We start from the raw sequence: 87,445 nt of genomic DNA on the forward strand, positions 1-87,445 counted from the left end.
TGACAAATTCCGAACCCCGCCCGGGTCCGCATGCGAATCGGCGGCAAGCCGTAGACGGCGGTGATGCTCAAGTTGCCAACGGCAATCCGACCGTCACTATCCGCCGGGAACCGTCGTCGAAACCGTCGAAGTGGGTCGTCGAGATTCGTTAACACGGCGGTCGCCAAACACCCGGATCGACGCAGCAACCCGGAAAGCAATTTCGGGTGAGCGGTCAGGAACGTCATGTCGTTCAGGAAGATCCGCCCGGCTTGCGTGTCTTTGATGAACTCCGTCTCCGCCCGCACACCGTCTACGAGCGTGTTCCAATCGCCGCACTGAGAATTGGTCCGTGTGAGAAAAGCGAACCCCATACGATTCGCAGCCGGCAAACGACCATCGACCCGGCTTCGCAAATCCGTGGGAATCAAAATTCGCAGGCGATGTTTCGGTCGGCTTCCGGCATGAATGCGGTTCCAATCTGCCAACGTGCGAAACAGCAACGCGGTGGCAATGTCGTTCAACGTGACACCCATGTCCCGCGCACAGGTCCGAAAGTGTTCAGTTTGGGCGGCGGTGAAATCACAGAGTTCCCACTGTAGTGGTTCACGATCGCCCGCGGAAATCGGTGTTCGATGAGGCGAGGCCAACGGCTTCGGCTTCCGCATGTGGAAGTCCCATCCGCCTTTGATCGCCTGCCAACGCGAAACCGTCCGCGTGGATTTTACCGGGGGGAACACACCTCGATCCGGCAGACCTTCGGGGCGTAGTTTTCGCCATTCAACTTGGCCATCTTCCGACGCCATCAGTTGCGAGTACCCTGTCATCAGGTCGATGAAAACTTGGGCGGCTCCTTTGCCATCACAGGCGGCATGGTGAAATTGCATTCGCAACGTCGAATGACCGTTCACGCGAGAAAACCAAATCCGCCAGCCGATCTCCTGAGTCAGATCGATATTCACGCCCCGCGGCGGTGTGTCGATCGCTTCCGGAGAAACTTCATCGACGCAGACATGGAATTCATCCCAGTTCACCCATTGCGGTACGCCATCGATTTCTTCGATCCGCGAACTTAACAGGGGCGAACGACGAGCGGTGGCAACAGCGGCCGTTTGCAACGCTTCAGGATCGATGTCACCCACGAAACGAGTTTCGGTGTAGAACGTCATCGGGTGTTCGGGTTGATCGTCGATCACCATGAATCGCTCGAACGGAACCAATGGCAATGTCATCGGTTCCTTCGGCAAAGATTCATCGATCGGCCAACATTCACGCTGTGACATCAAACCCCTCCGTGGGTCGTGGGAGTATTCGACTTAGCTGCGAATGCTAATTCCACCATCAATCACGAGAGTGTGTCCTTGAACCAAGTCGCTCAGCGGACTCGCCAGATACAACACTGCGTTTGCAACGTCTTCGGTTTGCAATTCCCGATTCGGCACAAGTAGCGTTTCTCGCAAGGCGGCGAACATGTCTTTCGCACCTGGCAGAAGTTGAATCGCATCCGTCGGTAACAGCCCGGCAAGCACCACATTGAAGTTAATGCCCTCGCGTCCCAACTCTAACGCCAGATGTCGGGTCAAACTTTCGAGTGCCGCCTTCGAAGCCCCGATCAAACCGTAATCGTTGAGTGCTCGCTGGGACCCATGACTCGACAATGCAATGACTTTGGACTGTGATCCCGTTTTCGCGGTCAGCAACGGATGAGCCGCCTGGACGAGTGTCATCAAGGCCCGTGCGTTGGTGTGCATTGCCGCATCGAAATGTCGGGGGCTGGCTTGCATCAACGGACGAAACCCACCACCTGCCGCATTGCTGACGAGAATGTCCAATTGCTCGAATCGTTCGCCGACGAATTCCATCATCGCCTGGGCGTCTTCAGCCTCACTGACATCGGCTTTCACCGTGAGTGCTTGCCGACCGAGTGCCTGCACCTCTTCGGCAACTGCTTTCGCCCGCGATTGCGAAGTGAGGTAATTGATGACGACATCCGCACCCGCTTCCGCCAACCGCAATGCCACCGCCCGTCCCACTCCCCGAGAACCCCCGGTCACGAGTGCCGTCTTGCCTGTGAGATCAATCATGGAAGCTGTCTTTCGAAAGTGCGTTCAAAGAATTCGCCACTATCAAAGTCGGTTCAAAATCAAAGTTTTCCATTGGGACTAGGACTAAGATCGAGCAACCACCACTATCTCAGTCGTCCCCCTAAACCCTAACCCCTATCAAGCTGCGTTCGTTTGATTGCGACTTTGTTGTGACTTCAACGCTTGTTGAAACGCATAAATGCGTTCTTCACATCGCCCGAGAATGCCGTTCTGTTCGCTGTAGGTCAGTCCGGTTTGGATGCGGTCAAAAAGTGATGCATCTTCGAGCAGCACCCGTTTCGTCAACCAAGCCGCGACGCCATCCCACCGCTTTACACACCACTTCTTGATGCCCGTTGTTTCACCGCGAATGCCGTATTGGCGAACGATGCTTCGACAGGACGTCGGTCCGGTCGGAATGACCGCATGACACAGACTCAGCGTATCCGTGAAGGAAAACAGTAAGTTCGGGAACAGGTGGTGTTGTTCGTAACCGCCGGTCACATCGCGACCGAGCCAGCCGAGAAACCGCCCTTCTTGTCGTTGAAACCAAGCATCCAATTTCGAATGCGGACTGAATGGCAATTGCGTGCGAAGTGCCGTTCGGTTCGACAGCAGAATGTGTTCGCTGCGGTCTTCGCCGGGGTCTTCGCGAAATGTTTCAGGGTGCACGAACGGCACGTGATAGGCTTCCAAAGTGTTCTCGACGACAACCTTCCAATTCACCGGAAAGTCGATATTCCAGATCATCGCCGGAGATTGCATCGCAGGAAAACAAGTTTCGAGTTGTGCTTGGAAATCGCCAAGGAAGTCTGTCAGCGTCATGGCTTGGGTATTGTCCACGGAGACGAACACCAACCCACCGCATGTGTCCACGCGATACATCGGCAAGCACGCCGAACCCTTCTGCGACGGACGAAAATTCTGAGCGGCGGGAATCTTTCGCGTGAGACCGTCCGCCCCGTATTCCCATCCGTGATATGGGCACCGCATGGTTTCGCTGTGACCGTGAGCTTCGTCGCTGATAAGACAATGTCGATGGGCACACACATTCGACAACGCTCGCAACTCGCCATCGAAGTTCCGGACCTGCACCGCGCGTCCGAACAGTTCGCAGGTCAGAAAATCACCCGGTTGACTCAACTCCGCTACTGTTCCGACGACATGCCACGCCGGTCGCAACACACTCGCGCATTCCGCCTCGTACGCCGATGCTGATGTGTAATCCGCAGGCGTCAAACAAGGATCGAGTCGTGATGGTGTGACATACATGGTTAATGGTGGAGAGCGAAGGGCCGAGAGTAGAGAGCCGAACAAGCGATCTCTCGGACTTCCAAATTGTTACGTGTAAATCTCGAATGTTGTCTGTGGTGTCGTGGGATGTGGTGATTAAGGATGAGTGTCTGGCTCTCTGCGCTTCGCACTCGACCCTCCGTTAATTCAGGAATGCGATTTCGTACCCTTTGGCTCGTAGAATGAGATCCTCGTTTTGACCGAAGAGTGCAAACTCGAACCAGGCACGCTTGCCATCCCGTCTGAGGAATTTCGTTTCGACGATGCATGCTTCACCCGGTCGGGTGAGTCGGCCAATTTCCAATTCACCCATGTTCGCGGGCAACGACGGAGAGGCTTCGACCTGCTTCCACGCCAGCAATGCGGTTGCATACAAGCAGGCGTCGAGAGCGGCACTGGGCACCGTCCAACCGGCAACATTTCGACGGGCACTGGCGAGTTCAGTCAGCGCCGGTGCCGAGATCTTGCCCCACCCCCGATCGCCTTGGTAACAGAACTTCGTGAGGTTCTGGAACACCGGACCGTGATAAACCATGCCGTCCCGATCGACGTATTGAATCGCTTCCCATCCATGACTCGGTGGCGGGCTGGGTTGTGCGTGCGTGGTGTTCGCCCCGCCGATTTCAATGGTTGCTTCCAAGTAGGTCCGGTCGGCTTCGACCAGTCGGCCATCGCGTGTGGTTTGGTCGGCGACAAGTTCGCACGTCCAATGATTGCCATTGCAATTGACGACCCGAGCACCGATTTCCTTCGGCGACTCTTCAAAGAACTTGAGAGCCCGTGTTGCTTGGATGTTCCGTAGACGGATGCGGCCCCGTCGACCGGCAGCACACATCGCAGTTTCACAAAGAATTTGCACACCCACTGCCAATGGCATGACCGGGGTGTCTTTCACACGATGTTCCACCAGGAACGGGTCGCGGGCTGGGTTCACCGTGAGTCGCACTGAACCGCTGTCGGTGCCATCGGCAAACGTGCGACCCAACATCGGACACCAGTCCGTCGGCAATTGCGGAGGTTGAAGATCCGGGTACCATTCCAACGCTCGCGTCTCCGCTGGGTTGAACACCCGATAGTACCGGCTGTCGGTGATCAAGACTTCCGGTTCCGGCGTCCCCGCGAGTAATTCACCGATCAGGTGGTCCACGCCTTCGCGAGCCGGCATGAACTGCATATCGATCATCTCGAGAGCCAACCGTGTCTCCGGTTTGACCGCCATGCCGCAGTCGTCCCATGCATGCCAATGGAAGGCCACTGCAGCCACTTCCGGCCGTTGCGAACGATACCAACCGACCAACTTGGCGAGCATGTCGTTCGAGAGCGAATAATCCGTATGCCCGTTTGCACCAAAGCGACCGCTGATCGAACCAAACCCGACGAACTGTTCGATCGGATCGGACTGTGTCAGTTCCATGAGTGCCAGGGCTCCGTCGACTTTGGCACGGATGCACTGTTGCACTTTCCGCATGTCTTTCCGATCGAATCGGGCGTCGCGTCCGATGCCGGCACCGTGGAGAATCCCATGAATCGGGCCGGATTGCTTACGGACTTCCGCCAGCGTTTCGGCAAGTTCCGCACGATCGGCCACGTCACAGGAGTGGTAAACGGCAGTCACGCCGAGGTCCGCAAGTTCTTGGAGCGTCTTGTCGATCTCGAGTGCTTTCTCGGTGTCTTGCCAAGCCCGCACGGAGTTTTCGCCGCTTTCTCGGGCGATCCGCATGACTTCGGCTTTGATCTGCTGACGGTTGTTCTCCCGCCATTCCCGCCAATGTGGTGGAAACTCGGGAGCCGGTGCAGTGCCGATGAGGTGCAACTTCAGGTCGTATCGGGGAGCAAGTTCCTTGAGCACAAAAGCCGTCACACCACGGGCTCCGCCTGTGCAAACCCACGTACCACCCTGACGAATCGGTCGTTGCGTTCGCGAAGGCACACGTTGCGGCACCGCCCGCACGACTTGTCGTCGTCCGGTATGCCAAGAGACTTCAAGATCGTGACTCGGCGAAGCCAACTCCCGCCAGATTCCGTTGACCACATCATTCGGGTTGTCGGTGTTCGCAGTGTCGACAATTTTTACCGGCGTGGAGCGATAACCATTCACCCAGTTTTCGATGCACATGGCTTTCATCAGACCCGCCAGCCCGCCGCTCTCGGCACTTCGCGGTTGATCGGCCGATTTGAGCGAGAACCCGAAGTCGCCGCCGAGTGAACCAACGCCGATTACCGAACCGTCTGCGAGTAACTCGTCCTGCATGGCCAGTTGAACCCAGCGTTGGCACAGTCCGAAACAACTCATCAGGCTGGTTTGGCGACGGTGTTTCCAGGCGGCTTCGTTTGTGGTGGTGATTGCGTCGTCATCGCAGGGTGTAACGAGGAACAAGTGCGGAACCGGACCGGTCGCCCAAATCTCCTCCAAACGTTTCACATTCGCGGCGGGGTCGGCGACCGGAGCCAACACCGTCGCGGTGACACCGACCGCTTCCAAACGCGTTTTCAGTGCATCCGCGATCCGATTCTGCCCGACGATCAACGCGGCTCCGCAGAAAGTGGGTTCTGCAGTGTCCGGTCCCGTGTTGGGAAGATCCACCATCCGCAACACAAACCGTTGCGAAATCGTTTGAGGATCGTCTTCGATGGTTTCCGTCACTGACTCGTCAACGAAGGGCGACTCGTCAGACCAACCGTTCTCACCCAGCAGGTGTTCGTGGTGAGCCAAGACGTTGTCGAAGTCCACACCGGTTCCCTCCGCCAATCCACGAAGTTCTTCGTGTTGATCGGAAGTCAGGGAGCGAGTCGATGTCACGGAAGTCGATCGCGTTTCTGCGAACGGATGTCGATCGGCCTCGGTCTTCAAGAAGGAAATGATTTCTGCTCGTTCGCGTTCGGCTCGTTGATATCCTTTGAGATACTTCGGGCCATGCAACGGCACGGATGACGGAACGGTTTCCATCACCGGTTCCGCGATCGTTGCAGTGACGGCGATTTCGTTCGACGAGGATGACGCACCGGCAACCATCTCGAGCACCTGCCCAAGCGTGCGGAGTTGCTGCATGTTCGAGTTGCCGGAGACTTCGGCATCAAGCTGAGTCATCTCGCGTAGTTCGCCGAACAACTGCGCTTTCTTGATGCTGTCGATTCCGAGATCGGCTTCCAAGTCGGCGTCGAGACTGACAACATCACGCGGATAACCCGTATGTTCAATGACGAAATCGACCAAGAACTGCTGTAAGTTGTTGACATCGAATTCCGTAGACGCTTTTGCGGTGTCGACAACGACTGCCGGTTCCATGTGCGTTTCAGTCGGCTGAGGAACACGCTCGGAAGTTGGGGCAGCACCGGCTAGTTCGAGCACTTGTCGAAGTGTGCGGAACGCGTTGATTGAACCGCTGCCACCGTCTCCGGTCAGTCCGGTCATCTCGCGAAACTCACCGAACAGCTGCGCTTTTTTGATGCTGTCGATTCCGAGGTCGGCTTCCAAGTCGGCATCGAGACTGACGACATCTCGCGGGTAGCCCGTGTGTTCGATGACGAAATCGACCAGGAATTGCTCGAGTGCATCCACATCGACGGCACTCTCAACGGAACTTGCAGTCGATGAACTTGGAACCGGCTGAGAGTTCGTTTTTGCCGGTTGATCGACACGTAGTTGTAAATGTGGATCGGGGTGTCTGACCGGTGTTGGCTCCGGTTGTGGATTGACTTCGGCCACCGCACTGCGGACCTCACCGGCTAACTCCAAGACTTCGCGGAGTGTGCGGAAGGCGTTGATCGAGCCGCTGCCACCTTCGGCAGCGAGTTGCGTCATCTCACGGAATTCGCCGAACAGCTGAGCTTTCTTGATGCTGTCGATTCCGAGGTCGGCTTCTAAGTCGGCGTCGAGACTGACAACATCACGCGGATACCCCGTATGTTCAATAACGAAGTCGACAAGGAACTGCTGTAGCACATCCAAGTCGATCGCAGGCATTGACTCCGCGACGTCCGGTGTCGTTTCTACTGGAGCAACAGTCGGTTGCTGTGGCGGTTCGTGCTTGGTCTCGGCGGCTGCACGACGTCGTTGTCGACGCGCAGCGGTGGCATCAAAATCTTCGAGCGGTGTCGAAGTTTTCGTCGTCTTCGCCGGGGAAACTGGGACTGCGGTCGTGACAGTCGAAACGCGTTCGGTTGGCCCATCCGTCAACCCGTAGGTTTCGAGCAACGCACGTCGATGCACATTCTGTTCCGCATCGGATCGGTTGGGGTGATCGAACGCAATGCACGTGACAGCTCGATCACTCAGAATCCGACGCGTGAGCTTGGTCAGGACTTGCGACGGACCGATTTCGAGGAACGTGTTCACTCCATCAGCCGCCAAACGTTCGACCAGCGAGACGAACTGGACAGGTTCGACCAATTGGTTCGCCAAGTTCGCACGGATGTCTTGGGCGTCGGCCACATAACGGGCTGTTACGCTGCTGATGATCGGAGTTTTCGGTGGGAGCAGATGTTCGGATTCCAACGCGGCTGTCAAACGACTTTGTGCCGGTGCCAAGTGTGGCGTATGGAATGCACACGGGACCGTGAGTTCAAACGTGGGAATACGCTTTGAATTCAGTTCCGCCATCACCGTTTGAATGGCAGCGGTCGAACCGCCAATGACGATTTCTTCGGGAGCATTGAAATGTGAAATGAAGACGCCGGCGTGACGGTCTACACATGACTGCACCGCGTCTTGCGCGGCTCGAACCGCAATCATCTGTGTGCTGCCAGGCGAAAGATACGACAACGCCGCTGCCCGACCTTGGGTGGCTCGCAATGCCTGCGAGAAGGACCACACGCCCGCCGCCACCAAAGCGGCATACTCGCCATAACTATGACCGGCAAACGCGAACGGTTTTACGCCGGCTGTGCTCATTGCTTCCCACGCCAACACATCCGCCACGAGAACGGCCGTCTGTGTGATGACGACATCTCGACCAAGTTGCTCGGGGCGGTCCCAAGCCATTTCGCGAAACGAAGGCAAACCGGCTTGTCGAAGACTGCTCTCGATTTCGTCGAGTCGACCACTTACCGAGGGCGAAGCCGTCGTCAATTCGCGGAACATCCCCGCATACTGCGAACCTTGACCGGCAAACAGACAAGCCAACCGAGTTGGTTGGGACCGCAAGTTGGCCTCGAACACGCCTTCCGTATGCAATGTGCTTCGACGGCTGACGTCTTGACCGATCGATTGCCATAAGCCGAGTTTGCGTTGCAAATCATTGGCATTTGTCGCGACGATCGCCAGTCGCACGCCATCGCCAGGTGTGAACCGTGTGGTCACCGCCGTTTGAAATGCATCTTCGCTGCGTGTGATCGCAGTTGTGATCTGCTGTTCGAGATGACGCCGATCAGGAGCAATCCAACGCAGAATCCGGGATGTTTGTCCCGGCGAAACGGAAGGCGAATTCGTCACGAACACTTGCTCCGTTGAGACGTCGGGTCGCGTCGTCGGGACACGTCCGGATGTCGGATCGAGAATCACATGGTAAGCCAATCCGCTGAGCGTATGGCTGGTCAAAGCGGTCAATTGTTCATTTTGCGAGTCGACAAGACTGCTCCGGACGAGCATCGCCAGTCCATGAGTTGCTTGCGTGTGGCCGATCTGCGGAAGAAGTGCGTCGCGTTGCTGGGGAGTCGAGGCATACACTTCGCGAATGCCGGCAGATTCCTGTTGGTCCCATGCAGCGATACCACTTCCACCGACAACTTGCCCGATCGCGTGTGTATCGATCTTCCCCAAGCGAATGGCTTGACGACCGGCACGGATGGCGGCGTCATGGATGTTGCGATCCGCTCCCGAACCGATGCCACGAATAACGGTGTGCACGGTGTCCCCGTCACGCTCGGCATCGGCCAAGTTCTTCAGCAAGAGCATCACGACGCCCTCGCCCGGTCGATGTCCGTTGCCTGGAGCTTCGGAAAGTCGTCCGTGTTTTTCGAAGGATTCGAATGCCGACAGGTCCATCGCTCGCTGTGCGCCACCGCACATCACGACCGAAACGGTTTTGCTGTCGAGAAGTTGACATGCCGTCGACAACGCCGCGAACGAGGAGCAATCGCCGGCATCGAGTGCCATCGCCCCGCCCATCATGTCGAGCGTTTTACTGATTCGCGATGCCAGCGTGCTACTCGTGAAACTTCCGGTTTCATCGAGCAACGCCGGGCGTTGTTTCAGGAAATGGGACTCGTAGTCCTTGCATAATTGTTCGCACGTCTGGCGGTCGATTCCGCGTCGTTCGAGAGAGGCATACAGCTCCCGTGTCAATTCGGGCAACCGCATACCGGCGTGCAAGTCGTTCGAGAACTCGCCACCGAAAATCGTACCGATGACGACGGCGGCGCGGTGTCGATCGAAATCTTTTTGGTCGTAGCCCGATTCAGCGAGTGCCTGAGCAGCGGCATCGAGCAGCATGAACTGCATTGGATTCGCACGTTGAATTTGCAACGGCGGAATCTTGTGCGTCTTCCAGTCGTATTCATAACCGTGGATGAACCCACCCCGACGCGGTTCCCCCATTCGCCACCGCGACGACGCGGCAGTCGAAATGGCCGACCGTTCGCTCTGCACGAGATTCGAGAATTCATCGACGTTCAACGAACTTGGCAAAACGACACCGCGGCCAATCACTGCGATCGCTGCCGGTTCGAGGGAATTCACACGAACGGAATCCGCCGATGCCGCCCGCGATTGATGTCGCGTGTGGAATTCCTCGACGACCAAGTGGACATTCAATCCACCGATCCCAAACGCATTCACCGCCCCCGCACGAGGACGATTGGCGTGCGTCGGCCAAGCTCGTCGTTCGGTCGCCACTTCAAACGGCAGCGTGTTCCAATCGACGTTCGGATTCGGTGTGCGGAAGTTGATGCTTGGGGGAATCGTGCTGTGCTGGATGCCGAGGATGACTTTCAACATCCCCGCCAACCCAGCCGTTTCCAAGGTATGGCCGATGTTCGACTTCACACTGCCAATGGGCAATCGCGCCCCGCCCAACTCTTGCGAGAAGAACTCGCCAAGTGCGGATAGCTCGGTCGCATCGCCAATCTTTGTGCTCGTCGCGTGGGCCTCGACGTAGTCGATTTCGGTCGGTTCGACGGGTCCGGTATAGGCGCGACGAATCGCTTCGACTTGACCTTCCTTTCGCGGTGCCCACAAGCTGCGACCACGTCCATCGCTAGAAAGCCCCAAGCCCTGGACCACGGCGTGAATCTGGTCGCCGTCCTTGAGAGCACGATCAAGCGTTTTGATCAGAAATGCGACGTGACCTTCCGAATTGACCAAACCATCGGCGTCGGCATCGAACGGTCGGGACCCCGTCGCGCTGCACGAACGAGCCTGCGAGAACAGGATCAGACTGTCTTGCTTACTGAACGACGAACCGCCGACGACCGACATCTCCGTTTCGCCGGATTGCACCGCCAGGGCACCGAGCGCAAACGCGACGAGTCCCGACGCACAGGCGGCATCGATGGCCATTTGCGGGCCATCCAACCCCAACACCCGTGAAACCCAACCAGCGACCATGTTGGCTTCCACGTCGGGATGGCCTTGCGAATCGCGACGGGGACGTTCGGAACGCAACTGCGTCGCGACTTCGCCGAGAATTGCATCTTGCACGTCTTTCGGGAAGCTGGCAAACCCGGGAAGATCGCGGAGATAGTCGAGGTATTGTTCGCTCAGGACGGCGTAATTCAGTTCGCCACCGATCGGACTTCCGCCAGAGTGCCCCACGTACACGCCTGCACGTCGCGTCGGCAAGTTCGCTGGGTCGTAACCAGCATGCCGACAGGCATCCGCGACAACTTCACAGAAAATCCGATGACACGGATCGCTGTCCTTGAGTTGCCGGAACGAGTCGGGATAGGTCGTCGTCGGAGGCGTGTCCTTCAACAGCCCGCCGATCGACGCATACGTGCGTCCGCGTTGACCTTTTCGCTCGTCGAGATACAGATCTCGATCGAGCCGATCAGCGGGCATCTCCCGGATCGTATCCCGACCGCTACTCAGGAGTTCCCAGTATTCGTTCAGATTGTTCGCGTCCGGCAGACGACACGCCATGCCGACAACCGCGATCGGAGTTTTCAATAGCTGCCCAGACACAGTGGCCTCTCTGTCATCCATGATCAGAGTCAGTCATCCGTTGCAACGTCGTTTCGTCGCAGGCGTTCTGTCACGCGGTTTCCATCCGAGAAAACCACGCTGTCTCCGCTTACGACGCTCGACGGACGCTCGCCGACGCCGTCCGCAAATGGTCGATCAAGGCAGTGAACTGTGTTCGCGATTGCGAATCACCGGTCAGTACCAAGGAACCATCCGTCAACACTCGTTCACAAGAACCCCGTCCGGAGACGAGTGTCCACAAGACAGACGCTGGGCCGTAGATTAGGGATTTTGTGAAATCATGGAAACCCGAATTTACAGTGACCGGCCGACCGCCTTCGAATGCGACGGTCCATTGTCCCCCACCGGGGCCAGTCAGTTCGAGTTGCAGGGTCGCGCGACCTGAGAAATTACGGTCCGAGCGTGAAAATGTCGATTGCAAAATCGCAGCAATCGGCGGAGCATCGGAAGTCGTGCGTGGGGGAAGCGTCGAAAATTTCGCATTCATTGCCCATCGACATAAGCGGACCAACATCGCCCGATCCACAACCGGACACGTGCGGTTAGGCAAGGCCAATCGCGTGTTTCGACAGTCGAATAATGGATCGGTTCGAAAGTAACTGCGGTAGACATCCATCCCGTTACGCAATTCGTCTTCACGAAAGGTGGACGGTTTTGCCTTGCGTCTTGCAGATGGGTTCGTCGACTCGGTTTGCTCGATCGCCGTGTTGATCGCCTCTTCGATGACCGATGTCGGTGTCAACACGGGATTCGTGATATGAAACACGCGGCCGAACTGAGTCGAGTCCTGCATGATCGTGGCAATGGCTTCGGAGACCCATTCCACCGGGACCAGGTTCTTTCGGTCGTCGGCTCCGAACCCCAAATTACGAATGAACTCTCGACCTGCCGAAGCGCCATTGGTTTTGGCGAGTAACCATGTCAATTGGACCGCGGTGTAGAAGCCACGATATGTCGAGGTGAACCCGGTCTTTGAATCGCCGATGATGACGGACGGACGATAAATGGTCGCTCGCTGACCGAAAGCGTTTCTCACAATCGATTCGGCTTCGGACTTGCTGCGTTCGTAGTCGTTTCCGAAGTCGGCAAGTGGGTTGGCGTCGGCTTCGCGAACTTCGCCGTGGAGTCGTCCGCATACATAAGCCGTCGAAACGTGATGAAAATCGCGAATACCGACTTTCTGAGCCGTTTCCACCAGATTCCGCGTGCCGACGACATTCGTGCGATAGGGCTCGTCATCGCGTGCTTCGCCATGAAACACCAGGCTGGCGGCGTTGTGTAATACGGAATCACAATGTTGCTGTAAGAAATGCGTATCCGCCTGACTGAGCCCGAGCCCGTCTGCTGTCAGGTCGCCATCAAGAACTCGCGGGCGGGGCAAACACCGACCGAGTCGTTTCTCCCAAGCCGTGAGAATTCCCTCAACGCGAGCCTGGGCATTGGCCAGTGGAGTCGATCGAACGAGAACGGCCACCTGGCGACCGCTCTGTAAGAGATCTCGCAACAGATACTGCCCTAGCAGTCCGGTAACGCCGGTAATCAAAGTGTAGGGCATCGTCATTCCATTCCATAGACGAATCGATCTCTGCGAGCGGCGAGATCTGGAGATGTCGAATTGAGCGAATTAGGCCCCAGCTTGAGATTGCGGATACGATTCCGGAGCTGTGACTTTCCCCAGGAAATTCGCTTGCCAAATCTGACCGCTATAAACTTCGAGTGCGGTCAAGCAACCACCGCCGTAGCAACCTGTGTCAATGCACGTTAGTTTTGGCTGTCGTAGAATCTTGCCCTTTTTGTTCGCTGTATGCCCAACGACGGCCGCCTTACCAGATTGATGTGGCATCGGCAGATGATCGACGAGCGATGTCCAACGCAACATTCGTCGTGACTGTTCAGCCAGCGGAACAAGTGGATCGTAATTGCCGTGAACGAAGAAGTGATCTTCCAACTCGACAATATCAGAAAAGGATCGGAGGAACTCGACGTGCTCGCTGGGAACAACATCTAAGCTTCCGCAAAAACCATAGGAATCAAGCGTGGCTGTTCCTCCATACTTGAGCCACCGTTTGGGCGGGGCTCCATCAAGCACATCTAGCATCATTTCATCGTGGTTACCAAGAACCGGTCTAAGATCACACCGCGATTGTAGAGACATTAGAATCTCGATCACTTCTCGCGAGTTCGGACCCCGATCCACGACATCCCCGAGGGGAACCACAATGTCGAGAGGACCAATGGGCAATGCAGACACGAGCGCATCTAACGCTCTCGCACAGCCATGAATATCACCGATAGCAAAAACACGCGACGCCCGGTGCGACGCCGCGTGAACTCGATTGAATCGCTTCGTCATTGCTGACAGGCTCACCTTCTCGATTTGTAGACCTGCATCTTGTTTGATGCATCAAATACTGGCAACAAACGCGCCAATAGTTGTTACAGACACGGGCAGAGAACCCACCAACGGCGAGTGGTGAGACCACTAAGCTGCCGACGCTTTCGATTTTTTGGCTTTATACTCAGCTTCGATCCAGCGGTAGGTCAGTTCCAGACCGTCACGCAGGCGAATACTAGGAGACCAGCCCAAGTATTTCTCGATCAAGGTGTTGTCGCTGTTACGACCGTTCACACCTTTCGGAGCATCGAGTTTGTAGTTTCGTTTCAGCTTCGTGCCGCTGATTTCTTCAGCGATATCGACGAGTTGGTTGATGGTCACCAACTCATTCGACCCGAGGTTGATCGGCTCGGGCACACCTTGTTCGGTGATCTGACGAATGCCTTTGATACAGTCGTCGATATACATGAAGCTACGGGTTTGATTACCGTCGCCCCAAATTTCGATCTCACCGCTACCGGTGTAGACGGCATCGATCACTTTTCGACAGACAGCCGCCGGTGCTTTTTCACGACCACCATCCCATGTGCCGTGCGGACCATAAACGTTATGGAACCGTGCCACACGGGTTTTCAAACCGTAGTCTTCGGAGAAGTGACGACACATCCGCTCGGAGAACAACTTCTCCCAACCATAGCCATCTTCTGGCATGGCTGGATAAGCGTCTTCTTCCTTCAGCGGAGTCACGTTGGCATTGCGTTGCTTGTCAGCGTTGTAGACACAAGCCGACGAGGAATAGAAGAAACGATCCGCTTTGCACTCTTTGGAAGCCATCAGCATATGAGTGTTAATCAAAACGCTCAACATGCAAAGAGCTTTGTTGTTTTCGATGAACCCCATGCCGCCCATGTCGCAAGCGAGGTTGTACACGTCGCTTGCGCCTTCGCACACTTCGGTGCAGGCATCACGAAGTTCCAGGTTGCGGACGAGGTTTTCCGCACCTTCGTGGACTTGGTACCACTCTTCAAAAGGTTTGACGTCGACACTGCGAACTTCAAAACCTTCTTCAAGCAAGTGGGCAACCAAATGACCGCCAATGAAACCGCCGGCTCCGCCGACAACAGCTAATCGACTCATAACTAAGCTCCAATCCTTTCAATACGGTCGATCGACTGACGAACAAGACGCTCAGCCGAATGAGTTTCCGTTGCTCCTCCGAGCAACTGTTCGAAGCGGTCACAAATCCGTTCGATATCAAAATGCGTTTCCGCATAGTTCCGAGCCGCTAGCCCCATCTTCAATCGGAGTGATGAAGACGAAGCGAGTTCTTCTGCCGCTCGGACAAATGCTTCCGGATCTCGTGGATCGACAACGAGACCAGCCGAATTGCCGTCGATAATCCGAACGGACAAGTTCTCCTGAGGAATCGCCGCAAGCATCGCACGTTGAGCGCACATATAACTGAGCATCTTCGACGGAACGCAGAACACGCCTGCTTCCGGTTCCAAGATGCCAATTAGGACATCAGCACTCGCAAAAACATTCGGCATTTCCTCGAAAGGCTGAAACGGCAAGACACGGATTGATTGAACATTATGTTCCTCGATCCGAGCTTTTAGCCATTCCGCGCCTTCACCTTGTGAAACGACCGTCAATTCGCCTTGGCCCGTCCGGTCAAGTTGCAGACCTAGCTGCAACAATAGATCAGGGTTGTGTCGAATCGACAATGTGCCGGAATATAGAAACCTGACGTCCTCGGTCAACCCGAGTTTTTGCGACCACTCATTGTCACGCGGCCGCAACGGCAACTCTTCCAGAGGAGCCCAGTTGTGAATGACATGGACTTTGTCATCAGGCACTCCCCATTTTCCGAGGATCTCTTTGAAGTCCTCGCTAATGACAACCACTTCATCACTAGCTAAGCAAGCCTTGCGGTCAAGGTGCATAAAGTAGCGACCGACAGCGTGTCCAATGCCTGGCAGTTTCCGCTTCAAAATACGGTAGGCAGCCAAGCCATAGAGATCCTGAATCCAGGAGAGAAAGCGAATATCATGTCTTTGGCATGCCTTAAGCATCCGGTCGGCAACTAGTGTCGGAGTATTGGCGACGATCACCGAGTCGGGTTTCCACTCTCTCACTCGTTGTTCCGCGAGTTTCGCATACCGAGCTTCCAACCGAAAACGGTCGAAAAACGAGTACTTGCGAATCTCACGACCGAGAGAGATTGAATCAATCTCGATACTAGACGCATCACCAGCTTGCTTTTGCAGCGAGCCGTGAGGAGTGTTCACAGAGGCGGAATAGAGATGCAGCACGTCGTGCCCGCGATGAGCGAGCTGGCGACTCAACTGAACTTGGAACGGATGGCCTGAGTAATCGTGGATCAGGATTCTCAACTGATAGCCCTTTCATGTCCAAACTGGATTGCCCAAGCGCTGCGGACGCCTCGAAGGTGGTGACCACGACGACACGCCTGAACGGAAACACTGAAGTTCCAGTACTAGGTGCAAACAATGAATAATTAACGAAATCGCTTCAGAGTACCCGGTAGCTCTCGACAGTAACGCTGAATGCTAGCCAGAATGCCCTGCTCGCCAAGCAAGACGCCAAGGCTACTATGAGTCCAGATTCCACAAAGCCGATGCGCTCCATACCAATACAAAAAGTATGAGAGGCTTCGAGCCGCTACGACCGCCAACGCAAATCCAAAGGCACCCCAGGCCGGTGCCGCGAATACAGCGACAGCTAGCATCACGATCAAGGAAACGAGGTTGGACCAAACGACCCAACGTTGATTGCCAGTAAAAATTAGAACGGAAGCCGAAGTTGCCGCGAACAAGTTTCCAAGTCGGCCGACGATAAGTAACCGAAGAACCGCCGCCGCTGATCGATAATCAGAACCATACACGAGTTCCAGGATTGGTTCGGCGAAGAGGAGATATGCAAGACATGGGCCAAGCGAAATGAGGCAAATGTAGGTCGAACAGACCTGCATTGTTTTCTGTAATTGTTCCCGTTTTCCTTCGGCGTACAGTGAAGGGATCGACGAGCGAACCACCTGCAAACCCAGCAGGCACGGCATTACGATTAATACGACTAACTGGTTGGCGGCACCAAACATCGCGAGTTCATCAGTGGAAATCAAAAAACCCGCCACGAATGGCTGGCCTTGTTCCCAAAAACAGTTCAGTGCGTCCATGAATAGCAGTACGAAGGAAACACCGACGAGTTCTGAGACCCGCGGTATCGGTTTGAACTGCGTAGATCCTAATTCAGGATAGCTGCGAACTGTATGTTGAAATGCGAGTTCAGAGACGACCCATGTCAGAATAATTGACCCGACGAACAACCCCAGTGTGATCTCAGCGGTGAGATTCTCTAGCATCACGCTTGCGATAGAAACGGATATCGCAAATGACAATGCGACAACAGGGCCGGTCCTTTGCGCACCAACCATCGAGCAGAACTTGAGGTCCTGAAGACCGCGAAGTCCTTCCCCGTTCAATATCAAGATCGTCAGAAAAACGGTTCCAACCGCTGCGAGAACTGTACAGACTTCAAAGTTGACAGTCTCCATGCCGTCAAGTTTGTGTCTCGCAACAAACATGACACAACTGCCAATTGTGACTGCTACGGTTGCACTACAGATGCCGAGTCCAATACACCGCCGACGAATTAACTTCAACGCCTGACGTGAAGATCGGCCAGCATGTTCCGCCAGATGTTGCATCACCAAGCGATCGAGACCAAACTTCGCGACTTCGAGAATTGCGAAGATGACTCCCACAAAGAAGATGACAACGCCGTATTCCGCCTTCGAGAGTTCCCGAGCGAGGATCATGTTTGCAAAGAGTGCAGCTACACCACCAACAACTCGGCCACCGACCACCCACGGAAGTCCGCGGGCTAGTCGTGAGCTTTTCACTTCGTCTTCGTTCGTTGAGTTCGTTAGAACCATTTTCATGAAAGCCTATATAGGCGAAATCTTGTTTGTCGCAGAGTCACACTCGAGTGGTTGCTATTGCAACACGACACCTGCCGCAACTTCAGCAACTGTTTGCTGAAGTTCCGATGGCTTGATATATCGGACGTCGAGCCCTTCTGTATCAAATTCTATTCGTTCACCATAGTCGACAAAGATAGCCGCACCCCCGACAAGACTGAACTCCATCCCGAGAGTCGAGTATCGAGTCACAAAGCAAGCTGAGTCGGAGTATCTATTGCTGCGTTCGACGATTGCGAGAGACTCAATATTCTCGATGAACTTCGAGTCTTGTTTCGGGTGAGGATAAACAACGAGGTCCCACCCTTGTGATTGACAATGTTGATGGCACGTCTTCACAATATCAAAGTCTGCTTGGTCGTTATCGTATTGAAGTCCGACAGCAATATGAGGTTCTTCACGTGTGCGCCAGTTTATAGAACCTTTAGGTTCTTGGACGCTGACTATAACTTGGTGTGTGCGATCAAAGTGGTTGCGAAACACACCCTCAAACCGCTCGTGCAGGAGACGGTACTCATCAAGTGGGAGATCACGTGTTGCGTTTTCTAAACTTCTTTTTTCCCATGCACCGTGTTGAATGCCAGTCAACTTAACGATGACGCCTTGCGATCGCAATTCACAGAGTATGAACACATAAGGTTGGAAAGAGGCCGAGTAATAGAATTCCTTGATGTCGTGCCGACGAACCAACGTCCAAATGGTCGCCAAGTCAAGCATCGCCAGCCGTAGCAATCCGTTTCTCGGTTGAATCGCCTTCAGACCTAGATACGAGCCAATCTGAATGAAGCGAACGATTAGAACAATAGCAAACAACGGGCGAAACGACTCCAGACGTAGTTTCGAGCGGGGGTGCGTTTGAAATGCAAAAGCATCGGATGGGTTGAATCTTTGAAATCGTGGATCATGAAAGTAGTGACACGGATGATTCGTCGGAATCTTGTCTTGGAAGACGCAAGCAACATAACGGCCCAGCAGCTCGACTAGACCGTGCAGAATCCCATTCTTCTTGCCGAAAGAGGGATCTTGCAACCGAGCGTACTCGACTTCTTCAGGAAGCTTCTTTGCGAAATGTGATAAGTTGGAGTTCATTGGTCAGCAGCCTCTTGTACTGCACGTAATTTTCGTCGTGAAGCTCGTCGCGTACTGTAGACATGGGAATGTCGTTGAACTGCAGGCTGACTGAAAAAGACCCAAGCGTTCATTCCGAAAGCGAATAGCAGAGTCGCCCACATATAGTACATTCCATAGAACATGTACAAGAAGCAAATCATGGGTGACCAAAGCACAACGAGGTATAGATAACAGTAGAGTGGAACGAAAAAGATATCACCCCGTGCTCTTTCGTAGCACAGCACTAACAGTAATCCAATCAGTAGTGAGGCCAGAACACTTGCGTAGCCGAAGTCTAAGAACAATGCACCAAACAGTGTGGTATAAACGTACTCTCGGGGGAACAGCCCTTCGAGTTCCGCTGCGTCGTAATGACCGAGGCCAATGTAGGAGAATAGCTTGAAGACAATGCCAAAAGTCGTGGCACCATGGGAGCAGTGACGTAGGTCGTGTTGGTCAACCAGGTATAAATACTCTGGAAAACTATGAGTGATGTACCCGGAAAACACGGTGTAATCAGAGAACAGGTCGTCTAAGGAGTCCGGCAACACTCTAGGTATCGAGTGCATCGCGGAACTTGGCGACATTAGATGCGTGTACCTGGCAGTCAAGGCAACGTCGAGCATCGACGCTCCTTTTTCCTCCAGCCGATGCGCTAGGACTTTGGCTAGCACAATGAAGATCAACGTTCCGCCGATTCCGGCGATCATGACCTCTCGAAGATTAAAACGACGACCGATGAGGTACTGAGCAAAGAACATCCCGAATGCGGCTACAGCGACGATAGCCCCTCGTTTTCCAATCAACAATGAGTTGAGGATCGGGATCGACGCCATCGCGATGAGTATCGCCATTGTGAGCCGGTATCGACGGACTGGAAGTCCAATCCGTTTTCTGGCGGCTACTAGCAATATACAGGGCAGAGAGATCGGGTAGAGCAGCGATCCGAGAACACCCTGGATTGATGTCGCCGTCTCAGCGTTGGCATTGTATTTTTCGTTGACATCAAGGTCGGAGAGAAACACGTCGGAACGGGCGACGAAAAGGTCGTAGCACTTCAGGATGCCGCCGATCAAACTCAGCAATACACAGATTCGGAATGCGAATTGGGTCGCCGGACTGTTGAGTACGCGAATGAACTGCCGAGTATCGACAAGACTACTTCGCGTCGGTCCTTTCTGAAAGCGGTGACAGATAGGTACCGTCGCGATGAGAATCAAGTTCGTTGCGAGCAGAAAAAAACTCTTCGTCGAATAACCCAGTTCGTAGTGGTGGTATGGCGATAGAAGATGCGCCACACCAAAGATCGCTGCACTGAGTAAAACGGCGGACGCTGGGCTCGGCAGCAAGAATGCTCGTTGCATTAGTGATTCTCTTTTGTCGATACTATCCCGCGAGGCGATTTGCTAGACCAGTGTTACGCCGCTGGATGTCATGACCGACAACACTATGACGATGTGCGAGAATCCAGTCACAGATTTCACGAACCGCTCCGTGACCACCGGATGCTTTGGCTGCGTATTGGGCAACACGTCGAATTTCGGGGCGAGCGTCAGTTGGGCAAGCAGCGAAACCCACTTGCTGCATGACACCTAAGTCGTTCAAGTCGTCGCCAATAAATGCTGTCTTGCAGAGGGGGACCCCATAGGTGCGCGACAGCTGTGCTGCTTCAACGACTTTATCTTGCACACCAATTTGACATGGTATGCCGAGTTTCTGAGCCCGAGCCAATGCAATTTGCGACGGCTCGCTAGTCACGAAGACAACTTGGATGCCCGCTTCCATGAGGCGATGCAAACCTCGGGCATCACGCGTGTCAAATCGCTTGAGTTCTTCGCCGTCAGCAGAGTAGTACATTCCGCCGTCGGTCATCGTTCCATCGATATCGACGAGAACCAGTGAGATCTGGTCGATCCGATCGTTTCGACGTTCGCGGGTCGAAAGCAGCGATTCGACGATTTCCCAGTCTTCGGGTTCGTCGAGTTCCGTGGCTGTTTCCGGCGACATTTCGTAGATGCCGATTTTACCGCCCAACCGACATTCTGCTGTTTCCAGCAACTCTCGACGGCTGATGTAGAACGCGCCGTTTTCAACGATGCTGCCATCAAATTGCTGACGCAACGGACGGTTTGACGGGTCGTAGTTCAAGGGCGTGCCATCGGGCTTCCAGTAGAACCGTTTGGAACGGACCCCGGTGAGCAGACTGTCTAGCGAATCGGCCTGGAACTGCGATAACGCGGATTCGAGGTCCGCGGCAGTTGTAAACGGCGACGTGGCCTGCATGGTAATCAAAATGTCAAAATCCGTCACGCTCGCAAAGTGCTTCATGACTGATTCTGTCGTTGCCGAGTCGGATGCCAACTCGGGCGGTCTCTCAATCACTTTGACGCCGAGTTCAAGGGACTCGACAACAGCTGCAATTGTCGGACATTCCGTCGAGACATAGACCTCGTCGATCAGTCGGCATGCTTTCGCAGCTTTGAGGACCCAGCCACACAGCGGAATGCCACCGAGCATTCGTGTGTTCTTGTTCGTAATTGTCTTCGAGCCACCTCGAAGTGGCACGAGCGTCACGATTCGATCGGACATGCTAGGCCACCTTTCGCTTAAGTTTCGCACGTTGCTCAACTTCGATGGGCAGAATGTCCTCGTTTTTATAGGTCAACGCAAGCGCGACGTTTTCCACATCGCGTTTGAGGCGTCGGAGACCATCTGGTTCGAGACTCGCAGCGTGGTCAGTCCCTTTCCAGGTGCGGTCAAGCGTGAAGTGACGTTCGATGACCGTCGCGCCAAGAGCCAAAGCCCCAACGTCGGCGGCGATTCCCAGGTGATGCCCGGAGAACCCAATTGCTTTCACTTGCGACTCGTATGACTCGCGAAGCCGAATGATTTCTTTGAGACAAATGTCTTCGAACGGCACAGGGTAGCCGGACGTGCAGGCATACAAGACGGTGTCTTTCGCGCGACCTTTGTTGGTCATGAAGTCGACGATTCGCTGTTGCTCCTCGGTGTCGGTCATGCCGAGTGAAATGTGAATTTCACCGGAATAGTTCTCGCAAAGCCATCCGAGCAAATCAAAGTCCAGATTGCAGGCCGATGGAATTTTGAGCAAGGTCGGCTCGAGCGGAGTCATCTCTTTGGCTGCGGTGAGGTCCCACACGCTCGTCGAATACTCGACGTTGAATTCGTCACACCAGGCTTTGAGTTGTCGATGCTGATCGACATCGAACTCCAAGACCTCGCGATGCTCACCGTAGGTCTTGCCGTAGCTGTTTCTCGGGTTCGGATGCGGCGCTTCGTACTCTTCAGGTGTCAATAACTCGCGAACTGTCCGCTTTTGAAACTTGATTACGTCGGCTTTGCAGAAGACTGCACAGACCGCAATCATTTCTTTAGCGATATCCATATCGCCTTTGTGGTTACAGCCAATCTCAGCAATCACGATGGGCATGGTCTTGTGGATCCTTCCAACAGACGCTAGTGGTAAAGTGTGATTCGGAATGCCATTGCCAGCATATGGAATCAATAAGCTCCTTCTCGGAGCACGGCCGTTTTCACAGTTCGAGCAAGAATGTAGATGTCTAGCCAAGGCGACCAATTGCGAATGTAGTACTGATCGAATTCCGCACGAGTCGCGAACGATGTCTTGTTGCGGCCACAGATTTGCCAGAGTCCTGTGATGCCAGGACGCATTCGGCAATACTGATCGAATCCCACGCCGTACATCTCAATTTGATCTGACGTCATTGGCCTAGGGCCAACCAGGCTCATTTCGCCGCGGAGTATATTCCAAATTTGCGGAATCTCGTCAAGACTGAAGCTGCGTAGGAAGTGGCCGACTCCTGGGATAATCCGCGGATCGGTTTTTAACTTTTGATATTTGTCCCATTCCGTCCGCATTTCGGGGTTTTTGTCGAGGTATTCCTGTAAAACCTCGTTGGCGCCCACGACCATGGTGCGGAATTTCCAGGTTTTGAAACGGCGGCCTCCGCGTCCGATTCGTTCGTGGCCGAAGAACACTGGGCCGGGTGATCGGAGTTTGATGGCCAGGATAATCCCGATAAGGAATGGCGACGCGAGGAGCAAACCAGAGCCGGACAGCAAGATGTCGGCGGCGCGTTTGCCCCAACGGTAACGACGTCGCGTCAAGGCGTGTTGCGTGTAGAGGGCTGCGGTCCCGTGTAATTCTCGGGCTTCGGCCCACAACGTTGGTTGCCCCGTCGCTTCGGAGAGCACGCTCAATTTTGGAAAGTGATTGCTACATAGTTCGACGGCATGTTGAAGTTTCGCAGGTTCGGCATCGGTCATCGCGATGACGGCCCATGGGGTTTGCAGTTCGGCGGCCAATTTGGCAGCTGATGACAGCGAACCAAACGACCATTCCTCGTTGTTGGCCGGGCGGTACTGACTTTCGACATCACCACGAAGCAACGCCACAGGACGTAAACCCAGGGCAGGCTTCGCTGCGAGTTGGTTAAACGCCTGACGCCCGTCGTGCTGTCCACCGATGATGAGTGCTCGTTGACCCCACCATGTTTGTCGTCCGAGTATCTCTCGGGCGATCAATCGCAGGGGAGGGCCGGCAAGGGTTGCGAGTGCCCAGGCGACCGCGAGCGTGCTGAGTGCGGCATCGAAGCTCAATGTCCATGCGATCCGGGCAGTGAGCAACGATACGAATGCGAGTGCCGTTGCGAGTGTTAATTGCCGGGTTTCCCGGATCGGGTGCATGCCGACCGCGGGATACAGACCGAAACACAAATAACACAACGCCGCGACCGGAACGACTCCCCACACGGCGGCCAACGTGCTCACGCCGGAGAACGCGGCCAGGGCAACGCTGGCAATCACAACCGATGTGCCCACATTGCAAACGTCCACGAGAGCCAACGGAAGTGCCGTCACAATCCCTTGCCAGGAACGCGGTACGACGCGTGAGCTCTTGGCAGAGTTCTCGGTCGATGGGGTCGCAACTTCACGGTTGATATTGGCCGAGTCTTGCGTGGAAACCGCAGAATCGATCGCATTCTGATCCAGAGGTCTCGTGACGACCGAGCTTTGATCAGCTTTGTCAAAGTCTATCGTGTCCGAGTTGAAGGTCATTCTGATCATCCTTGGGGGTGCGAACCGGCCCGGACTCTTTCGCCGTGGGCGTTGCAACGAACTGTTGCTGACCGATGTTGGGAACACAGATCGGCAACCAATGGCCTTGGCATATAAATCCATTTGTTCTCGTCGGAAGTTGACGATGGTTCGGATGAGCCTGTTTTGGGAATTTGGAATAAATAATCGGATTTTTCCGGCTGTAATCTCGGTGAAGTCGAAATCAAGCGGCGCGATGTCCAAGCCAGGCATGAGCAAATTTCCAGAAATCTCGCCAATTCTTGATCATCGTGTTCAAGTTGCCCGTACGACCGGACGATACGGTAGAAACCGGAGAACCCTTGCGGTTTCTATGGCGCTTGGTGGCGTCTTATCGATCTCAAGGTCTCCTCAAACTGTTGCCAGCAGCCAAAATCCGATTTTGGAAGACAAGAGAAGCACATGATTTCTTGCCATCGGCGTCTAACGGCCATCTGGGGATTGTTCCTAACCTGTGTTTGCCTCACGCAAGCCGGTTGCGTCCTTGTGAAGGCTCAAAACGCGATTCCTGTGGAACGGTTGCCGAAGACACTTCTTCACGGCACCAAAGACGGGGCGGTCGCGTTGGATCTCACGCTGCTTGAACAAGCTCAGCCACCAGTCCACATTGTGGGCCCGGGGGATGTGATTAGCGTGTTCATTCACGGGATTTTGCCCGCCGGATTAGACGAAGGCGCAATGCTTGGCAGCAACGGTTTCGTCGATCGCTCGTACTATCCGCCTCGGGGGAACGTCGATCCTTCGCGGTTCGGAGTTCCGATCGAAGTCGATTCGCACGGACTCCTGGCGTTGCCACTCATCGGAAAAATGCCGGTCGCCGGTTTGACTTTCGAACAATTAGAAGACCGCATCCGCAAATCGTATGTTTCCGACGACATCATCCGAGCCGATCACGATCGGATCATCGTGGGACTAACGCGTGCTCGCACCGAACGAGTGTTGGTCATTCGTGAAGATTCTACCGGGACCATGCCCACCACCCTGCACAAGGCGGAAGTTCCGTTCTCGAAGAAGGGCAATGCTCAAGTCGTCGATCTGCCAATTTACGAGAACGACGTCTTACATGCTCTGACCGCAACCGGTGGTCTGCCGGGAATCGATGCCGAGAACGAAGTCTGGGTGTTGCGTGGACGGACCGCCAATGTCTCTGCGATTCAAGCCCATTTGCAATCGGGCAACATCCCTCAGGAATTAGTTTGTCAGTGGGAAGAAGACGGTTCCGTGCTGCGGATTCCACTGCGGGTTTACCCGGGTGAACCGCTTCCGTTCGGCCCGAAAGACGTTGTGCTACACGATGGCGATATCGTCTACGTGCCGCCACGCAACGAGTTCTTCTACACCGCCGGTTTGTTGCCCGGGGGACGGATTCCGCTCCCGCGTGACGAAGACATCGATATCGTCGAAGCAATTGCCTTGGCGGGTGGTTCGCTCGGTGGTTTCAGCGGCTCCGGCGGGGCGGCTGGCTTGCGGGGCGGCGGTGTCGGCAGCATTATTCCACCGTCGCTGGCTGTCATCATGCGAAAACTGCCCGATGGTCGGCAAATTTCCATGCGAGTCGACTTGGCGGAAGCCATGGAAGACTCCCGACAACGCATCGTGATTCAGCCGGATGACGTGGTGTTCCTCCACTACACGCATCACGAATTGGTCGGAAACATCGTGCTGAACTTCTTCAACTTCAACTTCCTGATCGACCCCAGCAAATAGTTTGTTTGCTGTCTGAATAGAACTTCAAAATCGAAACCCGATGCCGTCTGACGGCGTCGGGTTCTTTTTTTGCGAACCTGCCCCGTTTTGCGGGTGTCCCGTGCGATGTGAAATTGCGATGAGTGTGCAGCCGGACCGTTCTTGAGGCTATCTCTGGGGGTCATGGGTCCGCTACACTTCGTTGCGTAACCGCCTTCTGCTTCGGCATTTCTTGGGACGACTTTCATGGATTCGCCGCTACGGACCGAACCCCAAGCCGGCAGTCTCCGAGAGCTTTTGCGGGTGGCTTGGCCACTGGTCCTCAGTTCCGGCTCGCTCTCGTTTCTGCACGTGAGTGACCGCATTTTCCTGACGTGGTACTCTTTAGACGCTGTCGCGGCATCGCTCCCGGCGGGGTTACTTGTCTGGACGTTGATGAGCGTCGCGATGGGCACCGTCACCTACGTGAATACCTTCGTAGCTCAGTATGACGGAAGCGGGCAGAAAGATCGCGTATCGGCCGCAGTTTGGCAGGGTGTGTACTTAGCGATCGGATTCGGTTTGCTATTGGTCGCTCTCGGTCCGTTTTCGGGATTGATGTGCAGTTGGATCGGGCATGCCGAACCCATTCAAAGTCTCGAAGCGACGTATCTGGAAATCGGTCTGTATGGTTCGATCCCGATGATGCTTGTCGCCGCGTTGTCCTGCTTCTTCAGCGGACGTGGCGAGAACGTTGTTCCTTTGCTGATCAATCTGGGGATGGTCGCGTTAAATCTCGGGTTGGACTACCTGATGATTTTCGGTCGTGGTCCATTTCCCGAGATGGGAATCGCCGGAGCGGCTTGGGCAACTCAGATTGCGAAACTTGCCGCCGCAATCGCCTATGTGGTTCTGCTGATTCGTCTTAAATCCGTTCGACCCTATCACTTCTGGCGGAATTTCCGTTTCGACTTCCCCTTGTTCGGGCGTTTGTTGCGGTATGGTTCGCCGATGGGAATCCAATTCTTTCTCGACATCGCCGGGTTTTCTCTGTTCATTTTCATTGTCGGTTCAACGGGGGAAAACGAACTCACAGCCACGAACTTGGCGTTGAACTTGAACTCGTTGGCCTTCGTTCCGCTGATGGGCTTTGGAACCGCAGTTTCGACGATTGTCGGGCGACGAATCGGTGAAAAACGCCCCGATTTGGCGGTCCGAACAACTTGGCTGGGAATCGGGCTGGCATGTTCCTACACCGGGTTATTTGTGCTGTTGATTTTGTTCGCACCCGATTTGTTACTGTCAATTTACGAGATGAATACCAGTGATCCCAACTTTGCCGCCGTTTCGGAGATCGTGGTCGAACTGTTGCGGTTTGTGGCGTTGTATTCGTTCTTCGATGCGGTCGCGATCATCTTCGGGTCGGCATTACGCGGTGCGGGAGACACGCGTTTCTGCACGATGGTCACGTTTGTCTGCTGTTGGTGTCTGATGGTGCTTCCTACTTGGATTTCCCATCGGTACTACTCCGGCAGTTTGACCGTCAGTTGGCTGTCGTGCACCACTTATTTAATGGCGTTGTCGGTGATTTTCGTATTGCGATTCCAAGGCGGACGCTGGAAAACCATGCGAGTCATCGAAGATGCCTCAACCGATCATCCCGAGGCAGATTCATCGCTGAAAACGTCAATCGGTGTCTCCGAACCGCTGGTGGCAACAGTCGAGTAGCGTGTGTTTGTTCCTGTGTCGATTGGGTGCTCTTGCGGGTGACGAATTACTCGTGGTAGAATTCGTGATAGTTCAAGGACCGAACTTTCAAGCGACAGGGACGTCGTTATGCTTTTTGCTCGCACCATTCGCCGGAAAATGGTCTGTTTGTTGGCTTTAGTGCTCGTGATGCTGGTCGTCATGTCACTGAGCGGCATCTCCGGTTTGATGTCTTACCGACGAGCGGTTCACGATCTCGACTTCAGCATCAACCATGCGCCGCGGCGGGCGGACCTTTCCGATGCGATCGGCGGATTGTTTGAACCGTTGTTGCTTGCGCCGCCACGAACCGATCAAGCAGCGAAGTTTCAAGCCGATCGGCTGAACGAACGCTTGGAAGCCGCGAAGGAACGTGTGGCCGACTACCGAGCGAAATTGAACGAGCTTCCACCCACCGAGGCCAATCGACAGCAACATCCCGTGCGGATGGCGAACTTGGAAACGGTCGACCAGTACCTTGCCGATCTCAATGCCTCGAAACATCAGTTAGAGCGAGTCGACACACCTAATCGACATGCGGTGATTGCGTCGATGATGCAAAAGATCGGAGCGCTCGCGACAATCGTGCAACGCATGCCCGACTATAACCAGGGCTTGAACGAGACGCTGGTGCATGCACGTGGGGTGTATCAATCACGATTTGTGATGGTTTGCTTTGCGAGCGGTGTGGTGATGTTGCTGTTTCCTCTGCTCGTCTATTACGGGTACAAAAACATCTTTTCGCCGCTACGGAAACTCCATAAAGGAGCCCAACGCGTTGCCTATGGTGATTTCGACTACCGGTTGAAACTCAACTCCGAAGACGAAATGGCGGAACTCGCTGCGGCCTTCAACAAGATGACGGAACGATTTCAGGAAATCACCCGTGATCTCGATCGGCAAGTCCGTGAACGTTGCAAACAACTGGTGCGGAACGAGCGGTTGGCGGGCATTGGGTTTCTGGCAGCGGGCGTGGCACACGAGATCAACAATCCGTTGCAAGCCATTGGGATTGCCAGTGAATCGTTGTTGGGGCGGATGGATGAAATTCTTTACGAGGCACCTGATGCCGATCGGGAAATTGTCGATCAGTACCTATCGATGATTCAACGCGAGTCGGACCGTTGCCAACAGATCACACGAAAGTTGCTCGACTTCTCACGCGGACAAGACACGCCACGCAGTCGCAACGATTTGACCACGATCATCTCCGAAGTGCTCACGATGGTCGGCCACATGAGCCGGTTCCAAGATCGGGAAATCATCTTTGAACGTGCCGAACCGTGTTATGTAATCGCCAACGGACCAGAGCTCAAACAGGTTGTCCTCAATATCGTGGCGAATTCGCTCGAAGCCATGGACCCCGGCGGCACACTCTCGATTGAGATCGCCGAGGAGACCGACGACGTGAAAATCCACTTCCAAGACAACGGTTGTGGAATGTCGCCGGACACGCTCGATAACTTGTTCGAGCCGTTCTATACCCGCCGTAAGGATGGTAAGGGAACGGGTTTAGGTATGTCGATCAGCCAGCGGATCATCGGCGACCATGGTGGAACCATCGAAGCGAGCAGTCCCGGAGTCGGTCAAGGCAGCCGATTCCAAATTCAACTCCCCAAACGCCCTCAACAAGCCATCGCTGCTTAAATTTGAGCGTGCGTCTTAGTTTCGGACCGTGTCTTCGGTTTGCCGGTTCGCGTCGGTTCGTCGAACTTCATTTCTCGTAAGTCTCGACAAGGCTCGGACACGCGCTGCCGCTTCAGCAACCGTTCCATCTTCAAAATTTTTTGGGTCCGCGTGTTGACAACTGGAAATCGCTCGGTATGTTGTTGAGACTGAATCTCAGTTTCATGGGGTTCCCGAGCCAGCCAGCTTTCCGCCAGCTAGCCAAGACGGTTGTGTGTCGCTTCGTGCGGCGAATCTCTCTCTTGTCTGGTCTCGAAAGGACTGCTGGAATGAACTGCTCTTCCCGCCCGTCCATGGTTTCTCGCCGTGGATTTACGTTGATCGAATTGCTCGTCGTCATTGCGATTATCGCAATTTTGATCGCCCTTTTGCTCCCCGCCGTTCAACAGGCTCGTGAGGCGGCACGTCGCACGCAGTGCAAAAACAACATCAAGCAAGTGGTCCTTGCGACCCACAACTTCCACGACACCCATGGAAAACTGCCCTACGCCACGCAGGACCGCGAGCCTGGCGACGATGGCAGCACCTGGGCAACGGGATTCATTCAGATCCTGCCGTTCTTGGAAAGTGACGCGATCGCACAGCGATGGGACCCGGAAGAACCACGAAACAGCACCGTCGATTCCGATGGCGACGGCTACACGAATCTCACGCTGCAAAGCCTCAATATTCCCACCCTGCTCTGCCCCACCATGACCGAGCCAACCGGACCATTAGGGTCAGCCGGTGAAGATCGGGCTCCGTGTAGTTACCTGTTTAGTGCCGGAACCCAAGATACTTCGTTGCTCCATTATGCCGCCTACTACGGCCAAGCGGTTCCTGCATACAACGGGGCAATCGTGCCTTACATCACCAATAGTTCCAGTGACCCGAACCGCATCCGCACCAAGTTCCGTGACATCACCGATGGGCTGTCGAACACGTTTATTCTTGGAGAGACCGACTTCGCTCCCCAAGGTGTTCCGTCGACAAGTTACGGTGGCGTGTGGTCTTACGGATACATCGGCTATTCCTGGGGTACGACGTACAATCAGTTCAACAACCACAACAACACCTCGACTGTGTACGGGGCTTTCCGCAGCCAACATCCAGGCGGTGCTCACTTTGCATTGGCCGACGGAAGCGTGCGGTTCTTCGCCGAAACGACTCCGCAGGAAGTCCTCGATGCCCACGCAACCCGCAGTGGTGGCGAGGTGATTCCTCAATGATTCGATTTGCCCCCGTTATCTTGAGTGGTGTGCTTTTCGTCTTGGGGTGTGGTGGTGGAGACGTTGCGGAAAACGACGGACCACCACCTCAATTGACGGTGGAAGCGTGGCGAGAGTTGCCCATCGAAGAAAAATACGACGAGGCGACTTTCGATCGTCTGAAAGACGCCGATCCACAATTGAAATCTCCAAGAGCCTGGGACAAGTTCATGCGAGAAGTCGTTGTCCCGGAACGCAAGATTGATATCCCGCAAACGCCGGGCTCCTAGTTGAGCTTGGAAATGGTTTGCGAAGTAGACGCCGTCATCGATTGCGGGACGAACTGTTCCTCCCCGCGCTCCCGCAATCGGTGGCGACTTTTGATAGCCTGGATAGACACGCCGTGCGGTTGATCTCCGATAATGACGGCGGAAGTCGTCGGAGTTCGATCGTCCCCTAATCCACTGCTTCGTCGAGGGTTTTGAATGATGCTCATCGCAACTCATGTGGTGTCAATCGTGGTGGGTCTGCTCACAGCAACCGGGATCGTCGCTGTGCACGCGGTCTTTTCGTCACGCGGACAGGCGGTTCTCTTGGCGGCGTTGGTTTTGCCGACTTCGTTCGGGATGGCGGCCGACAATTGGACGTCCTTCCAAAACGGCGGAGCGATCAGCGTCGCTCACGATGGTGACACGCTCCAATGGGATCGACAGTGGTCCCAGAAGATTGCAGGCTATGGGCAATCATCACCCGTTGTCTGGGGCGATTCGGTGTATGTCACATCCGTCAGCGGTCCGCAAAAGGAGACGTACCACGTCACCGCTTTGACATTGCGTGAAGGCAAGACGCGTTGGCAACACGATCTCAAAAATCGTTCGCCACGCGAAAACACGAATTACGTCAGCCGGGCGGCTCCCACACCGGCGGTGGATGAAAACGGCTTGGTGTGTTTCTTCGAAGGCGGCAATTTGGTCGCGCTCTCGCACGACGGCAAAGTGCGTTGGGAACGCGATCTTGTCCAAGAGTACGGCCCACTCGACGCGCGACATGGGTTATCCGCCTCGGTCGAGCAAACCGATGCCCACGCTTTCATCTGGGTGGAACGTGCCGAAGACCCGTATGTGTTAGCGGTCAACAAGACCGACGGAAAGACGGTTTGGAAAGTTGCCGGAATCGGTGCCACGAGTTGGGCGACGCCCCGATTGGTTCCGGTTGGCGATGGTCAACATCTCGTGTTGAGTGGTGTCGGTCATCTCGTTGGACTTGATCCGCAAACTGGCGAACGGTTGTGGGAGTTCGAAGGCATTTCCGGCAACTCGTCCCCCACACCGATTCCACTTGGCGACGGGCGATTTCTCCAAGGGGCAACTGTCGGACGTGGTGAAAGCAGCTCCGGGGCGGCGGCCAAATCGAACGGTGTTATCGAAATCTCTCGAACAGACGAAGGGACATGGCAAGCCGATTACGTCTGGCAAGCCAAGCGAGCGACGTCTTCGTTCGGTTCTCCCATTGCCCATGCCGATCGCTGTTACTACGTGAATTCGGCCGGCGTTGTGTACTGTCTCGATCTCAAAACCGGCGACGAAGTTTTTGCGAAGCGACTTGAAGAAAGCATCTGGGCCACTCCGGTGGCGGTGGGCAATGAGATTCTGTTCTTCGGCAAAGGTGGCAGTATTCGAGGAATTTCCGGTGGTGCGGAATTTCAAGCTCTGAGTTCGGAAACCGCATGGGATGCCCCAACGACGGACGGTTCCGAGTCCGAATCTGGTCGTGCCCAATTCGCCGGACCGGTTCTGTACGGTGTTGCCGTGGTTGGCGATCAAGTTGTGATCCGCCGTGGCGACCAGCTCACAATGTGGAAAATTCACTGACGCAGCGAACTCAGCAAACAAGACTCATCATTTCAAGGCGATAGAACATGAAGACCCTGTCCCTCCGTGGTTGGTTGATTGGCGTGGGTGCATTGCTCATGCTTGTGAGTATGACACACTCCGCGAATGCTCATTTTATCTTTCTTGTGCCGCAAGCAAGCACGGGCGACACCACGCGTGTTGAAATCTATTTCGGTGAAGACGCTTCACCGGAAGACCCTGCGTTTCTGCGTTATACCGAAGGCATGCAGACTTGGTTCGTTGGTCCGCAAGGGAAAACGAGCGAACTCAAAATTTCCCGCACCGATGATTCCGCTTCGGTCGAACTCACGAAGAAACAAGCGAAAAACGGACTCGTCATCGCTACCCATGACCTCGGCGTGATGGATCGCGGCGACGCGAAGTTCCGTCTCAAGTACTACGCGAAATCCGGCCCCGCGTTGAATGCAAAGGCTTGGACGCAAGTCGATAGTTCAAAGCAACTCAAATTGGACGTGGTTCCTGAAGCAACTCAAGACGGTGTCGTTCTCCATGTCAAATTCAACGGCAAACCTGTTGCCGGCAGCGAAGTTGTTGCGAGTGGTCCTGAGTTGTTCGATTTCAAGGGAACCACAAACGAGTCCGGCCAAGTTACTTTGGGTTTGAAGGAACCGGGCTTGTACTCGATTCGTGCGAAACATGTTGAAGAGGAAGCCGGTGAACTCGATGGCAAACCCTATCCTGAAACCCGACATTACACCACGTTGGCACTTCGCGTGAAATCTGAACTGAGCGGTCTCGCCGATTTGAAACTCGATCCGATCAAGCAACCCGTCACAAGTTTCGGCAGCGCGATTCTCGATGGCAACCTGTATGTCTACGGTGGTCACACGGGATCGGCTCACTCGTACTCGAACGAAGAACAAGGCCGCACATTACTGCGTTTGAATCTGAAAACTGGGAAGTGGAAAGAACTCGCCGAAGGGCCCGCTCTGCAGGGGTTGGCGATGGTGGCTCATGGCGACAAGTTGTACCGCATTGGCGGATTTACCGCGAAGAACGAAGAAGGCGAAGAACACGACCTATGGTCGCAAGACTCGGTCGCAGCCTTCGATCTTGATTCCAATTCCTGGTCTGAACTGCCTGCACTTCCCGAGCCGCGGTCGTCATTCGATGCATGTGTACTGGACGACACAATCTATGTGATTGGGGGTTGGAAACTCGCTGGCGAAGAAGAAAGCACGTGGCATAAAACCGCATGGTCAATGGATCTGAGTGCCGAGAAGCCAGAGTGGAAACAACTGCCGACTCCACCATTTCAACGCCGTGCACTGGCCGTGGCTGCGTTTGACGGCAAAGTTTATGTGATTGGCGGCATGCAAGAAACGGGTGGGCCGACCACACGGGTGGATATCTTCGATCCCAAGTCCGGCGAATGGACACAAGGCGCTAGTCTTGCCACAGAAGAAGAACCGGCCGAGAAAGATGACGGCGACAATCACGGTGGTCGTTTCTCCGGCGGAATGACCGGCTTCGGTGCCTCAGCCTTCGCCACCGGCGGACGACTCTATACCAGCACCATCAATGGCGAATTGCAACGACTCTCTAAAGATGGTTCGAAATGGGAAGTCATCGCCCAAACTCCCACCGCCCGCTTCTTCCATCGCATGTTGCCGCTTGACGATCACCGCTTGATCGTTGTGGGTGGCGCGAGCATGGCAGTGGGCAAATTCGACGAAGTCGAAGTCCTCAACGTCGACGGCAAATAACGCGACTCGTTGCTTATTGAGTTATGTCCGCGTGGAAGATCCGTCTCGCGCTTCGTATCCCCGTATTCTGTGAAAGTCCAATGAACAGTTTTTCCCGTACTGGCATTCGACGACTCGTCACGCGAACCTGGCTCGCGCTTCTGGTTCTCACGATTGCCTCTCCGTTTGGCTGGAGTGCGAAGCCGCAAGCGGATCGATCGGCGTTTGACTTCATGCTCGAAGCCCACAACGCCCGCACGGTTTGGCACGATTTCCCGGGCTTCACCGCCGATATCGTTGTGAAAACCGATAGCGGTTCGCACGCCGGCACAATCGTCGTCAAACCGGATTTTGAGTACACCCTCACGATTGACGACGCTGCCCGCGAGTCCTGGGTAAAATCGAAACTGCGATCGGTCATTACCCACCGTCGCCCCAGTGAAATGTCGGACAAGGGCTATGAATTCGCCGACGACACCGACAACGGACCGGGAGTGCTCATTGCACAGAAAGACGGTTCCGGTGTGTTTCGCGTTGACGATGGCATGATTCGTGACGTGCTCAGAAAGTCGGACACACATTGGTTCGAAATCACCAATCTGGATCAGTTCAAAACGCCCCTGGGAACGGTTTTGCCTCAAGTGAGTGCCGTTGTCTACCGCAACACAGTAACCGGCGATATTGAATCACAACGCTCAAACGTCTTCACTTGGACTGAGGTAGGTGACTACTTTTTACCGTTGCGAACGCTCACAGTGGATGTGCGGCAAGGCGGTAAGCGATCGGTCCGCGAGTTAGTCTTCTCGAAGCATCAACTCAGCAAGCCGACAGGGATTTCCACCGCCGGGTCGAAACTTCACAAGCCGCTCCGTGAATCACTCACGAGCTTCGGGGCAGCCGTCTTGGGTGACTATCTCTACGTTTTCAGCGGCCACAATGGTGACGCGCACGGCTTCGGTCGCGATAACCTGTCCGACCATTTTCGCCGAATCAAATACGATGACCCGTCCGCGGAATGGGAAGAACTCGCCCGACATGAACCGGCTCAGAGCACCGCATTGGTGACCGATGGCAAATTCCTTTATCGCATCGGTGGTTTGTCGTTTTTGAACTCGGGGAACGAGGAAACGAACTTCAACTCCACGACTCACTTCGCTCGCTACGATCCTGCGACTGACGAATGGACGGAGTTGACTCCGTTGCCCGAACCGCGTTCGTCTTTGGATGCCGCCGTTTTGGGACGTTCGATCTATGTGGCAGCCGGCTGGAACCTGCAAGGCGAGTCGTCAAGAACAGCCCCTTGGCACGACGACATGCTCCGGTTCGACCTAGACGACCCGGCAGCCGGTTGGCAGTCGATCGCTGGTCCGGGATACAAAACGCGAGCTGCATCGCTCGCCGCTCATAACGGGAAACTCTATCTCCTCGGCGGAATTCAAGAACGCGGTATTACTCGCAAAGTTTCGGTTTACGATCCGCAATCAAACGAATGGACCCTAGGACCCGAATTGAAAGCAGACAGTTCGACCGCTGGATTCGCGACCAGTTCGTTTGCCACCGGCGGAAACTTGTACTACACGGGGGCATCGGGTGTTGTGTACCGGCTTGCCAAGGACGGCAACGATTGGGAACTCGTCGATCGCTTGCTCTTCCCCCGCATGTTTCTGCGGTTGTTACCGCTCTCAGACGATCGGCTGATCGCACTGGGTGGTGTTTCCGGCGGTGGTCGCACGCCGAGTGTCGAGTCATTAACGCTCAGTCAATCCGAGAAACCCACGCCGAAACTTGCCCGCTGGTCGGTTCCCTTCAGCGGACGTGCTAAACACAGTCAAACATTGATTCTCGACGGTATGAAACTTTATGCCATCGGCGGGAACGCCAGCCCTAACCCGCACGAATTTTCTCAGGAGGCGTTCGTCAAGGAAGCGTTCGTGTTTGATATCAGTCGTCAGAGCGTCGAGCAACTTCCCGATTTACCACAGGCGATGCAAAGTGGTGCGGGAGTCGTCCACTCACAAACAAGTGAGCATCACGCGATAGTCGTTTTCGGAGGACTCGGTTTTCGCGATGACAAATTCTGTGCACTCAATGAAGTGCTCGAGTTCGATCCCGACGCAAAGACTTGGACCTATTCTGTAAAGTCTCTGCCGGAAGCTCGGTCTATGTTTTCCGCGACCACCCACGATGATGCAATTTGGCTGTTTGGCGGTCAGAGCGTGGGGGAAGACCGAGAGTATCAAACTTCCATCCTGCATTGGTGGGGTGATAGTTCGGAAATTACTCCACTTCCGAATATCTCTGTCCCCACACCGCGACGTTCCTTCGGTAGCGCTGTCCTACAAGACAAATACTATATGGTCGGCGGGCTTGCGGAATCGGGCGGAATTGCCGAACGAGTCGATGTCTTCAACTTCAAAACTCGCGAATGGAGTGAGGCACCGTCGCCGAACGTGCCCCGGGTATTTCCAAGTTTAGTCGCCACCAAAAACAAACTTTACCTGTTCGGAGGCTTCACACGAGCAGACGGCCACTTTACACCGGCAACCTCCTTGGAAGTTTTCGATCGTGAGACGGCAACGTGGTCAACGGTCGCCGGCAAAATTCCGGGCGTAGAACCCGGGCAAACAATGCTCGCGTTGAATGAACGACTACTATTCTACGGCATCAACACTGAGAAGCAGCAAGTCGACTTTGTTCTATTCGACCCCAACCCGAAACAGGAACCAGAGACGATTGTTAGCAATGGGTTTGGTGGTCAACGTCGTTCCCCAGATGTCGTTGCTAGTCAGAATGCAAAACTGATCCTTCGTAAAGACACCAATAAAGATGGCAAGCTCAGCCGTGATGAACTCGGTCAACGTATGTCTCAGTTCTTTGATCGGGCGGACACCGACTCTGACGATACTCTCACCTATCAGGAAACCGTGGCAGCCTTGAAGGCGGACGACACGGACAGCGATTCCGACGAGTAACTCTGTTTTTCATCCCTCTTTGATTATCACGCTATTCCAGCTTCTCGAACTGGCGGAACACACAACCGATGTGTCGCCAGTTCGCCGGAATCGCGTTGCGCTTTTGGTTCAGTCCCGTGACAGGATATCTCATGACAGTTGCTGTGTTGTTTCAAAGGTTATGCTTATTGACTGTGGCTAGTCTCACCACTGTTTCAAGTTCTGCTTCGGAATATGTCTTCCATCATGAATATGTACTCGGGACGTCTCTCGAACTTCGCGTGGGAGCGGATTCGTTACAAGCAGCTCATACAGTGGAAGCACTCGTACTTGCTGAGGTCGATCGGCTAAACAACATCCTGAGCCGTTATGATTCCTCAAGCGAGCTCATGCGTTGGCAAAACGGCCAATTGCAAAATTCGGTTTCAAAGGACCTCGCAAATGTACTTGAGCGGTCAGCATACTGGCATCAAAAAACGAACGGGGTCTTTGATGTTCGGGTGGGGGCATTGATTGAACTCTGGCAACAGGCCGAGCAGGACCAACACGTTCCAACGTCTCAAGAACTAAAGTCGATCACACGACAACTTCAGGTCCCAGCTTGGAAGCAAGTCGACAACTATAGTTTTGAGCAAACAGGCGACTTGCCAATTACGCTTGATGGACTCGCAAAGGGCTATATTCTCGACTCTGTTTGCGACCTAGTGACGCAGAAGTTTCCGGGACTGACTCAGTTGACGATCAACATTGGTGGCGACTTGCGAACGATTGGTGGCGGGCCATTAACAATCGGTATCACCGACCCCGTCAACTCTTTCGAGAATTCCGAGCCAATTCATGTGGTGACATCGAACGACGCCATGGGATTGGCGACAAGTGGTGGCTATCGGCGGTTCTTTGAAATTAACGGGAGACGCTATCCGCAGTTGCTCGATCCACGGACCGGGCAACCTGTGCAGCATCTTCTGAGTGCCACTGTTATTGCCAAAACAGCGATCGATGCCGATGCGATCGCAACAATACTTTGTGTACTAGGGCGAAGCGCTGGCTTGAAATTCGTCGAGTCTTTGGATTCTGTAGAATGTCTTATGATTGAAGATGGCCGTGTCGTGACGTCATCTGGCTGGCCGAGACCTAAGACTCAATTCATCAACTTCGCGGACAAGACAACAACTGAGAAAACAAAGCCCGGATTAGTTGTCGAGTTTACGCTCAATCGGCCTAAAGGCGGACGATATCGGAGACCGTATGTTGCAGTTTGGCTCGAAGACGCCGACGGTTTCCCCGTCAAAACTGCATTGCTGTGGATGCAAACGGAACAGCCTGGTCCACGTTGGCATCGGGATTTAACCCGTTGGTATCGTTACGACCGACTTCGGAAGGTCGTTGAAGAGAAAGACTTGATTGATACCATTGCCGGTGCGACTCGCGGACCTGGCGAGTACCAGGCTCGTTTCGATGGCACGGATAACCTAGGCAAGTCGTTGCCTCATGGCCAGTACACTTTATATATCGAAGTGGCCCGCGAGCATGGCACCTATCAACTCATTCGGCAGCCGGTTGAACTCACAGCCAAACCGATCGACGAACAGAAGTTAAAGGACAATGTCGAAGTGAGTCAAGCTGCGTTCTACTACATTCCGTGGAACCAGAAGTAACCCTAATACACCAAGTCGAGTCCTTGACAAATCGAGTATCGCTAACATGCCTAGTGTCGATCATGAATGCGATCTGATCGCTCCCGCTGTAGCGGAAGCAGATCAATCTAAGAATATGACCTCTCGGCGAAAACGCAGTTGGTATGCCAAAAGCGCTGCTGCTTTTCGTTGGGTTCATATCTATGTCTCGATGCTAGGTTTCGCCACACTGATGTTTTTTGCTCTAACTGGGCTGACGCTCAATCACCCCACATGGTTTGGGGCAAGTGAACAGACTGTTCGCGATGTTCAAGGAACCATTCCGAATGATGTTGTCAAAGTTCAGGTGATCGAAACGCAAACTAATCGGTCGAGCATGACGGAACAATCAAGTGTCTCCGTCGATCAACTTGCCATCGCCGAATGGTTTCGAGCGGAACATCAACTGCGAGGCCGCGTTACCGAATTCACTGTAGACGAGTTCGAGTGCATGCTAGTCTTCAAAAGCCCCGGCTATGCGGCCGATATTTTTCTTGACCACACGAACGGACAATACATGCTGACGGAGACATCATCGGGACTAATGGCAGTACTCAATGATCTTCATAAGGGACGGGATAGTGGCGGTGAATGGAGCTTAGTGATCGACATCTCAGCGATTGTCACCATGCTATTGTCGCTCTCTGGGTTCGGCCTGCTGCTGTATCTTCGTCGCCGCCGGCTTTCCGGGATTCTGACAGCTGTCGTCGGGACAGTTGTTCTCGTTGCGGCTTGGGCGATTTGGGTGCCATAGTCGCTCGAGTCGTCATAGTTCGGCTTTGATTAGCTGCGCTTGCTCAGCGGTGGTGACACAGCATTCCTAGGAAGTCGCGTATCATGCCCGCTCGAGGACGGCTGCAAATACCGCTGAGAATTGGTCCGCATTCCGATGTCGTGCCCCGTTCGTTTGTCGAATCCCTCGCGATCTGCGATGCTCATTGGTCACGATCATGCAACGAGTCAACAATTGGAGGGGTCATGAAGGGATCGTTTGTTCTGCTGCTGTTCAGCAGTTTTCTGTCGCAGCCTGGGTTGGGTGCGGATTCCTCAACGGAGTTACTCACGCTCGATCGTTTGTTCACTTCGGAAGAATTCGAAGCCGATCCGATTCCCAAGATGCATTGGAGTCGGCTTTCACAGACTTACTTTCTGCTGGAAGAATCAGACGATTCGGATGGCTCTGACCTAGTGCGGAAGACTCCCGAGGGTGTGAAAGAAGTCGTCATTCCGTCTTCGGCATTGGTGCCAGAGGGGGATGATCAACCGTTGTCAATCGAGGACTTCACGTTTTCGGCGGATGAGTCACGTGTGTTGATTTCCACGAATGGCCGAAAAGTCTGGCGGAGCAAAACCCGCGGTGACTATTGGGTCTGCGATTTGGCGTCGCAGTCGTTGACGAAACTCGGTGGCGATGTGCCGTCTTCGACACTCATGTTCGCCAAGTTTTCCCCGGATGCGTCTCAGGTCGCGTATGTGCGTGAGGACAATCTCTATCTGCAGAATCTCGATGATCACTCGATTCAAGCTTTGACGACGGATGGTGATGGGATTGTCATCAACGGGCATGGAGACTGGGTCAACGAAGAAGAGTTTCGGCTCCGGGACGGCTTCCGGTGGGGTCCGGACGGGAAACAAATCCTCTTTTGGCAGTTCGACACGAGTGGCGTCTCGCAGTTTCATCTCATCAACAATACCAAGGCCAAAACGCCGCAGATTCAATCGTTCGCCTATCCGAAAGTTGGTAGTCAGAACTCTGTAACTCGGTTGGGGGTGGTCTCGGTCGATAGTCGCGAAGTCAATTGGATTCGACTTCCCGGTGATCCTCGTGAACACTATCTACCGCGTGCAGAGTGGACACCCGATGGATCTACAATTCTTGTTCAGCAGTTCAATCGATTGCAGAAGGTGCTTAAAGTTTGGTTGGTCGATCCGGCAACGGGGCTTGGAGAACTTGTTTTAACAGAAACCGATTCGGCTTGGATCGAAAACGATAACCCCGTGCGGTGGTTGAAAGACGGCGAACAGTTTCTTTGGATCAGTGAACGCACTGGTTGGCGACACGCCTATATTGCCAACCGAGAATCCGGGCATCTGGAATCGGTCACTCAAGGCTCGTTTGATGTTATAGATGTCGTTGCTGTCGATGAAGAGGAAAACTGCTTGTACTATACGGCATCTCCTGACAATGCGACTCAGCAATATTTGTATCGTGTCTCCCTAGATGGCACGGAAGCTACGCGGCTGTCACCAATGACTGAGAGTGGTTGGCATTCCTATCAATGCTCGCCAGATGCTAAGTATGCCGTTCATGCTTTCTCGACATTCTCAACCCCACCAGTTGTCAGTCTAGTTCGTTTGAACGATCACACAGTTGTCCAAACTTTGACGGATAACCAGGAACTCCGGGAACGTGTGAACGCGCTTCAGCGACCTGAGATTGAGTTTCTCAGTATCGACATCGGTGACGGTGTTCTATTAGATGGTTGGAGTCTTCGACCGAAGAGTTTGCCAAAGGGAGAACGATTCCCTTTAGTTATGTATGTCTATGGTGAGCCGCACGGGCAAACGGTACGCGATCGCTGGGGAGGGCCTCGGGGACTTTGGCATTGGATGCTCGCGCAACAAGGGTTTGTCGTTGCTAGTTTCGATAACCGTGGCACGAATGTGCCCAAGGGGCGTGCTTGGCGGAAGTGCGTGTATCGACAGATTGGTACACTCGCGTCTGCAGAACAGGCACGCGTCGTCGAGGAACTATTGAATCGTTGGACGTTTATCGATCCAAAACGTGTTGGCAGTTGGGGGTGGAGTGGTGGTGGCAGTATGAGTCTCAACGCGATCTTTCGCTACCCGGAGTTGTATCGAACTGCAATCGCGATTGCACCAGTCGCTGATCAAACTCTCTATGACACCATTTACCAAGAACGCTACATGGGTCTGCCGACCGACAATGCAAAGGGCTATCAAGATGGTTCTCCTTTGTCTCATGCGTACAAACTACGTGGCAACCTGCTAGTCATTCATGGCACTGGAGATGACAACTGTCACTATCAAGGAACTGAGAAACTCATCAACAAACTTGTCGCTGAGGGGAAGCGGTTTACAGTTCTTCCGTATCCCAATCGATCGCATAGTGTCAACGAGGGAGACAACACAACCCGACATTTGTGGGGCACGATGACTCGGTTTCTGCAAGACAATTTGCAATCGGCTCATGCTCCCGAGATCGATCCGGCTCCGAAAACCGAAACCACGCGAGCGAAGCTACAGATCTTCAATGGTAGCGGCGACGTCATTGATGTCTTTTGGCTTAAATCGGATCAGGAGCGTGTACCAAACGGGACGATTCAACCAAATCAGAATTCGATCATTCAGACAACAGTCGGCCATCAATTTGTTCTTGTCAGTCGTCGAGATCAAACGGAAACGATTGTGACTAGCAAAGTCCCGGTGCAAGCGTTCCGATTCGGTGGTATTCCCGAGTTTTATACCCAAAGAGTGGATGCCGGTGGGTTCCCGATTGTCGCTTCGGAGCGTGTCAATCCGTATGCACTTAAGGAAGCTGTGTATATCGTGGATAAGATGCTCGCGCAGCGACCTGATGTTCGTGACGCGATGACTCAGAGTGGCGCTAGGCTTTGTATCCTCGCTCATGACGAATTCACAACTGACCAACCGGAATGGAAATGGCTAGCGGAGAAACCGGTGCGGAACTTCCCTGACATTCCTGCGAAAGACTATCGCGATGCCCGAGCCCGTGGGATGGGAGGAAGTCTGACAGATCCCTACTGCTCTTGTGCTGAAGAAAATCTCTTAGCGTACCCTGGCGACCCTTACCAAGCCGAGAACATTTTGATTCACGAGTTGGCTCACAATATCCACTTGCGTGGCATGAGCAACGTCGACCCGACGTTCGATACACGAGTGCGAGCTGCATACGATGCCGCAATGGCGGAGGGGTTGTGGAAAGGCAAGTATGCCTCCGTCAATCATTACGAATACTTCGCCGAAGGTGTGCAGTCATGGTTTGATGACAATCGTGAAAACGACCACGATCATAACCACGTCAACACACGTGCTGAGTTACTCGAATATGATCCGAGGTTGGCTGCTGTGTGTCGGGAAGTGTTCGGGGATACCCAGTTTCGCTACACCAAACCCACCACTCGATTGACGGGGCATCTCGCAGGATATGATCCTCAGAAGGCCCCGCGTTTTCAGTGGCCTGCTCGACTAAGCGAGGCCCGCAAGGCGATTCGGGCTCATGCCGTCAAGCGGTCCACCAAAGACAGCGATTGACCGCGAAACTGCACGCAGCGGTTGTGACCCCGATATTGGTTGTCCCAGACGTCTTTGGATCAGCGGTGGTTGATGGGTGGGTGGCTCAGCTGTTATCATGCGACATACTGAACCAGGACGGTCTGACCGAACAGCGTTCGTGGAGTCTGGGTTCGAAAGTCCGTTTCGCGTTCTCTAGGTGCACGAGGAACGGCTGGTACGATCGAGACGAAACGCGGGCGAACGCTTGGAAAGCGGGTGCTACTATGTCTCCACTTCGGTTCCAAGAACATCTCCTCCCTCGACGTGAGTTTCTGCGAATCGGCAGTCTCGCAATCGGCGGGTTCGCGTTGCCGACAATGCTCGGAAGTTCTGCGAAGGCCGAATCGCTTTCTGATGTTGCAACCGGCAAGTCTGTGATTTTCCTGTTTCAACAGGGAGGACCGAGCCAGTTCGAAACCTTCGATCCCAAACCAAATGCCCCTTCGGAGATTCGGACGCTAACCGAAGTTGTGCAAACTTCGCTATCGGGCGTTGCGTTCGGAGAGGCAATGTCGCGGCTGTCTCGGTTGGCTCATAAACTGACCGTTGTTCGCTCGTTTCAGACCAATAACGCCGGACACAACTTGCAGCCGATTGTCGGGCCGGATTCGTTGGATGCAAACCTTGGTTCTCATTATTCGCGGATCGTCGGTTCGACAAATCCGCAAACGGGCATGCCGACGAACATCGTCGTCTATCCCAGTGCCGTCGATTCAGACGTTCCTGGTCCGCAAGCGAGAGGGGATCTGAAGTCGACAGGACCTTATGGACAAGCTTACGCACCGTTTGTGCCGGGCGGAGGTGGCGACTTACAGCAAGACATGCGACTCAATCTTCCTCACGACCGAATCTTTGAAGATCGTCGTGGATTGTTGAATCAACTCGACCGGTTTCGAAAGGACCTCGATACATCCGGGCGAATCGAACAGATGGATCAATTGCAGCGACAAGCGTATGAACTCTTGCTGAGTGGGAAAGTCGCAGCGGCACTCGATTTGGCCAACGAAGACCCAAGTGTCGTCCGCAGATACGACACCCAACATTTCGCACGCGAGGGGCAATGGGACAAGGCAGCACGTGGGCGGCGGGGTTATTACACGGCTCAGGCCAAGTCGATTGGGAAACTATTGTTGCTTGCTCGTCGACTTTGTGAGGCCGGATGTGGCTTTGTCACGGTTCACGCAGGGTATGCAGGTGTCTGGGACATGCATGCCGATGGCAATAACTTAAACATGGTGGACGGAATGAACGCAGTCGGACGCGCGTTTGATTATGCGGTCGCTGCGTTTGTCGAAGACATTGAGTTACTTGGGCTGCAAGAAAAGATCATGCTGGTTTGCGTCGGTGAGATGGGACGCACGCCACGCGTCAATGGACGCGGAGGTCGCGACCATTGGAGTCGTCTTGCTCCTCTTTTGTTATATGGAGGTGGTCAACCGAGTGGTAAGGTCATCGGGCGTTCAACCCGAGACGGCGGCGAACCCGACAGCGAAGCTCTCAAGCCGTCTCATCTGGTTTCGACGATCTTGAACACGATGCTAGATCTCGGCCGACTTCGTCTTATCAGCGGTGTACCTCAGCAAGTGGTTGAACTGGCTAGTAACCCCATGATCTCACTTGCGTAGTCGATGTTTCGCTAAGGTTTCGGGGTCAGCGTAACGGTGACTCCCTGATATTCGAATGCGACGCCAAGCGGTTCGAACAGCTCCTTTAAGAATGCGTTCGCATTTTCGTTGGTGACATTGATCGCGATACGTTGGTTGAAATCGATCCCGGCGTTCGTCATGTCGGTGGCGTCGTATTCGAACACGACACCGCTTTCTTCGAGCTTCTTCATGATGGCGATGGCGGGCACGTTCTCCACATTGAGCAGAAAGCGACGGCGTTTGAGTGGTATCGCTGGCCCGATGTTTGGGTTGGGTTCTGGATCGTCAACTTCCGGTTTCAGTAGAGCCGTAAGTCGGGCATGCACTGCCGCCGTTCCGGTCACTAGCACGCGACCCGTTTGGCCATCCGCTTCGGCTTGCAACCCGGGGATCTGCTGTTGCCAATCTGTCGCGGCGGTCTCCGCACGTTTTCGGCGGTCGCGGATGGCCAGATATTTTGGGTCACGCGGAAGATAAAGTTTTTCTGTTGTCACCACCTGCGGCGCGTCGACTAACCGCACGGTTCGTCCGTTTTGACTCCACTCAAAAGTAAGATCGAACGGCATCAACAATAGCGACAACGCTTCAGCGGCCGATGCTTCAGGAATCGTATTTCCGGGCCATAAGTCGTGTGGGATTTGCTCGGGGTTTTCGATCTCCAAGCCGAACCGTTCCGCAGCGGCCACAACGATTTGTCGTGGTTCGTCCAAGTCGTTCCAATGCAGCGTCAATCGGCGATTGGTCAACGCCGACCGTTGTAGTCGAGAGATACCGACTTCGTTTGAAGTAATCTCACGGGTGCGTTGCTCCACCAGACCCGGTAAATTGCCAACCGCATTCAACGGGCCGATCACGATGGAATTCCCGATGACGACGGCATCGGCTCCGATCGTGGTCGCAATGGATTTCAAGGCGGATTGGAAGGGCTGATTCTGCAAATTGATGGCCGGCGTTGCAGTCGGATCGATTCGCCGGTCCAGCAAGATGGCCACATTGTACGCCGTCGACAAACTCGTCAGCACGCTCCGCAGCGAATCGAACTTGTTCGCCACGCTGATCGGTTGTTGCAGGGCCCTTTCGAAATCCGCACCGGTCCGGCGACGTGGCATGGGGCGATCGAGCACCACTTCCGCCGGTTCCACCCAGAGAAAACTCGCTGTCACGATCAGATATGGAAGAAGCATCGCCATCACCACTTTCGAATTTCCTAGACTCTCTCGATTGTAACGGGTTTCGGTGTTCGACTCCCATCACTCGCAAGAATCCCAAGAAGTCTGCATTCGAATCTTGCGATGGGCGGGCGTTTCCATCAGAATTTGTTGATGGAATATGGCAGCCCTGTAACACGAACTGACTGTGCGAGACGTTTCTCGATGACCCACCAATTTTGGATTGCGTTGATCAGCTGTGGTTTGCTGATCCCGATGACCGGTGCGCACGCGGACCAACCGGATGCGGGGACCGCGTCGGCGGAAGATATCGAGTTTTTCGAAAAGACGATTCGACCGTTGTTGGTCGAGCATTGTTATGAATGTCACTCGAAAGACGCCGATCCGGTGTTCGCCGGGTTGAAATTGGACACCGCGCACGATGTGTTCAAAGGCGGTGACGGTGGCCAAGTCGTCACGCCGGGAAAACCGGAGGAAAGTTCGCTGATCGAGGTGCTACAGTACGCTCCCGATTCGGACATTCAGATGCCGCCAGAGGGAAAACTTCCCGAGCCAGCAATCGCTGCCTTCACGGAATGGGTGCGTCGCGGCGTACCGTTCCCGAAGGATACAACCGCCGCTCGCCCGGCTAACGAGGAAATCGATTTCGCCGCCGCCATGCAGTTCTGGTCTTTTCAACCAGTGAAGACACACACGTTGCCAACAGTCGGGCAAACCGATTGGCCGAAACAACGCATCGATCATTTCATCCTCGCGGCTATGGAACGGGAAGGGTTGGAACCATCTCCCATGACGGATCGTGCGACACTGCTGCGGCGGTTGAGTTTCGATCTCGTCGGTCTTCCGCCCACCCCAGCGGAAGTGGAAGACTTCGTGAACGACCCCGACCCTGCCGCTTATGAGAAACAGGTTAATCGGTTGCTCGATAGTCCGCATTTTGGCGAGCGTTGGGGCCGGATGTGGTTAGACATGGCTCGCTACACCGACCGCACGGCGAGTTGGCTGGATTCGACCGGCGATGCGTATCGGTATCGCGATTGGGTCGTGCAGGCGATGAACGACGACCTGCCGTACGATGAGTTCGTCCATCGGCAACTCGCGACCGATCTCATGCCGACGACCGGGCCGGAAGATATGCCCGCACTCGGCTTTCTGGGTTTGAGTCCGAATTATTGGAAGGAACTCCAACTTCCGGCGGAGATCATTAAGGTCATTGTGGCGGACGAGTGGGAAGAACGCGTAGACGCCGTCTCTCGGACGTTCCTCGGTCTCACGGTGGCGTGTGCCCGGTGTCATGATCACAAATTCGATCCGATCACCACCAAAGATTATTACGCGCTGGCGGGAGTGTTCGCGAGTTGTCGATTCGGCGAACGACCGCTCATTCCCGAGGAACTTTTCGCTCCCGTACGCGATGCACGCAAGCAAGTCAAAACGCTGGAAACCGAATTGGCAAAGCTCAAGAAACAGAAGCCAGAGCCAACGGAAAAAATCGCGGAGCTGACTCAGAAGATTGCCGACCTCAAGGCCACGCCGCACTTCGACACACCAACCACTCCCGGCGTGGTCGAGGAATCATTGTATGTCGAACGGAAGGGCGAGCGGGCCGACAGTGGTTCGAAACTCACCTACCAACCGCAACCACGCGACTTGCACGTTTTCATCCGAGGCAATCCGAATCGGCTTGGTGAACTGGTGCCACGACGGTTTCTAACGGTGTTATCTTCGGAAACCTCGCAGCCGTTCCAGACAGGCAGCGGACGATTAGATTTGGCAAAGGCCATCACGACTGATGCTGAGTCACTGGCGGCTCGAGTGATCGTCAATCGCATTTGGCATCAGCACTTTGGCAACGGACTTGTCGCCACGCCGAGCAACTTCGGGCAGTCCGGCGAACGTCCGTCGCACCCGGAATTGTTGGACGATCTCACGTCTCGGTTCATTGAGAACGGTTGGTCCTTGAAATGGTTGCACCGCGAGATTGTGTTGTCGGCGACCTATCGACAATCCAGCCGAGCGGACCGTCCGCAAGATGAACTCGACCCGGGCAACCGTTGGCTGTCTCGTATGAATCGGCGACGACTCGAAGTGGAAGCCTGGCGGGATGCGATGTTCGCGGTCGGTGGGGATTTGAATTTGACGATCGGCGGTCCCTCCCTCGACTTGACCGATGCGAACAACAATCGCCGGACAATTTACACCACGATTCACCGTCGGGATATGTCGACGACGTTGCTCATGCACGACTTCCCCGACCCGACCGCACACAGTCCGCGTCGGCAAACCACCACCACACCGCTGCAAGGACTCTACACGTTGAACGGTCCGTTGCTGATCGGACGAGCCAAAACGCTCGCGACCCGCTTGGCCACCGAACAGCCCGATGATTTCAGCGACCGCATCCGTCTGGCTTACCGTTTGTTGTTCGCCCGAGAGCCCTCGGCTCGCGAACTCGAAATCGGTTTGGCGTTCGTGGCCGACACTCCCGACGAAACCGCCTGGACGCAGTATGCTCACGTGCTGCTGGCGTCGAATGAATTTTTGTTCGTGAACTGATCGCTCGTTTGAAGTCACTCAGCGAAAATCGAAAGTTGACCGATGAATCCGTTTTCCACGCAGCCTTTGACCCGTCGTGGTATGCTCGCCCGATCGAGCAGCATTCCTGGCATGATCGGGGCGACCGCGTTTTTGTCGCAACAGAGTTTGGCGGAGGCCGCTACATCGAACGCGATCGGCTGCCACTTTCCGCCGCGTGCGAAACGAGTGATCCACTTGTTCATGAACGGTGGACCGTTTGGTGGGGACTTGTTCGATCCAAAACCGGACCTCAAGAAGTACGCGGGTGAACGTCCTCCGGGTGCGGACCTTGCGACCGAACGCCCAACGGGTGGGTTGCTGCCGTCGCCGTTCAAGTTCCGCAACTGCGGAGAGAGCGGCGTGCCGGTCAGCGAGTTGTTGCCGAAGCTGAGCGAACACATCGACGACATCTGCGTACTGCGATCGATGCACGCCGACAATCCCAATCACGGCCCGGCTCTTCTGCAAATGAACAACGGCACCATTCTGCCGACACGCCCGAGCATGGGGGCATGGTTTCTCTATGGACTGGGTACCGAAAACCAAAACCTGCCCGGTTATGTGGTGCTGTGTCCCGGTCGGCCGGTGCGGTTTTCGATTTTGTGGAACAGTGCGTTTCTGCCGTCGGCTCATCAAGGGACGTACATCAATCATTCGAAAATCAACCCGACCGCAATGATTCCTAACCTCGCGAACCCACAATGGAATCACGGAACGCAACGACGCCAACTCGATTTGCTGAAACAGCTCGATCAGGAAGTCCAACGACAACAAGGAGAGGATTCCGCATTCGATGCCCGCGTGCAATCCATGGAAACTGCGTTCCGGATGCAAACTCAGGCGACAGATGCATTCGATATCAACCGCGAAACTAAGTCGACTCGTGACCAGTACGGCGAAGGTCATTTCGCGAACGGTTGTTTGTTGGCTCGGCGGCTGGTTGAACGCGGCGTGCGGTTCGTGCAGGTGTACTACGGCAACGGTCAGCCGTGGGACACGCATTCCGGTCACGACGACAAAGTGCCGAATTTGTGCAAATCGATTGACCAACCCATTGCCGCCCTGCTCGGCGATCTGAAACAACGCGGGTTGCTTGACGATACACTCGTGATTTGGGGCGGCGAATTTGGTCGCACGCCGACTTCGGAAAATGGAAACGGTCGCGATCATAATCATCATGGCTTCGCCATGTGGCTGGCCGGCGGTGGTGTGCGTGGCGGAATGACATACGGCGAGACGGACGAATTCGGCTTCAAAGCCGTCGAAAACAAAATGCATGTCCACGATCTCCACGCGACCGTTTTGCACCTGCTTGGTTTGGACCATGAGAAACTGACGTATCGACACGCCGGTCGTGATTTCCGTTTGACTGATGTTCACGGCCGCGTCGTGCGAGAGATTTTTGCCTAAGGGGCGTCCTTCCGACAAGCTGATTCCCTGGCGACCAAGTTGGCTCTTGCTGGACCATCAGGCTTTCGTAATTCGGCCTGTACTGGATACGCGAAACCTCTATTTTACCTAGTCGTCAAATCACGACTTGGGTTCCAGTTGCTACTGGCACTACGTTTGCTTTGCCCCAGTGACACCAAAATGTGACTTCAGATCACACCGGGCAACCTCTGGCCTGATCGAGCCAGATTTCAACACTGGGACTAGGGCAACTTCTATGTGGAAACAACGACTTCAACGCAAGAATCATCGCCGCGTTAAACAAGCCAGCTATACAGGTTTCGCCGACGTGGCAGAGTTTCTGGAAGATCGCACACTACTTTCGGCTTCGCCGGTTGCAATCCAGGACGAAGCAAGTGTTGCTAATACCGTTGTTGCTGATACGGCAAGTGCTGGAACCCTGACTGCCGATACTGCTGCGACGGCCGTTGCCGACACGACAGCGAATGAACTGTTGACGCTCAACTTGGAGCCACTCGATTTGGATTTGCTCGGTTTGCGAGTCCAGTCGAGTGCCATCACTGTGACCGTTTCGGCGGAATCGGGTGATGGGCGACTAGTTGGGAACTTACTCAATCAGGTCTCGTCGATCGTCAATTTGCAGGAAGTCAACGATGCTTTGAACAACGTGCTTGGCACCGTCGTCGAACTTGTGAACAGTGTCGACTTGGAAGTCGAAGGCGTTGGTGTTGGTGTGTTCACGACCGGAGAAACTGGGACCACGCCGGTTCTGGAATTGATGGTTGCTCCAGTGCAACTCGACGTTCTCGGAGCGATCGTTCACACCAGCCCGATCAGTCTGACGATTACCGCGAATGCAGGGGAAGGACTGGTGCTGGGGAATGCGGTTACGGCTTTGTCGGACTTGTTCAATCCTCCGATTCCCGATGAACTCGATTTGGCTTTCATCAATGAGCGACTCACGGAACTGCTTGACGATCTGAATGCTCAGATTCCCGACATCGGTTCAGCCGACACACCCGATCCGGTTCTTGAAGACGGCGAAATTCTCAGCCTGACCGTTCCCGCCATCGATCTCAATTTGCTGGGTTTGAATCTTGAAACAGAGTCGATCACCGTTAATGCAACAGCCGCGACCGGGGATGGTTTGCTACTGGGCAACATCTTGACGAGCGTCTTGAATACGCTCGATGCCACGCCGGACGAACTGAGTGAACTCAGCGGGAACTTGAACGACGTTCTGGCAAAAGTGGTGGGCGTGCTCAATGCGTCGACATTGACCTTACCATCCAATGCCCTGGATTCCCTCACGGAACCGTTGCAAACGTTGGCCCTGCCAGAGTTGATCACTCCTCAAGCCGGCAGCTCCACGACGATCCTCGATCTCGTGATTGCCTCGCAGGATTCGACACCTCCGGTCATGGTGGATATTCTTGGATTGGAAATCACCACCACAGATATTGATGCCCGGCTGACCGCCGAAACCGGAGATGGGCAGGTTCTGGGGAACTTGCTCTACAACGTCGCGAATTTGCTCAATCCAAGTGGTCCGGCCAGTCTGATTTTCCTCGTGACCGATCTGGCATCGGGAAGCGAAACGATTACCGAGCCGCTTGATGGGACGACATCCTCATCGACGAACACCGCAACAACGCCGCTGTTGAATCTGCAACTTCCGCCGCTAGACGTCAATTTGCTTGGTGTTACTGTTGCGACCAGTCCGATTACGGTCACAGCGTCGGCCCAACAGGGTGATGGCAATCTGCTCGGAAATGCTTTGACGGGACTTTCCACGCTCATCAATACGGAGAACGTCAACAACGCAGTTAACAACATTCTGCGGACGGTCGTCACGATTGTGAACTCGACGAACCTCAATGTGGATGGCATCACCGACGGAGCGTTCGACACCGCCAACACTGAAACGACCCCTGTGCTGGAAGTGATGGTCGCACCGATCCAACTCGACTTGCTCGGGGTGCTCGTCGAAACCAGCCCGATTACTTTGACGGTCTCGGCCCAAGCCGGGCAAGGCTTGATATTAGGGAACGTGTTGACGGCTGTGTCCGATGTGTTCAACCCACCGCTGCCCGATGAACTCGATTTAGATTTCATCAATATGCGACTTGATGAACTCCTGACCGACCTGACGGCTCAACTTCCCGGCATTGATCCGGCGACTGTGCCACCGACGATGTTCAACGAAGACCGGGTTGTCAGTTTGACCGTACCGGCGATCGATCTCGACTTGTTAGGTTTGATCCTGCAAACGTCGCCGATTACGGTCAACGCCGATGCTGTGAGTGGCGACGGGGCTTTGCTCGGCAATGTTTTGACGGGCGTGTTGAACACCCTGGATGCAACACCAGAACAACTCAGCGAACTCAGTGGCAACCTCAACGGGGTTCTGGCACAAGTAGTCGGCGTGTTGAATGCGTCGAGTATCACCTTGCCAACCGGAGCGATCGATTCGATCTTGTCCGGAGTTTTTGAAACGCTCTCGTTGCCGAACTTGATCGCCGCAGAACCGGGGGCCACCGTTTCGGTCTTGGATCTCTTGATCATGACTGAAGACGACACGCCGCCTGTGTTCGTCGATCTGTTGGGACTAGAAATCACCACGAGTGATATTGACGCTGAACTCCTGGCGGAGACCGGCGAAGGACAGATTCTGGGGAACCTCGTCTACAATGTTTCTAACTTGTTAAATGGAAACAGCCCGGCTGGGTTGTTGTTCCTGGTCAGTCAACTTTCGAGTTTGACGAGCAACGCAACAAGTTTGCCACTGTCTGGCTTAGTTGAATCGCTGATTGAACCGAACGCCATCAACGGAAGTTTCACGGAAGTCATCAGTGGTAACTTTGATGGGAACGGACGCGGAGCAGATGACTTGTTGTTCTGGAATCCCGAGACAGGGGCAAACCGGATTTTGTTCGGCGACGGTCGTGTTGTGACGGATCTGATCGACCCGACCGCGGTTAACGGTAACGATTTCTCCAGCGTCACGCTGGGCAATTTCGACGGAACCGCCGGAGACGATTTGTTCTTCTGGTCGTCAACGACCGGACGCAACCGGATTGTTCGTTTCACGGTCGATGCAGAGACCAATCTGTCTTCAAGTTTTGAAACCAATGTTGTTGCTCCGGCCGCGATTAACGGCGATGATTTCGTGGAAGTGGTCTCTGGGAACCTGAATGGTTTGGGGACCGACGATCTCTTCTTCTGGAATCCGGAAACCGGACGGAATCGCTTGGCGAATCTGAGCTTCTCGACGGCCAACGCGGTCACGAGTGTGGCTTCACTGCAAACCGATTTTATTCCGACTGCTGCCATCAATGGCAATGATTTCACCGACGTCCTCGTTGGGCAATTTGAAGGTCGCGGGTTGGATCAACTGCTCTTTGTGAATTCCGAGAGTGGTCAGAATCGGTTGATCAATTTGCAGAGCGTGACTGAAACTGGTCTCGCTGCGGTGGGCGATGTGCTCACCGGGTTTGTCGCCTCCACGGCTATCAATGGTGGACTTGCAGCCAATCTGACGGTAAGTGATTTCAATGCCGATGGCATCGACGATTTGTTTGCCTGGGACGCAGCCAGTGGGGCGAATCGACTGCTCCGAGGCGACGCGACCGATGGATTCTCGGTTCTAGATTCCATCATCGATCCGACCCAGATCAATGGGTCCGGTTTTGGAGCCGTCACGCCGCTGTTCCGCAGCCCCGACTTGGCGTTTGCCGATTCGTTGTTCTTCTGGGACCCGCAAACCGGTAGCAACCGGCTCGCATTCACGAACGATATCGCTGGCATTTTCCGCTAAACCGCAGATAGTCCGTCCGCTCACCCTCGGCTCGCTTGGAGTCGAGGGTGTTTTCGTTGACCGTAACCCAGTAACACCAGCCTCAAGGTGTCATCGCACGGCCAGCTGGATCAAACCATATCACATGGTCGGGCGAAAACTCGAATTTCGAGGGGGCATCAATCGCGATTTTCGTCGAAGAAGTCTTGGCGATCAGAGGTTGGTTCTCGATAAGCAAATGAACCAAACTTTCGCTGCCAAGCGGTTGAACTTCTTCGATCACACCAGCCAGCGGAATGGAATCGGCCGCGGGTTTGGAGTTGACGGCATGGAGATGTTCTGGACGAATGCCGAGCGTCAACGGGGTTTCCCGAGATCCTACTTGGTTCACGATTGACTCAGGAACAGGAACTGTGTGCGAACCGAAGCGGAAGACGGCTGCCTCGTGTGCGGTTGTTAATTTTCCCTCGACGAGATTCATCGGCGGGGAACCGAGGAAACTCGCCACGAAACGGTTGACCGGATGGTTGTAGAGTTCCAACGGCGGCCCGACTTGTTGCACGACACCGTCTTTCATCACTACGATCCGATCGCCCAGCGTCATCGCTTCGACTTGGTCATGCGTGACGTAGATCATGGTCGTTTGCAACCGGCGATGAAGAGCCGCCAATTCCCGTCGCATTTCACCACGGAGACTCGCATCGAGATTCGATAGCGGTTCGTCGAACAGAAATACCGCCGGCTGTCGCATGATTGCCCTGCCCACGGCTACCCGTTGTCGTTGCCCGCCAGAAATCTGCCCCGGCTTGCGATCGAGCAGATTTTCGATTTGCAGCAGCCCTGCGACGTGTTCGGTCCGCGAATGTATCTCGGCTTTCGGCACTTTCTGAAGTTTCAAACCGAAAGCCAAGTTCTGACGGACGCTCATATGGGGATAGAGCGCGTAGTTCTGAAAGACCATCGCGATGTTGCGGTCTTTGGGAGCGACGTCATTCACCACGCGATCGCCGATGTGAATCTTCCCGGCGGAGGGTGATTCCAGTCCGGCGATCATTCGCAAAAGCGTCGATTTCCCACAACCGCTGGGTCCGACAAGCACTAAAAACTCGCCGTCAGCAATTTCCAGCGAAACATCGTTGACGGCAGGCCTCTGGCCCGTAAAAGTTTTGGAGAGATTTTGGAGTGTGACCGAAGCCATGATTCTTGAAATCTTGATCTAAGCCGAGAGCCCAGGGCAGAGAGCGGAGAGCTGAACAAATTGTGTGGCCGGTTTTGAATCATCCGGCTCTCGGCTCTTCACTCTTGGCCCTCTGCGAAAAAGCAATTCCATGCCGTTGAAAGTGACGAATTTGCGGTTGCCTGTCGAGGCGACTGAATCCACGTTGACCGATCATATCGCCGACCGGCTCGGAATGCCGGTGTCGGACTTGGGACGCTGGACGATTCTGCGGAAAAGTCTCGATGCCCGATCGCGGCACGATTTGGAGTTTGTGTACTCGACCGTCGTGGAATTGGCCGATAGCTCGATTTCTCCGGACCGATTTGAACACGTTGAAGGCGTTACCCCCTACAAAGCGGTGCCGTTCGACGATCCCGACCCGGGACCGGAAGGCATGCAGGACCGCCCAGTGATTGTCGGCACGGGACCAGCCGGTCTACTGGCGGGGTTTTACTTGGCGAAGCGGGGGTATCGCCCGTTGTTGCTCGAGCGTGGCGAACCGGTGAAAGAGCGAGTGCCGGCGATTCGGCGGTTCGATCGCGGCGGTGAATTCGAGAACGAGAACAATTACCTGTTCGGTGAAGGCGGTGCGGGGTGTTTCAGTGATGGCAAACTCACCTGTCGCATCACCGGGCCTGATGTCGATTGGGTACTCGAACGTTTTGTGGAGTGTGGCGGTCGGGAGTCGTTGGTTTATGAGAATCGTCCGCACCTTGGCAGCAACAAACTCCCGATGATCTGCCGCAACTTCCGCCGAAAGATCGAAGCACTCGGTGGCGAATACCGTTTTGGTTGCCGGATGGAATCGCTACTGATCGAAGACGGTCGCGTGGTCGGCGTGGGGACATCATCAGGCGAAATTCGCACGAATCACGTGATCCTCGCCATTGGTCACAGTGCCCGCGACACGTACGAAATGTTACACCGCGTCGGCGTACCGATGGAACGCAAACCCTTCCAACTCGGCTTGCGGATCGAGCATCCCCAGGAAAACGTGAATCGTCATAAGTACGGACGCGACGAATATCAGGAAATTCTCGGTGCGGCTGACTACACGCTCGTCGCCAAGGGGCAACGGGACTTGTACACGTTCTGTATGTGTGCGGGCGGGATTGTCATTCCCAGCGTCAGTGAACCGTACATGTTCTGCACCAACGGGATGAGTAATAGCCGTCACGATACGACGTACGCGAACAGCGGTTTGGTCGTGACATTGGAGCCCAGCGATTTCGGTAGCAAACATCCGCTTGCAGGCGTCGAGGTCCAACGCAAATTTGAGGCGATTGCTTACGAAATCGGACGGAAAGACTACTTGTGCCCGATTCAGTCGGCTCAGGATTTTCTGGCTGGGAAGAGTCCGTCCGCGAAGTTCAGCCCAACATCGTCTTACGAACGCGGACTGGTCCCCGCGAACTTGAACGAGGTGCTACCGGAAGTCATCTCGACTGCCATTCGCAAAGGCTTACCGGTAATGGATCGCAAATGGCGAGGCGATTTTCTCCGTGATGCGAACCTCGTGGGACCGGAAATGCGGGGCAGTTCGCCGGTGCGGATTGACCGCGATCGCCAAACCCGCGAGTGTCCGGGAATTGTCGGGTTGTACCCGATTGGCGAAGGAGCGGGTTACGCGGGTGGCATTGTCACCGCCGCCGTCGATGGTCTCCGCACCGCCCGCGAAGTGGTTGCCCGCTACCAACCGTTGGAAACCGCCAACAATTAGCCCAAGAGTGGTATGCCTCGGCTCGATGAGCCGCGTTTTTTGCAACACCAGAATCGTTCCTAGGAAATTGCATTTGTCAGAGATGGCGGGTGGCACTGCAGGAAATCGGTTCGATTTAGCGTCGTGGGTGGGATGCCCACGGTTTTACGTGGGCATGATTGGACATTCCAACATCGCTGGCCCATGCCCACCCCAAACGGTGGGCATGCCACCCAAGTATTAACCGCATTACATGTTACGTAAGATTGCCTTTAATACATGCAATTTCCTAGTTCCGCATGACTCACGGGTTTGTTTCACACGGAAATTCGCGTCTACAGGCCGAGGCGTTTTGCTCGGTCTTGAAGATCGATGACCGCGTCGATGAACGGGCCACGGAGCGACTCGGGGAGTTCAGCCATTTCCTCAAGTCGATGATCTGTCATCGCGGAGACCATGCGTTCGAGCGCTTTGGTCATGCGTTTGAGCATCTGATCGCTCGCGATGTTCTCCTGCGAGTTCTTCGAGCTGGAATCGTCATCCGACTCAGCGGGAGAACCGGCGTCCTTGCGGTACGGAGCATAAGCGGCATCGAGTTGATCAGAGTCTTGATCTCGCTCAGAAACTGTTCCGCCAGAACCGTTTGCGTCGAATCCTTCGGGGCCTTGGATCGGCCGCGACTCTTCGACCATCTTGCTCGCAGCAGGATCACCAGCGAATGAATCGAGTGGCGGTTCTTGCGTGAGATCTTCCCCTCGCAACGCCCGTCGCCAGGCTTTCATTTCCGCGACGGTCGCGTCGTTTTCAACCGCCCATTGGAGACACTCAGGGGCATCGTCCCAGTTCAGCGAAACGTAAAAGTGCGACCACTTCAACTGCGAGTATTTGTCGTAAACATCGCCAAACGTCTCCCAGACGCGACGACGTTGGTAGATTTGATCACTACTCAAGCCTACCATTTGCCCGAAATCGGCATCCGTACGGCCACGAGCGTAACGCTGCGTCCAGGATGCGGCACACTCCCCCAAAACCCAGTTACATTGGCTGACCGCCATCTGGGCACGGGAAATCAACTCTTCCTCGGACGCTTCCGATGTCTCCAAAACCGGTGTGGAAACTGCAACCGAACCTTCCGACATATTTTTCTTCTCGCTGCAAAGGTCTTCCAAAAATCGGGAACCCCCAATCCTAAGGGGTTCAAGGACGCGATTCTACCCCATCTTGTGGCCTCTCTCGTGTTTGAGATGGGGACTTCTCTAGTTAACTCGTTCTGCTGTCGTTCGTTGCGACGTTTCAGTCCAGCTTTCGAAATTCCGCAAGGACTTTCCCGATTCTCCGGCTTTGACGGCTTTTAAAAACTGGGGTGGGCCGTTTGGGAAAGTTTCGTAGAATCCGCCTGTTCCAGCGATGATCCGAAAACGTCCATGTCGAAAGAAGCGCGAGACTCAACATGACCACACCATGGGTGCCTACGAGTCGCAAGTTTTTTCGTCAATCAAGGTTACGACGATTGTTAGGTACGAAAGGATTCCCGCAGGTTGGAGATGTGGTCTGCTTGCGCCGGAAATCTGGAGTTGGACATTCAGCGGCCGCCCTGCCTCGCGATTTGCTGATTCGGCTGACCGACTACCCGGAATTGCCGCTGAAGACCCAGACCCGCGACATCATCAAGGCGGGACGGACCGCGGTGGTCGTGCGGGCAGAGATGCCGGTGGGGTCGCGAATGGTTTCGGTCGCATACAAACAAGTGCGTCGCCGGACATTCATTAAGGTTCTGACCGCAGTATTACGGGGTAACCGCACGCTGCGTTCGTGGTGGATGGGACGAAAATTACTCGCGGCCGACATTCCCACCGCTCGGCCGTTGGCGGTGATCACGCCACGGTGGTTTCGCCAAAATCAACCGTCGTATATCGTAACCGAGTGGATCGTCGGCGGAGAGAACATCACCCAGTTGGGCGAACGTCTGATGAAAATGACTTCCCGTGACCGGGGGCGTCAACTTTGTGAAGCAGCCGAAGTGTTGGGAAAATTGATCGGGCGAATGCACGCGGCTGGTTTCAGTCATCGGGATTTGAAAGCCGGCAACGTCATGGTCGTTCCGCGAGCCGGCCGGTTGCAGGCGGCAGTGATCGACTTAGATGGCGTCTCGGAATGGTGGCGGGTGCCGGTCGTGGCTCGTGTACGGAATCTTGCACGGTTTGCGGTTGGGGCGGAGTCATCCATGGAACTCTCCCACAGTGTGCGATTGCGATTCTTGCGAGCGTATCTCGTGGCGGCCGGAATGAATACGCGACACTGGAAACGTCTCTGGCAACGACTCGCCGGCCGTGTGCGGCAAGTGCAGCGTCGAAAGTCGAATTCGTAGAATCAAGGATGATTCATGAAATCATTGCGAATCGCGTTTCTCGCCACTCGGCCGGGGAAGGCGAGTTTTCGGTTCCGTGTCGAACAAATGCTTCCGGAGTTCTTGGACGCCGGGCATGAATGTGAAGTGCGGTTCTTGACGGGGAACGCGTGGAATCGGTTTCGGCAATACCGCGACTTGGCGAAGTTCGACGTCGTCTTCTTGCAAAAGCGGTTGATGGCCGCCGCAGAACTGTTTTTCCTCCGTCGAACCGCGAATCGGTTGGTCTACGATCTGGACGACGCTGTCTTCTTGAACGATCGGGGCACTCTCGACGGCCGACGCGGGCGACGATTTCAAGCCATGATGCGGACGGCGGACCACGTGATTTGTGGGAATAAATACCTGGCCGACTTCGCAGGCGAGCACACCGCGCGGGTGAACGTGATTCCCACTTGCATCCACACAGAAACATTCCATCCACGTCTTCGACCGATGCCGACCGCACCCAAGAAATTCACCATCGGCTGGACCGGCAGCACGAGCACAAATCGTTATCTGAATGAGCTCTTCCCAGTTTTGGCGAAGTTCCACGGACGGGCGGAATTGAAGTTCCTTTCAGACTCCGAAAACGGCCTGGATTATACCGCTCTGAACGGATTGCCGGTGACGTTCGTGCCATGGTCGCCGGAGGTGGAAGTTCGCGAGACCGCCACGTTCGATGTGGGTTTAATGCCCTTGCCGGACGATCCTTGGACCCGTGGCAAATGCGGTTTCAAAGCCCTGCAATACATGGGTCTCGGCATCCCGGCGGTGTGTAGTCCGGTGGGCGTGAATTGCGAAATCGTCACGCATGGCGAAACCGGTGTGCTCGCCCGCACCCCCGCCGATTGGGAAGCCGGTTTGCGACGACTCATGGAAAACCCCGGTCTCCGCGAACACCTCGGCAAAGCCGGTCGACAAACCGTCGAAGCACGCTACTCAGTGAAAACCCAGGCTCCACGTCTCGTGGCAACCGTTGAGGACATCATGCGGAAACGACGAGCAGCGTGAGATGGGTGGAGAGCTGAGAGCCGCAACAGACAATGATGCGGAACTTCCGTTCGTGGGCCACTGGCGTCTCGCCAGTGGGAAAAACCGGACGTATTCACCCGAAAACATGGCTGATACAGCCTTGGCACGCAGCGTCAGTGGATCGCGAGTTCACCGATCAATCTTGCGGTTGGCGGTCGCACGTCGTATCGTCAAACGATGATCTTTGCTGAATTGCTTGCGTTGAGGGTCGCTATGCGTTGGTGTTGTTCCTTGCTCTTGGTGTTGGTTTCGAGTGCGTCGCTTTCGGCGGCGGATGACGGGTTTAAGCCGTTGTTTGATGGCAAAACGCTTGCAGGTTGGGAAGGCGATGAAGACACGTTCCGCGTGGAAGACGGCTGCATTGTGGCCGGGACGCTGGATGCACGTATTCCTCGAAACGAGTTTCTGTGCACGAAACAGAATTTCGAGGATTTCGAATTGCGACTCGAAGCCAAGCTCGTCGGCGAGGGTAAAAACGCGGGCGTGCAATTTCGTAGTCAGCGGATTCACGGGCATCATGAAGTCGTCGGGTATCAGTGCGACATGGGCTTCACACCGCAGGAGTGCATTTGGGGGGCGTTGTATGATGAGTCCCGCCGCCGAAAATTTCTTGCACTTGGCGAGCAAAAACCATTGCTGCAAAAGTTGAAGCCGGACGGTTGGAATTCCTTGGTCATCCGTTGCGAAGGGCCGCGAATTCAGATTTGGGTCAACGATGTGCAAACCGTTGATTACACCGAAGACGACAAGATAATCCCACTGACCGGCAAGATTGCTCTGCAAATTCACGGCGGGGCACCGGCGGAAGCGTCGTACCGCAACATTCGACTCAAATCGCTGAACAAGACCGAGAAAAAGACCAGTTTTCATCCGTCGCCCAAGTTGCGACGACCCGCCGGTCTCGTCGCTATGCAAGACGTGTTGCTTGTGGCGAACGAACGCACCGGCACGGTCTCGGTGATTGATGCTCGTAACCAAAGCGTTGTGAATGAAGTGCCAATCGGGACCCGTTTGACCGACCTGACGAAGCTTGATGACTCATGCTGTTTGGTCGTCGACGGGGACGAGCATGTGGTCAAACTTCTGAAAGTCGATGGCAATAACGTGACCATCGACACGCAAGCGGCTGTCGCGAAGTATCCGGTCAGTGTCGCGGTCTCTGTCGATGGCCAAATGGTAGCGGTTTCATCGCTATGGTCGCGACGGGTGACGTTCTTGCGTCTGACACGCGAACCGAAAATGCAATTGGAACCGACCGGGCAAGTCGATCTCAATTTTGCACCCCAGGAATTGTTGTGGTTGCCGACGGCGAACAAGTTGCTCGTTGCGGACGCTTTTCGCGGGACGTTGGCGGTGGTCGATTCCAAGGAGAAAACGATCGTCGCTCAACACGAGATACCCGCCACGAACATCCGGGGCTTGAGTCTCAGTGTCGATGGCGAGAATGTGTTTGTGGCTCATCAGGTGTTGAACTCGAATCGAGCGACAACCTTCGACCATATTTTCTGGGGCAGCGTGATGCAGAACGTGCTGCGGTCACGATCGGTGGCGTCGCTGCTCGAAACGTCGTACGAAGAGTATCCGGAAACCGGCGAGTTCTATGGTGCGTATTCGCTGGGCAGTCCCGGTGATGGCACGGGTGATCCGGGCGATGTGCTGATTTTGCCCAGCGGTGAAACTGTGCTCGCGATTTCCGGAGTCGATGAAATTGCCGTCCGAGGCAACGAACGGCTGCCATTCGAGCGAAAGACCGTCGGTCGTCGACCAACCAAGTTGGCCGCCAGTCCGGATGAAAAAACGGTCTACATCGCGAACACCTCGGATGATTCGATTTCCGTGTTGGACCTGAACTCCAAACGGGTCACGTCTACAATTCCCCTCGGTCCGCCGGTCGAACGGGCTTCCTGGGAACGAGGCGAGGAACTGTTTCACTCGGCGAAGTTGTCGCTCGATAGTTGGTTTAGTTGTCAGAGTTGTCATCCCGGCGGACACAGCACGGATCGGCTCAACGACAATTTCGGCGACGGTTCCACCGGAGCCCCGAAACGTGTGTTGTCGTTGTTGGGGGCGGCTCATACTTCGCCTTGGGCTTGGAATGGCACGTCGGAAACGCTGTCGCAGCAGGTCGAAAAATCTGTCATGCAAACGATGCAAGGCGATGAATTGTCGACCGACGATGTGAACGCCCTCGTCGATTACATGAAGACATTGACCCCGCCGCCGAGTTTGAGCATCGCACGAGGCACCCTCGATGCGGCTGCGATCGCGAAGGGTCGGCAAGTCTTCACCGCCGAGGGGTGTGCGGAGTGTCATCAACCGCCGACTTACACCTCGCGGAAGGTTGTCGATGTCGGGATTGACGACGGTCGTGGCGGTCACGAGTACAATCCGCCCTCGTTGCTGGGAGTCAGTCAGCGACAACGCTTTTTCCACGACAACTCGGCGAAGTCATTGAGGGCGGTGTTCGAAGTGCATCGGCATCCGCTCGGCACGGAAATCAAACCAGACGACCTGGATGCACTCTTGGAATTTCTACTCAGTCTCTGAGTCGGGCTGGATTTCGCCGATGTCGACCGGTTGTTTGGCCCACCAGTACGCCACGCCTAAACCAGCTAGAATGAACGCAGCGTTGATCCAATAGGTGGGAATGGAAATGAACCCGTTAACCAACGCGTATGCCCACCACAGGAGAAAACCGAAGGCGATGCGGACTGCGGTGTGAAACGACCAACGCCGCAACTGCGTGAGCAACACCAGCCGCACTGCTTGCAAACTTTCTTCAATGCGGTTTTCGATGTACTTCTTCGGGCTGAACAACCCGAACGACCCCACACGAAGAGCAACCATCGCACGCGACGACAGCACATATTCGCCACGACTGAGAGCAGTTTCGATTTCGTCGAAGTCGGTCTGCGTTGTCGAGAATAACGCTTGCAAGTCGAGTGCGAGCATCGTCAGGCACACCAACACCAAGAATGGCAACAAATACCATTCGTTGCCGAGCGTGGTCGGAGTGACGTCAGCGGCTTGCCAAATGAGGCGGTAACACAAACTGTGGGCCAACAAGACCGCGAGGGTCACACCGACTGGTAACAAGGTGGTCCAGGTTAGAAAAATTCCCTTGTGAGCTTTCACGACTTCCAGCACGCTTGGCCATCGTTGCGGGAACTGCCAGGCGAAACTGATGTTCGTGCGATATTGTTTAAACCGCATCAGCAAGCTGAGGACGAACGTCAGGATCAAATAGCGTTCGTAGACTCCCATCACATTCATCTGCGACAGATCGACCGGTTGACCACAAAACGGGCATTTGACCGCGAGCATAGATTATTCAGTTGTCAGTTGTTGGTTCACACGTTCTATCCACAACTCTCTACCCTTACGTCCTCACCCTCGTCGCATCTTCTGGGCTTTTTCTTGTAGCGGGACGTGGATCTTGTCGAGCAGCATTCTGATGACGTCGTCGGCAGAAATGTTTTCGCTATCGGCTTGGAACGTGGTAACGATCCGGTGACGCAACACGGGATGAGCAACGGCGGCAATGTCGCCTGTGCTGACGGCAAAACGGCCTTCGAGAATGGCACGAGCTTTCGCACCAAGAATCAGATTCTGACCCGCTCGCGGACCGGCTCCCCAGGAGACGTACTCACGAATGAACCGAGGGGCTTCCGATTCGTTCGGACGCGTGGCGCGGACTAAATCTCGGGCATACATGAAGACGTGTTCGGACACCGGGACTCGCCGCACGACTTCCTGGAGCGCGAGAATCTGCGAACCCGTCAATGCGGTTTCCAGGTTCGGTTTCTCGTTACCAGTGGTGCTTTTGAGAATGCGAAGTTCCTCCGCCGCCGTCGGGTATTTGACGACGACATTGAACATGAAGCGGTCGAGTTGGGCTTCGGGCAGCGGATAGGTGCCTTCTTGTTCAATCGGGTTTTGAGTGGCCAACACAAAGAACGGCGCGGGTAATCGGTAGGTGTGAGCACCGACAGTCACATGACGTTCCTGCATGGCTTCCAACAACGCTGCCTGAGTTTTGGGCGGCGTGCGGTTGATTTCGTCGGCCAACAGAATGTTCGTGAACAATGGCCCTTGCATGAACTGAAACGTCCGCCGACCAGTTTCCGGGTCGTCTTGCAGCACATCGGTGCCGGTGATGTCCGACGGCATTAAGTCAGGTGTGAATTGGATGCGACGGAAAGACAGCTCCAAAATTTGCGCGATCGTGCTCACGAGCAACGTTTTCGCCAAACCCGGCACACCGACGAGTAAACAGTGCCCGCGTGAGAACAACGCGATCAGCATTTGGTCGATAATATCTTGCTGACCGATAATGACCTTACGGATTTCCTGCCGCAGTCGGGAGTAAGCGGCACTCAACCCCTTGATCGCCTGGGCTTCCTGTTCACGGGCGTCTTGTTCCGCGGACTTTGGCTCACGGAAGTTCGGCTTCGGCGGGATGACGATTTCGTCCGGATCGGTCGGTTCGTTCATAGTCGGCTCTTCGATGGTCATCAAAACGGAACTTCGATCGTAACGAAACCACGAAACCAAGGCGAGCGGTTAACGATGTTCGATCGAGGATTGAGTCGTCTCAGTCGAAATTGATGCACCTGGGATTGGCCCGCTCCCGGACGCGAGCGTCCGACCTCTTCCACAGGGAGATGTGGCAGAGTTCGTCTTGTTCGCCAATGAATTGCGGGTGATGTGCTGTCAATTCTCGGTTGACGATTCGCTTGTCGTCGATGTGGCCCATTCGGGGAGGGATTGTTGCTTCACGCCAAATTGGGGCCCGATGATCCAGAACATAAACGCGGTCACGACTATCACGCCGATCAGATTCAGCAGGATTCCGTAGCGAGCCATTTCACGAATCGAGATGCGGCCGGAACTGAAGACGATCGCGTTGGGGGGCGTGGCGATCGGGAGCATGAATGCACAGCTCGCTGAAATTGTGGCAGGAATCATGATCAGTAGCGGATCGATATTGATCGCCACCGCCGTCGCTGCAAGGACCGGCATCAATGTGGCGACGGTGGCAGTGTTCGACGTGAGTTCGGTGAGGAACGTCAGCAGCAAACACGTGCCCCCGACAATCAGCCACGGCGACTGCCCGGCGAGTTGACCCGCGAAAATCCGGCCGATGTCTTCGGACAACCCGGTTGATTGAAATGCCCCTGCCAGTGCGTATCCGCCGCCGATGAGAATCAGAATTCCCCAAGGCATGTTTTCGACGGTTTCCCAATCCATCAGGTATTCCGTGCGGCCGTTTTCGTTGCGACGGGCGGGAATTAGGAACATCAAGATTGCCATCGCAAGTGCCACGGTGGAGTCGTGAATTTCCGCGGTGTGGAATTGCGTTTCGACCCAATTGCCCCAACCGGGAACGAGCGTCGTGCCGGCGAACGATAAGTCCGTGCGGAACAACCACAAGAGTGCTGTGGCAAGGAAGATGCCGAACATCGACTTCTCCGCCCGCGATGGTGGGCCGAGTTTCCGCAGGCGGTCTTCGAAGAAGTTCGCTCCTCCGGCTGGCAATGCAATTTTCGGTAAGCGAAATGTCAGCAGTAGCCAGCAAATCGCTAGCATCAAAACTCCAACCGGTACGACGGCAATCATCCATTGACCGGCCGCAATGGGGGGCGCATCGGGAAAACGGTCTTCGAAGATTTGCGTGAACGTCAGGTTTGTCGGCGTGCCAACGAGCGATGTGAATCCGCCGATACTCGCCGCGTAGGCTACTCCCAGAAGCAACACCACAACGAGTCGATTGATGGCCCGTCGATGTGTCTTGGCGGCTTGTTCGTTTTCGGTGGGTAAGTCGCCGAGGGAATTCACCAATGCCAACGCAATCGGCAACATCAACAATGTGGAAGCGGTGTTGCTGATCCACATCGAGAGGAACGCGGTTGCCAACATAAAGCCCAGCACGATTCGGGCGGAACTCGTGCCGATCCGGCGGACGATGTGCAAGGCCATTCGGCGGTGCAGACCCCAACGTTCGATGCCCATCGCGACGATGAACCCGCCAAAGTACAGAAAGATGTTGCGGTCGATGTACGATTTGCTAACGACCGTGGCGGATTGAATTCCCAAGAGGGGGAACAACGCCAATGGTATCAACGCGGTCGCGGACATTGGGATCGCCTGCGTGAGCCAGTACACCGCCATCAACACACTGACGGCCGCCAAATTCTGTGCAGGACGCGAAAGTTCCCAAGTTTCTGCGGGGAGGACCCAGATGATGCCGAATAGAATCAGACCAAGAAATCGTCCGAAAAGCGGTAACCAGGAGTCCGTCGTTTCGTCAATGTCCGACGTGGACGACATGCTATCTCTCGTTCGTTGGGCGCAGGGAACGGATTGGTTCGGAGGTTAGGGGTTTATTGGTCACTGTTTCGTGTTTCCAGTCCCTTGGCCGACTATTCTTGTCCGGGGTGGACGAATTGGTGACCGTCGGGGCGGACGGTGAGGACCGGGCAACTGGCTTTTCTGACGACACGTTCGGCGACGTTACCCATCAGAATATGAGCGGTAATGCCACGACCGTGGGTGCCCATGACGATCAAGTCGATGTCGTGGTCCCGGGCGTCCCGCAGTAATTGCACGTACGGACTGCCATGATGGAAGCGACGGACGATCGTCAGTCGTTCGGCTCCGTCCGGCAACGGCCAATTGTCGAGCATTGCCTGGGCTTTGGCTTCGTATTGTTCTTTCGTAGGGGCACCGTACGTTTCCAATAGGGGAATCGTGGTGTGCAACTCCTCGATGACATGCACGAGGTGCACCTCCGCGGAGAACTTTCCCGCAAGCGCAATCGCGTAATTGGCCGCCGCGAGAGAGGTGTCGCTGAAGTCGGTCGGTAACAGAATGCGTTTCAAGTCGATCATTTTATGTCTTCGTTTGGCTAAGTTCTTGGATGAGAATCAAAGATCGAGGATGACAAGTCAGTCCGTACAGAATCCCCAATGCTCGATTCTCCAATTTCGATCTACTAATTACTAATACCGCCCGTAAACCAGGAAGTAGCCCGATTGCACCGTGGTGTCTTCGATTCCGGTGATGGCCTTCATCGTGTCGGGGTCTGGGGGGGCGGCGAGAATTGCCAAATAGGTACTCGGTGGGAGAACATTTTCATTGTCTGCCATCGATTGAAACTCGCGGATCATGGTTTCCAATTGGCTTTGCTGCGAGTTGATCGTAATTTCGTTCTGGTACTGATAACGGCCATACCGCCAATTGCGTCGGCTGCCGGAAACGACCGCACCGTCCGGGATTTCGAGGGGTTGCTCTTTGAGCAGATTGGTGAAGTCGCGGAGTGCGGTTTGGTCGGCGATACCGGCCCATTCGCTGCCACCGGGTTCGAGATCCCTCGCAAAATGTAATTTGCCGGCTTCATCGGACACGACCAACTGTGCAATTTCCCATTCGAAACCATTGCCGACTTGCAGTCGTCCGTTGGAACTCGGTTCCAAATCAAGTCGTCCGCGTTGTGGCAGTGGCGTGAGCGAATAAAACTGGGTTCGCGTGTGGGCACGGAAAAAACCATCGGTGAAGACCTGCTCGCCGGACCAGACGACGCGACCGGCGTTCATCGAGTCTTCCGATGGCCAAACCGAAGCGATTTCGGTTTCCGGCGAAAAGTGTAAGCCGCCTGAGGGCACCATCCCGGCGAACAATGCCACCCGGCTAGAAATGACCGATTGATTGGTGCGTTGGTCGACCATGATCAAACTCCGCACGCGGCTTTCGACATCGAAACCATGCGAGACCAGCGAGTACGCAAAGAGTGTGAGACTCGTTGCAAACGCGAGTCCTGGGATGGTCAAGAGCAGCATGTAGATTTGCCGACGACTGCGGAAGAAGAAGTAATTCAACGGACCGATGATGATCGTGAACAGCGTCATCAAAATCAGGAATGCGTAAACCGGGACGGACGACACGCCGGGGATGAGGAACTCGAGAAAGTTCGTGGTTTCCCGTCTCGGGCTGCCACCACGACGGTTGGGCCATGTCCACTGTTGCGGAGCACGTGCGGACGCCATCCAGGCCCAATCCGACGGACTGCCCGGAAACGGATTGTCTCGAAACGCATAGACATGCCCCATTAGCATAGGCCGATGCAGGAATGTGTTCTCGTCGATGTTCCAGGCGCTGACGATCTGAAACTGCCCGCCTTCGACGTGTTCCTCAACGTGTGTGCCGTATGCCGCCTCGTCCGAGACACGGAATGCATTCCACTGTTGCGGGTACGGGTGTTGCCATTCGTGGACGGTGTCTGCGGGGAGTTCCAAACGCTTCGCGAGTTCCGCGGATTCGCTGGGGTCGGATTCGGTGTTGAACACAATCAATTGCCCGCCGGTACGGACCCATTGCAGGATCGCCGATCGTTCTTCGCTCCCTAAACGGGAGAACTCCGGCAACGGTATCGCGACGTAATCCAAACCGCTGTAGCCCAACCAGTTCTTAGGCAGTAACACCGGGGGAAGGCTGGCGAAATCGTCGGGCGAGTTGAAGTAACTACTTGTGCTTTTTGCGGCGGCAAATTTCGTGAACTCTTCGCCGTTGATGTTGTTGCGGGACAAGACCAACAGCGATGGCTGCGGCGTTTCGTAGGGAACGTCGGGCAGCATGATCCGCGTTTCGAGCAGCTCCATACGTTCGCCATCGAGTCGTACTTCGATACGACCACTCGATCCGTAACCGAGAAGCGGGATCAATAAGCTGACATCTTCACTGGCATTTGCAGCCAATTCGAATGGCGGTTTCTCGACGATCGGCAGTTCCCCGGCATTGTCGGGGAGGAATTTCAACTGAATCTCTACGGTCTCGGCGGTGTTGGTCAGTCGCATCCGGATTGGGTAATACCCGCCATGTCGCGTTCCCGCCCAACGGCTATCGTAAATGATGCGGATTCCGTGAGTGGGGGAATTTCGTTCGGTCGACTGTCCCGCTGCGTACGACGTCGGCGAATTCACGATCAAACATGCGATGACAGCGAAGAACAGTGTTGCAATGAACCGCATCGGATGATGCGTATTGCCAGGGCGAACTCTCTTCCGGTTGTAATCGGACGTCATACTGTGACCCTCGAAACCGAGCGTAATTCAACTGTCCAGTCGATTGTAGCGGCATCGTGGATCAAAAGGCAGCGTGTTTCAATCCACTGCGAAGTTGCCCGGGGTGCACAAAAAAAGCCGACCCGGTTAGGGTCGGCTCTGGGAGTTCGTTGCGTGTTCCGTTCGTTTCCGCTTATGGCAGGAGGAACGCTGGGTTCACACCTGGGTCAGCTGGCGGTTCAGGAACTCGCTCGCCATCGTCTTCGTAGAAGGCGTCGTCGAAGTCGCTGTAGATCAGGTTAAAGGTGTTGGTGCCTTGGCCAGGATCAGCAGCAGTTCCGGTGACTCGGAAGGTCGGTCGCGACAGGAACGGAGCGTTTGCGATCGGAGTGATACCAAGAGGTTGCACGAAGATCGGGTGGTTCCGTGGGTTGTTGTTACCGTTCTTGATGATATCCGGGTTCGTGTAGGCACCGTTGAAGTTAGCAACATCCAACGCATCGCCGACATTGTTCTCGAAGCGGATGTCCAAGCGGGCTTTCGGGTCCGGAATGAACTGTGGAGGACTTGGCGGGTCAACAGTCGACACGAAGCTGTCGATATAGACGTCGCGGTGAATGTTCCCCGAGAACCGGTTGTTGTCGATGTTCGCCAATACCCCACCGTCGGTCGAGGCAAAGCTGGCGGTCGTGACCGGCGAACCAGGGCCGTTCGTGTTGAACAAGCCGTTGAAGTCGGTCGCCGTGCTTCCGACCCGAATCGCCAAACCACCGAGCGAACCAGCTTGACCGTTGGCATCCACTTGGTTGCCGGTCATCAACAGCGATGTCGTTGCATCGTTGATGACAGAACCAGTTGCATCGAGAGCAGTCGCACTGTCAGCGTCAGCATCTTGGACAGCCGAGGCCGTGTTGACCACCAACACACCTTCGCGATCGTTCGCGGCGATGTAGTTGTTGACCAACTCGATCAGAGCGTACGAGTTGCTCGCACCGTTGGTCGTCGATTCGGTACCGTTTGCACCACCCGCGACAACCGTCGGTTGTGTGAAGGTCGTGTTTCCTCGGGTGAGGACGTTCACACCACGACCGAAGTTGTCGATGATGAGCGTGTCTTCAACTCGTAGTCGAGAGTCGGCGATCCCTTCGGTGATGACTTCGATACCATCGCCACGGTTGGCTTGAATCAAGCTGTCGGTGACGGTGACGTCCAGTCGGCCATCGATCCCGGCTCGCATCGCAATCCCGTCAGCCAAGTTGCCGATGATGGATTGTTGATCGATGCGAATCACACCCCGACCACCACCGGAGTCTCCGATGAACGGCAGCGGGTTGGTCGGTGTGATGCCCGGAGCATCGGGGTTGCCGCTGTTGTTGCTGGTTGCAGCGATTCCGAACCCACGGTTCATGTTGCCCGAAACCGAGTTCTGAATGAAGTCGATCCGAGTTTCCCGAGGCTGACCGGCAACGTTCGAGAACACAGCGTCTTTGTCGAGGTAGATGTGCACCCCGTCAAGAAAGTTGCCTGTGATCGTGTTGTTGTTGACGACCAGGTCGGGCACACCAGCGTTGTCTGTACCACCAGCATTGTAACCTTCGGCCACGACGAAGCCACCCAGTGGTGCGGTACCTTGAGGAATCGCACGGTCGGGGTCCACTTCATCCAAACGTCCCAAGGCAATCCCGTGTTCTTGGTTGTCTTCGATGATGTTGTTGGAGATGTTCCCTAAGATCGCACCGCCGCCACCGCCGTTGAGCAGTTCGTTGGCATCGGTGAGAGTTCGGAATTCGATACCACTCCCAAGGTTGCGAGAGATCAGGTTGCCATTGACCGGATTGGCCGGATCGTCGTTCGGGTCACCGATGCGGATGTCAACAATCGCCGCCCCTTGAGCACGCACGTCGATAGCACGTTGCGTGTTCGCGGTGAAGGTGTTGCGGAAGACATCGAACTCGAGGACTTCGTCGTCGTCTTGCAGACCTGGTGGGAGAACAAGTCCGCCACCACCTGGCATCAAGCCACCGTTGCTGGCGTTGATGTCGATACCATCCCCGTTACCCGTGAAGATGTTGTCGGCCAGCAGGATACCGCGAACGTTGGGGTCGGTGCTTTCGATGTCGGCATCACCCCCACGCAGGTAGCGGAACCCGTTGGTGTTGTTGGTAAACTCGTTGTTCGTGATGCTCAGGCTTTGGATGACCGAATCGTCGGTGTGACGAATTTCGATCCCCGAAGCTTGGGCAATTTCATCGTTCAGCACAACTGCATCCGGGTTAGGTGACGTGTTGTTGATGAAGATGTTCCGCGTAATCGAGCTGGCAGCGAGCGTCTGGTTGACCAAGCCGGCTTGGTTGACCGGTTGCTGTGGCAACGGATTCGTCGCACCTGGGCTGGTCGGCGTGTTCGCACCGAATTGAATCGTCCGCAAGTTCAACCGCACACCCGCTGGGCTGTTCTGGAAGACGTTGCAAGCGATTTCGGTACTGATGTCGGTGACGATCGGATTGATGTCGATCCCCGCGTGGCGAGGTGTTCCGGCGGAATCGCGACCGTCAAACGTGAAGCCGAAGACGCGAGTTCCAGTGCCGCTCAGGCGAACGATCGAAGATTCGACACCCGTCGAGCTGTTGTTCAACAGCGGTGTCAGCGACCTTCCCGGCAGAATCGATGTTCCACTGCCCGTCACGACGGCGAAGGTTTCCGCGGTGGACACGAATGTCTGGTTGGAAAGTAGTTCGATCGGAGCCGTCACAGATAGTGCACCATTGATGCTGTTCTGCGTGGGAGAAGCCATCACAAGAATCACGTCGAAAGCCGAATTGTTGGCCAAGCGGGCAGCTTCCAGGGTGTTGTACGGGTTTTCCGCGGTCCCTAGGTTGGCACTTCCGGTCGCAGCCGGGTTAACAAAGATGACTTTCGATGGGTTGGTCGCATTGGGAACGACAACCACATTGCAGTCTGCCGGCAGCGGTCCCGGGTCCAATCCTCCACCGCCGTTACCACCATCGGGTGGCACGACTTGCCCGGTCATCATGTCAGAGGTTTGACGTCCGGCGAGGAAAGTCGCAACTCGTTCACGTCGATGAACTTGCGAAGCCATTCGCTCGGGAACGGTTTGTGGCGAGAACCAGCGTTGCGGACGACCCATCGGGAAGGATAGGCTGACCGTCGCGAAGAAGTTGCTCTCGAACTTGTTGTCGTAAGTGTATTGGGTGCCAACACTAACGTTCTCTGTGATCGACGAGAACGTGCGGGCACTGAAACCAGTCGCGGTGCCGGCCCCTTCCGAGGTCAACCAGTAACCACCCAAGTAACCGTAGGTTCCGTACTGGCCGAGAAAGGGCAACAACCCGCCAAGCTCGGCGTCTGCACCTTCGAAGGCGTACTCAGTGATGGCTCGCGGTACCACCATGATGGAGTTGTTCTCGTACTCCAAAGCGGCAAACCGAGCCACATCCTTGCTGTTACGACCGGTCAACACGTAACCGTTCGCACGAGCTTGCAGCACTGGCCCGAGGATTTCACCACTAATACCAGCTAACTGGTAGCTCGTGGCGTGCGAGTCGTCGAAGTCATACCAGCCCGAGAGGCCGTAAATGACGTCGGAGACATCCGAGTACCAGCGGTACCCGACCCCGGCGTTTCCAACGTAGTCACCTTCGTCGGTGACCGAGTTGGCGAGCACGCCGAAGAACATGGCTCGGCCAGGATCAACGTGCCAAGGCAGGAAGACCGTACCTCCGAAGTAGGATTCGTCCCACCCCGCCCCTTGACCGATGCGATTATTCGAAATCGCAAACGCTCCAAAAGGAGGAGCCGGAGCACCGTCGCCAAATAATTGTGGCGACCCTGGTGGCGGCATCATGAGGACCGGAGCCTCCGGCCCGGGTTCACCTTGTGCGACGGCAATCCCCCGTTGTCCCACAAATAGGACAAGCGCCAGGAGGAGCGTTCGTTGGCAGAGTATTTTCATCAGATTTTCCGATCGCGAGACGCTGAGACGCCCACCGCTTCGATTTACGGCTTCATCTCTTTATTCGGATCAGACCGTCTGTTCGGTTGAGTTAAACTTTGCGGATTAGGTGTCAATTTCTGATCGTGTCAATTCTCCCTGTTTTTCCGGTGATTCCGCTGTCAATCGGCAGGTGAGGGCCGCCTGCCCTTGCGAAGTCGGTCTCCGATTGAGATTCTAAGTTCAAAGTGTTCCACTTGTTAGAAACAGCATCCCCATGAACATCCTGCTTACCGCCTCCGAAGCCGTCCCGTTCTCGAAAACCGGCGGTTTGGCCGACGTGACTTCCGCACTCGCGCACGCTTTGGCCGCGAGCGGGCATGATGTCCTGCTTATTCTTCCTGATTACCCCAGATTGCGTAGTGAGGCTGGCTGGGACGGCTACACGCTCACGCCACTCAAAGAGAAAGTGCGGGTTTACGTCGGCAAACGCGATGTGACCGCTAAGCTGATCGAAGTCCGCCGAGACAATTCGACCGTACGCACGATTCTAGTCAGTTGCCCCTTATACTTTGACCGCCCCGGACCGTACGGGGTCGACAACCTGGATTATGGCGATAACTGCGAACGCTTTGGCTTCTTTAGCCAGGCGGTTCTGAATATCTGTCGCCAGTTGGATTTTCGCGCCGACATCGTCCACGCTAACGATTGGCAAACCGGTCTTGTCCCGGCATTGCTCGATGTGAAGTACCGCACGTTTCCACAGCTCGCCAATGCGGCGTCGATCTTTACGATTCATAACCTCGCATTCCAGGGGTTGTTCCCTGGTCACGCGTTGATGTACACCGGACTGAGCCCGCAGTACTTTACACTGCAACATATGGAGTATTACGGGCAGATCAATCTGCTGAAGACCGGCGTGACATTCGCCCGGAAGGTCACGACGGTCAGCCCGACGTACGCGGAAGAGATTCAAACCACCGAATTTGGCTGCGGATTAGAATCCGTATTGAGTTCTCGACAAGCGGATCTCGTCGGGATTACCAACGGAATTGACCCCGAAGAGTGGAACCCCGCGACCGATCCCCTGCTTCCCAGTCATTTTGACGTCGACACCTGGGACCAACCCACTGGCAAACCGGCGTTGAAGTCGCAGTTGCAACGGGAGTTTGGCTTGCCCGAGAAGCCCGGTGTGCCCCTCTTTGGGATCGTCAGTCGCCTGACCGATCAAAAAGGCATCGATCTCTTGATCGAAATCGGCGATGAACTTTTCACTCGTGACATCCAATTGGTGCTGTTGGGCACTGGAAATCCGGAATTCGAAACCAAGCTCGAAGAGTTGGCTCAGAAATATCCGCAGAAGTGTGCCGTCACGATTGGGTTCTCCGAACCGAAAGCCCACTTGATCGAAGCCGGTTCCGATGCCTTCCTAATGCCCAGCATGTTCGAACCCTGCGGACTCAATCAGATGTATAGCCAGCGATATGGGACTGTGCCGATTGTGCGGTTAGTTGGTGGTTTGGCCGACACCGTCGTCGATGTCTCCGCAAAAGCAACCGCCGATCACACCGCAACAGGATTCGGTTTTCGAAACCACACCGCACAGAACCTGCTGGATACCATCGACCGTGCGATTTCAGCCTATCACTCACCGGAACTTTGGAAGCAACTTGTCGAAACCGGCATGAAGAAAGACTTCTCGTGGACAACTAAAGCCAACGACTACCTCACCGTCTACGAGGATGCCCTGCAGTAGAACTCTCACTAATGGGTGAGCCTCGGCGAAACGTGGCTGAACGATCACACGAAAACACTGTTCCCGGGTGCTTGGGAGCTGAGTTACGAGTTTAAAAACTTCAGCAGGTAATAGAAGCCGGCGATGACGCCCGTGATGACCAACAACGCGGGCATCAGTTTGAGTGCATCAATTTTGACCACCCATTCCTCATGCACGTCGGCATCACTATCCGTATCGGTCTCCATGCCCGGCGGCAATTGCGAGCGAGGTGAGGGTGGCGGTGCATCCCGCCGTCCGCCTTTGAACTGGCGTTGCTCGTAGACTTGGTCGGGATTGACGTCATCGTCCTCCAACGCCGCCAACACGCCTCCCGCGATGGCTTCGTTCGTGAGCATCGAGTGATCGAGATCTCGCAGAAGTTCTTTTGGTGTCTGGTGTCGTGACTCTGGAGACTTGGCCATCATCCGTTCGAGCACCGCCGACACACCTTCGGGCACTTTGGGATTGAACTCCCGCGGGTTCGGTCGCGGATCGTGACCGTGGGCGTATAACTTGTTCATCAAGTCGCCATCGGGAAACGGCACCCGTCCGGTTAGCATGAAAAACCAAGTGCAACCCAACGAGTACAAATCGCTCCGAACATCGGCCAATTTGCTGTCCCGTGCTTGCTCGGGTGGCATGTAATCCACGGTTCCCACCGTATGCCCAGCCCGCGTGATGCCGGCATCCGAAGCCGCCTCAATCGACCGAGCCAAACCCAAGTCCGTGAGTTTCACGGTTCCGTTCGAGCGAATTAGCAGGTTCGCCGGTTTAATGTCTCGATGAACAATCCCACGCTCGGCCGCATGATCCAACGCCGAGGTGACCTGTCGAATGATGTCGATTGTGCGTTTGACAGGCAACGGACCGCGTTTCGTCACGAGTTCAAAAACATCGGTGCCATCGACGTATTCCAAAGCGATATACAGGTATCCGTCGGCACCGCCCGCTTCGTACACAGCCACGATGTTATCGTGAGACAAACCGGCTGCAGCCTTGGCTTCCGCTTCGAATCGGGCCACCAATGTTGGATTTCGCGCTTTGTCTCGTGGAAGAACTTTGAGCGCGATTTTCCGTCCCAAAGCCGTATCTTCCGCAAGATACACCGCCCCCATCCCGCCCGACCCAAGTTTCTTGATCAGACGGTATTTGCCGATCTGCGTACCGGTTGAGTCTTTTTGGACGGCATCTCCCCGAGCCGCGCTAGCCCCAGCGGTCGTCGGTTTGCCTTTCCCGGCAGACGTCGGTTTGCGGGGATTACGTTTCGGCGGCATTCACCAATCCACAACTCAAAGGATGCAAAGAACAAAACCGTTGTTCGGCAACCCTAGTATATCTCGCGTGACAGCGGCTTGGCAAAGCGAGAATGTGTAACAACAAAAGAAGATTACATTCCTCGACGGTCTGAGGAACGTAATCTTCTCAGATTTTTGTCGCCAAGCGATGTTAAGCGCGTGTGTCCGTCGATTCGATGACTTCTAAACGCACATCCTGAAGCCGTTTTGCTTGGTCAGAGTCGACGTAATCGCTGTGACACGCGGCTTTTCCGTCATCTGTTGCAGGAACGGAACCGGCGGTTTTGCTAGCCAGTTTGTGGATTTCTTCTGGTGAAAGCACGCCGCGTTTTTCAAGAATTTCCTTTTGTTCGGAGGTCAGTGCTTGCGAGACTTTCGCTCGATCCCACTGATAGGATTCCGACTTGCCACTGGCAAATTCTTGGATTTCCTTACTGATCCGCACGCTACACCAGTCGTGTCCGCACATGGCGCAGAAGTCGGTATCGACGTCCAAGTCCTCGTCGTGATACGCCCGTGCGGTGTCAGGATCGAACGATAACTCGAAATGTCGCTCCCAGTTCAACGCTGCTCGGGCCTTGGTCAACTCGTCATCCCGATCGCGTGTGCCTGGGATTCCGAGAGCGACATCGGCAGCATGAGCGGCGATTTTATACGCGATGCAGCCCTGCTTGACGTCATCCTTCTTTGGCAACCCGAGGTGTTCTTTCGGCGTGACGTAACACAGCATGCTCGCCCCGTGATACGCCGCGTTCGTCGCCCCGATGCAACTTGTGATGTGATCGTAACCGGGGAAAATGTCCGTCACGAGCGGACCGAGAACATAGAACGGTGCCCCGTGACACAAGGTCCGTTCCAGCTTCATGTTATATTCAATTTGATCGAGCGGCACGTGTCCGGGACCTTCGATCATGACCTGCACACCCTGTCGCCAGGCTCGTTCCGTCAGTTCGCCAAGCGTTTGGAGTTCGGCCAACTGGGCTTCGTCGGTTGCATCGGCCAATCCACCGGGACGCAGTCCGTCGCCAATCGAGAACGTCACGTCGTATCGCCGCATGACTTCACAGATATCTTCCCACAACGTGTACATCGGGTTCTGTTGGTTGTGGTGGATCATCCATTTGGCGAGCAGCGATCCGCCCCGCGAGACGATGCCGATCAACCGATCTTTCACGAACGGCAAGTGAGCCTGCAAAATTCCCGCATGGATCGTGAAGTAATCGACTCCCTGCTTCGCTTGCTGTTCCAATGTTGCGAGGATGATTTCCCGATCGAGATCCTCAATCCGCCGACCGATGATCATCGAGTAAATCGGGACAGTTCCGATGGGTACATGGCTGTTCTGAATGATCGCTTCGCGACAGGCATCGAGATCGCCACCGGTGGACAGGTCCATGACCGTGTCCGCACCCCAGCGTTCAGCCCATTTCAGTTTCTCGACTTCTTCTTCCGTACCCGAGGAGACCGGCGACGCCCCCATGTTGGCGTTGACCTTGGTTTTCGAGGCCCGACCGATCGCCATCGGATCAAGCTGATAACCCAAGTGAACCAAGTTCGCCGGAATCACCATCCGGCCGGCAGCGACTTCGTCACGAACTTGAGCGGCCGTCAGATGCGGTTCGCGTTCGGCAACCCGTTCCATCTGCTTCGTGATGATGCCCAACCGAGCGTGCTCGAGTTGGGTTGTCGGTTCGAAGCCGGCGGGATAGCCCACGCTTCGAAGACTTCCGTCGGATTGCTCGAATTGAGCGAGGGTCGTGTCGGCTTGGTAGTCGGTTGGGTCTTCGTTGCCTTCCGTCGTCCACCAACCGTCGGGCAAGAAATCCCAAGCGGTTTTACCGGATGGAGCCGGCATTCCGGGCGTATCCGGCGAAGAAAACGTGTAGCAACCAGCCACGCCTGGTGCAATTTTCGGCGACTTCGCGAAACTTCCCGGCGTGGTACCATCGCCGTTCGTCGCCGGATTGTGGCCGAGTTCGGGGAGTGTATATGAGCGATCGGTACTCGTTTGAGACATCAAATCATCCTATGGCAGTGCAGATCGACCAGTCTACGCACCGTCAGCGAGTGGCCGGTCGGATCAGTTTCCAGTTCCAACCTGTATCGTATCCGCACGGATTCAGATTGCAACGAGCTTCAATCGTCCGAATTGAAACTCGTTGCTCAAAGGGCAACATTAGCTGCCATCCATCAGGAAAACCGTCACTTCTTAGCGGAAAGAATTTCGTCGAGTTTTCGTTGTTGAATTTCGGTTAATTCGCCACGCATGGCTGCGTCTCGTTCCACTTTCAATTTTTCGATTTGCTTTTCTAACTCGTCGATCTTGGAGTTGTACTCCGCTTGGACTTTGTAGATGTTTTGTTTCTGCGAGGCTCCAATTCCGAGGGCACCCCAACCGTTTGGAAGCCGACCACGAAAGACGATTTTGCCACTTTTGGTCCGCTCGGCACCTGGGGGCAGCGTTTCGGTTTCTAACGAAGCCGCTGGTTTTTTGGTGGTCGCATCCTGCGTCCAGGCGATGGAAGCCAATCCTGTCATTCCTACCGTCAACGCCATCACAATTACGATTCGACGCACGACACAGCCCTTTCAAGAAGACAGTGAATGATCGCTGTTCAGCCAACCGTTTGGCTTGAACAGGGGTTCATAATGCCATGCGATAAATCAGATGTCCACCGATTTTGTGGGGAAATATCAAAATGGACTTGTGCGACCTGGCATGATCGTCTGCCAAGCGGTCAGTGCATCCCGGACGGCGGCCACATCGTGCACCCGGAGGATGTCCGCACCTTGGTCCGCCAACGCAATAGATACGCCAAGAGTGCCACTCGAACGTTCCTCGACCGGGCGACCTAGAATCGCTTTGAGAAATCGTTTTCGGGAATGTCCAATTAGCAGCGGTCTTTCGAGTGATCGGAGAGTCGCAATGTTCGTCAGTAATTCCAGATTGTGCTTGGCGGTTTTTCCGAAGCCGATTCCCGGATCGAGCACGATTCGTTCCCGCGAAATTCCTGCGGATTCCAAGGCTTCCAGCCGACATTGCAAAAATTCGAGCACCTCACGCAAGACGTCTTCGTAATGCGGTTCGTTTTGCATGGTTTGTGGCGTGCCTTGGATGTGCATGCAAATCACGGCGGCATTTGCTTCGGCACAGGCACCGGGCATGTCGGGATCGAACGTCAGGCCAGAGATATCATTCACAATGGTCGCGCCGGCTGCCAATGTTCGCCGAGCGACTTCGGCTTTGGTCGTGTCAATTGAGATTGGCACATTCGTTTGCGAGGCCAATTCCTCGACGACCGGTAGCACACGGCGAAGTTCTTCGTCGGTCGAGACCGGTTCCGCACCAGGACGGGTGGATTCGCCGCCGATATCGAGAATGCCGGCCTCCTGCTCGACCAGACTCAAGGCATGTTCGACCGCTTGCTGCGGGTCCAACCAGTTGCCGCCGTCGGAGAAGCTGTCCGGCGTGACATTCACAATGCCCATCAACGTCGGCAACTCACCCCAGGAAAACGGTTCGCCGCCGACAACCCAGGAGTAACGACGTTCAGATTTGGCGGGCGACATGGGCGGTTCCTACTCATAGAAAAGTTGGCCGTCCGCCAGCCAACTTGAGTCATCGACGACCGGCCAATCGTCGAGGACGGTCAGTCACAGACGTATTCTCGGTTGTTGATTTGATAATTGCGACCTGGGAACAATTCTTGCATGGATGGGGTTCCGTTTCCATTGTGGAAATCGGATTCACCCTCTGTAAGACCGCTAGGAGCTAACTGATGTTGTATTCGCTTGGACCCATGATCGGAGGACTCTGTTTCCTGCTCGGTGGAACGCTGCTAACGGCCGCACATGCGGAAAGCTGGTCCCAATGGCGGGGACCAAACCGCGACGGACATATCCAGACCGATCAAACGCTCCTCGAAGAACTTCCTGCGAACGGGTTGAAACCAGTATGGTTCCACACTGAAGCCTTCTCGGGCAATGGGGGGTGGTCTAGCCCGGTGATTGCCGATGGCTTTGTCTATGTCTACTGTCATGCCCGCGAGCGTCGGGAAGATGTGACCCTGCCACCACCAAAATATCCCAATCTCAGCGACGAGGAATTAGCAGAACTGACCGACGCCGAGCGAAATGAATACGACGATAATCGTCGGAAGGAAAGCATTGAACGACAAGAAAAGCTCTATCAGGTTTTGGACCGAATCGTTTGTCTCGACGCCAAAACCGGTGAACTCGAATGGACAGCGGATCGCCCGAGTGCTCCGACACGTTGGCGACAATCCAGCACGCCTGCGGTGACTGAAAACAGCGTGGTCTATGTGGGAGCCGACCGGCATTTGGTTTCCATCCGTCGCAACAATGGAAAAATCGAATGGGAATCGGCGATTCCGATCGCGGACCTAGAACAACGCCCGATTTGCTCGTCACCCTTGATCGTGGACGACTCTGTTGTCGTCATGGCGGAACGGTTAGTGGCGTTCGATCGAAAAACGGGGTCGCTGCAGTGGAAAAGTGAATTCTCCAAAGAGAACGCCATCCATAGCAGTCCCGTTGCCTGGCAGAGCAAGACTGGCACAAAAGTCCTCGTCGACGTCCCCGGCGTCGGGGTCGTGTGCGTCGATGCTGAAACGGGCAAGGAACAATGGCGGATCGACAGTGGCGGCGGACAGGCCACGCCCGCAATCGCAGGTGACAAACTCATCACCTACGCCAGCAGTCGCAAAGGAGGTTTGCGATGTTATCGACTGACTGAAGACGGCCCGGAACTTGAATGGATGTACCGTCGCATTTCCGATCAAGGTTCCAGCCCCGTGGTCGTCGGCAACCGAGTGTATGCCCAAGGTGGTGCGGATTTCGTCTGTGTGAATCTCGACGATGGCCAACTGATTTGGCAAGGCCCGATTGACCAGGATCGTCCACGGTTTACCTCCCCCATCGCGGTCGGCAATGCGGTGTTTTACACGTTCGGCGGTGTGATGTGCGTCTCGAACTCAACGGACGATTTCACTCCGCTTTACGATGCCCGCATCAGTGAAGACGGCACACTCGCCCCCGTGGAAGTTCTTCGCGAAAAACTCGGCATCGACGAACTGGAAAAAACATCTGAAGGACAATTGGAAGCGTTGAAACGGTGGAAAGACCAAGTCGTGCGTTTTCAACCTCGCGATTGCGTCTCCCCAGCATTCGTCGATGGCCGATTGTATCTGCGAACCAATCAAGGCATCGTTTGTTACTCGCTGGCGAAATCATGAGTGGGAAGGCTGTCCCTTGACGTGCCTCTCACAATCTCTGAGAACGGAACCTACGTTGCAGAGATTTAACCAGCGAGAAGCGAGCATCGAATGCATATTGCGATTGTCACCGCGGGCGGAGCGGGCATGTTTTGCGGCTCCTGCATGCATGACAACACCTGGGCGAAAGCACTCCAAGAAGCCGGACACGAAGTTTCGCTGATTCCCACCTACACCCCGATTCGCGTCGACGAACAGAATCTGTCCGTCTCGGAGGTGTTTCTCGGCGGGATCAATGTGTATCTCGATTACCGTGTGCCATTGTGGCGGAAGATTCCGCGTCCGTTGGTGCGGTGGTTGGATTCGCCGCGTGTTATCCGTTGGGCGACGAAGTTCGGCGTTTCGAACGATGCCGCCCAACTTGGCCCGCTCACGCTCGCAATGCTTGACGGCGAAAAAGGACCGAACCATCGTGAGATCGCCGAATTCGCCACCTTCGTCAAAGACCTCGCGCCGGATGTCATCGTCTTCAGCAACGCGCTTCTCGTCGGTGTCGTGCGAACGCTGCGGGAACGGCTCGGCGATGCCGTCAAGATCTTTTGTATGCTCCAAGGCGATGATATTTTCCTGATGGACTTGCCGGAGAAGTTCCGCACCGCCGCCATCGCCAAAATTCACGAACGGTGTCGCGACTTTGACGGGTTCCTCACGCACAGTCATTACTATCGCGACTTCATGGCAAACCTGCTCGATTTGCCGATCGACCGCTTTCACCGCGTGCCGTTGGGGATCGATGTCAGCGAACACGATGGCCTTCCGACCGATCGTGAAAACGAACACTTCACCATCGGTTACTTCGCTCGCATTTGCCCGGAGAAAGGTTTTCACAATCTCGTGAATGCCTTTCAGATTCTGCATAATCGCCAACCCAACTCGCGACTCATCGTCGCCGGATATCTTGGCAAACGCGACCGTAAGTATTTCAAAGGGTTACTCTCATTCGCCGCGAGTCGAAACCTCCCCATACACTACGCCGGTAGTCCCGATTCGGTCGCCGACAAAGTTGCACTTCTCAAAAGTTTTGATGTGCTGAGCGTGCCGACAGACTATCACGAACCGAAGGGTCTACCGGTGTTAGAAGCCCTTGCCAACGGCACCCCCCTCGTGCAACCCCGTCACGGTGCCTTCCCTGAACTCATCGAAAGCACCGGCGGCGGTTTACTAGTCGACCCAACAAGTGCCGAAGAACTCGCTGACCGCCTAGAACAGTTAATGCTCGATAAAGATCAAAGACTCGCACTCGCCAAAACCGGCTATGAGAACGTCCGCCGTCACTACACTGAAATGGCACTCGCGGAAGAGTCGATAAAAATCTTCTCAAATTCCATTGAACCAAGAGCTGTAGGTCAGGCTGTGCCTGACATCAGAGCGTAATCGTCAGGCACAGCCTGACCTACGAATCTCCAAAACGGGAATTCGACAGAAGAGAAGGGTCGAGACACATGCCAGTGGGGTCAACGGGAAAGTATTGCCTCAAGGAACAGATCGGCGGTTGGGGAATCTTTGCGGACATTGAACTCATGACAATCAGACGCGCGGAGGGTATGCCGTTAGTGACACTTGAATGCGGTCTGTGTGATGATGAGTCCGGACGCTATGTAGCGGCTATCGGGTTCGGAGCCGCGTATGCATTCCATTGCGTGGCTGAGTCTAATGACCTGGGAGTTATTGTCACTCGACTGCATACTAATCCAGTCGACACGACACCCATGGCACTCGCATTCGCGACTTGCCATGCAGTATTAAAAAGTCTGGGATTGGAGTCTACATCCGCACCGGATTTTGACCGACAGACGCGGAGTTTTGTCTTCCCCGGTCGTCTTAAAATGGAATGATTGCCGTACGCCACGCGTTGGTGTTTTGGCGGTCTGAAGGTTCAATCCTTCTCGCCTGCGGTGGCGAAGATGGCGACCATTGCTCCGGCGATGGCACCGCCCACAGCGGAACCCAGCACCATGCTTTTGTCGCCGGAGAGATACGCTGCCAACATGGCGAGCGTTCCGTAAATGGCTGGGGAGAGCATCCAAATTAATTTGTTACTCATGGCGAGCGATCCTGTTGAGTGCGGTAACAATGAGATTTAGCCGTAAAATTGGGCGGTCTGCGTAACGTGCGAGCTTTGTGTTTGCGGAATCTCGCTGATCAGTCGAAAACTGGCGTTCCGGGATTTCCCTTTTGTGGCAAAATCGGTCCAATAGGAGAATTCCGGTCGGGTTGTGTGAAACAGTCGGCCGAAACAAGAATACACTCAAGTTTTTTGAATCGCACCCGAGAATTTCTGGGGTGGAAAGGATGTCATCGATGAGCTGCCGCGTCCGGCTTGTGTTGGCCGTTCACAATCATCAGCCGATCGGCAACTTTGAAAACGTGTTCGAGGCCGCCTACGCCGATGCCTACGCACCGTTTCTTGATGTCCTCGAAGACTATCCGCAAATTCCGGTGTGTCTGCACACCTCCGGCAGTTTGCTGGAATGGCTGGTTGATGCCAAACCCGAATACATCGATCGTGTGCGGGCTCTCGTCGAACGAGGACAAATCGAAATCCTCGGCGGGCCGTTCTATGAACCGATTTTGGCCAGCATTCCCCGGCGGGACCGCGTCGGTCAGATTGTTTCTTACGCGAATTATCTCAAGCAACTGTTCGGTTCGCACGTGCGGGGCATGTGGGTTCCTGAGCGAGTTTGGGAGCAATCGTTCGCTGGTGACATCGCGCGTAGCGGTATCGAGTATACGATTCTCGACGACACGCACTTCCGCGCTGCCGGTCTCCACGAGCACGAACTCGACGGTTACTACCTGACCGAAGATGAAGGCAACACGCTGAAGATCTTCCCGGTCAGCGAGACGCTGCGGTACACGATCCCCTTCCGCGAACCGCACGAGACAATTGACTTTCTGCGTCACGTCGCCGAGCGTTCGCCGAATGCGATTTGCACGTTCGGGGATGACGGCGAGAAACTCGGCAGTTGGCCGGAAACGCATCAGCATGTCTATGGCGACAACTGGCTGCGACGATTCTTCGATGAGTTGATGCACAACCAGGAATGGCTGAAAGTGTGCACCGCATCGGAGGCCGTTGATGCCGTCCCGCCGACGGGCACGATCTATCTACCCGATTCGAGCTACCGGGAAATGACGGAATGGGCGTTGCCGACGGATCGGCAAGTGCAGTATCTCCGTGTGCGAAATCAACGCGAACACGACGCCGATTGGCATTTGCTCAAGCCATTTTTGCGAGGCGGTTTCTGGCGGAACTTCCGTGTGAAGTATCCGGAAACCAACGAAATGTACGTCCGCATGTTGGACGTCAGCCGACGCTTAGAAGACTTGCATCAAACCGGCCAAAGTGAAGATGTGCCGAGTTTGGTGCAGGAAGCTCGGCAGGAGTTGTATCGTGGCCAATGCAACTGCCCGTATTGGCACGGGGCGTTCGGTGGGTTGTATTTGCCTCACCTGCGAAACGCGATCTACAAGCACCTCATCGCGGCCGACAACTTGCTCGAAAAGGCCCGCAATCACGAGTCGCGTTGGGTGGAGATTCAATCCGCCGACTACGATCTCGATGCGCGTCAGGAAGTGAAATTGTCGGGTGACCGGTTAGTGGCATGGTTGTCCCCTGCATCGGGCGGGCATCTCTATGAACTCGACTTGCGAAGCATCAAGCATAACTTGCTCGCAACACTCGATCGACGACCGGAACCGTATCACGACTTGATCCGAGCCGCCGGTGCCGGTGAAACTAGCGCCGGTGACATCGCCAGCATTCACGGGTCCGTCAAATTCAAGCAGCCCGATCTTGACAAGAAAATCGTCTACGATGCTTGGCGTCGAAAGTCGCTCGTCGATCATTTCCTCGAACCGGGAACGACCGCCGAACAATTCCAACGCAGCGAAGGCGTCATCAGCGATTTCGCCAGCGGGACGTATGAAACGACACTGCGTCGGTCCGAAACGCGAGCCGAATGTGTGATGACCCGCACCGGATACATCGGCGAACACGCTGTGCAAGTGACTAAGACGGTCGGCTTAAACACCGCCAGCGGGAACATGCTGGAGTTCAATTACCTGCTCGAGAACCTGCCGGTCGGTCAGCCGATTCAATTTGGTGTGGAGTTCAACTTCGCCGGGATGGCCGCCGGGGCACCGGATCGTTATTTCTATGATGCGGGCGGTCGACAACTCGGCCAACTCGAAACGCGACTCACGCTCGACGATTGCGAACGCATCGGCCTCGTCGACGAATGGCTCGGTCTCGACGCGGGTCTGGAAATCTCACAGCCCGCGAATGTGTGGACCGCTCCCATCGAAACCATCAGCCAATCCGAAGGCGGTTACGAACTCGTGCATCAAAGCACGATGGTGTTCCCCCATTGGCACATCACCGCCGACGAAACCGGCCGTTGGGGCGTGACGATTCGCCTCTCGCTAGACACCTCCGCCGCCCAAGCCCGGCAACTCCGCGAAACCCCGGCCCCGGCATCCGTCGAGACTTGATGATGTGATGACGTCTGGGGTGATGATGGGCCATCGGTAGGCTGGGTCACGTACGATTGCGCATTTGTGAGATTGCCAGGAACACGACCTATTCCAAAGAAAGAAGTTGTGTGCCACTGCTAGCTTGGCTAGCAGTGCGAGTGACCAGCGGTCCGGGAGTCGCTATAAACACTGCTGGACAAGCCAGCAGTGGCACGCGTTGACGCTGGCAAATGCGAAATTGGACACGATCTACTCTACGGTTTCTGTCGGGCGACGCCGACCGTGCGTACGATGAGATACAGCAACAGCCCAATTGGGCCGCTGAGGAATGTGAATACTAGGCACGGCACGACGAACCAGTGCGAGATGCCATTTTGTTGGGCGTCTTGCACTTCCCAACTGCCGATGAACAAGTCGAATGCCAAGTAGTGCACCCAGCCGGCGAGCAGAACGGACTCGTTGCTGAAGAGTTGCCGAACCCCGGCGAGCGACTGAAACCCGCCTTCGATGTGGCCGATCTGTGTGACGAACAATACGAGATAGCCAACCGCCAATACTGCGGGTAAAATCTTCCCAGCAACCCACTCTACGCCGATCCGCCAGCGTGGTGCGAACAACAGAATCAACCACCCCGGCAGAACGGCGGTGTTGAAGATCTTGAAGAGTGTTTCCGGGTTCATGTGGCTATATAATGGCGATCAGGAATGGATGATTGCGAGAAATTAGGATTTGAGATGAGGAAAGGCTCCGTCGGTCAATTTGTACTGATAGGTATCGCAATTTCCATTCTTGCAACGGGCTGCAATTCCCCGTCTAGCCTCGAGTGTCGGAACGTCTCTAGAGATGTCATTTCTCTCGGCGGATTGGTGATGGAAAAGCATGGGCGAATATACGGTCTTAGCATTCTGATTGAAGACGAAGAATCGTCGAAAAAGCTTTTGTCGTTGGCAAAATGTGACACGGTTTATCGATTGAGTGTCAGCGGTCCCGGCGTCAACGACGAACTCATGGCAGCGATTTCGAAAATGTCCGAATTGACAAAGTTGACTATCAGCGATGCCAACTTGACGGCGAGTGGTGTTGCCTATCTTTCAAGTTGTCCTTCCCTTGCCGGTATCACGATCGCTAATACTCCAATCCAAGAACAGGGATTCTATCAGCTTTGCGATTCACCGTCCCTTCGTGAAGTGGTGGTCATCGGTTCGGATCTTGCTTACGAGCGTGAGAAAGAACTCTCCAAATTTGCCAGAGACAAGAACATTAGATTTGCATTTCACTGATTTCGATCAGTCTTGCTCCGGGAATCGCTTGGCATTGTGGCGTGGAGATATTGGTCCTTTCGATCCGTGGGTGGCGACATATTTGACAAGTAAAAGCCAGCTCCAACTCAAAAATGCACCGAGAAATCCGCCGTAGAAGCCGATCGTGCCGCTCATCGTTGCGTTCAAGAAGCCACTGATAAAACTCAACGCGATCACAATTTGTAGCCGACTTCGCATCGCCGTCCATAGTTCTGACTTTGGGATTTGCTTGCTACGAGTTGTGCCAATAGGAATGATGAAGACCACCACCCAGTGGAGAATTGCGAATATTGCTTTGGGTTCGATTTGTGCGAACACTTCAATTCTCAGTCGTAGGCTGGGTCTCAACCCAGCATGTTCGTGATATTGACGTCGGCAATGCTGGGTCATGACCCAGCCTTGTATCTTGCAAGCGACTATATTGGATCTTGGTTTTCGTGAGAAA

The 87,445-nt window shown here is 55.0% G+C and carries 55 protein-coding genes; 25 read left to right on the plus strand and 30 right to left on the minus strand.

The features are described from left to right. From AC5DDB_RS27295 to wbaP, 14 genes are all read right to left on the minus strand, one after another. A partial coding sequence (locus AC5DDB_RS27295; protein WP_491742937.1) for a phthiocerol/phthiodiolone dimycocerosyl transferase family protein occupies positions 1–1,262 on the minus strand: 1,262 nt, incomplete at its 3' end. A 33-nt stretch (positions 1,263–1,295) separates the two neighbouring features. Continuing rightward, positions 1,296–2,063 (minus strand): SDR family oxidoreductase, encoded by a 768-nt coding sequence (locus AC5DDB_RS27300; RefSeq protein ID WP_491742938.1) that lies wholly within the window; start codon positions 2,061–2,063, stop codon positions 1,296–1,298. A 138-nt stretch (positions 2,064–2,201) separates the two neighbouring features. Further along, positions 2,202–3,380, minus strand: coding sequence for an aromatic ring-hydroxylating oxygenase subunit alpha (locus AC5DDB_RS27305; protein WP_491742939.1), 1,179 nt, complete (start codon positions 3,378–3,380; stop codon positions 2,202–2,204). Between the two features lie 118 nt (positions 3,381–3,498). Beyond that, positions 3,499–11,496, minus strand: coding sequence for an SDR family NAD(P)-dependent oxidoreductase (locus tag AC5DDB_RS27310; RefSeq protein WP_491742940.1), 7,998 nt, complete (start codon positions 11,494–11,496; stop codon positions 3,499–3,501). A gap of 88 nt (positions 11,497–11,584) precedes the next feature. Beyond that, the gene (locus tag AC5DDB_RS27315; protein ID WP_491742941.1) at positions 11,585–13,051 is read right to left on the minus strand and encodes an SDR family oxidoreductase; all 1,467 of its coding nucleotides are present in this window, start codon (positions 13,049–13,051) and stop codon (positions 11,585–11,587) included. Between the two features lie 69 nt (positions 13,052–13,120). Beyond that, entirely contained in the window at positions 13,121–13,849 is a 729-nt protein-coding gene (locus AC5DDB_RS27320) for a metallophosphoesterase family protein (RefSeq protein WP_491742942.1), read from the minus strand. Between the two features lie 129 nt (positions 13,850–13,978). Then, entirely contained in the window at positions 13,979–14,968 is a 990-nt protein-coding gene (locus AC5DDB_RS27325; RefSeq protein WP_491742943.1) for an NAD-dependent epimerase/dehydratase family protein, read from the minus strand. 2 nt (positions 14,969–14,970) lie between these two features. Beyond that, complete coding sequence (locus AC5DDB_RS27330; RefSeq protein ID WP_491742944.1) at positions 14,971–16,227, minus strand: glycosyltransferase family 4 protein; 1,257 nt, start codon at positions 16,225–16,227, stop codon at positions 14,971–14,973. Between the two features lie 125 nt (positions 16,228–16,352). Then, entirely contained in the window at positions 16,353–17,756 is a 1,404-nt protein-coding gene (locus AC5DDB_RS27335) for a lipopolysaccharide biosynthesis protein (protein WP_491742945.1), read from the minus strand. 93 nt (positions 17,757–17,849) lie between these two features. Then, entirely contained in the window at positions 17,850–18,566 is a 717-nt protein-coding gene (locus tag AC5DDB_RS27340) for a hypothetical protein (protein ID WP_491742946.1), read from the minus strand. A 353-nt stretch (positions 18,567–18,919) separates the two neighbouring features. Continuing rightward, positions 18,920–20,308: a hypothetical protein gene (locus tag AC5DDB_RS27345; RefSeq protein WP_491742947.1), complete on the minus strand. Its 1,389-nt coding sequence runs from the start codon at positions 20,306–20,308 to the stop codon at positions 18,920–18,922. A 22-nt stretch (positions 20,309–20,330) separates the two neighbouring features. After that, entirely contained in the window at positions 20,331–21,533 is a 1,203-nt protein-coding gene (locus AC5DDB_RS27350; RefSeq protein WP_491742948.1) for a cytidylyltransferase domain-containing protein, read from the minus strand. 1 nt (position 21,534) lies between these two features. After that, the gene (locus tag AC5DDB_RS27355; protein ID WP_491742949.1) at positions 21,535–22,395 is read right to left on the minus strand and encodes an N-acetylneuraminate synthase family protein; all 861 of its coding nucleotides are present in this window, start codon (positions 22,393–22,395) and stop codon (positions 21,535–21,537) included. A 71-nt stretch (positions 22,396–22,466) separates the two neighbouring features. Then, positions 22,467–24,044 (minus strand): undecaprenyl-phosphate galactose phosphotransferase WbaP, encoded by a 1,578-nt coding sequence (gene wbaP / locus AC5DDB_RS27360; RefSeq protein WP_491742950.1) that lies wholly within the window; start codon positions 24,042–24,044, stop codon positions 22,467–22,469. Between the two features lie 441 nt (positions 24,045–24,485). Between wbaP and AC5DDB_RS27365 the strand changes: the two genes are divergently transcribed. From AC5DDB_RS27365 to AC5DDB_RS27420, 12 genes are all read left to right on the plus strand, one after another. Next, positions 24,486–25,790 (plus strand): polysaccharide biosynthesis/export family protein, encoded by a 1,305-nt coding sequence (locus AC5DDB_RS27365; protein ID WP_491742951.1) that lies wholly within the window; start codon positions 24,486–24,488, stop codon positions 25,788–25,790. 225 nt (positions 25,791–26,015) lie between these two features. Further along, entirely contained in the window at positions 26,016–27,476 is a 1,461-nt protein-coding gene (locus AC5DDB_RS27370) for an MATE family efflux transporter (protein ID WP_491742952.1), read from the plus strand. 108 nt (positions 27,477–27,584) lie between these two features. Then, positions 27,585–29,141, plus strand: coding sequence for a sensor histidine kinase (locus AC5DDB_RS27375; protein WP_491742953.1), 1,557 nt, complete (start codon positions 27,585–27,587; stop codon positions 29,139–29,141). A gap of 308 nt (positions 29,142–29,449) precedes the next feature. Further along, positions 29,450–30,388 (plus strand): DUF1559 domain-containing protein, encoded by a 939-nt coding sequence (locus tag AC5DDB_RS27380; protein WP_491742954.1) that lies wholly within the window; start codon positions 29,450–29,452, stop codon positions 30,386–30,388. Continuing rightward, on the plus strand, positions 30,385–30,657 hold the full coding sequence (locus tag AC5DDB_RS27385; RefSeq protein WP_491742955.1) for a hypothetical protein: 273 nt from the start codon (positions 30,385–30,387) through the stop codon (positions 30,655–30,657). Before AC5DDB_RS27380 ends, AC5DDB_RS27385 begins: the two co-directional genes overlap by 4 nt. Before the next feature lie 195 nt (positions 30,658–30,852). Continuing rightward, complete coding sequence (locus AC5DDB_RS27390; protein ID WP_491742956.1) at positions 30,853–32,238, plus strand: outer membrane protein assembly factor BamB family protein; 1,386 nt, start codon at positions 30,853–30,855, stop codon at positions 32,236–32,238. 47 nt (positions 32,239–32,285) lie between these two features. Continuing rightward, positions 32,286–33,986: a Kelch repeat-containing protein gene (locus AC5DDB_RS27395; RefSeq protein ID WP_491742957.1), complete on the plus strand. Its 1,701-nt coding sequence runs from the start codon at positions 32,286–32,288 to the stop codon at positions 33,984–33,986. Between the two features lie 80 nt (positions 33,987–34,066). After that, positions 34,067–36,937, plus strand: a complete 2,871-nt coding sequence (locus AC5DDB_RS27400) for a DUF3386 family protein (RefSeq protein WP_491742958.1) — start codon at positions 34,067–34,069, stop codon at positions 36,935–36,937. Between the two features lie 131 nt (positions 36,938–37,068). Beyond that, complete coding sequence (locus AC5DDB_RS27405) at positions 37,069–38,574, plus strand: DUF2271 domain-containing protein (RefSeq protein WP_491742959.1); 1,506 nt, start codon at positions 37,069–37,071, stop codon at positions 38,572–38,574. 46 nt (positions 38,575–38,620) lie between these two features. Beyond that, entirely contained in the window at positions 38,621–39,346 is a 726-nt protein-coding gene (locus tag AC5DDB_RS27410) for a PepSY-associated TM helix domain-containing protein (protein ID WP_491742960.1), read from the plus strand. Positions 39,347–39,570: 224 nt separating this feature from the next. Then, a complete protein-coding gene (locus AC5DDB_RS27415; protein WP_491742961.1) occupies positions 39,571–42,888 on the plus strand; it encodes a DPP IV N-terminal domain-containing protein in 3,318 nt (1,105 codons plus the stop codon). Between the two features lie 245 nt (positions 42,889–43,133). Beyond that, positions 43,134–44,534 (plus strand): DUF1501 domain-containing protein, encoded by a 1,401-nt coding sequence (locus tag AC5DDB_RS27420; RefSeq protein ID WP_491742962.1) that lies wholly within the window; start codon positions 43,134–43,136, stop codon positions 44,532–44,534. A gap of 11 nt (positions 44,535–44,545) precedes the next feature. On the opposite strand, the gene AC5DDB_RS27425 is transcribed toward AC5DDB_RS27420, so the two are convergent. Beyond that, positions 44,546–45,745: a hypothetical protein gene (locus tag AC5DDB_RS27425; RefSeq protein ID WP_491742963.1), complete on the minus strand. Its 1,200-nt coding sequence runs from the start codon at positions 45,743–45,745 to the stop codon at positions 44,546–44,548. Between the two features lie 183 nt (positions 45,746–45,928). Between AC5DDB_RS27425 and AC5DDB_RS27430 the strand changes: the two genes are divergently transcribed. From AC5DDB_RS27430 to AC5DDB_RS27440, 3 genes are all read left to right on the plus strand, one after another. Next, on the plus strand, positions 45,929–48,280 hold the full coding sequence (locus tag AC5DDB_RS27430) for a PSD1 and planctomycete cytochrome C domain-containing protein (RefSeq protein ID WP_491742964.1): 2,352 nt from the start codon (positions 45,929–45,931) through the stop codon (positions 48,278–48,280). A 42-nt stretch (positions 48,281–48,322) separates the two neighbouring features. Beyond that, positions 48,323–49,711, plus strand: a complete 1,389-nt coding sequence (locus AC5DDB_RS27435; protein WP_491742965.1) for a DUF1501 domain-containing protein — start codon at positions 48,323–48,325, stop codon at positions 49,709–49,711. A 256-nt stretch (positions 49,712–49,967) separates the two neighbouring features. Continuing rightward, on the plus strand, positions 49,968–53,528 hold the full coding sequence (locus AC5DDB_RS27440) for a hypothetical protein (RefSeq protein ID WP_491742966.1): 3,561 nt from the start codon (positions 49,968–49,970) through the stop codon (positions 53,526–53,528). Between the two features lie 82 nt (positions 53,529–53,610). On the opposite strand, the gene AC5DDB_RS27445 is transcribed toward AC5DDB_RS27440, so the two are convergent. Next, complete coding sequence (locus AC5DDB_RS27445; protein WP_491742967.1) at positions 53,611–54,705, minus strand: ABC transporter ATP-binding protein; 1,095 nt, start codon at positions 54,703–54,705, stop codon at positions 53,611–53,613. A 130-nt stretch (positions 54,706–54,835) separates the two neighbouring features. Between AC5DDB_RS27445 and AC5DDB_RS27450 the strand changes: the two genes are divergently transcribed. Beyond that, positions 54,836–56,446 carry an NAD(P)/FAD-dependent oxidoreductase gene (locus AC5DDB_RS27450; protein ID WP_491742968.1) on the plus strand — a complete coding sequence of 537 codons (1,611 nt, stop codon included), beginning with the start codon at positions 54,836–54,838 and terminating at the stop codon, positions 56,444–56,446. 314 nt (positions 56,447–56,760) lie between these two features. Here AC5DDB_RS27450 and AC5DDB_RS27455 read toward each other — a convergent pair whose 3' ends face one another. Then, the gene (locus tag AC5DDB_RS27455) at positions 56,761–57,564 is read right to left on the minus strand and encodes a hypothetical protein (RefSeq protein ID WP_491742969.1); all 804 of its coding nucleotides are present in this window, start codon (positions 57,562–57,564) and stop codon (positions 56,761–56,763) included. Between the two features lie 416 nt (positions 57,565–57,980). Between AC5DDB_RS27455 and AC5DDB_RS27460 the strand changes: the two genes are divergently transcribed. The 3 genes from AC5DDB_RS27460 to AC5DDB_RS27470 all read left to right on the plus strand — a co-directional run bounded on the left by AC5DDB_RS27460 (position 57,981) and on the right by AC5DDB_RS27470 (position 62,393). Next, the gene (locus AC5DDB_RS27460) at positions 57,981–58,793 is read left to right on the plus strand and encodes a lipopolysaccharide kinase InaA family protein (RefSeq protein ID WP_491742970.1); all 813 of its coding nucleotides are present in this window, start codon (positions 57,981–57,983) and stop codon (positions 58,791–58,793) included. Between the two features lie 15 nt (positions 58,794–58,808). After that, positions 58,809–59,825 (plus strand): glycosyltransferase family 4 protein, encoded by a 1,017-nt coding sequence (locus AC5DDB_RS27465; protein WP_491742971.1) that lies wholly within the window; start codon positions 58,809–58,811, stop codon positions 59,823–59,825. Between the two features lie 234 nt (positions 59,826–60,059). Next, complete coding sequence (locus AC5DDB_RS27470) at positions 60,060–62,393, plus strand: 3-keto-alpha-glucoside-1,2-lyase-like domain-containing protein (RefSeq protein ID WP_491742972.1); 2,334 nt, start codon at positions 60,060–60,062, stop codon at positions 62,391–62,393. Here AC5DDB_RS27470 and AC5DDB_RS27475 read toward each other — a convergent pair. The 6 genes from AC5DDB_RS27475 to AC5DDB_RS27500 all read right to left on the minus strand — a co-directional run bounded on the left by AC5DDB_RS27475 (position 62,379) and on the right by AC5DDB_RS27500 (position 72,878). Next, complete coding sequence (locus AC5DDB_RS27475; protein ID WP_491742973.1) at positions 62,379–63,170, minus strand: hypothetical protein; 792 nt, start codon at positions 63,168–63,170, stop codon at positions 62,379–62,381. The genes AC5DDB_RS27470 and AC5DDB_RS27475 overlap by 15 nt on opposite strands. Positions 63,171–63,233: 63 nt before the next feature. Further along, complete coding sequence (locus AC5DDB_RS27480) at positions 63,234–64,340, minus strand: AAA family ATPase (protein WP_491742974.1); 1,107 nt, start codon at positions 64,338–64,340, stop codon at positions 63,234–63,236. A 219-nt stretch (positions 64,341–64,559) separates the two neighbouring features. After that, the gene (locus AC5DDB_RS27485; RefSeq protein ID WP_491742975.1) at positions 64,560–66,176 is read right to left on the minus strand and encodes an SLC13 family permease; all 1,617 of its coding nucleotides are present in this window, start codon (positions 66,174–66,176) and stop codon (positions 64,560–64,562) included. A 92-nt stretch (positions 66,177–66,268) separates the two neighbouring features. Next, entirely contained in the window at positions 66,269–66,736 is a 468-nt protein-coding gene (locus AC5DDB_RS27490; RefSeq protein WP_491742976.1) for a universal stress protein, read from the minus strand. A 111-nt stretch (positions 66,737–66,847) separates the two neighbouring features. Next, positions 66,848–68,926, minus strand: coding sequence for a hypothetical protein (locus tag AC5DDB_RS27495; protein WP_491742977.1), 2,079 nt, complete (start codon positions 68,924–68,926; stop codon positions 66,848–66,850). 172 nt (positions 68,927–69,098) lie between these two features. Beyond that, on the minus strand, positions 69,099–72,878 hold the full coding sequence (locus tag AC5DDB_RS27500; RefSeq protein WP_491742978.1) for an inverse autotransporter beta domain-containing protein: 3,780 nt from the start codon (positions 72,876–72,878) through the stop codon (positions 69,099–69,101). 256 nt (positions 72,879–73,134) lie between these two features. Here AC5DDB_RS27500 and glgA point away from each other — a divergent pair, with 256 nt between their 5' ends. Beyond that, positions 73,135–74,613 (plus strand): glycogen synthase GlgA, encoded by a 1,479-nt coding sequence (glgA, locus tag AC5DDB_RS27505; protein ID WP_491742979.1) that lies wholly within the window; start codon positions 73,135–73,137, stop codon positions 74,611–74,613. Positions 74,614–74,696: 83 nt separating this feature from the next. Here glgA and AC5DDB_RS27510 read toward each other — a convergent pair whose 3' ends face one another. From AC5DDB_RS27510 to folP, 4 genes are all read right to left on the minus strand, one after another. Continuing rightward, positions 74,697–75,908 carry a serine/threonine-protein kinase gene (locus AC5DDB_RS27510; RefSeq protein WP_491742980.1) on the minus strand — a complete coding sequence of 404 codons (1,212 nt, stop codon included), beginning with the start codon at positions 75,906–75,908 and terminating at the stop codon, positions 74,697–74,699. 172 nt (positions 75,909–76,080) lie between these two features. Next, complete coding sequence (gene thiC / locus AC5DDB_RS27515; protein ID WP_491742991.1) at positions 76,081–77,643, minus strand: phosphomethylpyrimidine synthase; 1,563 nt, start codon at positions 77,641–77,643, stop codon at positions 76,081–76,083. Positions 77,644–78,131: 488 nt separating this feature from the next. Beyond that, on the minus strand, positions 78,132–78,506 hold the full coding sequence (locus tag AC5DDB_RS27520; protein ID WP_491742981.1) for a hypothetical protein: 375 nt from the start codon (positions 78,504–78,506) through the stop codon (positions 78,132–78,134). Positions 78,507–78,623: 117 nt separating this feature from the next. Then, complete coding sequence (gene folP / locus AC5DDB_RS27525; protein ID WP_491742982.1) at positions 78,624–79,499, minus strand: dihydropteroate synthase; 876 nt, start codon at positions 79,497–79,499, stop codon at positions 78,624–78,626. 209 nt (positions 79,500–79,708) lie between these two features. Between folP and AC5DDB_RS27530 the strand changes: the two genes are divergently transcribed. The 3 genes from AC5DDB_RS27530 to AC5DDB_RS27540 all read left to right on the plus strand — a co-directional run bounded on the left by AC5DDB_RS27530 (position 79,709) and on the right by AC5DDB_RS27540 (position 83,058). Next, positions 79,709–81,184, plus strand: a complete 1,476-nt coding sequence (locus AC5DDB_RS27530) for an outer membrane protein assembly factor BamB family protein (RefSeq protein WP_491742983.1) — start codon at positions 79,709–79,711, stop codon at positions 81,182–81,184. A gap of 90 nt (positions 81,185–81,274) precedes the next feature. Next, complete coding sequence (locus AC5DDB_RS27535) at positions 81,275–82,597, plus strand: glycosyltransferase family 4 protein (protein ID WP_491742984.1); 1,323 nt, start codon at positions 81,275–81,277, stop codon at positions 82,595–82,597. A 68-nt stretch (positions 82,598–82,665) separates the two neighbouring features. Beyond that, the gene (locus AC5DDB_RS27540; RefSeq protein WP_491742985.1) at positions 82,666–83,058 is read left to right on the plus strand and encodes a hypothetical protein; all 393 of its coding nucleotides are present in this window, start codon (positions 82,666–82,668) and stop codon (positions 83,056–83,058) included. Between the two features lie 41 nt (positions 83,059–83,099). Here AC5DDB_RS27540 and AC5DDB_RS27545 read toward each other — a convergent pair whose 3' ends face one another. Further along, the gene (locus AC5DDB_RS27545) at positions 83,100–83,267 is read right to left on the minus strand and encodes a hypothetical protein (RefSeq protein ID WP_491742986.1); all 168 of its coding nucleotides are present in this window, start codon (positions 83,265–83,267) and stop codon (positions 83,100–83,102) included. Positions 83,268–83,524: 257 nt separating this feature from the next. Here AC5DDB_RS27545 and AC5DDB_RS27550 point away from each other — a divergent pair, with 257 nt between their 5' ends. Next, entirely contained in the window at positions 83,525–85,717 is a 2,193-nt protein-coding gene (locus AC5DDB_RS27550) for an alpha-amylase/4-alpha-glucanotransferase domain-containing protein (RefSeq protein ID WP_491742987.1), read from the plus strand. Between the two features lie 236 nt (positions 85,718–85,953). On the opposite strand, the gene AC5DDB_RS27555 is transcribed toward AC5DDB_RS27550, so the two are convergent. After that, complete coding sequence (locus AC5DDB_RS27555; protein WP_491742988.1) at positions 85,954–86,379, minus strand: ABA4-like family protein; 426 nt, start codon at positions 86,377–86,379, stop codon at positions 85,954–85,956. A gap of 24 nt (positions 86,380–86,403) precedes the next feature. On the opposite strand from AC5DDB_RS27555, the gene AC5DDB_RS27560 reads away from it, so the two are divergent. After that, entirely contained in the window at positions 86,404–86,979 is a 576-nt protein-coding gene (locus AC5DDB_RS27560; protein WP_491742989.1) for a hypothetical protein, read from the plus strand. Between the two features lie 6 nt (positions 86,980–86,985). Here the strand turns inward: AC5DDB_RS27560 and AC5DDB_RS27565 are convergent, their stop codons facing one another. After that, positions 86,986–87,390, minus strand: a complete 405-nt coding sequence (locus AC5DDB_RS27565) for a hypothetical protein (protein ID WP_491742990.1) — start codon at positions 87,388–87,390, stop codon at positions 86,986–86,988. Positions 87,391–87,445: the final 55 nt, after the last annotated feature.

It is taken from the genome of Thalassoroseus sp., from assembly GCF_984380535.1.

Excerpts from the sequence above, each read along its gene's own strand:
- AC5DDB_RS27300 (WP_491742938.1), bottom strand. The coding sequence starts at position 2,063 with ATGATTGATCTCACAGGCAAGACGGCACTCGTGACCGGGGGTTCTCGG.
- AC5DDB_RS27310 (WP_491742940.1), bottom strand. The coding sequence starts at position 11,496 with ATGGATGACAGAGAGGCCACTGTGTCTGGGCAGCTATTGAAAACTCCG.
- AC5DDB_RS27315 (WP_491742941.1), bottom strand. The coding sequence starts at position 13,051 with ATGCCCTACACTTTGATTACCGGCGTTACCGGACTGCTAGGGCAGTAT.
- AC5DDB_RS27320 (WP_491742942.1), bottom strand. The coding sequence starts at position 13,849 with ATGACGAAGCGATTCAATCGAGTTCACGCGGCGTCGCACCGGGCGTCG.
- AC5DDB_RS27325 (WP_491742943.1), bottom strand. The coding sequence starts at position 14,968 with ATGAGTCGATTAGCTGTTGTCGGCGGAGCCGGCGGTTTCATTGGCGGT.
- AC5DDB_RS27345 (WP_491742947.1), bottom strand. The coding sequence starts at position 20,308 with ATGCAACGAGCATTCTTGCTGCCGAGCCCAGCGTCCGCCGTTTTACTC.
- AC5DDB_RS27350 (WP_491742948.1), bottom strand. The coding sequence starts at position 21,533 with ATGTCCGATCGAATCGTGACGCTCGTGCCACTTCGAGGTGGCTCGAAG.
- AC5DDB_RS27355 (WP_491742949.1), bottom strand. The coding sequence starts at position 22,395 with ATGCCCATCGTGATTGCTGAGATTGGCTGTAACCACAAAGGCGATATG.
- wbaP (WP_491742950.1), bottom strand. The coding sequence starts at position 24,044 with ATGACCTTCAACTCGGACACGATAGACTTTGACAAAGCTGATCAAAGC.
- AC5DDB_RS27365 (WP_491742951.1), top strand. The coding sequence starts at position 24,486 with ATGATTTCTTGCCATCGGCGTCTAACGGCCATCTGGGGATTGTTCCTA.
- AC5DDB_RS27370 (WP_491742952.1), top strand. The coding sequence starts at position 26,016 with ATGGATTCGCCGCTACGGACCGAACCCCAAGCCGGCAGTCTCCGAGAG.
- AC5DDB_RS27375 (WP_491742953.1), top strand. The coding sequence starts at position 27,585 with ATGCTTTTTGCTCGCACCATTCGCCGGAAAATGGTCTGTTTGTTGGCT.
- AC5DDB_RS27380 (WP_491742954.1), top strand. The coding sequence starts at position 29,450 with ATGAACTGCTCTTCCCGCCCGTCCATGGTTTCTCGCCGTGGATTTACG.
- AC5DDB_RS27385 (WP_491742955.1), top strand. The coding sequence starts at position 30,385 with ATGATTCGATTTGCCCCCGTTATCTTGAGTGGTGTGCTTTTCGTCTTG.
- AC5DDB_RS27390 (WP_491742956.1), top strand. The coding sequence starts at position 30,853 with ATGATGCTCATCGCAACTCATGTGGTGTCAATCGTGGTGGGTCTGCTC.
- AC5DDB_RS27395 (WP_491742957.1), top strand. The coding sequence starts at position 32,286 with ATGAAGACCCTGTCCCTCCGTGGTTGGTTGATTGGCGTGGGTGCATTG.
- AC5DDB_RS27400 (WP_491742958.1), top strand. The coding sequence starts at position 34,067 with ATGAACAGTTTTTCCCGTACTGGCATTCGACGACTCGTCACGCGAACC.
- AC5DDB_RS27405 (WP_491742959.1), top strand. The coding sequence starts at position 37,069 with ATGACAGTTGCTGTGTTGTTTCAAAGGTTATGCTTATTGACTGTGGCT.
- AC5DDB_RS27410 (WP_491742960.1), top strand. The coding sequence starts at position 38,621 with ATGCCTAGTGTCGATCATGAATGCGATCTGATCGCTCCCGCTGTAGCG.
- AC5DDB_RS27415 (WP_491742961.1), top strand. The coding sequence starts at position 39,571 with ATGAAGGGATCGTTTGTTCTGCTGCTGTTCAGCAGTTTTCTGTCGCAG.
- AC5DDB_RS27420 (WP_491742962.1), top strand. The coding sequence starts at position 43,134 with ATGTCTCCACTTCGGTTCCAAGAACATCTCCTCCCTCGACGTGAGTTT.
- AC5DDB_RS27425 (WP_491742963.1), bottom strand. The coding sequence starts at position 45,745 with ATGGCGATGCTTCTTCCATATCTGATCGTGACAGCGAGTTTTCTCTGG.
- AC5DDB_RS27430 (WP_491742964.1), top strand. The coding sequence starts at position 45,929 with ATGACCCACCAATTTTGGATTGCGTTGATCAGCTGTGGTTTGCTGATC.
- AC5DDB_RS27435 (WP_491742965.1), top strand. The coding sequence starts at position 48,323 with ATGAATCCGTTTTCCACGCAGCCTTTGACCCGTCGTGGTATGCTCGCC.
- AC5DDB_RS27440 (WP_491742966.1), top strand. The coding sequence starts at position 49,968 with ATGTGGAAACAACGACTTCAACGCAAGAATCATCGCCGCGTTAAACAA.
- AC5DDB_RS27445 (WP_491742967.1), bottom strand. The coding sequence starts at position 54,705 with ATGGCTTCGGTCACACTCCAAAATCTCTCCAAAACTTTTACGGGCCAG.
- AC5DDB_RS27450 (WP_491742968.1), top strand. The coding sequence starts at position 54,836 with ATGCCGTTGAAAGTGACGAATTTGCGGTTGCCTGTCGAGGCGACTGAA.
- AC5DDB_RS27455 (WP_491742969.1), bottom strand. The coding sequence starts at position 57,564 with ATGTCGGAAGGTTCGGTTGCAGTTTCCACACCGGTTTTGGAGACATCG.
- AC5DDB_RS27465 (WP_491742971.1), top strand. The coding sequence starts at position 58,809 with ATGAAATCATTGCGAATCGCGTTTCTCGCCACTCGGCCGGGGAAGGCG.
- AC5DDB_RS27470 (WP_491742972.1), top strand. The coding sequence starts at position 60,060 with ATGCGTTGGTGTTGTTCCTTGCTCTTGGTGTTGGTTTCGAGTGCGTCG.
- AC5DDB_RS27475 (WP_491742973.1), bottom strand. The coding sequence starts at position 63,170 with ATGCTCGCGGTCAAATGCCCGTTTTGTGGTCAACCGGTCGATCTGTCG.
- AC5DDB_RS27480 (WP_491742974.1), bottom strand. The coding sequence starts at position 64,340 with ATGAACGAACCGACCGATCCGGACGAAATCGTCATCCCGCCGAAGCCG.
- AC5DDB_RS27485 (WP_491742975.1), bottom strand. The coding sequence starts at position 66,176 with ATGTCGTCCACGTCGGACATTGACGAAACGACGGACTCCTGGTTACCG.
- AC5DDB_RS27490 (WP_491742976.1), bottom strand. The coding sequence starts at position 66,736 with ATGATCGACTTGAAACGCATTCTGTTACCGACCGACTTCAGCGACACC.
- AC5DDB_RS27495 (WP_491742977.1), bottom strand. The coding sequence starts at position 68,926 with ATGACGTCCGATTACAACCGGAAGAGAGTTCGCCCTGGCAATACGCAT.
- AC5DDB_RS27500 (WP_491742978.1), bottom strand. The coding sequence starts at position 72,878 with ATGAAAATACTCTGCCAACGAACGCTCCTCCTGGCGCTTGTCCTATTT.
- glgA (WP_491742979.1), top strand. The coding sequence starts at position 73,135 with ATGAACATCCTGCTTACCGCCTCCGAAGCCGTCCCGTTCTCGAAAACC.
- AC5DDB_RS27510 (WP_491742980.1), bottom strand. The coding sequence starts at position 75,908 with ATGCCGCCGAAACGTAATCCCCGCAAACCGACGTCTGCCGGGAAAGGC.
- folP (WP_491742982.1), bottom strand. The coding sequence starts at position 79,499 with ATGTCGCCCGCCAAATCTGAACGTCGTTACTCCTGGGTTGTCGGCGGC.
- AC5DDB_RS27530 (WP_491742983.1), top strand. The coding sequence starts at position 79,709 with ATGTTGTATTCGCTTGGACCCATGATCGGAGGACTCTGTTTCCTGCTC.
- AC5DDB_RS27535 (WP_491742984.1), top strand. The coding sequence starts at position 81,275 with ATGCATATTGCGATTGTCACCGCGGGCGGAGCGGGCATGTTTTGCGGC.
- AC5DDB_RS27540 (WP_491742985.1), top strand. The coding sequence starts at position 82,666 with ATGCCAGTGGGGTCAACGGGAAAGTATTGCCTCAAGGAACAGATCGGC.
- AC5DDB_RS27545 (WP_491742986.1), bottom strand. The coding sequence starts at position 83,267 with ATGAGTAACAAATTAATTTGGATGCTCTCCCCAGCCATTTACGGAACG.
- AC5DDB_RS27550 (WP_491742987.1), top strand. The coding sequence starts at position 83,525 with ATGAGCTGCCGCGTCCGGCTTGTGTTGGCCGTTCACAATCATCAGCCG.
- AC5DDB_RS27555 (WP_491742988.1), bottom strand. The coding sequence starts at position 86,379 with ATGAACCCGGAAACACTCTTCAAGATCTTCAACACCGCCGTTCTGCCG.
- AC5DDB_RS27560 (WP_491742989.1), top strand. The coding sequence starts at position 86,404 with ATGGATGATTGCGAGAAATTAGGATTTGAGATGAGGAAAGGCTCCGTC.
- AC5DDB_RS27565 (WP_491742990.1), bottom strand. The coding sequence starts at position 87,390 with ATGACCCAGCATTGCCGACGTCAATATCACGAACATGCTGGGTTGAGA.